Source organism: Sedimentimonas flavescens (assembly GCF_019264375.1).
Taxonomy (GTDB): Bacteria; Pseudomonadota; Alphaproteobacteria; order Rhodobacterales; family Rhodobacteraceae; genus Rhodobacter; species Rhodobacter flavescens.
Genome location: NZ_JAHVAI010000006.1, coordinates 1 through 110,350 on the forward strand (window position 1 = coordinate 1; position 110,350 = coordinate 110,350).

The window sequence follows — 110,350 nt, forward strand, 5'->3', positions numbered from 1 at the left end:
ACCCCCGCCAACGATCACTACATCATATTCCATCGACTCGCGGACGATCTCTGACATCAATGCGCTCCTTAAGGCTGACCTTTCGCGTGCTCTCGGCCCCGTGAGTAGCTTACCTGAGGGAACGAAGCAATTGTGACGCAGCGACTTTGCGCAACATTCTTTCGCCTTCGCAGCAATCCAGGGCGCGGATTGGCACGCCAAATTCGCAGTCGAACCCTTGACACCCGCCCCGCCGTGCGGATTTACACTCGATGGGTGACAGAAAAAGGCCAGACCAAGGGCTTCCATGGAAAAGATACCGATGACGCGCGCCGGGTACGATGTGCTCGACGAAGAACTCAAGGGCCTGAAGACGGTGGAGCGACCCGCCGTGATCAAGGCGATTGCCGAAGCGCGCGCGCATGGCGACCTGTCGGAGAACGCCGAATATCACGCGGCGCGCGAAAAGCAGAGCTTCGTCGAGGGCCGCATCAAGGAGCTTGAGTCGATCCTCGGTCGTGCCGAGGTGATCGACACCGCGCGCCTGTCGGGCTCGGTCAAGTTCGGCGCCACGGTAACACTGGTCGATGAGGACAGCGACGAAGAACGCACCTACCAGATCGTCGGCGAGGCCGAGGCAGATCTGGAACGCGGCCTTCTGAACATCAAATCCCCCCTTGCCCGCGCCCTGATCGGCAAGGACGAGGGCGACAGCGTCGAGGTCCGCACGCCGGGCGGCGACAAGTCCTACGAAATCCTCTCGGTCCGTTTCCTCTGACCGAGCCGAGCTGAAAGGTGCCCCGCAATGAGCGAGGCCAAACCCGATCCGATCCTGCCCGATGACGCCGCCCTGAGCGGCGTCCGCAGTCGTTTGCAGCCCGAGGCGCGCTTTGGCCGCTCGGAAGTGGTGGCGATTGTGCTCAGCCTGCTGTGGCTGGCGCTTGTGGGCGGGTTCTGGGCGCTGATGCCTGCGACCGAGGGCGGCATGACCGCGCTTTCGGCGACCATGTCGCTGGTCGCGATGGTGCTGCCCATCGTGATGATCTGGGTTGCCGCCGTCACCGCCCGCACCGCGCGCGAGATGCGCGCCGAGGCGCAGGCGCTGAAATCCTCGGTCGAGGCGATGCGCTCGGCATGGATCAACCAAAGCCACGCGCGCTCGGGGCAGATCGTTGAGAAGAAACTCGACGAGATCGCAGCGGCGGCGCGTCAGACCGAGACTGCGATCGTCACCTTCACCTCGCGTCGCGATTCTTTGTCGACGCAGCCCTCGGCAGACCGCAAGGCCGCGCTGTCGGCCCCACGGCAGGCGGCACCGGGCGAGGACCAGCCCGCGCTGGCACTTGGCACGCCCGCTGAGGCGCTGGCCGAGCCGGTCTCGGTCGCCGATTTCATCCGGGCACTGAATTTCCCCGACAATGCCGAGGATCGCGAGGGCTTCCGCGCGCTACGCCGCGCGCTGGAAGACCGCACCATGGCCAAGCTGATCCGCGCGGCGCAGGACGTGCTGAACCTGCTGGCGCAGGACGGCATCTACATGGACGACCTGCGCCCCGACCGCGCCCGCCCCGAGCTGTGGCGCCGCTTCGCCCGTGGCGAGCGCGGCCGCGAGATGGCAGCACTGGCGGGGGTTCGAGATCGCTCGTCTCTGGCGCTGACGGCGGGACGGATGCGCAACGACACGATTTTTCGCGATGCGGCGCACCATTTCCTGCGCCAGTTCGACCGCACCCTGACCGAGTTCGAGAAGAATGCCAGCGATCAGGAAGTCGCCGAAATGGCCGAGACGCGCACTGCCCGCGCCTTCATGCTGCTTGGCCGCGTCACCGGCACATTTGACTGACGCCTAGAGTTTGCGCACCATCACGAAAGACGTCTCGAAGTCGAAGATCAGCGCGGTCAGCCGGCTGTGGCGACGCGTCGCGACCTTGAATCCCAGCCGCTCGTAAAGGGCACGGGCGCGCAGGTTCTCGCCCACCACGTCAAGGCGCACCTCGCGGAAACCCCGCCGCTTGGCTTCGTCGCACAGGGCCTCGACCAATGCCGCACCAATCCCTGCGCCACGCCATTTTGTGGTCACCGCCAGCCCATCGACGATCATCGCGCGGGCGTCCTCGTCCCGTGACAGGATCGCCAGGCAGAGCCCGCGCCAGAGCGCGCCGAACCGGCCATAGACCGCGCGCAGATCGGACTTGTCGCCACCCACGAACGACCCCGATCGTGTGCGATAGCCAATCACGCCGATGAGGTTGCCCTCGCCATCCAGCGCGCTCAGGACGTGGTCTTCCGAGATCACCCGCTCGATAAACTCCAGCGCCCTGGCGCGCGGCCCCATCACGCGGCCAAGCTTGGCCCCGAAGGCCTGCCAATAGAGCACCGCTGCCTGCGGGCGCTGATCGGGGGCGAGGCCGAAATGGATCATCACGCTCATGCGCGCATCCTTGCCTCGGCCGCGACGAGATCATCGGGGGTGTTGATATTGGCGAAGGGGTCGGGCCGCACGTCGAAGGCCACCTCGGCCGCCCCGGCAAGGGCCACGCGCATCCGCCGCTCGCCCGAGGCAAACAGCTCGGTCAGCGCGGCGCGGTGCGCCACGGGCCAGAGCGCCGCCGTCGGATGTTGGCGGCCCTGCGACGCGGCCATGGCGGGTGCGCCCGCCGCGACAAGCCGCGCGACAAGATCATCCGGCAGGAAAGGTGTGTCGCAAGACGCCGTCACCAATAGATCGGCGCCCTGCGCCTCGGCCCATTCCAGGCCGGCCAGAACACCCGCCAACGGCCCTTCGCCGCGATGACCGGGTGCGTCGGGCAGCATCGGGCATCCAAGATCCGCGAAGCGCGCCGCATCGCCATTGGCCGAGATCGCAAGGCAGCCCACCTGCGGCGCCAGGCGGGCGGCGACATGGGCGATCAGCGGCCGCCCCGCCAAGGCCAGCAGCGCCTTGTCGGCCCCGCCCATGCGGCGGCCCTGCCCACCGGCAAGGATAAGACCTGCGATCACCTTTGCCCCCCTGACGCGGCGCCCCGCGATTGATCGGGTACAATGCCGGACTTGGCTTTTCTCTTCCCTAGCGCCTATGACTGGCGCAAGGACGCCCCTCAGACAAGCCCCGAAGATGACCGACACACCCAAACTCGCCCCGGCCTTCTGGCGCGGTTTCCGCCACGGATTGCCCTTCATCCTGGTGATCGTGCCCTTTGGCCTGCTGTTCGGGGTGGCCGGGACCGAGGCGGGGCTCAACCTCGCCGAGGTCATGGGCTTCTCGATCCTTGTCATTGCCGGCGCATCGCAATTCACCGCCGTGCAGCTGATGAGCGACAACGCCCCGGTCATCATGGTGCTGCTGACCTCGCTGGCGGTGAACCTGCGCATGGCGATGTATTCGGCCTCGCTCGCGCCGCATCTTGGCACGGCCCCGAGCTGGCAGAAATCGCTGATCGCCTATTTCATGGTGGATCAGGTCTATGTCATGTCGATCCAGGACTACGAAGCCCGGCCTGCGCAGTCGCGTGGCCAGAAGATGGCTTACTACGCCGGGATATGCGCCGTGCTTTGCCCGCAATGGTACGTCTCGACCTGGGTTGGTGCGGTAGTCGGCAAGGCGATTCCGCCCGAGTTCGCGCTCGACTTCGCGGTTCCGATCACCTTCCTTGCCATGCTTGCCCCCGCGCTGCGCAGCCTCCCGCATGTCGCGGCGGCGGGCGTCTCGGTGGGGGTCGCGCTGGCGCTGGCCTGGATGCCGTCTGGGCTAGGGCTGCTGATCGCGGCGGTCGCCGCAATGGCCACCGGCGCGCAGGTTGAACAGTGGCAGAACCGCAAGAGGGCGGCGTGATGGATTACTCCAAGGCCGAGATCTGGCTGATCATCGTGGTGCTGGGGATCGGCACCTTCTTCCTGCGCTATTCCTTCCTGGGATTGATCGGCAATCGCGCGCTGCCGGAATGGGCGCTGCGCTATCTGCGTTACACCCCGGTCGCGGTTCTGCCCGGCCTTGTCGCGCCGCTGGTTCTTTGGCCAAGCGCGACGCAAGGTGAGATCGACCCCGCCCGCCTGATCGCGGCGGGTGCGACGGTGCTGGTGGGGATCGTCACGCGCAACACGCTGGCCGCCATCCTCGGCGGGCTTGGGGCGCTTTACCTCGGGCTTTGGCTGATCGGCTGATCAGAGGTTCGGGCGTCCCGGGATCGGCTGGCGCGCCTCTTGCTGCTGGATCATCAGCACGCCCGAGTTGTTGTCGGGATCGCCGTCGTGATGCAGCTTGTCGAGCGCGAGCGGGTATTTCGCGAAAGCATTGGCCAGCTTGATCGGAGAGAAGGTGCGCGGCAGCCCCTCGAAGCCCTGCACGCCTGTCAGCAAGGCGCTGACCGAGTTCGAGCACATCATCTTGCCCACGGCGCCATTGCCTTCGGCCCGCGCGGTCAGCGCCTCGGCCTGCTCCATGGTGATGAAAAGCTTCTGCTCACGCACGTCCCAGGTCTCGCGCGCATGGTAGTCGATGTAGAATTTCCGCATCCGCTCGGTGATGCCGTAATGCACATCGTTCCGCTCGGGCACCCAGGGATGATACCAACTGCCCGCCGGGTCGAACATGATGCGCTGATGGCCGTCGATCATCAGCGCGGAATGCCCGCCCGCGCCCGAGGTCGCACCGATCACCGTGTAAAGCGTAACGGAAGGCGGCTCTCCGGTCACGAAGGCCGCGCGGCGCACGTCCTCATCCGGGGCCCAAACGGAATCGCCACCGCAAGCCGCAAGAAACAGCGGAAGCAACAGGCAGATGATAAGTCGGCGCATCTGCCTGACCTCCTCGACTCTTTCTGCGGCTGCTCAGTCAGCCGCCTGCAAGTGCGAGAAACACCAGAAATACGATGATCGCAACCGCACTATAGGTCGTGAACTTGATAAATCCGGCGAATGTCTTTTCTTGGGCACGGATATCCATCGTGCCCGGCTTGTGTTCAGCCATGGGTCTCTCCCTAGTTCTCCCTGCCGGGCAAGCTAACCGAGCTTGCAGGCCCTGTCACGCCTGTTGATCGTCCTCGCCCGAGAGGCCCCGCGCAAGGTGGAAACCGATGCGGCGCGGCGCCTCCTCTTCCTCGGCCTTGGGGATGGCGACCAGCATGACGTTGAGCTGGCTGACGTGCTGAATCAGCTGGGTGCGCGCCCCACCCTCGTCGCGGCCATAGAAGGTCAGGATGTCGGGGGCGAAATAGCCGATCCCTTCGATCTGCAACACGCCCGCCTCCCCGCCGGTCAGGCCAAGCGCGATCTCTTCATCGGCGTTCAGCTGGCTCTCGAAATTCTGGATGTAGAGCACCAGCCTCTCATAGGCCCATTGAGCAGGGCTTTTCGCCTCGACCGGTTCGGCGGCGATGCCGGGTGGCAGAGGCAGGCACTCGGGCGTGGGTGGCGCATCGGCATTGGTATGCACGACCCGCGCGCAGGGCAGCGCGCTTTCCTCGTGCGCCTCGGCGGTGGTGTGGATCACGGGCGGATCACGATGGGTCATGCAAGACTCCAGAGCCAGGTATCGTCCTCCCCAAGGGTGCGGCGGACCTGCCCGAGGTGCAAGAGGTGATTGAGATGCGCCACCGCCTCGACCAGCGCGAGGCCGTATTCCGGCTCGCCGATGGGGCGCTTGAACAGCGCCGGGAAACAGGCCGAGGCCGGGCGCGGGCCCTCGGCCAGAAGCGCGCGCAGTCGGCTCAGAGCGCCCTCGTGGTTCTCGATCATCTGGCGCAGGCGAAGCGGCAGGCCGGTGAAGGGTAGCTTGTGGCCGGGCAGGACAAGGTGACGCGCCTCGGCCAGCGGCTGGAAGCGACGGCAGCTTTCCATCCAGTCGGCCACCGGATCGGCCATCGGCTCGGTCGCGTAAACGCCCAGATTGGCCGAGATCGAGGGCAGGAGCTGATCGCCGCCGATCACCAGATCGTCGTCAAGCGACCAGAGCGTGGCGTGATCGGGCGCATGCCCCTCGCCGATCCGCACGATCCACTCGCGCCCGCCGACATGCAGCCGGTCGCCCTCTTTGATGCGGTGGAAGCCCAGCGGCAGCGGGTGGACGCAATCGGCAAAGTTGAAGGGGCGCTCAAGCGCGCGGCGCGCGTGCAGATCGGGGTCCATGCCCGCGCGTTTCCAATAGGTCAGGGTCTCGGCCACCGGCACGGGCTGCGCATCGAGCGTCAGCATCCGCGCAAAAAGCCACGAGGTGCGGGTGGTCCAAAGCTCCGCCCCCCGCGACTGGAGCCACCCCGCAAGGCCGATATGGTCGGGGTGGTAATGCGTCACCAGCACCCGTGTCACCGGCTTGCCCGCCATCGGTCCGTCAATCAGGGCCTGCAATGCCGCGCGGCATTTCGGCGTGTCGATACCCGGATCGACCAGCGTCCAGCCATCGCCATCATCCAGCGCGAAGCAGTTGACGTGATCAAGCGCCATCGGCAACGGCAAACGCGCCCAGAGAACTCCGGGCGCGACTTCGATCGCTTCGCCAAAGGCTGGCGGTTCGGCCCACGGGTAACGCAGACCGCCCCGCTCGGCTGCGCCGCTCATGCGCTCAGCTCTTCCACGCTCAGCGCATAAAGCCCTTCGGCACCTTCCTTGGCCTCGGCGAGCGCGGCGGCATATTGTGGCAGCAGGCGGCGGATATAGACCGCAGCCAGCTTGGCGCGGCCCGAGGCCCCACCCTCGGCCAGCGCGGCGCGCAGATGGTAATGCGCGCCCAGAACACGGGCGAAGGCACGCAGGTAGGGCACGGCACCGGCAAAACGGTCCTGCGTACCCTGACCCAGCATCCATTCGGTATGTTCGCGCAGCGACTCGGTCGCCTGCCAGACGTCTTCAGCGAGATCCGGCAGTGCCTCGCGCGCGGCCTTGGCCTCGTCCTCGATCTCTTGCAGCAGGCGGAAGGCGGCGCGGCCCTCGTCCATCATCTTGCGGCCGACAAGGTCCATGGCCTGAATTCCGTTGGTGCCCTCGTAGATCGCGGTGACGCGGACATCGCGGTAGAATTGCGCGGCGCCGGTTTCCTCGATGAAGCCCATGCCGCCATGCACCTGCACGCCCTGCTCGGCCACCCACATGCCGACATCGGTGCCATAGGCCTTGGCGATCGGGGTCAGCAGCGCGGCGCGCGCCTCCCAGTCCGCCTCGCCGGTGGCGCGGGACATATCTAGCGCGACCGCGCAGGCCATGGCGATGGTGCGGGCGGCGAAAACCTCGGCCTTCATCTCGGCCAGCATCCGACGCACGTCGGCGTGCTGGATGATCGGGGCGAACTGCACCCGCTCCTGCGCATACTCCAGCGCCTTCTGATAAGCGGCCTCGGCCACGCCGATGCCCTGCACGCCCACGTTCAGGCGCGCGTTGTTCATCATGGTGAACATGGCGGCCATGCCCTTGCCTGGCTCGCCGACCATCCAGCCGGTTGCGCCCTCAAAGCTCATCACACACGTGGGCGAGCCATGCAGGCCCATCTTGTGCTCCAGCGACACGACCTTGAGGCTGTTCGCGACGCCCGGATTGCCATTCGCATCGGGGATGTATTTCGGCACCATGAAAAGGCTGATGCCCTTGGTACCCGGTGCCGCATCGGGAAGACGCGCCAGCACCAGGTGGCACACGTTCGCCGTCACGTCCGAATCGCCCCAGGAAATGAAGATCTTCTGCCCGGTCACGGCATAGGTGCCATCGCCCATCGGCTCTGCCTTCGAGCGCACGGCCCCCACGTCCGAGCCCGCCTGCGGCTCGGTCAGGTTCATCGTGCCCGACCACTCGCCCGAGATCAGCTTGGGCAGGTAGAGCTCCTTGATCTCGTCCGAGGCGTGATGCTCCAGCGCCTCGATCTGGCCCTGCGTGAGCAGCGGGTTAAGCTGCAGCGCCAGATTCGCGCCCGACATCATGTCGTTGACGGCAACCGTCATGGTCATCGGCAGGCCCATGCCACCGAATTCCTGCGGCCCCGAGATCGCAACCCAGCCACCCTCGGCGATCTGGCCATAGGCCTCCTTGAAACCGGGCGAGGAGCGCACGACACCGTTTTCCAGCCGGGCCGGGTGCAGATCGCCATTGCGCAACAGCGGCGCCATGACCTCATCGCACAGGCGCCCCGCCTCGGTCAGGATCGCCTCGACCGTCTCGCCTGTCGCCTCTGCGAACAGTTCGGTCTCAGCCACGGGGGCAAGCGGCACCACCTTGTCGAGAATGAACCGCAGTTCGGAAACGGGCGAACGGTAAGGCATTTGCTTCTCCCTTGCGCGCGGCTTGGCAAAGCGGACGGGCGCGCGTATGTCCTGAAATCACGAGGGCCAAGTTACCGCAAGGTCAGCCCCCTTCAACCACGAACGCAGCGTCACGAAAGCACGATGGACAAGATAACCCGACGTCTCGCCCCCGATGCCGAGGGCCTCGCCCACGCGGCGGCTCTTCTGGCGGCGGGCGAGTTGGTCGCCTTCCCGACCGAGACGGTCTACGGGCTTGGCGGCGATGCGCGCTCGGGCACGGCGGTGGCGGGGATCTATGCGGCCAAGGGGCGGCCCAGGTTCAATCCGCTGATCGTGCATCTGCCCTCGCTGGACGCGGCCGAGAAGATCGCCGTGTTCGACGATCGCGCGCGTGCGCTGGCGGCGCGGTTCTGGCCCGGTCCGCTGACCATGGTGCTGCCACTGCGCCCCGAGGCAGGGATTTCCGATCTGGTGACGGCGGGGCTGGAGACCGTGGCGATCCGTCTGCCCGCCCATCCGGTGGCGCGCGCGCTGCTTGAGGCCTTCGGCGGGCCGCTGGCAGCGCCCTCGGCCAACCCCTCGGGCAAGGTCAGCCCGACCACGGCCGATCACGTGATCGAGGGGCTGAGCGGCCGCATCGCGGGTGTCGTCGATGGCGGCGCCTGCGCGGTGGGCCTGGAATCGACGATCCTCTCGCTCGATCCGCCGATGCTGCTACGCCCCGGCGGCGTGCCGGTCGAAGCGCTGGAGGCAGCCCTTGGCCAACCTCTGCCGACGGGCGGCGACGCGGCCAAGCCCAATGCGCCGGGGCAACTTACCTCGCATTACGCGCCGGGCGCGCCGGTGCGGCTGATGGCTGAGGCGGCGCAACCCGGCGAAGTCTGGATCGGCTTTGGCCCGGATTGCGCGGGGGCGGATATCAATCTGTCATCCAAGGGCGATCTGGTCGAGGCGGCCTCGGGTCTGTTTGCGGCGCTGCGCGCAGCCGATGCGCTGGCGCAGGCGCGCGGTGCGCGCTCCATTGCCGTTGCGCCGATCCCCGAACGTGATCTTGGCCGCGCCATCAATGACCGGCTGCGTCGAGCGGCAGCGCCGCGCCCCTGATCAGGCGTGCCCTGCGGCCGCCGAAAGTGTGCGCGGGTCGATCCCCATATTGGCCAGCGCGCGGGTCCATTTCGTTGCATGATCGGGGCCAAGGGCAATATCGGCATCGCCCTCGGTGATCAGCCAGCCATTGTCGAGGATCTCGCTTTCCAGCTGCCCCGGCCCCCAGCCCGCATAGCCAAGCGCCAGCAGCGCGCGGTCCGGGCCGACGCCCGCAGCGATATCCTCAAGAATATCGCGCGTGGCACTCATCGACAGATCGCTGCTGACCTTCATCGCCTCGCTACGGCCCTGCCATTCGGGTGAATGCAGCACAAAGCCACGTCCGGTCTCGACCGGGCCGCCGAACAGGATCGGCGCGCGCTCAGGCCGGTCGGAGGCGGTGACGGGAATGCCCAACTGCTCCAGCAGGTCAGTCAGCGCGGGCTTGGGCAGCGGCTTGTTGACGATCAACCCCATCGCGCCTTCGGGTGTGTGGGCGCAAAGCGCCACCACGGAATGCTCGAACCGCGGATCGCCCATGCCGGGCATCGCGATCAGAAGTTTGCCGGTCAGATCCATCGCAACCTCCCGTGGTCATGCTTTCTATAAACCTGTGCCTGCATGGCCCGCAGATCAACCCCAGAACTGTTGCGGGCTTGCACCTCGCGAAAAGCTGTCGTGTTTGTGACTTTGCCTAAGGCATCGGCGGAAGTATGCCCAATGCATGACCAGACTCGCTGCCCTGCCCCTGTGCCTGATGATCGCTGCGCCCGCTTTGGCGCAGGAAGCCCCCCTTCCGCCCGGAATGGAGGTGATCGAGGTCATTGATGGCTGGCAGACCCCCTCGGGCGAGCGGATCGCTGCACTACGCATCGCGCTCGATCAGGGGTGGAAGACCTATTGGCGCAGCCCCGGCGATGCCGGCATCCCGCCCAGCTTCAACTTCACCGATTCGCGCAATGTCGCGGCTGTCGAGATGCACTGGCCCGCGCCCGAGGTATTCGACCAGAACGGCCTGCGCTCGGTCGGGTATCACGATGAACTGATCCTGCCGCTCGCGATCACGCCTGCCGACCCCACGCAGCCCGTGGCGCTTTCGGCAGACCTTGAGCTTGGCATCTGCCACGATGTCTGCGTGCCGGTCTCGCTTGAAGTCTCGAAGGATCTGCAAGGCCCCGGCGCCCCCAACGAGACGATCCGCGCCGCGATGACCGCGCAGCCCCGCCCGATCGAGGGTGGCGCGCGCTGCACGGTCGAGCCGATCGCCGACGGGATGCGCGTGACCGCGTTGATCGATCTGCCCGCTGATCAGGCGCGCGACGCCTTCCTTGAGCTCCGCTCGACCCCGATGTGGGTGTCGGATGCGGTCGCGCGGCGCGACGGCGATACGTTGATCGCCATGGCCGAGTTTGTGCCCGAGAACGCCAAGCCCTTCGCGCTGGATCGGAACGATCTGCGCATCACGGTGCTGTCGGAAAACGGCGCGCTGGAAATCAACGGCTGCCCGAACTGATCCCTAGCCCGCCCTGCGAAAGCGCCCCCTCAGCAGGCGCGGCGCGATCAGCCCGGTCGCGATGACCACCGCCGCGCTCAGCCCGACAAAGGCCGCATAGGCCGACCCCACGCCATCGCCCGAGTAAAGCGCACGCCCCAGCGTCAGCGCGAAGGCCAGCGCCACCGCGCCACTCGCACCCCACAGCACCCCGCGCAGCCGCGGCACGCGCGCGCCATGCCGCATGGCACGGACCTGACGCGAGACATCCAGTTGCACCGCCAGGGTCGCCGGCACGACGATCAGCACGATTACCATGCCGAAGCCAAGCCCATAGACCAGTGTGATCACCGTCGATTTCAGGAACAGCGCCTGGCTCGACTGCTCATAGAGCAGCGGCGCAAGGCCAAGGACCGTCGTCAGCGTGGTCAGCATCACCGGCCGCAGCCGGTCGGCCACCGCATCGACGATGGCGGGCACGAGGCCGCGCTTGACCGCATATTCATCGACCGTCGAGATCAGCACGATCGCATCGTTGATGATGATCCCCGACATGCCGATCGCGCCCACGACGGCGAACATCGACATCGGCAGATCCCAGACATAATGGCCCCAGATCGCGCCCACGAGGCCGAAGGGGATGACCGACATCACCACCACGGGCCGCGACCAGCTGGCGAAAATCCATGCCAACACAATGTAGATGCCAATCAGACACATCACGAGGCCAAGGATCGCATCGGCCATGAAGTCGCGCTCTTCCTCGGCCGAACCCGAGAGTTGCCAGACCACGCCACGCTCTTCGGCGATGCGGGGCAGGATCTCCTCTTCGAGCTGGCGGGTGATTTCATTGGCGCGCTCTGGGTCGTCCTCGGAGATGTCCCCGGTCACGGCAACCAGCCGCAAGCCGTTCTCGCGCCGGATGGTCGAGAAGCCGGTTTCGGAGCGGATCGTCACGATATCCGACAGCGGCACCCACCCACCCGAGGGGGTGCGCATCTGCATCCGCTCGACGAAATCGGCGGCCTGTTCCTCCTCGGGCATCTCCACGCGGATCGTGGCCGAGCGCACCCCGTCGGGGTAGCTCGCCGCCTCGGTGCCGTTGAGCCGCGCGCGCAGCTCGCGCGAGAGCGCGTCGATGTCAAAGCCAAGCGCCACGCCCTGCGGCGTAAGCGAAACGATCAGCTCTTCCTTGTCATAGGCGAGGTTATCCTCAAGCGCAGAGACCTCTGGGAAGGGCGTGAGCGCGACTTTCAGATCCTCGGCAGCGGCCTTCAGCTCGCGGCTTTCCGCCCCGGTGAATTGCACCGAAAGCCCGTCCGAGGACGGCCCCATCCGGTAGCCGCGGAAGCTGAGCTCCTCAAGCAACGTATGCCGCGCGGTCTCTTCCTGGAGCCGCGCGATGAAATCGGAACTGGAATAGGGCCGATAATCGCTGTCGATCAGTTCGACGGAAATCGAACCCAGCAGATCCGTATCCTTGCTGTCGGCCGAGGCCAGCGCCCGCCCCGAAGCACCGCCGATCTGCGCCAAAGCGTGCTCGACCGGGTTGGTGCCGAACTCAGCCTCGTATTCACGCCCGACCTTTTCCACCCCCGCCTGAAGGTTGCGCATCATCGCGAGCGTATCGTCGCGCGACGCGCCCGAGAGCATGGCGAAGGATCCGGTCACCGTCGATTGCTCGGGCGGGTTGAAAAAGCGCCACTGCACCTTGCCCGAAATCAGGAACGACACCTGCCAGGCCAGAAGCGCGATCGCCGCCGCGATCACCGGATAGCGCGCGCGCAGCACAAAGCGCGTCATTGGCCGCATCAGGCGCACCCGCACCCATTCCAACCCCTTGTTCACCTGACGCGAAGGCCAGTCGTACCACTTGCCTTCGGCCGTCTGACTCAGCGCGTGGGCCATGTGATTGGGCAGGATCAGGAAGCACTCGATCAGCGACGCCAACAGCACCGCGATGACCGTATAGGGAATATCGAGGATCATCGTCCCCATCTGCCCGCCGATGATGATCAGCCCGGCGAAGGCGATGATCGTGGTCAGCGTCGAGGCAAAGACCGGCGCGGCCATGCGCCGCGCGCCCTGTTCGGCGGCCAGAACCGGGTGTTCGCCCAGTTCGCGCGCCCGAAAATCGGCATGTTCGCCCACCACGATGGCGTCATCGACGACGATACCCAATGTCAGGATCAGCGCGAAAAGCGAGATCATGTTGATCGTCATGCCCGAGACATACATGACCGCCAGCGCCGCAGCCATCGAGGTGGGAATACCCATCGCCACCCAAAAGGCCGTGCGCGCGTTTAGGAACAAGAAGAGCAAGAGCAGCACGAGGCCAAGCCCCATCACGCCATTGCCCACCAGCAGCTCAAGCCGCTGCGTGATCGCCTCGGAGCGGGTGCGCATCAGGTCGATCGAGGCGCCGGCGGGCAGAGTCGGCTCCATCGTCGCGATGACCTTCTCCACCTTGTGCTGCAAGGCGATCGCATCGCCTTGGGCCGAGCGTGAGACGTTGATCGTCATGGCGGGCTGGTCGCCGACGTAATAGGCCCGTGCGCGGTTCGCGCCCTCGACCCGGACCAGCGCCACATCACCCACGGTCAGTTGCGAGCCATCCGGGTTCGAGCGCAGCACCAGCCCCGCGATCTCACGCGCGTCCCGGCGCTCTTCGCCGGTGCGCACACGGGCCGCGCCACCTGCCACATCGCCCGCCGGGCTGGTGGCGGCCTCGGCCGCGATCAGCGCCACGATCTGCGACAGAGTGACATCGTATTTCATCATCGCCGTGGTCGGCACCTCGACCACGGTCTGCGGCGCGGCTATGCCCTGCACTGTGGTGCGCGTCACCCCCTCGGCGTAAAGCCGCACGACCAGCTCATCGGCCAGCCGCCCCAGTTGCTCGGGCGAGAGCGGGCCGGTGATGGCGATATCGGTCACCGTGTCACGCCAGACGCCGCGGGTGACCTCGGGTTCTTCGGCGGCCTCGGGCAGATCGCTGGCGGCGGTGATTGCCTGCTCAACATCGTTGACGGCGCGGCCCATGTCCCAGCCGGGCTCGAATTCCAGCGTGATCCGGGCCGAGCCTTCAGTCGCGCGGCTTTCCGAGGCCTCGACCCCCTCGACCGCGATCAGCGAGGGTTCAAGCACCTGCACGATGGCGCGGTCCACATCCTCGGCCCCCGCGCCCTCCCATGCGACGCGCACGTCGATTTCCTCGACGACGGAATCCGGGAAGAACTGCGCGCGCATCTTGGGCATAACCGCGACGCCAAGGCACAAAAGCACCACCAGCACGATATTGGCCAGCGTCCGGTGCCGGGTGAACAAGCCGATGATCCCGCGCGGGGGCGGCAGTTCATCGCCAGGGCGCACGAAGCTGCCCGAGGCTTCGGCAGCGGCAAGGGCGGCGGCATTCGCCTCGGCGCCCAGATCGGTCGGGGTCTCGGGCGCGCTCATGTCTTAGCCCCCGATCCGGGATTCGAGCCGCTCGACCACCTCAAGCGGCACGACTTCCTGCTGCAACTGGGCGAGGATACGGGTCTTTGTATCGGCTGCCATCCGGGTATTGCCCTCGACAAAGGCGATCAGACGGGCGCGCCGTTCTGGGTCAAGCGTGATGGTCTGCGGCAATTGCACCTGACCCTGATTGGGGCGCAAGGGTCGCAGCTTGAGGCCCGAGCCCAAAAGCGGTGTGCGCTCGGCCACGATCTCCTGCCCGCTCGCGAGCGTCGCTGCGCGGATAATTACCGCATCGCCCTGACGGCGCAGCACGGTGACATCGGCCTCGGACAGACGCTCGTCCGGCCCCAGTACCAGCACGCGGCTATTGGCATCGACCGCCGGGGCGGGCACGAGGGCCACGTTTTCCAGAACCGGCTCGGACAGGCTGACGGTCACGAAATCGCCCGCGCGCAGGCCCGCACCATCCTCGATCCGGGCGAAAAGCAGGCGACCCGCCATCCCCGCCTCGACCTCGGCACCGACGCGCACAAGGGTCGCGCGCGCCTCAAGCGGCACGCCTTGCAGATCAAGCCGCACACGCACCGGCGCCGGGATCAGAACGCCGCTCGCATCGGTCAGGCGCGCGTATTGCGCATTCGAAACGCGGAAGACAACCTCAAGCGCCGAGGGGTCGATCAGTTCGGCCAGTTTCTCGTTGTTCGACACAAGACCGCCCTGCACGGCGGTCACACCCGCCAGTTGCCCATCGAACTCGGCACGAATTTCGGTTTCAGCCAGTTTGCGCTCTGCCTCGGCCAGCGCGATCTCGGCGCGGCGCAGGCTGTTGCGCGCCTGATCAAGACCCGCCTCAGCCCCCGAGAGCGCCGAGCGTTTGTTCAAGACGGCTTGTTCCGCCGCGCTTAGGGCGATCTCGGCGATCTCGGTATCAACTGCACGGCCGATCCCACGCGCATCGATCTCGGCCTGACGCTCGCGCGCGGCCCGGCGCAGATCGGCCTGCCGCACGGCAGCCGCCAGATCGTCGCCCGCGATGACCAGCGTGCGCTCTGCCAGCGCCAGCGCGGCCTGCGCCTCGGCCAGTGAGGCTGCTGCGGAATCGCGCGCCGCCAGCGTCTCGGCGGGGTCAAGGCGGACCAGAAGCTCCCCGGCAGAGACCTGAGCACCTTCCTCGAAATTCGGTGCAAGCTCGGCCACGGTGCCCGCGGCGCTCGCACGCAACTCCAGCCGGCGGGTGGAGCGCACCTCGCCATAGGCGGTCAGTTCCGGCGTGAGGGTGGTGAAGTCGAGCGCGATCACATTGGCGGCAAAGACCCGCTCGCGCGTCGCGCCGGGAAAGGCGCCTTTCTGCCCGCGGGCATCGATCGCGGATTTCACGGTGAACCCCGCCGTGGCCAATAGCCCCAGCGTCAGCGCCAGAAGAAATAGCCCCATCAGGCTGCGCGTGAGAAACCGCATCATCCAGTCCTTGCCGAGGCGGGGCCGTCCCCGCGCTGCGAATTATATATCTCTGTCCTGCTTTAGGGCGAGGATACCCACATTCCTACGTGGCGGAAGGCCGCGTCCGTCGCCAGTCACACGATTTTCAGAGCGTATCGAGCCGCGCCCGCAAGCTGAGCAGGTCGGCCCAGGCCTCGCGCTTGGCGCTTGGCTGGCGCAGCAGGTAGGCCGGATGGGTCATCGGCAGGGCCGGACGCCCGAAGGCCTCGGCCCAGGTGCCGCGCAGGCGCAGGATGCCGCGCTTGTCCAGCGCCGCGGCGCAGGCGGCATTGCCCATCAGTACGATCACGTCGGGATCGGCGAGTTCGACATGGCGCGCCAGGAAGGGCAGCATCTGCGCGATCTCGGCAGGCTCGGGGTCGCGGTTGCCCGGCGGGCGCCAGGGCAGGACATTGGCGATATAGATCCCGGCCAGCGCATCGGGCGCACCGCGCGACAGACCGATGGCAGCAAACATCCGGTCGAGCAACTGCCCGGCGCGGCCGACGAAGGGCTTGCCCTGAATATCCTCATCGCGGCCCGGAGCCTCGCCGATGATCATCACCCGCGCAGCCGGGTTGCCATCGGAAAAGACCGTATTCTTCGCACCTTTCTTCAGATCGCACAGATCATAACCCGCAATCGCCTCGCGCAGATCGTCGAGCGTTTTCGCACGCCCTGCGATCTCGCGCGCCACCGCGACCGGGTCGGGGCCGTCGTCCACCACGCGCAGCACGGGCTGCGACCGGGCGGGTTCGGGGGCAACGGCCGCGGGCTTGAGGCGCTCGATCGTGTCGGGCAGGGCGTAGCAATCGACCGGCTCATCGAGAATCGCCTCATCCGCGCCCAACTCGATCTGCCATTCAAGGGCAGCAAGCGCGGCGTAGTAATCCAGTTCGGGGCGGCCCTGAGTCTCCATGCGCCCAAGCTATGCGCCGCACGCCAATAGGTAAAGCCGCGCCCTTCGCGCTGGACGCGCCCGCGCCCTTTTGCCATAAGCGACCCCGGACAACATCGGAGGCACGCGCCATGGCATTTCGCGCAAGGCACCTTCTTGGCATCGAGCATCTCAGCCAGGAGGACATCCGCACCGTCCTCGATCTGGCCGACCGCTATGTGGACCTGAACCGGCGCACGGTAAAACGCACCGACGTGCTCGAAGGCATGACGCAAATCAACATGTTCTTCGAGAACTCGACCCGCACGCAGTCGAGCTTTGAGCTGGCCGGCAAGCGCCTTGGCGCGGACGTGATGAACATGTCGATGCAGACCTCTTCGGTGAAGAAGGGCGAGACGCTGATCGACACGGCGCTGACGCTGAACGCAATGCATCCCGATCTGCTGGTCGTGCGCCATCAGAACTCGGGCGCGGTCGATCTGCTGGCGCAGAAGGTGAACTGCGCGGTGATCAACGCGGGCGACGGCAAGCACGAGCACCCGACGCAGGCGCTGCTCGATGCGCTGACGATCAAGCGCGCGAAGGGCCGTATCCAGCGCCTGACCGTGGCGATCTGTGGCGATGTGGCGCATAGCCGCGTCGCGCGCTCGAACCTGATCTTGCTGGGCAAGATGGAAAACCGCGTGCGCCTTGTAGGCCCGCCCACCCTGATGCCCGCCGGAATCGGCGAGTTCGGCTGCGAGGTCTATGAGGACATGCGCGAGGGCCTGAAGGACGCCGATGTGGTGATGATGCTGCGCCTCCAGAGAGAGCGGATGGACGGCGGCTTCATCCCGTCCGAGCGTGAGTATTTCCACCGCTACGGGCTCGATGCCGAAAAGCTGGCCTGCGCCAAGCCCGATGCCATCGTCATGCACCCCGGCCCGATGAACCGCGGCGTCGAGATCGACGGCACCATCGCGGACGACATCAACCGCTCGGTCATTCAGGAGCAGGTCGAGATGGGCGTGGCGGTGCGTATGGCGGTGATGGATCTGCTGGCACAGAACCTGCGCGCCGACCGTGGCCGCGCATTGACCGAGGAAACCTATGCCTGAGATCAAGCGCGACGAGGTTCTGAACTATCGCCCCGGCCCGGACAGCGAACTGCCGCTGGACGAGGGCGAGAAGATCACCGCCATCTTCCTGGCCGACAACCGGCGCTACTGGGTTGACCACGTGCTGCTCGGTATCTTCGGTATCGTGCTGGTCTCGGCGATCCTGCTCTACATGGGCAAGACCGACCAGATCGCCATCGCCGCCGCCGCCATCGCGGTGGGCATGGCGGCGCGCGCGGCCTGGTTTCGCTCGGAAGCCTTCGCGCGGCGCTGGCAACTGACCGACCGGCGCCTGATCGGCCCGCAGGGGCGGCAGGTGATGCTGCTGGAAATCCAGACCGTACGCCGCCTGATGGGCGATGTGCAGATTGTGACCAACTCGGGCGCCAAGCATCTGATTCGCCACCTGGCCGACAGCGAACCCGTGCTGGAGGCTATCGAGACGGCCCGCGCCAAACGCGCGAAAAAGGTGCGCTGAAGGAGACTGCCCCATGACCCTGTTTCTTGCAAACGCCCGCCTGATCGACCCCGAGGCCCTGACCGAGATCGAGGCGAACCTGGTCATCGACAACGGGATCATCGCCGCCATCGGCGCCATGTCGGCGCCGCAGGGCGCGACGGTGATCGACTGTAGCGGCAAATACCTCGCGCCGGGGATCGTCGATCTGGGCGTCAAGATCGGCGAGCCGGGCGAGCGCCACAAGGAAAGCTTCCGCACCGCAGGCCAGGCCGCCGCCGCCGGGGGCGTGACCACGATCATCGCGCGCCCCGATACCTCGCCCGCCATCGACACGCCCGAGACGCTGGAGTTTGTCACCCGCCGCGCGGCGCAGGCTCCGGTGCGCATTCACCACATGGCCGCGCTGACCAAGGGCCGCGAAGGCCGCGAGATGACCGAGATCGGCTTTCTCATGGATGCGGGCGCCGTGGCCTTCACCGATACCGACCATGTCACCACCGACACCAAGGTTCTCAGCCGTGCGCTGACCTATGCGCGTAGCCTTGGCGCGCTGGTCATCGGCCACCCGCAGGAACCGGGGCTGACCAAGGGCGCTGCGGTCACCTCGGGCAAGTTTGCCAGCCTGCGCGGCCTGCCCGGCGTCACCCCGATGGCCGAGCGCATGGGACTTGAGCGCGACATCGCCCTGATCGAGATGAGCGGCGTGCGCTACCATGCCGACCAGATCACCACCGCCCGCGCCCTGCCCGCGCTGGCCCGCGCCAAGGCGGCGGGTCTGGATGTAACGGCGGGCGTCTCGATCCATCACCTGACGCTGAACGAATATGACGTCGGCGATTACCGCACCTTCTTCAAGATGACGCCGCCGCTACGCTCGGAAGAGGATCGGCTGGCGGTCGTGCAGGCCGTGGCCGACGGGCTGATCGACGTGATCTGCTCGATGCACACGCCCGCCGATGAGGAAAGCAAACGCCTGCCGTTTGAAGACGCGGCCTCGGGCGCGGTGGGGCTGGAGACCTTCCTGCCCGCAGCGATGCGGCTTTTCCATGCCGGATATCTAAGCCTGCCGCAGTTGTTCCGCGCCATGTCGCTGAACCCCGCCAAGCGCCTTGGCCTGCCGCAGGGCCGCATGGCCGAGGGGGCGCCTGCCGACCTCGTTCTCTTCGACGCGGATGCGCCTTTCGTTCTGGACCGCTTTACTCTGCACTCGAAATCGAAGAATACCCCCTTCGACGGCACCCGGATGGAAGGCAAAGTTCTTGCCACATTCGTCGGCGGGGTGCAGGTTTATAACAACGATAACGAATAAATCGAGGCGAGGGGCAGTAATGCCGGGAATTGAGAACGGGCCCGTGTTGATCGGGCTGGTAGCCGTTTTGGGCTATCTGCTGGGGTCGGTGCCCTTCGGGCTGGTGATCGCCCGGCTGTTCGGTCTGGGCGATCTGCGCCAGATCGGCTCGGGCAATATCGGTGCGACCAACGTGCTGCGCACCGGCAACAAGCCGGCGGCGCTGGCCACCTTGCTGCTCGATAGCGGCAAGGGCGCCATCGCCGTGCTGATCGCGCGCCACTTCCTGGGCGAGACCGCCGCGCAGGTCGCGGGCGGCGCGGCCTTCCTGGGGCACCTCTACCCGATATGGCTCAGCTTCAAGGGCGGCAAGGGCGTGGCGACCTTCCTTGGCACGATGCTGGCGCTGGCCTGGCCCGTGGGAATCGCCGCCTGCCTCGTGTGGTTGGCTACGGCCTTCGTCAGCCGGATCTCGTCGCTCTCGGCGCTGGTCGCTGCTGCGGCGACGGTCCCGTTGGCCTACTTCCTCGACCATCGCGATCTGATGCTGCTGGCGGCCGGACTTGCCGTTTTGATATTCTGGCGTCACCGCCAGAATATCCAGCGCCTCGCCACCGGGTCCGAGCCCCGGATCGGCAAGAAGGGTTGATCACCAGCGTTTGAGGGCGTCCTCGTCGCTGTCCTTGGCGGCGACCCAGTCGGTTTCGCCGCCCAGCCCGTGTTCCTTCTTCCAGAACGGCGCCCGGGATTTGAGGTAATCCATCAGGAACTCGGCCGCGGCGAAGGCATCGCCCCGGTGCCGCGCGGCGGTGGCGACCATCATGATCTGCTCGCCGATGCCAAGCCGCCCGTGACGGTGAATGACCAGCGCATCGACAAGGTTCCAGCGCGCGATAGCCTCTTCGGTGATCTTGGTGACCGCACGTTCGGTCATGCCGGGATAGTGCTCCAGCTCCAGCGCCCGCATACGGCCCGTGTCGTCGCGCACCACGCCGATGAAACTGACCACCGCACCCACATCCGCGCGCCCGACCCCGAAGGCCGCCATCTCGGCGGCGAAGTCGAACGGGGCCTCTTGCACCGAGACCTTCATCTCAGCCGCCGGTCATCGGCGGAAAAAAGGCCACCTCGCGCACGCCCGCCAAAGACGCGTCGAATTCCGACAGTTCCTGGTCAAGCGCCACACGCAGCGCGGAGGTATCGGCAAAAGCAGCCTCGTAGCGCGGCTCGCGCGCGCGGAGTTCCGTGACCAGTTCGGCCACCGTCGCGGCGCCAGTCTCGACGCTTTCGCGGGCCTTGCCGATGCGTTCGCGCACCCAGGCGAAATAGAGAACCTCAATCATGGTCATGCTCCCGCAGATAGGGCAGCGCCTTGCGGAAATAATCCCATCCGGTGATCGCGGTCAGCAGCGCCGCGACCCAGATCAGGCCAAGCCCGACATGCGTCGCCAGATCGGCCATCGAGGCGCCGGTCGGCAGATCGCCCTCGCCCGCGCGGGGGGCGCGGCCTTCCTCGATGTACTTCAGCCCGGTGCCGAGGAAGAGGACCGCAATCGCCACCATCTGCGTCGTGGTCTTCCACTTGGCAAGTTTGGTGACCTTGAGCTTGCCGGCATCCGCGCCAAGAAACTCGCGCAGCCCCGACACGAAGACCTCGCGGAAAAGGATCACGGTGGCGGGCAGGATCAGCCAGGGGTTCATGCCGGAATAACCCGTCAGCACCACCAGCGCGATCACAACCATAGCCTTATCGGCAATCGGGTCGAGCATGGCGCCGAACTTGCTTTCCTGCTTCCACAGGCGCGCAAGGTAGCCGTCGAACCAGTCGGTCACCGCGGCGCTGACAAACAGCGCCAGCGCGAACCAATCCGCCCAGGGACGCGAGAAATAGAGAAACATCACCGCGACGCCGGGCGCGGCGATCAGGCGAAGAACCGTCAGGATATTGGGCAGCGTCCACTTCATCCGCGCACCCTAGCCGCGCGGATGCGGAAGGAAAAGGGGGTGTTAACGCGGCGGGTCGGTGTAGTCATGCACTTGCCCCCGCCAGTCGGTCACGCGCCAGCTTCCGGGCGTGGCGCCGGGGGTAAAATGATCGGCCGTCACCGGCACCTTGCCAAAGCCGCCCGGAATATCGAGCACATAGCTCGGCAGCGCCGTGCCGCTGATCTGCCCGCGCAGGGACCGCATCAGCGCGCGCCCCTCGTCGATCGTGGTGCGGAAATGCGAGGTGCCGGGCGCGAGATCGCAGTGATGCAGGTAGTAGGGCTTGATGCGCAGGGCCAGCAGCGCGCGGAACAGATCGCTCAGCGCACCGACCGAGTCGTTCACGCCCCGCAGCAGAACCGATTGCGAGAGCATCGGTACCCCGGCTTCGGCCAGGCGCGCGATGGCGGCGTGGGCCTCGGGCGTGAGTTCCTGCGCGTGGTTGGTGTGGACGACCAGCCAGACGGTCGGGCGGGCACCGCGCAGCACCTCGCACAGCGCGGGTGTGATGCGCCCGGGGGCCACGACCGGCACGCGGCTGTGAAAGCGGATCAGATCGACATGATCAATGGCCGAAAGCCGCGCCAGAACCTCACCCAAGCGCCGCACGGAAAGCGTCAGCGGATCGCCCCCGGTCAGGATCACCTCGCGGATCGCGGGGGTCGCGGCGATATAGTCCAGCGCCTCGGCCAGCGCCTCCTCGGCCAGCGGGCCGGTCTCGCCCACGGTTTCACGGCGGAAGCAGAAACGGCAATAGACATCGCAGGTCTTGGTGATGTGCAAGATCACCCGGTCGGGGTAGCGATGCGTCAACCCGCGCACCGGGGCATGGGCATTATCGCCTATCGGATCAAGGAGTTCCTCGGGCCGAATGGTCAGTTCGGCGCCCGAGGGCACGAATTGCGCGGCGACCGGATCGGAGGGGTTGTCGATAGCCGCCTGCATCGCGGGGGTCAGGCGGATGCGGAACGCCTCGGCCACGCGCGCGATTGCTGGCAGCTCGGCCATGGGCACCAGTCCGGCCGTTGCCAGATCCTCGGGGCGCGTCAGGGCGCGGTGGGGGGGGGTTGCATCGTTCATGGGCTGGCGCGCTACGCCGCAGCGGGGCGTCCGTCAACCCCGATCATTGAAGTAGTTCCAGATCGTCTCGGCCATGGCCTGCGAAATGCCCGGCGCCTCCATCAGATCGGTCAGCCCCGCGCGGCTGACCGCCTTGGCCGAGCCGAAATGCGCCAAGAGCGCGCGCTTGCGCGTCGCGCCCACGCCGGGGATCTCATCGAGCGGGTTGGCCATCGTGGCCTTGGCGCGCTTGGCACGGTGCGCGCCGATCGCCCAACGGTGGGCCTCGTCGCGCAGGCGCTGGATGTAATAGAGAACCGGGTCCTGCCGGGGCAGCGCGAAGGGGCGCTTGCCGGTGCGGTGGAACTCTTCCTTTCCGTGGTCGCGGTCGATGCCCTTGGCGACGCCGACCATCGCAATATCGGCCACGCCCATTTCGGTCATGACCTCCTGCACCGCCGAGACCTGCCCCGCCCCACCGTCGATCAGCAGCAGGTCCGGCCATGCCTCGCCCTTGCGCTCGGGGTCTTCCTTGAGCAGCCGGGCAAAGCGGCGCGTCAGCACCTCTTTCATCATGGCGAAATCGTCGCCGGGGGTCAGCTCATCGCCCTTGATGTTCCACTTGCGATACTGACTTTTGAGAAACCCGTCGGGGCCCGCCACGATCATACCCCCCACCGCGTGCGCGCCTTGGATGTGGGAGTTGTCGTAGACCTCGATCCGCTCGGGCGGTTTCGGCAGGCCGAAAGCCTGCGCCACACCGGCCAGAAGCCGCGCCTGCGCCGCCGATTCCGACATCCGCCGACCAAGGCTTTCGCGGGCGTTACGCAACGCGTTCTCGACCAGTTCGGCCTTCTCGCCGCGCTTGGGCACGGCGATCTCGACCCGGCGGCCCGCGCGTTCCGACAAAAGATCGACCATCAGGTCTTCATCCTCGATCGGATGCGACAGCAGGATCAGCCGCGGCGGCTCCTTCTGGTCGTAGAACTGGGCAAGGAAGGCCTCGAGCACCTCGGCCTCTTCCGCGCCCGAACCGGTGCGGGGATAGAAGTCATGGTTGCCCCAGCTTTGATGCGCGCGGATGAAGAAGACCTGCACGCAGGCCTGCCCACCCTCCATATGCAGTGCGACCACATCGGCCTCGGCCACGCCGCGCGGGTTGATGCCCTGGCTTTGCTGCACATTGGTCAGCGCCTGAATCCGGTCGCGCAGCGCGGCCGCGCGTTCGAACTCCAGCGCCTCGGAGGCGGCCATCATCTCGCCCGCCAGTTCCTGCTGGATGGTGGTGGACTTGCCCTCAAGGAAGCGCTCGGCATCGGCCACGGTGCGGGCATAGTCACCCTCCGAGATCTTGCCCACGCAGGGCCCCGAGCAGCGCTTGATCTGGAATTGCAGGCAGGGCCGGGAGCGGCTGGAAAACACCGCGTCCGAGCAGTTGCGCAGCTGAAAGACGCGCTCAAGGTGGTTCAGCGTCCGGTTCACCGCGCCAGCCGAGGCGAAAGGCCCGAAATAGGCACCCTTGACCGTGCGCGCACCGCGATGCTTGCGGATCATCGGAAAGGCGTGATCCTTGGCGATGACGATATAGGGAAAGCTCTTGTCGTCGCGCAAAAGCACGTTGTAGCGCGGCTTGAGCTGCTTGATCAGGTTCTGCTCTAGTAGCAGCGCCTCGGTCTCGGTTCGCGTTGTGAGGAACATCATATAGGCGGTTTCCGAGATCATCCGCGCGATCCGCGCCGAATGACCCGAGGGCCGCGCATAGTTCGACACCCGCGCCTTGAGGTTGCGCGCCTTGCCGACGTAGAGTACCTCCTGGCTTGCGTTCAGCATCCGGTAGACGCCGGGCGAGCCATCGAGCCGGGTGACGTAATCGGCAATCAGCGCATGGCCCTTCAGCCGCGCGGCCGGCCGATCGGCGTTATCCTCTGGGAATGTCTCGGGTTGCGTCATTGCCGGGGTCGATTCTCCGTTGTGCCTGCAATCTTACGCAGCATCTTTCAAGAGGGAAGCTTTCCACGGTTTCTGTGGATAACTCTGTTGGGAAGTTTTGGAGATCACGGATTCTCCCTTATTTCACGAGCGCCTCAACGAACTGCCTAAAAATTAGGCAAATATCTAACATATTGATATATATGTGAAAATTTTTCCACTTCTGACAAGTGACTGAAACCATTGGCAGATTCGTAACAGCTTTGTTACATGACGCCCGAAGGTGGACAAGTTGCCGCAGCGTTCGCTGATCGGGTCACTCAACGCCCAGGACATCGGGGGTTTTCCAGCCTAGATGCTGCCCGCCATCAACGCACAACAACTGCCCCGTAACCCCATGCGCATCGAGAAAATATCCAAGCGCCGCACAGATATCGCCGGGGTCGGCGCCACGCTCCAGAATGGTTGCCGCGCGCTGGCGGGTGAAGTGGCTCTCGGACTGGCGCGCGCCCTGCATGGTCGGCCCCGGCCCGATCGCGTTCACGCGGATATCGGGCGCCAGCGCCTGCGCGGCGGTCTGGGTCAGCGCCCAAAGCCCGGCTTTCGAGAGGCTGTAGGTCATGAACTCAGGCGTAGGCTTGCGCACCCGCTGGTCTATCATGTTGACCACCAGCGCCTCGGCGCGCGGCTCGGCCCCGCCACGATTGGCCTTGGGGGCCTGCGCGGCGAAGGCCTGGATCAGCACGAAGGGCGCACGCAGGTTGGACTCGAAATGCCGGTCCCAGCCCTGACGTGTGGCGGTGCGGATGTTGTCATATTCGAAGATCGAGGCGTTGTTGATCAGCAGATCGAGCGGCCCACCAAGGGCGCGCGCGGCGGCATCTACCAGCGCGGCGGTCTGCGCCTCCTCCAGCAGGTCGGCCTGTACGGTGACCGCATTCACGCCAAGCGCGCGGGCTTCGGCGGCGACCGCCTCCGCCTCGGCGGCCGACGCGTTGTAATGGATCGCCACATCATAGCCGCGCCCCGCCAGATAGAGCGCCATCGCACGCCCCAACCGCTTCGCCCCGCCTGTGATCAATGCCCGCGCCATCTGCCCCTCACACCATGCCCGACGTCATCAGGAAGACAACATAGGCCGCATAGACCACAGTAAAGCCGATACCGATCATCCGCGTGAAGGGCCAGCGGTAGAAAATCAGCGGCGCGATCAGCAGACTCGCGCCCAGCATCACCCAAAGGTCGAAGCGCAGCATCTGTTCGGGCACGGGCAATTGGCCAACCAGCCCCGACACCCCAATGATGCACAGCAGGTTGAAGATGTTCGAGCCGATCACGTTGCCAAGGGCCACATCCGCCCGCCCCCGGATTGCGGCATTGACCGAGGTCGCGAGTTCCGGCAGCGAGGTTCCCACCGCCACCAGCGTCAGGCCGATCACCGCCTCGGAAATACCGTAGGCCCGCGCGATCGAACTGGCACCGTCCACCAGGAAATCGGCACCGATCGGCAGGCCGATCAGGCCGAGCACGATAAAGAGCCCGATCTTCCCCCAGGGCATATGAATGTCTGCGCCCTCGATCTCTTCCTCGGCGCGGCTTGCGCGATGGCTCAGAGCCTCGCGGATCTGCCGGAACAGGATCAGCGCAAGGGCACCCAGCAACACCAGCGCATGCGGCCATCCCAGCGGCCCCATGAAGCTCAGCAATATGAACAGCAGGCTCGCACCCAGCATGATCACATAGCTTTCGCGGGTGTCATGCTCGTCTGTGCGGATAGCCGAGATGATCGCAGGCAGGCCCAAAACCAGCAGGATATTGGCCGTGTTCGAGCCGACTACGTTGCCAAGTGCAATCGCGGGCGCGCCCTCAAGGACGGCCGCGACCGAAACCATCATCTCGGGCGCCGAGGTACCGAAGGCCACGACGGTCAGGCCCACGATCAGCGCCGGGATCCCCAACCGCAGCGCCAGCGCGACCGAGCCTTTCACCAGCACGTCGCCCGCCACCACAAGCAGGCCGAGGCCCGCAGCTATCTTCACCAGATCGACGAGCAATCATGCCCCCTTGTCATTCCCGCAGGGGCAGGGCCCCGCACCGATTTTGGGTCGCCCGCAGCGCGGACAGCGCGCGGCGATACGCGGACGGCCTTTGCCGCCCGGCAGTCGCAGCTTGCCGAACATGGCCAGCACGGCCATGGCAACCAGAAACAATGTCATGCCCTTGATCAGCATCGCCTAGAGCCCGAACCGCGCCCAAAGCGCGCGCTCCTCTGCGGCCTCGATCATGGCGCTGGCGGCATCGGCTCCGAACCCCGCACCGAAACGGCGCAGGAAGGACTGACGCGGGCCGTAGGGGATGAAGCGCACCTTATCGCCGTAAAGCTGCTTGAGCTTGGGAACCGCATGGGCCAGGCCATCGACCAGCCCCACCTCGATCGCCTGCCGCCCGGTCCAGATCTCGCCAGTGAACAGGTCAGCGCCCTCTTTCAACCGCCCGATCCGGCGCGCGCTGACATGATCCTTGAAGCTGACATGCATATCCTCAAGCAGTCTGTTGAGGCGTTCCACATCCTCGGGTTTTTCCGGGCGGAACGGATCGAGGAAGCTTTTCGAGCCGCCAGCCGTATGCACTCGCCGCTCGATCCCGTGGCGGGCGATCAGCCCGTCCAGCCCGAAGCCCGCCGAGATCACGCCGATCGAGCCCACGACCGAGGTCGCATCGGCCCAGATGTCATCGGCCGCGCAGGCCAGCCAGTAGCCGCCCGAAGCCGCAACATCCTCGACAAAGGCATGGACGGGCAGCCTGGTTTCCTCGGCCAGCCGCCGGATGCGCCCCGCGATCAGCGAGGATTGCACCGGCGAGCCGCCGGGCGAGTTCACCAAGAGCGCGACGGCCGTCGGTTTGCCCCTTCGAAAGGCGCGCTCCAACAGCGGGGCGAGCGCGGCATCGGAGAGGCCCTGCGCCCCGGGCCGGGTGACGCCAATGGCGCCTTGCAGCCGCACGAGGGCCACGCGCGGGGGCCGGTTCGGCCCAAAGGGGAAGAAGCGTTTGAGATCCATGCGACCGATGTAGGGGTCGGGAACAGGGGGAACAAGCGCCCCGGACGGGATTTGGGAAAAATACGCCCCCTCTGGCGCGGCGGCGCGCGCTTGGATAGCGTGAAGGCATGATCGACAAGCTCGAGATGTTCATGATCCTCGCGCGCGAGGGCCATTTCGGCCGCGCGGCCGAGGCCTATGGCGTGACGCAGCCCACGCTCAGCTCGGCCATCCGCGCGCTTGAGGAAAGCCTGGGAGTGCAACTGGTGTGGCGCGGGGCGCGCTATCAAGGCCTGACCCCCGAGGGCCAGCGCGTGCTGGAGCATGCCCGCCGCATCGTGGGCGAGGCCCGCGCCATGCAAGATGAGATGCGCGAGGCCCGCCACGGCGTCGCCGGCCATCTGCGCATCGGCGTGATCCCCACCGCCCTACCGCGCATCGCCCGGCTGACCGCCCCGTTCCTGGCGCGCAACCGCTCGGCGCGCGTGACGCTGCTGTCCCGATCGTCAGCCGAGATCCGCGAAGGGATCGCCACGCAGGAGTTGGACGCGGGCATCACCTATCTCGACGGCGCGGGTCTGGGCCGGATGGAAGAGGTTGCGCTCTGGCTGGAAACCTATCGGCTGGTCGAGCGTGCGCCCGATGACGCCGCTCTGCCCTGGGCCGAGGCCGCCGCGCGGCCCCTGTGCCTTCTGACCCCCGACATGCAAAACCGCCGCCTGATCGACGGGCATCTGGCGGCGGCGGGCGCGCAGGCCGCGCCCCGGGTCGAGTCGAACTCCACCATCGCGCTGCTCAGCCACGTCGCCACCGGCGAGTGGTCGGCGATCCTGGCCGAGGCGCTGTGCGAGGGCTTTGCCCTGCCGCCCGGTTGCCGCGCCCGCACGCTGATCGCGCCCGAGGCCGCGCATCGCGTGGGCCTCGTGGTCGAGCACCGCGCGACTTACACGCCAAGCCTGCGCGCCCTGATTGCCGAAGCGCATCGCATCGCGGATTGATAGGTTTTTTCTATCACTTAACGGGGCATACGAATTGCCGACCCTATCGACCCACGCTACCTAAGGCTCAGCCAACCCCGGAGGAGAGCCATGTTCGACAGCGCGCGCCTAGCGCAGATCCTGCACGCCCATGAAGGGGTCGAAGGTCCGCTCCTGCCGATCCTGCACGATATTCAGGAAAGCTTCGGCCATATCCCCGAGGCCGCGCTGGAGCCGATCGCCGAGGCCCTGCGCCTGAGCCGCGCCGAGGTGGTGGGCGTCGTCGGCTTCTACCACGATTTCCGCAAGACCCCGGCAGGCGCGCATGTCATCAAGCTTTGCCGGGCCGAGGCCTGCCAGTCGATGGGAGGCGCCGCGCTGCAAGCCCGGCTTGAGGCCGCGCTTGGCCAGAAGATGGGCGAGACGAAGAACGGCGTGACGCTGGAGGCGGTCTATTGTCTGGGCCTGTGCGCCTGCGCACCTGCGGCCATGGTCGATGACCGGCTGGTCGGACGGCTCGATGCCGGGCGGGTGGATACCATCGCCCAGGAGGTGCGCGCATGAAGGTCTGGGTCCCCGCCGATGCCGCCGCCCGCGCCTGTGGCGCCGATGAGGTCGCCTCCGCCATCACCGCCGCCGCCAAACAGCGCGGCGTCACGGTCGAGCTGATCCGCAACGGCACGCGCGGCATGGTCTGGCTTGAACCGCTGGTCGAGGTCGAAACGCCAGAAGGCCGCCGCGCCTTCGGCCCGATGACCCCCGAGGATGTGACCGCCCTGTTCGACGCTCCCGACAGCCACCCCAAGGCGCAGGGCCTGACCGAGGAAATCCCCTTCTTCAAACGCCAGACCCGCCTGACATTCGCACGCTGCGGCCGGATCGACCCGCTTTCGCTGATGGATTACGAGGCCGAAGGCGGCCTTGCCGGTCTGCGCGCGGCCCTCGCCCGCCCCCCCGCTGAGATCGTCGAGGAGATCGTGGCCTCGGGCCTGCGCGGTCGCGGCGGCGCGGGCTTTCCCACCGGCATCAAGTGGCGCACCGTTCTGGGCGCCAAGGCCGCGCAGAAATACATCGTTTGCAATGCCGATGAAGGCGACAGCGGGTCATTCGCCGACCGGATGCTGATGGAGGGCGACCCCTTCTGCCTGATCGAGGGCATGGCCATCGCGGGCCTCGCTACCGGGGCCACGCAGGGCTACGTCTATATCCGCTCGGAATACCCCGACGCGATCCGCGTGATGCGCGCGGCGGTCGAGGCCGCCACCCGCGCGGGTATTCTTGGCGCTGACGTGATGGGGTCTGGCCGCGCCTTCCGCATGGAGATCCGCGTCGGCGCGGGCGCCTATGTCTGCGGCGAGGAAACCTCGCTTCTAAACTCGCTCGAAGGCAAACGCGGTGTGGTGCGGGCGAAACCGCCGCTGCCCGCGCTGGAAGGGTTCATGGGCCGCCCGACGGTGGTCAACAACGTGCTCAGCCTGGCGGCCGTGCCGTGGATCATGGCGCATGGCGGCGCGGCCTATAACGCCATCGGCATCAACCGCTCGCGCGGGACGATCCCCTTGCAGATCGCGGGCAACGTCAAGCATGGCGGGCTGTTCGAGACGGGCTTTGGCATCACCTTGGGCGAGATCGTGACCGAGATCGCGGGCGGCACCGCGTCTGGCCGACCGATCAAGGCGGTGCAGGTGGGTGGGCCCTTGGGCGCCTATCACCCGGTGTCGGAGTTCGACCTGCCCTTCTGCTATGAGGAATTCGCGGGCCAGGGTGGGCTTGTCGGCCACGCCGGCATGATCATCCATGACGAGGGTGCCGACATGCTGGCGCTTGCGCGCTTCGCCATGGAGTTCTGCGCCATCGAGAGCTGCGGCAAATGTACCCCCTGCCGGATCGGCGCGGTGCGCGGGGTCGAAACGCTCGACCGTGTCGCGGCGGGCGACCCGACCGCGCTGCCGCTGATCGAGGACCTGTGCAACACGATGCAGCTTGGCTCGCTCTGCGCGCTTGGCGGCTTTACCCCCTACCCGGTTCTGTCGGCGATCCGGCATTTCCCCGAAGAATTCACCCCCATGCGGGAGGCTGCGGAATGAAGGACTTCATCATCCCCGACGCGAACTGGTCGAAGGACATGGGCACGCCTGCACGCAGGGGCGCACCGGTGCATCTGACCATCGACGGCATGGCGATCACGGTGCCCGCAGGCACCTCGGTCATGCGCGCGGCGGCCGAGGCCGGGATCACCATCCCCAAGCTTTGCGCCACCGACAGCCTTGAACCCATCGGCTCGTGCCGGTTGTGCATGGTCGAGATCGAGGGGATGCGCGGCACGCCCGCCTCCTGCACCACGCCGGTGACCGAGGGCATGCAGGTCCGCACCCAGACCGAACAGTTGGCCACTCTGCGCCGCGGCGTGATGGAGCTTTACATCTCGGACCACCCGCTTGATTGCCTGACCTGCGCGGCCAATGGCGATTGCGAGTTGCAGGACATGGCCGGTGCCGTCGGCCTGCGCGAGGTGCGCTATACCCCCGGCGAGAACCATTTCGAGGCCCGCCAGAATGGCGAGGCAAACCCCTGCTACATCCCCAAGGATGTCTCGAATCCCTATTTCAGCTATGACCCGGCCAAATGCATCGTCTGCATGCGCTGCGTGCGGGCCTGCGAAGAGGTGCAGGGCACCTTCGCGCTGACCATCGAGGGGCGCGGCTTCGACGCCCGCATCGCCACCGGGGCAAGCGATTTCCTCAGCTCGGATTGCGTCAGCTGCGGCGCCTGCGTGCAGGCCTGCCCGACCGCGACGCTGGTCGAGAAATCGGTCGAGGAGATCGGCACGCCCGAACGCTCGATCGTCACCACCTGCGCCTATTGCGGCGTGGGCTGCAGCTTCGAGGCACAGATGCGCGGCGATACGCTGGTGCGCATGGTGCCCTGGAAGGGCGGCGAGGCGAACCGCGGCCATTCCTGCGTCAAAGGCCGCTTTGCCTGGGGCTATGCTACCCACAAGGACCGCATTCTGAACCCGATGATCCGCGACAGCATCGACCAGCCCTGGCGCGAGGTCGGCTGGCAAGAGGCGCTCGACTTCGCCGCCGGGCGGCTCAAGGCCATTCAGGCCAAGCATGGCAAAGATTCGGTCGGCGTCATCACCTCGTCGCGCTGCACCAACGAAGAGACCTTCCTGGTGCAAAAGCTCGCGCGCGCAGTCTTTGGCACGAACAATACCGATACCTGTGCGCGGGTCTGCCACTCGCCCACCGGCTACGGGCTGAAGCAGACCTTCGGCACCTCGGCCGGCACGCAGAATTTCGACTCGGTCGAGCAGACCGATCTGGCACTGGTGATCGGCGCGAACCCGACCGACGGCCACCCTGTCTTTGCCTCGCGGCTGCGCAAGCGGCTACGGGCGGGTGCGAAACTGATCGTTGTCGATCCGCGCCGGATCGACCTGCTGGAAACCCCGCATATGGGCGACGGCTGGCACCTGCCGCTGCGCCCCGGCACCAACGTCGCCGTGCTGACCGCGATGGCCCATGTCATCGTGACCGAAGGGCTGACCGACGACACCTTCATCGCCGAGCGCTGCGATCTGGACGAATGGGCCGACTATTCCGAGTTCGTGCGCAGCCCCGACTATGCCCCCGAAGCCGTCGAGGCCCTGACCGGCGTATCGGCCGCCACGATCCGCGAGGCTGCCCGCGCCTATGCCGCCGCCCCCAATGCCGCGATCTACTACGGGCTTGGCGTGACAGAACATTCGCAGGGCTCGACCACCGTTATCGCCATTGCCAACCTTGCCATGATGACCGGCAATATCGGGCGAGAGGGCGTGGGCGTAAACCCGCTGCGCGGCCAGAACAACGTGCAGGGCTCCTGCGATATGGGCTCGTTCCCGCATGAGCTGCCGGGCTATCGCCATGTCTCGGACGATACCGCCCGCGCGATCTTCGAAAAGGCCTGGGGCGTGACCCTCGACCCCGAGCCGGGCCTGCGCATCCCCAACATGCTCGACGCTGCGGTGTCGGGCGCGTTCAAGGGCATCTACATCCAGGGCGAGGACATCCTGCAATCCGACCCCGACACGCGCCACGTCTCGGCCGGTCTGGCGGCGATGGATTGCGTCATCGTGCATGACCTCTTCCTGAATGAGACGGCGAATTACGCGCATGTCTTCCTGCCCGGCTCGACCTTCCTCGAGAAGGACGGCACCTTCACCAATGCCGAGCGCCGCATCAACATGGTGCGCCGTGTGATGGCGCCCAAGAACGGCTATGCCGACTGGGAAGTGACCCAGATGCTGGCCAATGCCATGGGCGCGGACTGGCACTACACGCACCCAAGCGAGGTGATGGTTGAGATCGCCGCGACGACGCCGGGCTTTGCCAATGTGACCTACGAGATGCTGGACGCGCGCGGCTCGGTCCAGTGGCCCTGCAACGATGCGGCGCCCGAGGGCTCGCCCATCATGCATGTCGATGGTTTCGTGCGCGGCAAGGGGCGCTTCATTCGTACGGCCTACGTGCCGACCGACGAGCGCACCGGCCCGCGCTTCCCGCTCTTGCTGACCACCGGGCGAACCCTGTCGCAATATAACGTGGGCGCGCAGACCCGGCGCACCGCGAACAGCGTCTGGCACGAGGAAGACCGGCTCGAGATCCACCCGCATGACGCCGAGGTGCGCGGCATCAAGGAAGACGACTGGGTGCGGCTGGCCTCGCGCGCGGGCGAGACCACGCTGCGCGCGACGATCACCGATCGCGTCTCGCCCGGCGTCGTCTACACCACCTTCCACCACCCGAACACGCAGGCCAATGTGGTCACCACCGACAATTCGGACTGGGCGACGAACTGCCCCGAATACAAGGTGACCGCCGTGCAGGTGGGGCTGTCGAACGGCCCCTCCGACTGGCAGGAGGATTACGCGGCCCTGTCGGAAGCCTCGCGCCGGATCGAGGCTGCCGAATGACCCTGCCGCGCGGAGCCACGCAGATACCACTGGCAGGCGGCGCTTCCGAGGTGCTGGCCGAAGAGGTGCCGGTGGCGCTGGTCTATGACGGCGTGACGCAGGCGGTGATGATGGCCACGCCTGCGGATCTGGAGGACTTCGTTCTGGGCTTTGCGCTGAGCGAGGGGCTGATCGAAGCACCATCCGAGATTGTCCGCACCGAGATCGTGCCGCAGCAGCGCGGGATCGAGGCGCGGGCCTGGCTGGCGGCCCCTGCAGGTGCGCGCTTCAAGGAACGGCGTCGCGCAACCACCGGGCCGGTCGGCTGCGGGCTATGCGGTATCGACAGTCTCGAACAGGCTTTGCGCCCGCTGCCGCGGGCGCCCCGGGGCGGGGGCGCCGGGCTGGCGTCCGGCGCCCCCGCCCGTGCCCTCGCCGCCCTGCGCACGGCACAACCGTTGCAGGACGCGACGCACGCGATCCATGCCGCCGGGTTCTGGACTGAGGACGGCGGGCTTGCGCTGCTGCGCGAGGATGTTGGGCGGCACAATGCGTTGGACAAACTGGCCGGCGCGCTGACACGCGCGGGGATTGCGCCCGCGAATGGGGCGATCGCGATGACCTCGCGCATCTCGATCGATCTGGTGCAAAAGGCGGTTACCATCGGCGCGCGGGCGCTGATCGCGCCCTCAGCGCCCACTGCGCTGGCCGTGGCCGAGGCACGCGCGGCCGGGTTGCACCTGATCGCGCGCGCTCCGAGCACCGAAACCCTGATCGATTACACCGCGCCCGAGCGCACCGAGGAAGACGCCGCATGAGCACCGACAAGCTGATCCGCATGGCCAACCAGATCGCCACCTTCTTCGAGGTGCAGCCGGGCGACGGGGCTGCGGCCACGGCCGCGCATATCAACGATAACTGGTCGCCGCCGATGCGCGCGACGCTTCTGGGAATGATCGCGAACGGCTCGCCCGAATTGCACCCGCTGGTCGTGGCGGGCGCGAAACTGATCCGCCCCGCACCAAGCCGCTAGGCACGGGCCTTCGGGTCAGGATTGCAGGCGCTCGACCTGGGCGCGCAGCTCTTCCGCCTCATGGCGCGCGGCGCGCAAGCCATCCATCGCGGCGCGCAGCTCGGCCTCGGTCTGGGCAAGCTGATTGCTCAGCTCGGCCTCGCGCGCCTCGATATAGGTAACGGCCTGATCGCGAGTTTCCTCGGCCTCGTGCAGGGCCTGGGCCATCTGCTCCAGCTCGCCCATGTCGGCCTGGGTCACGCGGGTCAGCCGGTGGATCAGCCACGAGGCGAACCAGCCCAGACAGAAGGCGACGAAGAGGATGATCGCGGTGGCGAAGACGAATTCTGTGCGGTTCATGGCGCGGTCATCCTCAGTTCTGCTTGGGGATCAGGTTGTCCGGACGCGGCTTGGGCCGGGCCTTGGCTTCGGAGGCGGGGGAGACGGGGATTTCCACAGCCTCTTGCCCGACGACATCGCCCTCGGGCGCAGGCTCTTCCATCGGAGCCGCGTCCTCCATAGGCGGTGCTTCGCCCTCGGGCAGGACCTCAGCGGGGTCTGCCTCGGTCATCTCGGGCGCAGCGGTTTCCGGAGCGGTCGCTTCGGGGAGCTCTTCCTCGATCGGCTCTCCATCCAGCAGCACGAACTCGATGCGGCGGTTCGCTTCGCGGCCTTCCTCGGTGTCATTGTCGGCCAGGGGCTGCGTCTCGCCATAGCCCTTGGCGGTGATGTTGCCCACCAGAACCCGGCGGTCGCGCAGCGCGCTCAGCACGGCGGCGGCGCGTTCCTGTGACAGGTTCAGGTTCATCTCGTCGCGGCCCTGACTGTCGGTATGGCCCGCCAGTTCCATGCGGAAACCCTGACAATCCTTCATAGCCGCGGCCAGGGCGTCGAGCGTTTCGGCCCCGTCAGCGGCAATGGTCGAAGAGCCCGGCTCAAAGCTGATCTTGTGCTGCGCCAGAACCCCGTTCAGCCGCGCTACGCATTCGGGCCCGTCGGGCAGCGCCAGCACCGGGTCAAGCCGCTTGTCGTAGCGCACGTCAAGCTCCATCGCGGCCGCCTCGCCCAGATGCCCCGAGAGGATCCGCGCCACCGCATCCGAAGCCTGCGGGTTGCCGCTGATGCCGGTGACACGCACGACATCGGGGCGCACGACGACGCGGCCCTGCTCAACCTCGCCCAAGGCTTCCAGCGCCGCCAGAACCCGGGTGGGCCAGCCAGCGGGCAGATCCGCATCGACGCGGGTCGCGCCATAGACCGCTTCGAACCCAAACTGGGCGCGGGCGAAGTTCTCGACCAGCCCGCGCTCGCGGTCGTCGAGCACCCGGCCGCGCAGCGTGACCCTACCGGTCTCGCTCAGGATCGCCGAAAACTCGGGAACACCCTCCGATGCATCGGGTTTCTTCTGCAACTCGGCCTTCAGCGAGAACACCTCGGGCAGATTCGATTCCAGCTCGCCCACGGCCTTGTCGAAGGTCTCCGGCGTGACGCTGTCAGCGGCGATCAGCGCGATATCGGCATCCGAATAGGTGATCGTGCCCGAACCCATCTCGTTGAGCGCGCCGATCCCCATCTCTACGGCGGCCGCCCAATCGGGCGAGGGCGTGCCCATACCGAGGGTACAACCAAGCGTGCCCTTCGCCCCGGCACCCCGGGCGGCGGCCAGGATGCGGTCGCGCGCGCGCTCTGTATCAGCCGAGCAGGCGTCGAAGCGCGCGCCCTCTTCGTCGATAAGGAATCGCAGGGTGAAAGGCGTGATCACCGGACGCGGCGCCGAGATGTCGAAGCTCAGCTTCAGATCGGCCGGGCGACGGCGCGCCAGCGATGTCTCGATACGCGCCTTTTCTTCGGGGCTGTCGGTGATGGCCGTGACAAAGACCTTGCCCGGCTCGACCGAGATCTTCGAGCGCGGAACGGTGCGCAGCGTTGCGGTGGCGAACGCGACAGCCTCGTCCCAACCCGGCGGGGCGGGGTAGTCGGCCGAGGCGAGCATGTCGGTAACGGTGCCCTCACCCACCAGCGCGCGCAACTCCTCGATCAGGGCCGTGCGGTCCACCCCGGCGGGCACCAGCCCGATCAGCGAGATGCCGTCATCGTTGCGCAGCACCTCGAGCGAGAAATCCGGCGCCACCAGCGCCTGCGTGCTTTCCACATCTGTATTGTCCACGACGCGCGCCCCATCGACCAACGTGCTGGCCAAGGTCAACGCGCGGAACCGGTCGGCCTCGGAGGGCGCGGTGCCTAGCAAGATGACCTGCAAACCATCGGTCTGCACCCGCACCCAGCTGTGGCCCGCAGCCTCCATCGCCAGTCGCACAGCATTGCGCGAACGGATCTCGATCACCGTGGCCGAACCGCCTGCGATCAGCCCCGAGAGCACGAAAGCCGTGGTAAAGGCTGCGGTGGTCAGGATCGTGTTGCGCAGGCGCATGTCGTCTGTGCCTCCCGGGCGGCTTGCGTTGCGCACCGTCTTAAGGGCGCAACCCCTTGGGATCAATTACACGATTGCGCCAACGGCAAGAAACAGCGCAACGATCAGCCCGGTATCGCGGTTCGAGCGGAACAGCCGCAGGCAATTGTCGGGGTCATCGATGTCCAGTTGCCGCATCTGTCCATAGAGGTGCCAGCCAAAGGCCCAGGGAGCCGCCGCGCAGATCGCGAGCGTCAGCCCCGGCACCCGCGCGGGCAGCAGCGCCCAGAGGATCGCCGCCGTCATCAATATGACCGACCCGATCAGGAAGGCGTTGAGCCATCTGGCGCTATCGGCACCGAACAGCCGGGCGGTGGACTTCACGCCAATCAGCGCGTCATCCTCCTTGTCCTGATGGGCGTAAATCGTGTCGTAAAAGAGCGTCCAGACCAGTCCGGACAGGTAAAGCAGCACGGCCGCCGGGTGCAGACTGCCCGAATGCGCCACCCAACCCACCAGCGCCCCCCAGTTGAAGGCGATGCCCAGGAAGACCTGCGGCCACCAGGTGAAGCGCTTTGCGAAGGGATAGATCGCCACCGGCACCAGCGCGGCGATGCCCAACAGAATCGTCGCCCAGTTGAAGGTGAACAGAATCAGCGCCGAGACCGCCACCTGCGCCCCGAGCCAGATCAGCGCCTGGCGCACCGTCACCTGCCCCGACGGAATCGGGCGCGAGCGCGTGCGCGCCACCTGCCCGTCAATATTCCGGTCGGTGATGTCGTTCCAGGTGCAGCCCGCGCCGCGCATCAGCACCGAGCCGATCGTGCAGCCCACCGCCAGCCACAGATCCGACAGGCGCGGCGCATCCACCGCCGCCGCCAGCGCGATGCCCCACCAGCAGGGCAGCAGCAAAAGCCACGTCCCGATCGGGCGGTCGGCGCGGCTCAGCCGCAGGTAGGGTCGCCAGGCTGCCGGGGCGTAGCGATCGACCCAATTGCCCTTGACCGCATCCGCAACCTGCCCCTGAGGCTCTGGCTTTTCGATTGTGCCGGTCATAAGTTCGCCCCATGGAACGTGCCAAGATCAGATTGTGTGTAGAGCACCCTTTGGGTGAGGGGCAAGCCGTGCCGCTGAACGAGGCGCAGGCGCATTACCTTTTCGGGGTGATGCGGCAGGGTCCGGGCGCGCGCGTCGCGCTGTTCAACGGACGCGACGGCGAATGGACGGCCGAGGTTGCCGAGGCCGCCAAGAAGCGCGGCACGCTGATTTGCCTCGGTCAGGCCGCGCCGCAGCTAAACCCGCCCGACCTGTGGCTCATCTTCGCGCCGATCAAGAAAGAGCGCACCGACTTCATCGTCGAGAAAGCGGCCGAGCTTGGCTGCGCGCGCATCCTGCCGGTGCAGACCGAATTCACCAACGCCGGCCGCATCAAGCAAGATCGCCTTCAGGCCCATGCGATGGAGGCCGCCGAGCAATGCCTGGGCACCTTCGTTCCGACCGTCGATGACATGGCCTCCCTGCGCAAGCTGCTCGACGGTTGGGACCCTGCGCGCCGCATCCTGTGGGCCGACGAAAGCCTTGCGGGCGCCGCCGAGACGCTGGCTGGCCTGACGCCCGGCCCCTGGGCCATCCTGATCGGCCCCGAGGGCGGTTTTTCCGAGTCCGAGCGGGCAAAACTGCGCGCCCTGCCTTTCGTCACCCCGGTCAGCCTTGGCCCGCGCATCCTGCGCGCCGATACAGCCGCCTGCGCGGCGATCACGCTCTGGCAGTCGGCACTTGGGGATTGGCGATGATCCGCCCAGAACTGCGCGCGACCCTGACACGCCATGCCGAGACCGCGGTGGCCTTGGCGGCAACCGCGCTTGGCCTCTGGATCGCCTCGCGCGGCGGCTACATCCTGATCCCCTTCGGGCTTGCGATGGCGGCGGTCTGCCTTGGCTGGGCCGCGCTCGCGTTTCGCCGCGCGCGTTTCGCCCGCCCGGTGTCGAACCCCGGCCTTGTCGATCTCGACGAGGGGCGTATCGGCTATTACGGCGCGGGTCAGGGGCTTGGCGGTTATGTCGCACTCGAAGACCTGACCGAGATCAGGCTGCTGAACCTCTCAGGCACGCAATACTGGCGGCTCAAGTCCTCTGACGGGCAGGCGATCATGATCCCCACGGCGGCGGCGGGCGGCGAGAAACTGTATGACGCATTCGCCACCCTGCCCGGTATCGACATGGGGGCGCTGACGGTCGCTCTTGATCGGCGCATTGCCGCACAAAGCCTGTGGACCCGCCCCGCGACGCACTAACTTGACACCGGGCGCCGATAGCGCCACCTGTTCCTTCCCGGTTCCGTAAGAAAGGCAAGCCCATGTCCATTCCCCAGCAAGGCGGTGGCCCTATCGAGCGGTTCGAGCAACTGGCCGAGTTTCTTGCCTCGGGCGAGAAGCCGCGCGATGCCTGGCGGATCGGGACCGAGCATGAGAAATTCGGCTATTGCCAGGATGTGCTCAAACCGCTGCCCTATGACGGCCCGCGCTCGATCAAGGCGATGCTCGAAGGGCTGCGCGACGAGTTCGGCTGGACCCCGGTCTATGAGCAGGACAACATCATCGGGCTGAGTTTCCCCGACGGATCGAATGTCAGCCTTGAGCCTGGCGGGCAGCTGGAACTGTCGGGAGCGCCGCTCGAAACCATCCACCAGACCTGCGACGAGGTGAACGAGCACCTGCGCGAGGTGCAGACCATCGCCGACCGCATCGGTGCGCGCTTCATCGGGCTTGGCGCCGCGCCGGAATGGCACGCGGACGAGATGCCGATGATGCCCAAGGGCCGCTACCGGTTGATGACCGACTACATGGACAAGGTCGGCACCATGGGCAAAACGATGATGTATCGCACCTGCACCGTGCAGGTGAACCTCGACTTCGGGTCCGAGGCCGACATGGTGCAGAAGATGCGCGTGGCGCTGTCGCTGCAACCAGTGGCGACGGCGCTCTTTGCCAACTCGCCCTTCCTTGATGGCAAGCCCAACGGCATGAAATCGTGGCGCGCCAATATCTGGCAAAACCTCGACCCGGCGCGCACGGGCATGCTGCCCTTCATGTTCGACGAGGGCGCAGGCTATGAAGCCTATGTCGATTACGTCCTCGATGTGCCGATGTATTTCGTCTACCGCGACGGCAAGTATATTAACGCGCTCGGCCAGTCGTTCCGCGACTTTCTGAAAGGCGAGCTGCCCGCCCTGCCGGGTGAAAAGCCCACGCTTTCAGACTGGGCCGATCACCTGACCACCGTTTTCCCCGAAGCGCGCTCGAAGAAATATATCGAGATGCGTGGCGCCGATGGCGGCCCGTGGCGCCGGCTGTGCGCGCTGCCCGCGCTCTGGGTCGGGCTGATGTATGACCAATCCGCGCTCGATGCCGCCTGGGATCTGGTGAAGGGTTGGGACCACGAGACCCGCGAGGCCCTGCGCCGCGCGGCGGCCAAGGATGCGCTGCAAGGCGAGGTCAACGGGATCAAGCTGCATGACATCGCGCGCGAAACGGTGGCAATCGCGAAATCGGGCCTCAAGGCGCGGGCGCGCCCCGGTGCGGGCGGGCTGATCCCGGATGAGACGCATTTCCTCAACGCGCTTGAGGAATCGGTCGAGACCGGCCGGGTTCCGGCCGATGAGCTGCTCGAAAAATACCACGGCGAATGGAACGGCGATCTGAGCCGGATCTACGCCGAATACAGCTACTGATCGCTAGCCGCGCGACACCTTGGGGACTGAGCTTTCACCCCAGGGGTTGCCGCCTGCACCACCCGCCCCGCCCGAGCCGCCGCCAAAGCGGTTCGCGCCGGGCTGCGAGGGCTGGACGTAGAAATACAAGAGCACCAGCCAGCCAAAGAGCGGGATCAAGGCCGCCAGAAGCCACCAGCCCGACTTGTCGATGTCATGCAGGCGGCGCACCGCTGCCGCCAGCGTCGGCAGTAGCATCGCCAGCGAGAAGATCCCGCCAAGCGGCCCGCCCCGGTCTTCATAGGACCACATGCCCGGGCCGCGCGTCATGTGGCCAGTGCCGAAGATGATGTTGTCGAGGATCCCGAGCGCGATCTGGCACAGGAAGATGAAGAGCACGAAATACCAGTACTCCGAGCGCGCAGCGCGCCCCGAGAATGTCGCGTATTTCGACAGGCAAGTGCGAACGGCGCTTTTGAAATCCATCTTGGCCTCCAATCCTGGGGGCCATTTCACCACCGTTGCGGCGGTTTTCCAATGGCTCTTGCGCCTAAAGGTTATCCTCGACCCGGAAGCCCTCGGGGATGGCGTCGTGCCCGTCCAGCACCAGATCGGCCATGACCTGCGCGACCTTGGGCGCCATGCCAAAGCCGATCTTGAACCCACCATTGGCGATGAAATGCCCCGAACGGCCCGGCCATTCGCCTAGCATCGGCGCGCGCGAACGCGCCCGCGGCCGCACGCCCGCCCAACGATCCACCACCTCGGCGCCCTCCAGCACCGGGCAGAGGCGGCGCGCCTTGGCGATCAGATCGTCAAGCTGCGCGTCGGTCGTGTCGGGCGCATCGAAATCGCGCTCCGAGGTCGAGCCGATCGCCACCGTGCCATCGGCATGGGGCACGATATGCACGCTTTCGGCATAGACCTGCGGCACCGCGCCAGCATCGAAGCGCAAGAGCGCCGACTGCCCCTTGATCCCGCCGCCCACGGTCTTGTCGAAGGCCGCGTTCAATTCCAGCAACCCCTGCCAGCCGGTTGCGTGGATCACCGGGCCGATCTCGGCGCCGTCACCGATCACGATCTCACCACCCAAAGCGGTGATCGCGGCAGCCAGCGCCGCGCCGGCTGCACGCGGGGCCGCCCGTGCGCTTAGCGTGTCATGGACCACAAGGCCCGTGGGCGAGAGCGGCGCGAGGGCGCCAAACTCGGACAGGGGCGCCACGCGCCAGACCGCCGCATCACCCCAATGCGCGGCGGCCCCCGCCGCGCGTTCTTCGGCCCGTGTCACGGCGGCGGCATCGGCCAAGGGCTGAATCCGGCCAAGCCGCGCGTAACCCGTATCCTTGCCGCCCGCCTCGCGCACGCCCGCCCAGAAGGCTTCGGCCATCAGCAGGCTTTCCAACTGGAACTGCTTCTTGGGGTTCCAGTTTTCGGGCACATGCGGGGCCAGCGCGCCCACCGTCCCGCCTGATGATCCGGCACCAAGCCGCGCCGACTCGATCAGGCGCACCTTCACGCCCCGGCGCGCGAGCTCATATCCGCAGGCCAGACCGAAGGCCCCGCCGCCGCGCACTGTCACCCATTCGCCTCTTGCCATCGCCTGCCCCTTTCGCCAGTGTCGCGCGGACCTTTCGTGCAAGGCACTACCCCCGATGACCCTCCCTGACCAGAGCCAAGCCGCGCTCGACTGGCGCGACGGATCGACACCTGTTTCGACGCGCTTCGACGATCCCTATTTCAGTCTCGCCAATGGTCTGGCCGAGACGCGACATGTCTTTTTGGCGGGCAACGGCCTGCCCGAGCGGCTGTGTCCGGGGTTCCAGATCGCCGAACTCGGTTTCGGCACCGGGCTGAACCTGCTCGCCACGGCGATTTCGGCAGGCGACGTGCCGATCCGCTTCACCTCCTTCGAGGCCTTCCCGATGTCGGCCCCCGAGATCGCCCGCGCCCTGACCGCCTTCCCCGAGGCGCTGGCCGTGGCCGCGCCCTTCCTTGAGGCATGGGGGCAAAGCCGTACCCGCTTCAGCATCGGCGCGATTGAGGCCGAGGTGATCCTGGGCGATGCGCGCCAGACCCTGCCTGCATGGCAGGGCCGCGCCGATGCCTGGTTCCTCGACGGCTTCTCCCCCGCCAAGAACCCCGAGCTATGGGGCGAAGATCTGATGGCCGAGGTCGCGCGTCACACCGCGCCGGGCGGCACCTTCGCTACCTATACCGCCGCGGGCTTCGTGCGCCGCGGCCTTGTCGCCGCGGGCTTCGCGGTCGAGCGCGCACCGGGACACGCCGGCAAGCGCCACATGAGCCGGGGCGTCAAGCCGTGAGAGAGCAGAACCTGCGCGCCGGGATCGGCATGATGGTCGCCACGACCGTCGTCTTTGCCCTGCAAGATGGTATCTCGCGCCACCTCGCGGGGACCTATAACACCTATATGGTGGTGATGATCCGCTACTGGTTCTTCGCGCTTTTCGTGCTGGCGATCGCCGCGCGCAGCACCGGTGGGGTCCGAGGGGCCGTGCGCTCTCACCATCCGTTCCTACAAGCGTTCCGCGCGCTGCTGCTGGTGGCCGAGATCTATGTGATGATCTACGCCTTCGTGCATCTGGGGCTGATCGACACCCATGCGGTCTTTATCTGCTACCCGCTTCTCGTGGCCGCCCTCTCGGGCCCGGTTCTGGGCGAGAAGGTCGGCTGGCGGCGCTGGAGCGCAATCGCCATCGGCTTTCTGGGCGTGCTGGTCATCCTCGAACCCGGCTCGGGCATGGTCTCGGTCGGCGCGGCGGTGCCGCTGCTCGCAGCGGCGATGTTCGCGCTTTACGGGCTTCTCACGCGCTATGTCGCGCGCAAGGACGCAGGCGAGGTGTCGTTCTTCTGGACCGGCATGGTCGGTGCGCTGTTCGCAACCGCCGTCGGCATGTGGTTCTGGCAACCGATGAGCGGCACCGACTGGCTCTGGATGGGCGTGCTATGCCTGACCGCCGTGGCGGGTCACTGGATGCTGATCCGCGCCTATGAGATCGCCGAGGCCTCTGCGCTGCAACCCTTCGCCTATCTGCAACTGGTCTGGGGCGCGGCCATGGGCATGAGCATCTTCGGTGATACGCTGCGCCCCAACGTAGCGCTTGGCGCGGCCATCGTCGCGTCGGCGGGATTGTTCACGCTGTGGCGTGCGCGGCAGGTGGCGCGTTAGGGCGCAAGCCCGCGCAACTCGTCCGAAAATTTCACCGCAGGCTTGCCAAGCCGCGCGCGATAGACCGGCAGGCTTTCGGCCACCCGCATGACGTAATTGCGGGTCTCGGTGAAGGGGATCATCTCGATCCAGTCCACGACATCAGCGGTGGGCAGGCGCGGATCGCCGCGCTCCTCGATCCAGCGGCGCGGACGTCCGGGGCCCGCGTTGTAGCCCGCCGCCACCAGCACCGGCGAGGCCCCGAATTCGTCGCGCAACTTGGCGAGATAAGCGCCTCCAAGCCGCGCGTTATAGGTCGGGTCCGAGGTCAGCCGTCCGGCCTCGTAGGGCAGGCCCAATTGCGCGGCCATCATCTTGGCGGTGCCCGGCATCAACTGCATCAACCCGCGCGCGCCCGCATGGCTGACCACAGCGGGGTCGAACTCGCTCTCGCGCCGGGCAATGGACAGCGCCAGTTCCTCGGGCACGCCCAGATCATGCGTTGTCAGATCCGGAATCGGGTAATAGGCCGAGACCAGCACACCCCCCTCATTCGCGGCACGCTTGGCAAGGCTCAGCGCCAGATAGGCGTTCTTCCACTCAAGCGCGAGATCGGCCAGCGGCGCGATTTGGTCGGTGGGCAGGCTTTCCTCGAGATGCAGCAAGAAGCGCTCGGCCAATGCCTCCTGCCCCGCTTCGTTTAGAAGAAGCGCGGCCTGAAACACCGAATGCCCGGTGTAGCTGCCCTGCCGCCAGTCGGGCAGCGCGGGCGGCGCGGCGAAGGCCGGATCGAGCGGCACACCCGCGCGTTCGGCCGACAGCAGGCCGTAGAAGGCCGTCTGCCAACGCGCACCCTCGGTATAGGCGGCCTGCGCCTCGACCGGCTTGCCCAGACGTTCCAGTGCGCGGCCACGCCAATAGGCCCCGCGCGAGGCACTGATCGGGCTTTGCACGGCGGCGCTGAAAGCCTCGAAATGCTGCAACGCGACCGGCGCATCGCCCAGCTTCAGCGCGGCATAGCCCGCCAGCCATTCCAGCTCGGCATAATCGCCGCCCTGCGCCTCCAGGCGATGGCGCGCCGCAACCTTATAGGCGGTGCGCGCGTCGCCCGCACGCAGGAACCAGCGCGCAAGATTGCCGCGCAGCTTGCTCCACAGCTTTGGGTCGCCCAGACTCTGCGCATCGGCCGAGCGTTCGAGTACAAGATCCGCCGCAGCCCCTTCAAGGTCATTGCGCCAGCGCCACATGGCCCGGTCAAGCGCAAGCCCGGGCGAGCCCAGCATCCGCTCGGGCACCGCCGCCACCAGCGAGTCCACGCCTTTTTCGCGCGCCTGCAAGGCGATCCGCGCTGCTGCAACTGCCCGCGTGCCGGAGGTCACAAGGTCAAGCATCCGCCGCGCCTGATCAAGCGCACCCGCGTCCAGCATCGCCTGCATCCGCCCGCCGTGATGCTCGGCCAGAAGATCGCCGTGACGCGCCACGAAAGCGGCCTGCTCGTCCGCGCTCATTTCCAGATTGCGCCAGGCAACCGCGGCCACCGTCCCGGCGCGCTCTGCCTGCCCCGTAGCCTGCAAAGCTTCAACCAGCGCAATCGCGCCCTCACCGGTCTGCGGCGCACCGTGCGAGAAATAGGCGATCACCTGATCGGCAGGCGCCCCGGCCAGCGTGGCTTCGCCCTTGCGGCGCAACAACTCCATCCCTGGCCAATCGGCGCGACGGCGGCTGAAGTCGGCGTAATCGACAAATGCACCCTCGCCCGCGCGCAGCCTGTGCCACTCGACGATATCGAAGGCAATCGGCCCCGCTATGCGCGCATTGGATTGCGCTTTGTCCCAGTCGCCCGCCCCAACCGCCCGCATGGCCACGGCAAGGGCCTGCGGATCGTCCGCGCGGGCAGGCGCGGCAATGGCAAGGGACGCGGCCAGCAAGGCCGCTAGGGTAAGCTGTCGGATCATGGCCTGCTCGGGTGTTTTCCCCTTCCTGCCCGTTCAGGGGGGTCGATGCAATTCACAAGTTGGCAAGGGCGCGGCGCTCGCCTATGTTCCGCGCGATTTCAACGGGCGAATCCGCCCACTTCTCAAGGAGCGTGTCATGTTCAAAGGGTCCTTCCCCGCACTCATCACTCCGTTCAAGAACGGCGAGCTGGATCTGGACACGCTCAAGAAACTTGTCGAGTGGCATATCGAGCAGGGCAGCCACGGCCTCGTGCCGGTGGGCACCACGGGCGAAAGCCCGACCCTGAGCCATGACGAGCATAACCGCGTGATCGAAGAGGTCGTGAAGGCCGCTGCCGGGCGCATCCCGGTCATCGCCGGCGCGGGCTCGAACGCGACCGCCGAAGGGGTGGAGCTGATCCGCCACGCCGAGGCCGCCGGGGCCGATGCGGCGCTGGTCGTCACGCCCTATTACAACAAGCCGACCCAGGGCGGCATGATCGCGCATTTCACCGCGATGCACGATGCCAGCACTCTGCCGATCGTGATCTACAACATCCCCGGCCGCTCGGTCGTGGACATGCTGCCCGAAACCATGGGCGAGCTGGCGAAACTGCCGCGTATCGTCGGCGTCAAGGACGCGACCGGCGATCTGGCGCGCGTGGCCAAGCAGCGCCTGACCTGTGGGGCGGATTTCGTCCAGCTCTCGGGGGAGGATGCGACGGCTGTGGGCTTCAATGCCATGGGCGGCGTCGGCTGCATCTCGGTCACCGCGAACGTCACGCCCAAGCTTTGCGCGGAAATGCAGGAAGCAACGCTGGCCGGCGACTATGCCAAGGCGATGGAGTATCAGGACAAGCTGATGCCGCTCCATATCGCGATCTTCCTTGAGCCGGGTGTGGCCGGGGCCAAATACGCGCTCTCGAAACTCGGAATGTGCTCGGCCGAGGTGCGCCTGCCCCTCACCGAGCTTTCGGACGCGACCAAGACCAAGATTGACGCGGCCATGCGCCACGCTGGCCTGATCTGATACACCGCTGTATCGGAACGAAGAGAGGGGGGCTTTGCCCCCCTCTTTGCTTTCGCAAATTCACCCCCCAAGGTATTTGGACCAAGAAGAAAGACATACCGTTTCTTCTTGGCGGAAATACCTCGGGGGTCCGGGGGCAGCGCCCCCGGCCTTGGCCTGTTCAGACCGTGTGCAGGTACAGCTCGTAATCCACATCCGAGATCCAGCTCGCAACCCGCGCGTATTCGGCCGCCTTGATCGCGGTGAAGGTGCGATGCATGTCCTCGCCGAGCGCATCCTTCAGGAAGGCCGAGTTCTGGGCCGCGCGGATCGCCTCGCGCCAGTCGCCGGGGATCGGCAGATCGTCTGACCCCTCGTAGCCGTTGCCCGTCGTCTCGGGGCCCGGATCGATACCGTGTTTCAGCCCGTGACGGATCCCGGCCAGGACGGTTGCCGCAACCAGGTATGGGTTCGCGTCGACGCCCGAGGGGCGATGCTCGACCCGGCGCGCGGCCACGGCGCCCGCCGGGATGCGCAGCGCGACCGAGCGGTTGTTCACCCCCCAGCTGGGCGAGACCGGCGCGTAGGACTGGTTGGCAAAGCGCCGCCAGCTGTTGCCATGCGGGGCGAAGACCAGCATCGACTCGCCCATCGTCTGGCGCAGGCCGCCGATCGCGTGGCGGATTGTGTCGGTCCATTCGCCCTCGACCGCCTCGGCAAAGACGTTGCGGCCCCTATCGTCTTGCAGCGAGACGTGGAAATGCATGCCAGAGCCTGCGTATTTCTCGATCGGCTTGGCCATGAAGCAGGCCACCACGCCGCGACGGCGCGCCTGCATCCGCACGATCCGCTTCAGGCGCACCAGATCGTCGGCGGCCTCCATCACATCGGTGCGGTAATGCAGCGTCAGCTCATACTGCCCCGGTGCATATTCCGAAATCACCGTCTCGGCCTTGATCCCCATCGCCTCGGCGGCGCGGTAGATGTCGGAGAAGAGCGGCTCCATCCCGTGCAGGTGATCGACCGAATAGACCTCGGTCCATTCGGAACGGCGGCCATCGAGCACCGCCGCCGCCGGGCGCACCCCCTGCGAGCGGTCGGGGTCGAGCAGGAAGAACTCCAGCTCAAAAGCGCCCGCGGGCTTCAGCCCCTCGGCCGCCATAGCGTCGATCTGGCGTTTCAGCGCGTGGCGCGGGTCCGAGGTCATCTCGGCGCCGTCGAGGTGATACATGCTCATCAGTACCTCGCCCCGCGCGGGGTTGGTGCCGTAGAGCGGCTTCAAGGTGCCCGGGATCGGCCAGGCGCGCAGGTCACCGTCGCCCTGATCCCAGATCAGGCCGGTCTCGTGTACGTCCTCGCCCACGATATCGAGGCCGAGGATCGAGATCGGCAGGTGGCGGCCCGATTTGTAAAGGCCCAGCAGTTCGTGGCGGCGGATGATCTTGCCGCGCCCGATGCCATTGGCATCGTGCAGCACGATGTCGAAGGCCTCGATCTCGGGGTGGAGGGCGAGAAAGTCTTCGGCTTCCTGAACGGTGGAGCCGGTCGGAGAGTTGGTCATTTTCAGGTCTCGAACAAATGGCCCAGCACATCGGCGAAGGCGGCGACCAGGCGGTCGATCTGCGCTTTCGTGGTGACAGGGCTGATCAGCATCATGTTGTGGAAAGGCGCGATCAGGCAGCCGCGGTTCAGCAGCCCGCGATGGATCGCGGCCTCAAGCGCGGGCTTGTGCGCGCCCTCGGCCTCGGCGCCGTTTTGCAGCGGGCCGGGCGCGCAGATGAACTCTACCCGCGCGCCGACGCGCACCACATGCCAGGGCGCTCCGAAGCGTTCGACCTGCTTTGTGAGCCCCGCGCTTAGTCGCGCGGCACCCGCCTCCATCCGGGCATAATTCTCGGGCGTCATCACCTCGGAGAGGTTCGCCACGAGGCAGGCAAACTGCATCGGGTTGGCGGAAAGCGTCGTTCCCATGCCGGAATGCCCCGAAGGGCGGCTCGCGTCATAGTCGGCAAAGCGCGCGGCAACCGCATCGCTGACGCCCCAGACGGCCGTGGGCATCCCGCCCGCCACGCATTTTCCGACGACGAAGATGTCGGGGTTCAGCCCGTGCACACGGGTATAGCCGCCAAGGCCCGAGCTGATCGTATGCGTCTCGTCGATGATCAGGAGCGCATCGTAGCGCGTCGCCAACTCGCGCAGCCCGGCGTGGAAGCCCGGCGCGGGTAGCACCATGCAGGAGTTGGTCATCACCGGCTCGGTCAGGATCGCGGCGACATCGCCCTTGGCCAGCGCCGCCTCGACCGAGGCGAGATCGTTGAACTCGGCCGCAACGGCAAGCTTCGTCAGATCTGCGACCTGCCCCACAAGGCCCGGTCGGGCCTCGGTCACGCCATCATGCAGGTGCACCATCGCGTCGTCCACGGTGCCGTGATAGCAGCCGTTGAACACCAGAACCTTGGTCTTGCCGGTCACCGCGCGGGCCACGCGCAGCGCGAAGCGGTTGGCGTCGGTCGCCGTGGTGGCGATCTGCCAGCGCATGGGGCCGAACCGCTCCGAAAGCAACTGTCCGGCGGCCAGCGCGGCCTCGGTCGGCAGCATATAGGTCAGGCCCTGACCCGATTGCGCCCGGATCGCGCGCGCGACGGGGGGCGGCGAATGGCCGAACATCGAGCCCGTGTCGCCCAGGCAGAAATCGTCGATGCGATGGCCGTCGATATCCTCGATCACCGAGCCCTTGGCCCGCGCCACCAGCATCGGAAACGGTTGCGGCCAGTCGCGCATCCAGTGCATGGGCACGCCGCCCAGATAGCCCTTGGCACCTGCATCCAGTGCCGCGCGGGTGCGCGGACGGGCCGCGCGATACCGCTCGCCCTCAAATGCCGCGAATTCCGCGATCCGCGCCGCGCTGACGCCGCCGATCATATCCTGTCCCATGATACCTCCCCCGGGATAATCCGGCAGAGCCAATCATGCCGCCATTACGCCGTCAACGGGCCTCGTCACGTTCCGCTTCGGCAGCCTCTTCCAGCTCTTCGGCCGAGGTGTCGGAGAGCGGCGTGAAAACGGCCCAGTCGCCCTCGCCCTCGGGCCTGGTCAGGGTGGTGCGATCGACATTGCGCAGCAGGTTCGCCTTGGCGAGGAAATGCGCGCTGATCGGGGCGGTCAGGAAGATGAACAGCGTGATCATCAGCTCATGCAGGGTCAAGCTGTCGCGGAACGCTGCGAAATAGATCATCGAGGCGATCAGCACCGCGCCCACGCCAAGCGTCGCGGCCTTGGTCGGCGCGTGCAGCCGCGTCATCGGGTCGGGCAGCTTGACCAGCCCGAAACTGCCAACAAGGCCGAAGAAGCCGCCGATCACCAGCAGCGCCGAAATCAGGATTTCCCAGAACAGATCCATAGCGCCCTCACTCGATGATATCGCCGCGCAGCAGGAACTTGCCATATGCCACGGTCGCCACGAACCCGGTCATCGCATACAGGATCGATGCCTCGAAGAAGATCGCCGTCCCCTCCCAGATTCCAAACAGCACCAGAAGCGCGATCGCATCCACCGCCATCGTGTCGAGCGCGAGCACCCGGTCGGTCACGCCCGGGGCGCGCACCACGCGATAGAGGTTGAACAAGAGCGCCAGCGCGAAGCATCCGATGGAGAAATAGAGCGCATAGGTGATCATTCGAAAATCTCCTTCAGCCGGCGCTCGTAGCGCTCCTTGATCTCGTCGCGTACGCCGTCGGGGTCGGGCGCGTGCAGGCAATGCACCAGCAGGCTGTGCCCGTCGGCGGACAGTTCGGCCGTCAGCGTGCCCGGCGTCATGGTGATGGTGCCCGCCAGAACCGTGATCGCCTCGGGTTCATGCAGGTCGAGCGGCACGGTCACCCAGGCCGGTCGCAGCTTGTCGTTGGGCACGAAGAGCACGATCTTCGCAACCGCGATGTTCGACTTGATGATGTCCCACATGACGATGGCGATATATTCCACGATGCCGGGAAAATTGCGGATCACCGGCCGGTCGGGCCAGTAGGGCGCGGTGATCCACGGAATCACGAGGCCCATCAGCAGCCCGAACACGAGCGAGTTGATCGTATATGCGTTGGCCAGCAGCAGCCAGACCACCGTCAGGAGCAGGGTCAGATGCGGGTGCGGCAGGAATCTCTTCAGCATCGCGTCCTCCCTCAATATCCGCTGGCCGGCTCAGCCGGGGCGTCAGTGCCGTGATCCTCGGCGGGTGCGTGGCTCTCGGCGGGTTCGTCCGCGTGGCTGTCCTCATGCCCCGAGGTCGCGGCCCAGGCCCGCTCATAGGCGCCCACCATCACCGCATCGATATAGGCCGAGGGCGTGTAGAGCTGCTGCGCCGTGGCATTCAGCCAGGCAGTTGTCGGGCCGGCAAAAACCGTCAGCGCAACAAGCCCCGCGATCAGCCCTCCGGTCGCGGTGAAGGCCAGACCCGGCGAGCTTGCGTCCTTGGTGGGCTCCGGCTGATCGCCCGCAGCGGCGTGGGCCTTCCAGAACACGGTCGAGCCCGCACGACCAAAACCCACGATGGCGATGAGCGAGGTCACCAGCACGACGCCCCAGAGCCACCACTGGCCGCGCGTCGCATCGAGGATCATCAGCTTGCCGATGAAGCCTGACAGCGGCGGCATCCCGGCCATGGCGATAGCGCCCGCAAAGAACATCCCCGCGATCAGCCCGGCGTTGCGAATGGGCGGCACCGGCGTGATCGCAAGGCCCGCCGCCCCGCGCCGCTCGCGCACCAGATCGACGATCAGGAACAGCGCGGCCGCAGCCAGCGTCGAATGCACCATGTAGTAAAGGCCCGCGCCGGTCGCGCCTTCGGTGAATTGCGCGAAGGCCAGCATCATCGTGCCGACCGAACCGATCACCGAATAGGCCACGGTGCGCCCCATGTCGCGCGCGCCCAGAACGCCGATCATGCCGATGATCAGGCTGATGGCGGCGGCGGGCAGAAGCACCTCCTGCGCGAGCCAGCCGATCGTGCCGCCCGCCGGGAAGACCAGAGTATAGATCCGCACGATGGCATAGACGCCGACCTTGGTCATGATCGCAAACAGCGCCGCCACCGGACCGGGCGCGTTGGTATAGGTCGCGGGCAGCCAGAACTGAAACGGCACCAGCGCGGCCTTGACCGCGAAGACCAGCATCAAAAGCCCCGCGCCGACGCGCAGAAGGCCTGTCTCGCTGGCCGGCATTACCGCCACTTTCTGCGCCAGATCGGCCATGTTCAGCGTACCGGTGACCGAATAGATCGTGCCGAGCGCGAACAGGAACAGCGTCGAACCCGCGAGGTTATAGACCACATATTGCACGCCCGCCTTCAGCCGCGCCTCGCCGCCCGAATGGATCATCAGGCCATAGGAGGCAATCAGCAGCACCTCGAAGAAGACAAAGAGGTTGAACGCATCCCCCGTCAGGAAGGCGCCGTTGATCCCCATCATCTGGAACTGCATGAGCGAATGGAAATGCCACCCCCGCTTGTCCCATCCCGAGCCGATCGAGTAGAGCACGACAGCAAGCCCTAGCACCGAGGTTAGCAGCAGCATCAGGGCCGAGAGACGGTCGAGCACCAGGACGATGCCGAAGGGCGCCTCCCAGTTGCCAAGGCGGTAGACCTCGGGACCATTTGTGCTGGCCGAAACCGCCAGCGCGATCGCCAGCGCGACCAGCGCGGTCATCCCCGCGACCGAGAAAACCCGCTGCGAGCGCAGATCGAAGCGCATCCACAGCACGATGAGCGGCGCCAGAAAAGCCGGCAGAACGACCGGTGCGACGATCCAGTGATCCATCACTTCTTCTCCTCCGGCCCGAGATCGATCCGGTCATCGCCTGCCTCGATGAAGGCGCCAAGCGACAGCATCACCACCACGGCCGTCATCCCGAACGAGATCACGATGGCGGTCAGAACCAGCGCCTGCGGGATCGGGTCGGTGTAACCGGCGGTCTCGGCGCCCGCATGGCCGAGGATCGGTGGCAGGTTGACCGCCAGCCGTCCGGTGGCGAACAGGAAGATGTTCACCGCGTAGGACAGCATCGCCATGCCCAGAACCACCGGGAAGGTCCGTAGCCGCAGGATCAGATAGATCCCCGCGGCGGTCATGATGCCGACAGCGCTTGCAACCAGAGCTTCCATTATTGTTCCTCCCCACGCGCTTTCAGCCAGCGGCGCGGCAGCGGTGTGCCCTCAGGGTAAGCTACCGAGGAAACCGCCGCGACCTCGCGCGCCTCGGGTTTCTCGGCCACGATATGGGCACCTCTTTCCTCATCCAGCACGGCTGCGCGCCGGGCCAGACGGCTCAGCCCGCCCAATGCCAGCAGCACCGAGCCGACGACCCCCAGGAACACGCCCAGATCGAAGCCCGCCGCCGTGGCCAGTTCGAACTTCTCAAGCCCGGGCAGTTTGAAATAGCCGAAGTCCGAGGTCAGGAACGGCATCCCGTTGAACCAGGCACCGGCGCCGGTGATCCCGGCGGCCAGCACCCCGCAGGCGATCAGCACATGGTAGTAAACCTTCTGCCGCGCCTGGGTCCAGGCAAAGCCCGAGGCCATGTATTGCATGACCAGCGCGATAGCGACCACAAGACCGGCGATGAACCCCCCGCCCGGCAGGTTGTGCCCGCGCAGGAAGATGAACACGCCAACCAGCAGCGCGATGGGCAGCAACACACGCGTCGCCACCAGAAGCATCAGCGGGTGCTTGTCGCCGCCGCGCAGCATGTCGGGGCGCCATGCGATCAGCTTCTTCGAAGCCGTGCCATTCAGGAGCGCCTCAGTCAGCGCAAAGATCACCAGCGCGGCGATGCCGAGCACCGTGACCTCGCCGTAGGTATCGTAGCCACGGAAGTCCACGAGGATCACGTTCACGACGTTGTCGCCGCCGCCCAGCTTGTAGGAGTTTGCCAAATGGTAGTTCGACATTGTCTCGAAGGCGAAGTCGCGCACCATCAGCGCATAGATCAGCGCGCCGATCCCGAGACCGCCCGCAATGGACAGCACCGCGTCGAAGCCCTGCTTGAGGCGGCTCGACTCGATCTTGGTCGTCTTGGGCAGGAAGTTCAGCGCCAAAAGCATCAGCACCGCCGTCACGATCTCGACCGAGATCTGCGTCAGCGCAAGGTCGGGCGCCGAGAGATAGATGAAGCAGATCGATACGATCAGGCCGACGATCGAGATCAGCACCAGCGCAAGGAAGCGGTTATGGTGGAAGGCGACAACGCAGCCCGTGGCGGTGATCAGCATCACCCAACCCACCAGCGCGACCGGCGTGATCGGCAGCATCTCACGCGTGGCAGGGCCCTGCGTGCCGCCGCTCCAGGCCCAGACGCCCACTGCGATCGAGGCCAGCGTGAACATCATCAGGTAGCGCGCCATCGAACCGTTGTGCAGACCCGAGGTGATCCAGCTTGCCACGCAGGCGCAGCGCGCCACGATCCAGTCGAAGATCGCCTTGGCCTCGGGGCGCGGGGCGGCCTCCCACATGCGCTTGAGGGGGGCAAAGCTGAGCAGCAGCACGATACCGCCAGCCGTCGCGATCATCGACATGACGAGCGCCGGGGTCAGCCCGTGCCAATGTTTGATCGGATGCATGTGCAGCCCGCCGCCGACGACCGCATCGGCCGCCATCTGCACCACCGGCCCGGCGAAGGTCATCGGCATCAGGCCGATCAGCACCACCAGCACGACAAGGAAAGCAGGACTCAGCCACATGCCGAAATTCGGATCATGCGGTTTGTGCGGATAGTCGTCGCGCACCGGGCCGAAGAAGCCATGCACTATGAAGCGGAACGAATAGGCGGCCGAAAACAGCGCCGCGATCACCGCGACCAGCGGCACCAACCACGCCGCACCCGCCCAGACGGTATGCGCGGCCTCCTCAAGCATCAGTTCCTTCGACAGGAAGCCATTAAAGAGCGGGATCCCCGCCATCGACAGCGCCGCGATGGTGGCGATGGTCGCCGTCACCGGCATCAGGTGGCGCAACCCGCCGAGGCGCTTCAGGTCGCGTGTATGGGTTTCGTGATCGACGATCCCGGCACTCATGAACAGCGCGGCCTTGAAGGTCGCGTGGTTGATGATGTGGAAGACCGCCGCCACTGCGGCCGTCTTGGTGCCAAGCCCCAGCAGGAAGGTGATCAGGCCCAGATGCGAGACGGTCGAGAAAGCCAGCAGCGCCTTCAGGTCATCCTTGAAGAGCGCGATCTTGGCGCCGATCAGCATGGTAATGAGGCCGGTCGTGGCGACGATGTAGAACCACTCGGGCGTGCCCGAGAGCACCGGCCACAGCCGCGCCATCAGGAAGAGCCCCGCCTTCACCATGGTGGCCGAGTGCAGATAGGCCGAGACCGGCGTCGGCGCGGCCATCGCATGCGGCAGCCAGAAATGGAACGGGAACTGCGCCGACTTGGTGAAGGCCCCGCCCAGGATCAGGATCAGCGCCGGCAGATAAAGCGGGCTGGCCTGGATCGCGGCCTTCTGCGTCAGGATGACCGAGATGTCGTAGCTGCCCGCGATGTTGCCCAGGATCAGCATCCCCGCGATCATCGAAAGCCCGCCAAGGCCGGTCACCGTCAGCGCCATACGCGCGCCCTGTCGACCCTCGGGCAGGTGCTTCCAGAACCCGATCAGCAGGAAGGACGACAGCGACGTCAGCTCCCAGAACACCAGCAAAAGCAGGATGTTATCTGACAGAACGATGCCCACCATCGCGCCCTGAAACAGCAGAAGATAGGTGTAGAACTGCCCCGCCGGATCGGCCTTGGTCAGGTAGAAGCGCGCATAGATGATGATCAGGATGCCGATCCCCAGGATCAGCGTCGCAAACAGCATCCCCAGACCGTCGATCATGAAATTGGCATTCAGGCCAATCGCGGGCAGCCATTCGAACCGCGCCTGCACGACCTCGCCACGCATCACTGCGGGCAGGTGCAACAACAGCCCCAGCAGTGCCAGCCCCGAGGTCAGCCCCGCCGCGAACGCGGTATTCGAGCGACCCGTTCGGATCAGGATACCCGGCAGCAAGGCTCCGAGGAAGGGAAGGGCGGCGATAAGGGCAGGCGACATCTTTCTGGTCCGTTCTCCGGCGGGCCTTTGGAGGCGCACACCCCCGTCCGCTGTGACAGGCCGCGCGCGCCAAGCCTGTGGCGCTAGTGTTATCCCTAAGTGCGAAAGCCACCCCCGACTGTCAAGCATAACCGCCATGAAATCGGCGCGTGACGTCCGCTAACATTCGCCCGCCCGGCGCGACTCAGTGCTTGGGTGCGGCGCGCGGCGTTGCATGCGTCCGCCGAACACCACGCTGGATCGCGACAGAAAATGCCCGGAAAACGGGCTGCCAAGCAATAAATTGCCGACCATTTGCTGCGGAGCGGCAACAACCCGCGGAAAGCTGCATTTCACATGCAGTTGACCCTTCTGTAACGCAATGCTCTCTTGCAAGTTTTTCAGCACTATGCGTAAGAAATTGGCGACAAGGCTGCCTGCGGGTGGCCTTTAGAACTATCTGAGATACCTTGGAAAATAAATGTCTGTAGCCCGGCCTCTTTCCGCATCTCTCTTGACCCGTCGCCGCCTGATCGCCGCACTCAGTGCGGGCGGAGCGCTTGCCTGCACCACAGCACTTCCGCGCATGGCCTTCGCGCAGGAAACGCCAGCCCCTGCGCCTGTCGTTGCTGCGCCGCAGCAAGCGTTCAGCTTCGACGCCCTGTCCGAGGAAATGCGCGCGCTTTCGACGCAGCCTCCGGTCTCGGTCCAGATCCCTGAAAGCTTCCTGTCGGGTCTGACCTATGACGACTACCGCCTGATCCGCTTCAATCCCGAACGCGCGCGTTTCGCCGAGATCGAGGGCGCACAGTTCCAGTTGCATGCCTTCCACATGGGCTGGCTCTTCAAGGAGCCGGTGCTGCTTTACGAGATCAACGACGGCCAGGCCCGGATCATGGGCTTCGACACCGACGATTTCATCTATGAGCGCGAGGCACGCGACCACGTGCCCGAACATGCGCAGCTGCCCGGCGTTGCCGGCTTCCGCCTGCACAACCCGCTCAACCGCCCCGATATCTTCGACGAGTTGGTGGCCTTCCAGGGTGCCTCCTATTTCCGCGCCCTCGGCCGCGGCTCGGCCTATGGTCTTTCGGCGCGTGGCCTTGCGGTTAACACCGGCCTTCCGGTGGCCGAGGAGTTCCCCCGCTTCACCCGCTTCTACATCGAGCGCCCGATGGGCGGCGCCGAGCAGATCGTGGTTCATGCCGCAATGGAAAGCGCCTCGCTGACCGGCGCCTATCGCTTCGTCATCACGCCCGGCGCCGAGACGGTGATGGACGTGACCGCCCGCCTCTTCTTCCGGTCCGACATCGAACAACTTGGCGTCGCGCCACTGACCTCCATGTTCCTGTTCGCCGAGCGCAACCGCCACGAATTCGACGACTTCCGCCCGAACGTCCATGACAGCGACGGTCTGGGCATCGTGCGCGCGGATGGCGACATGTTCTGGCGTCCGCTCTCGAACCCCTCGCGCCTTGCGTCGAGCTATTTCGCCGAGACCGCTCCGAAAAGCTTCGGCCTGTACCAGCGCGACCGCGAGTTCGATCACTATCAGGACGCCGCCGCCTTCTATGAGAAGCGCCCCTCCTGCGTGGTCGAGCCGATGGGCGACTGGGGCCGCGGCGCGATCCGTCTGGTCGAGATCCCCTCGGATCTCGAGGTCAACGACAATATCGTCGCCTTCTGGGTGCCCGAGGGTGCCGTCAAGGCTGGCGAGAGCCGCGAATTCGCCTACCGCCTGCGGTGGGGCGATCTGCCCTATGACGGGCGCGACGACCGCGCGCATGTGCTGGAAACCCGCGCCGGGATCGGCGGCGTCTCGGGCGTCGAGAACACCGAGGGCACGCGCAAATTCGTCATCGACTTCAAGGGCGGGATGCTGGGCAACCTGCCGGGCGACGCGGGCGACGCGCTGAAGATCGTGACCACCGTCACCAACGGCGAGATAGAGACCCAGACGCTGTCGCATATCTGGGGCACCGACATCTGGCGGCTCGTGCTTGACGTGGCCGCCCCGAAAGGCGCAACCGTGGAGCTTTCCGCGCATATCGCGGGCTACGGCCGCAAACTGACCGAAACCTGGCTTTATCAATGGATCAAGGCATGACCGCACATACCCTCCCCACGGCGGCTACCCCGATCGACTATCTGGCCTCCCTGACCCCGGCGGATCTGGTTGCCGGCCCCTGCGCGCTGCCGCAGGCGCCGATGGCCATGCCGCCGCAGGTGATCGAGGCCCAGATCGGCCTGATGCGTCGCCTCTTCGGCAGCCTGCTGCCGCACCACCCCGCAGCCCCGTCGGCCGGGGCTGGCCTCTGAGATCGTGACGCGGACCGCGCGCCTCGGGCTTTACGCCCTGCGCGGGCTTGCGCTCGCGCTCAGCCTGATTGCCGGGCTGGGTGCCTTTGTGCTGTTCCTGCAGTTCGGTGAGGCCGACGGGCTCGATACGCTGGATATCCTGCGCGCGCTCTTGATCCTGATCTCGACCCTCTGGCTGGCCTGGGGCGCGGTGCAGGCACTGATCGGCCTGACCTCCTTCGCGCGCCCGCCCGTCTATGACCCGAGCGCCCCGATCCGTGGCCGTTCGATCGTGCTGGTGCCGGTCTATAACGAGGACCCGCTGGCGACCTTCTCGCGCGTTGCCGCCATGGATGCCTCGCTGGCCGCGACCGGCGATCCGACGCAGGTGCATTTCGCCATTCTCTCCGACACCCGCAACGAGACCATCGCCCGCCGCGAAGTGCAGATGTTCGCGCATCTGGTGCGGGACCGCGACGGGATGGGCCGCTTCTTCTACCGCCGGCGCGAGCAGAACGTGGGCAAGAAGGCCGGCAATATCGAGGATTTCATCACCCGTTCGGGCAGCGCCTATGATTACGCCGTGATCCTGGATGCCGACAGCCTGATGGAAGGCGAGACGATCCTCCAGATGATCCGCCGGATGGAGGCAGAGCCGCGCCTTGGCCTGCTGCAAACCCTGCCCAAGGTGATCCGCGCGCGCTCGCGCTTTGGCCGGGCGATGCAGTTCTCGGCCTCGTTCTTCTCGCCGGTCTTCGCACGCGGTCTGGCCATGATGCAGGGCGAGACCGGCCCGTTCTGGGGTCATAACGCCATCGTCCGCGTGCGCGCCTTCGCCGAAAGCTGTGGCCTGCCCGCGCTGAAGGGCAAGCCCCCGTTCGGCGGCCATGTCATGAGCCACGATTACGTCGAGGCCGCGCTTTTGGCGCGCGCAGGCTGGATCGTCCGGCTTGACGACGACCTTGGCGGCAGCTTCGAGGAAGGCCCCGAGAATATCGTCGATCACGCCAAGCGCGACCGCCGCTGGTGTCAGGGCAACCTGCAACACTCGCGCATCATCGGCGCGCCGGGGCTGCGGGCCTGGTCGCGCTTTGTCTTTGCGCAGGGCATCATGGCCTATATCGCGCCGTTGTTCTGGCTTGGCTTCATCCTGGCCTCGATCGCCGCGCCGCTGATGGCCCCGCCGCCCGATTACTTCCCCGAGCCCTACTGGCCCTTCCCCTATTTCCCGCCGTCCGAGGCGTCGAAAGCGGTGGGACTGGCCATCGGCATCTTCGGCCTGCTGCTGCTGCCCAAGATCCTGATCGCCGCCCGCGCCGCCTGGACCGGCCGCGCGCAGGGCTTTGGCGGATCGGGGCGCGCCTTCGCCTCGACGCTGGGGGAGCTTGGGTTCTCGTCGCTCACCGCGCCGGTGCTCTTGATGTATGCCACCCGCTCGGTCTTTCAGGTGCTTCTGGGCCGCGATGGCGGCTGGCCCACCAACAACCGCGGTGATGGCACACTGAGCCTGCGCGACAGCCTCGCCGCCTCCTACTGGATCGTGGCGATCGGCCTTCTGGGCCTGATCGCCACCTATGCCTTTGCGCGCGGTCTGTTCCTGTGGCTGCTGCCGGTGGGCGGGCCGATGATCTTCGCGCCGGTGCTGCTGTGGTGGTCCTCGCGCCCCTCGACGGGCCAGTTGATGGGCGTTCCGACCGAGTATTCCCCCGCACCGGTGATGCAACTGCATGATACGATTTTCGAGCGCTGGACCGCCGCGCTTGACCAGATCGAGGCACCCTCCCCCGCCGCGCCGGAGAAGATCCATGCCTAAGACCCACGCCCCCCTACCGACCGGTGCCCGCGATCCGCGGCTTGATTTCTTCCGCGGCCTGTCGCTGGTGATGATCTACCTCAACCATGTGCCCGGCACGATCTACGAGATGCTGACCTCGCGCAATTTCGGGCATTCGGATGCGGCCGAGGCGTTCGTCTTCATGTCGGGCGTCGCCGCCGCGCTGGCCTATGGGCCCAAGCTCAAGGACGGGTTGAACATCCCCGCCTTCCGCAAGATCTGGGGCCGGTCCTGGCTGCTTTACATGGTGCATATCGTCACCGCGATGCTGGCCATCGCCATCGTGGCCACCGCCGCGAAATGGTATGGCGGCGAGGCGCTGCTGACCCGCAACGCCTTCAAACCGCTCACCCAAGACCCTCTGGCCTTCCTGATCGGGATCGCCACGCTTGGCCACCAGTTGGGCTATGTGAACATCCTGCCGATGTACGCGGCGCTTCTGCTGGCCGCGCCCTTCCTGATCCGGTTGGGGCAGCGCAACCCGATGGGATTGCTGGGCTTTACTATCGGCTTCTGGGTGCTGACGGGGATGCTGCGGCTCAATTTGCCGAACTACCCGTTTGAGGGCGGCTGGTTCTTCAACCCCTTCGCCTGGCAGCTTCTGTTCAGCCTTGGCATCCTGACCGGCCTTGCCCTGCGCAAGGGCGAGCGGTTCGTGCCCGTCAAGCGCGGCCTGATCTGGCCTGCCGTCGCGTGGCTCGGGTTTTGCGCGATCTGGGTGAAGTCGGACTACCTGATGGCCACGCTCGGCCATGTCTCGTGGCAGCTGCGCCAGTGGGACGTGCCCTTCTTCCTGGTGGATTTCGACAAGACCTTCGTGTCGGGCCCGCGCCTCCTGCATATCCTTGCGCTGGCCTATGTGCTCAGCCTGCCCGGCATCGTGCCCGCCATCGCCGCCTCGCGCGTCATGGCGCCGGTGCGCCTGATGGGCCGCCACGGCCTGCCGGTCTTTGCCATGGGCACGGTGCTGGCGATCCTCGCGCAGGCGATCAAAGAGGTGCACCCGGGCGGTTTCGTGCAGGATAGTGTGCTGATCCTCGGCGGTCTTGGCCTGCAATACGGTTTCGCCCGCACCCGCGAGTGGCTGCGCAGCACCGATCACGCCAAGGCCCCGGCGCCGGTCACGCGCCCGGTGCAGGACATGCCCGCAGCGGCGCCACGCCTGCGCGCCAAGCCAGCGCGCTGATCACAGCATTGCGCAGCGCGTTGCCATTTCCTTGAGAACCTTCAGCGCCGCCTGAACCTTGGGCGTGCGGTGCAGGTCCACATGGGTCACCAGCCAAAGCGGCGATTCCCATTCCGGCCGCGGTCCCATCACCTCGACCAGATGTGAGGCCGCGCGGGCCTCAATCGCTGGCAGGAAGCCAAGCCCCACCCCGTTGCGTACTGCGGCACGCTGACCCTCCGGGTCATTGGCGCGCAAGACCACCTGTTCGGGTGGGATATGCTGCGCCATCCACACGAAGAACGGCGCGCGGCTATCGCGCTGCTCGGCGCCAATGAAGCGGTGGCTGGCCAGCGTCTCTTCGGTTGGCATCCCGTTGCGCTCGATGTAATCGTCGCTGGCATATAGCCCGACCAGATGCGCACCAAGCGCCTGCACCACGTTATCGGGCTCGGTCGGGCGCGAGCCCGCGCGGATCGCCACATGCGCCTCGCCATATTCCAGCCGGAACACGCGCTGGTCGGTCAGGTAGCGGATGCGCAGGCCGGGGTGGTCCGCCATCAGCGCACTCAGCGCGGGCAGCACGAAACCTGACACGGTCGGCAGCGAGGTCACGATCAGCTCGCCGGTGATTTCTTCGCCCGCACCCGCGATCCGCGCGGCAAGTTGCGCGAACTGATCCTCGGTCGCCTTGCCGACGGAAAGAAGCTGCTGCCCCGCCTCGGTCGGCGTATAGCCGCGGGGGTGGCGCTGAAACAGCTTGGCGCCCAGCCGGGTCTCCAGCGCGTCAACGTGGCGGATGACGGTTGCGTGGTGCACGCCCAGCACCTCCGCGGCGCCAGAAACCGTGCCCACCCGCGCCACCTGATAGGCCGTCCGGATCTCGTCCCAATTCTCCAATGGCATATGTGCACCTACGAACAAAACAAGTGCAATCATGCCAGTTGAGTTCACGAACGCAAGAGACAATCTATTCCGCAGATGCAAACGACCTCCTCCCAGCCGAAAGACACATACACATGACCAAAGTTCTGCGGATCGACAGCTCGATCAAAGGCCCCGCCTCGGTGACCCACAAGCTCACCGACTCGATCCTTGCCCGCCTCGGCGGCGAGGTAACCGAGCGTGACACCACCACCATTCCGCTGATCGACGGCACCTGGATCGGCGCCGCCTATACCCCGGCAGAGAACCGCACCGCCGCGCAGAAAGCGACGCTCGCGCTGTCGGACGAGTTGATCGCGGAGATCAAGGCCGCCGACGTGCTGGTGATCGGCATGCCGATCTACAACTTTGGCGTGACCGGCCCGCTCAAGGCCTGGATCGACCAGATCTGCCGCGTGGGCGAGACCTTCCGCTACACCGAGAACGGCCCGCAGGGCCTTGCCGGCCCAAAGCGCGTGATCGTGGCCTATGCCTCGGGCGGCGTGCCGCTCGGCTCGGCGGTTGATCTCGCCTCGGCCTATATCAAGCAGGTTCTGGCCTTCATCGGCATCACCGATGTGAGCTTTGTTGCCGCCGAAGGCGTGGCCGCCGACGAAGCCGCGGCGGTGGCCCGCGCCGAGGCGCAGATCGAAAAGCTCTCGGCCTGATCTCCCCCGCGCCGCGCGTCCCCGCCATCCCGTGTTCAGCAGGCGGGGGCGGCGCGGCGCTGCAAAGCCCCTCGGTTGACTCCGGGGGGCTTTTTGCTTAAGGAACCCCAGATTCCCCGGAGGCAGATTCCTCCGGTCCCCGCATGAAGCAGGGATCGCCACCAGTCAGCGCGTTGCGCCCACTGGTGCGCTTGTCGTTTGTTCGCCGGGTTTGCCGGCCACCTGAAGGAGGTGCCGATGTTCGAAAGTCTCTCAGAACGCCTTGGCGGCGTATTCGAGCGCCTGACGAAACAGGGCGCACTTTCGGCCGACGACGTGCGCACCGCGCTGCGCGAGGTCCGCGTGGCATTGCTTGAGGCCGACGTTTCGCTGCCGGTCGCGCGCGACTTCATCAAGGCGGTCGAGGCCAAGGCCACCGGCGCCGCCGTTACCAAATCGGTCACCCCCGGCCAGCAGGTCGTCAAGATCGTCCATGACGAGCTGATCGCCATGCTCTCGGGCGACGGCGAGGCCGATGCGCTGAAAATCGACAACCCGCCCGCGCCGATCCTGATGGTCGGCCTTCAGGGCTCGGGGAAGACCACCACCACCGCAAAACTCGCCCGCCGCCTGCGCGACCGCAATGGCAAGCGCGTGCTGATGGCCTCGCTCGACATCTACCGCCCCGCGGCGATGGAGCAGTTGGCGATCCTGGGCCAGCAGATCGGCGTCGACACCCTGCCGATCGTCAAGGGCGAAAGCGCCGTGCAGATCGCCAAGCGCGCCAAGCAACAGGCGACGCTCGGCGGCTACGACGTCTACATGCTCGACACCGCGGGCCGCCTGCATATCGACGAAGTCCTGATGGACGAGGTTCAGGCCGTGCGCGACGCGGTCAACCCGCGCGAGACGCTTCTGGTCGTCGACGGCCTGACCGGTCAGGTCGCCGTCGAGGTCGCGCAGGAGTTCGAGGACAAGGTCGGCATTTCGGGCGTCGTTCTGACCCGGATGGACGGCGACGGGCGCGGCGGTGCGGCGCTCTCGATGCGCGCCACCACCGGCAAGCCGATCCGCTTCGTGGGTCTTGGCGAAAAGATGGACGCGCTGGAGACCTTCGAGGCCGAGCGTATCGCGGGCCGCATCCTCGGCATGGGCGACATCGTCGCCCTGGTCGAGCGCGCGCAGGAAGTGCTGGAGAAGGAACAGGCCGAGCGCATGGCGAAGCGTTTCGCCAAGGGCCTGTTCAACATGAACGACATGAAGGGCCAGCTTGAGCAGATGCTCAAGATGGGCGGCATGCAGGGCGTGATGTCGATGATGCCGGGCATGGGCAAGATGGCCAAGGCCGCCGAGGACGCGGGCTTTGACGACCGCACCATCCGCCGCCAGATCGCGCTAATCAACTCGATGACCAAGCTTGAGCGCGCCAAGCCCGAGATGCTGCAAGCCAGCCGCAAGAAACGTATCGCCGCCGGTGCGGGCCTTGAGGTGAGCGAGCTGAACCGCCTGCTGAAGATGCACCGCCAGATGGCCGATACGATGAAGAAGATCGGCAAGATGGGCAAAGGCGGCATGTTGAAGCAAGCCATGGCCGCGATGCAGGGCAAGGGCGGCGGCCTTCCGGCTGCGGGCGAGATGGACCCTGCCAAGATGGAAGAGGCCGCCAAGGCAATCGGCAAGATGCCGGGCCTAGGCAAGCTGCCCGGCATGGGCGGCATGGGCCTTCCGGGCGGCCTTTCCGGCCTTGGCCTCGGCAAGAAGAAGTAAGCCATGATCGCGCTTTCGCCCACTCCGGTTCTCGAGACCGAGCGTCTCGTGCTCCGCGCGCCCGCCGCGCGGGACTGGGAGCATTGGCGCGATTTCTTCATGTCGGAGCGTGGCAACTGGATCCGTTCCGCCGCGACCGCGCCGGAAGAGGCGCTGGCCTGGCGGGCCTGGGCGGGCGTTATCGGCCATTGGGTCATGCGCGGCTGGGGCAGCTTTGTCATCACCACCCATGACAGCGACCGCGGCCTTGGCATGACCGGCCCCTGGGCGCCGATCAACTGGCCGGAATTTGAGATCGGCTGGACCATGTGGAGTGCCGAGAACGAAGGCAATGGCCTGATGGCCGAGGCTGCCGCCGCCGCGCGCGACCACGCCTTCCGCACGCTCGGCTGGAAGACCGCCGTCAGCTATATCGCGCCCGCCAATACCCGCTCGCGCGCGCTGGCCGAACGTCTGGGCGCCGTGATCGACCCCAACGCCGCGCCCTTCCCGGGCGATGCAGAGGCGCTCGTCTACCGTCATCCCTGCCCGGAGGATCTCGCATGACCGATCCCGTCACCCGCGCCGCCGAGTTGCTGAAAGGGCATCGCGCCTCGATCGACCGGCTCGATGCGATCCTCGTCTATACCCTGGCCGAGCGGTTCAAGCACACCCAGTCGGTGGGCCGCCTCAAGGCTGAGCACGACCTTCCGCCGTCCGATCCCACGCGCGAGGCGCAACAGATCGAACGGCTCGAACGGCTGGCGAAAGAGGCCGACCTCGACCCCGAATTCGCCCGCAAATTCCTCTCGTTCGTGATTTCCGAAGTGATCCGGCATCACGAGAATTTCCAGAAATGACGGGCTGTTAGCCCGCACCAAGCCATCCAAAGGAGAAACACCATGGCTATGAAAATCCGTCTCGCCCGTGGCGGCTCGAAAAAGCGTCCGCACTACGCGATCGTCGCGTCGGACTCGCGCATGCCGCGCGACGGCCGCTTCCTCGAGAAGCTGGGCACCTACAACCCGCTGCTGGCCAAGGACTCGGAAGACCGCGTCAAGATGGACATGGAGCGCGTGCAGTACTGGCTCGGCCAGGGCGCCCAGCCGACCGACCGCGTGGCCCGCTTCCTCGAAGCTGCCGGCGTTCTGGCCAAAACCGAGCGCAAGAACATGAAGAAAGCCGAGCCGGGCGAGCGCGCCAAGAAGCGCGCCGAAGAGAAAGCCGCCAAGGCTGCCGCTCCGGCCGAAGAATAATCTGGCCAAGCGCCTGATTTCGGCTAGAAATACGGGCCGGGCAGCGATGCCCGGCCCGCTCTGCTAGGAGGCTACCCATGTCGCAATCCGATCGTGTCTGTGTCGGCGCCATCGCCGGAGCCTTCGGCGTTCAGGGTGAGGTGCGGCTGAAAAGCTTCTGCACCGAACCCGAGGACATCGCCTCCTACGGGCCGCTTTACAGCGAGGATGGCAAGCGCAGCTTCACCGTCCGCCTGACCCGCCCGGTCACTGGCGGGCTTGGCGCGCGCCTCTCGGGCGTGCTCACCAAGGAGGATGCCGACGCGCTGCGCGGCGCAACTCTTTGGGTTGACAGGGAAAAGCTGCCCTCTCTGCCTGATGACGAGTTTTACCACACCGACCTGATCGGGCTGGAGGTCTTCGACGCTGGCGGCGCGCCCATCGGCCGCGTGCGCGCGGTGCAGAACTTTGGCGCGGGCGATATTCTCGAGATCTTCGCCCCCGGTCGGCGCACCACGCTGATGCTGCCCTTCACCCGCGCCGTGGTGCCGACGGTCGACATCAAGGCCGGTCGGATCATCGCCGACCCGCCCGAGGATGTCGAATGACGCATGTCATCGTCCATGCGGGCTTTCACAAGACTGGCACGTCGAGCCTGCAGGACTACCTGCGCGCCCATCGTGCCCGTCTGGCTGACCGCGTGACGATCTACCTCAAGGATGACTTCCTCGACGCGGGCAATGCCGCGCGCCGCTATGGGATGCGCCCGCACCCCTGGCGGTTGTGGCGGTTTCGTCGCGCGCTGCGCGATTTTCTGAAGGCGATCCCCGAAGCCCCGGTGATCTTCCTGTCTTGGGAGGGGTTTTCGGGCGTCATGCCCGGCCATCGCCGCCCACTGAGCGGCCCCGTGCGCGGCATGGCCCGCGCCGCCGTGCCGCTGGCGCGTGGGATCGTGGCCGAGCTGCGCCGCCGCTTTGGCCCCGCCGCGCGGATCGAATTCCTCTATACCCTGCGCGAGGACGAAAGCTGGCTGCGCTCGGTCTGGGGGCATATCGCCCGCTCGATCCGCCTGACCGAGGATTATGCGGCCTTTCGCGCAGGCTTTCGCAGCCTGACCCCGCTTGATGCCGAGGCGGCGAGTGTCGCACGTGCGATCGCGCCGGTGCCGGTGCATACCGCCTGGCTCGAAGAGATCGGCGCACTGCAGCAGGGCCCGGCCACGCCCGCACTGCGCCTGATGGGGCTGAGCGACACCGAGATCGCCGCCCTGCCCCGCGCGAGCCATGTGAACCGGGGCAACTCGGACGCTGCCACCCAGACCTTCCTGCATCTCAACCGCACGCTCGCCGATCCGGCCGAGTTGAAACAGCGCAAGGACGCGCTGGCACGCGAGGACCATCGGAACCGCCCATGACCGACGACACCCCGAAACCCACGAGCAAATCGCACGGACGGCTGAGCATCTCGGCCTCGTTCAAGCCCCGGGATCTGATGGCGGACATGCGCCTCAAGGGCGCCTGGACCGCCAAGATCGTCACCCTTTTCCCCGACGCCTTCCCCGGCGTGCTGGGGCTGAGCCTGACGGGCAAGGCGCTGGATATGGGGTTGTGGGCGCTGGAAACCATCGACCTGCGCCCCTTCGGCGTGGGCAAACACCGCAATGTCGATGACACGCCGGCGGGCGGCGGTGCGGGCATGGTGCTGCGCCCCGACGTGGTGGGCGCAGCACTTGACCAAGCCGCGATCGGCACACCTGTCGAACGCGAGCGTTGGCCGGTTCTGTACATGTCGCCGCGCGGCAAGCGCTTCGATCAGGCCATGGCGCGGCGCTTTGCCGGGGCCGAGGGCATGACCATCCTGTGCGGCCGCTTCGAGGGCGTCGATCAGCGCGTGCTCGATCACTACGGTATCGAAGAGGTCTCGGTCGGCGATTTCGTTCTGACCGGGGGCGAGATCGCGGCGCAGATCGTGCTTGATGCGACGGTGCGCCTGATCCCGCAGGTTCTGGGCAATGCCGCCTCAACCGAGGAGGAGAGCTTTTCCTCGGGCCTGCTGGAATATCCGCAATACACCCGCCCCGCCGAATGGGAAGGGCGCGAGGTTCCGGCGGTTCTGACCTCAGGCCACCATGGCGAGATCGAGAAATGGCGCCGGGCCGAGTCGGAAAAGATCACCCGCGAGCGCCGCCCCGACCTGTGGGAGGCGCATCTGGCGAGCCAGCCCCCGGAAAAGCCAAAACGCCAACGCAGAAAGGCCGATCCGGGCGCCGAAGACGCTTGACCCATCGGTGCCGGACCCGTATATCGCGCGGGTCCGGGGCAGAATCTGTCCACCGGACCCTTTCGCTATTGGCCGATGCTTCGGCACTTCCCCGATGACGGGCCAAGGGCAAGGGTTTCATAACGATGCCGCAACTCTGGCGGGCGGGCACTGGCCCGGACCCGAGGGAAGACCGAGAGCTCTGAGGCGCGCCAGACCATCGCGGAACCACCGCGAGCATTGAAAGGACAAGCGATGAACCTGATCGCGCAACTCGAGGCGGAACAAATCGCCGCCCTCGGCAAAAACATCCCGGATTTCAAGGCCGGCGACACCGTTCGCGTCGGCTACAAAGTGACCGAAGGCACCCGTTCGCGCGTGCAGATGTATGAAGGCGTCTGCATCGCCCGCAAAGGCGGCTCGACCGTCGCCGCTTCGTTCACCGTGCGCAAAATCTCGTTCGGCGAAGGCGTCGAGCGCGTTTTCCCGCTCTACTCGACCAACATCGACTCGATCGAGGTCGTCCGTCGTGGCCGCGTGCGCCGCGCCAAGCTGTACTATCTGCGTGACCGTCGCGGTAAATCGGCCCGTATCGCCGAAGACAGCACCTACAAAGCCAAAGCCTGAGGAGCGGACCGATGAAAGCCGATACCCATCCCGAATACCACATCATCAACATCAAGATGACGGACGGGACCGAATATCAGACCCGTTCGACCTGGGGCAAAGAAGGCGACACCATGTCGCTCGACATCGACCCGACCTCGCACCCCGCCTGGACCGGCGGCTCGGCCAAGCTGATGGACACCGGCGGCCGCGTGTCGAAGTTCAAGAACAAATACGCCGGCCTGGGCTTCTGATCCCCGCCGAATGTATCGCGAAGGGCGCCCCATGGGGCGCCCTTTTGCTTTGGCTGTTGCCGAAAACACATCGTTTCCGCGCCGTTGCACGCAGCTTGCGAGCAGGTGCTTCCACCGGTTGGCTTGGCCACCTATAGTGCCAAAGCGCCGGAAGGGCGCGAGATGAAGGGAAGATCGACGTGGCGCATATCATCGTAACGGGGAACGAAAAGGGCGGTTCGGGCAAGTCCACCACCTCGATGCATGTGGCGACCGCGCTGGCACGCATGGGCTGGAAGGTCGGCGCGCTCGATCTGGACCTGCGTCAGCGCAGCTTCGGGCGCTATGTCGAGAACCGTCTGGCCTATATGGCCCGCGAGGGGTTCGACCTGCCAACCCCCGATTACCGTCTGCTGCCCGAGGTCGATCCTGCCAGCCTTACCCCCGGCGAGAACCCCTACGATCACCGCCTGTCGGCCGCCGTGGCGGAGCTGGAGCCGGTTTGCGATTTCATCATTATCGACTGCCCCGGCTCGCATACCCGCCTCAGCCAGGTGGCGCATTCGCTGGCCGACACGCTGATCACCCCGCTCAACGACAGCTTCATCGACTTCGACCTGCTGGCGCGGATCGACCCCGAGACCTCGAAGGTCACGGGGCCCTCGATCTACTCGGAGATGGTCTGGGCGGCGCGGCAATTGCGTGCCCGCGCGGGGCTCAAGCCCATCGACTGGATCGTCCTGCGCAACCGCCTCGGCGCGCAGCAGATGCACAACAAGCGCAAGGTCGGCGAGGCGCTCGAACAGCTCTCGAAGCGCATCGGTTTCCGTGTGGCGCCGGGCTTTTCAGAGCGCGTGATCTTCCGCGAGCTATTCCCGCGCGGCATGACGCTGCTCGATCTCAAGGATCTGGGCGTCGACAACCTGAACATCTCGAACGTGGCGGCGCGCCAGGAGTTGCGCGACCTGCTCAAGGAACTGCGCCTGCCCGGCGTCGAGATCAACTTCTGATCGCGCTCAGCGTGGCCTGCGCGCCGGCGCCTTGAACAGCGTGATCCGTCGCTTGCGCGGAATAAACCGCGCGCGCCGCGTTGTCAGGGCCGCGTAGCGGTCATCGAGGCCGTCATCCTCGGCGGGTGCGAACAATCCCCACCGGGTCAGAAATGCGAAAGCACGGAGCATTTCGATCTCCACATGGTTGAGTGATTAACCATTCTTTCGCGCAAAATGCGACTAAAGCGCGGCAAGCCTGCGGATTTGTCACGACACCCAAAAGGTGGTTTGCGCCAGCCCGTTCAGGGGCTGGCGCGGCGTTATCAGCCGAAGACCGCGGTCAGGGCGCCGTCGATCGCATCGGTGATGCTGTCGATATCGTCGGAGGTCGCGATCAGCGCGGGGCTGAGGCAGAGCGTGTTGTTGAAGCCCGGGTTCGAGCGGTTCGTGACCCCGATGATCACGCCGCGTTTGCTGGCCTCGGCCACAACCTGCTGCGCGAGCTTCTCGGCCACCGGCTCCTTGGTCACGCGATCGGCGACCAGTTCGGCGCCCTGGAACAGACCCTTGCCGCGCACATCGCCAATCACCTTGTGCTTTTCCATCAGCGCATGAAGGTTCCCGTTGAGCCTCTCGCCCATGGCCAGCGTATTGCCCAGCAGATCCTCCTCCTCGATGATGCGCATGTTTTCCAGCGCCGCCGCGGGGCCCGAGGTGCAACCACCGAAGGTCGAGATATCGCGGAAATAGCTCATCGGGTCGCTCGGATCGTCCTTAAACATCTCGAAGACGCGCTCGGTGGTGACGGTGCACGAGATCGCCGCATAGCCCGAGGCCACGCCCTTTGCCATGGTGACGAAATCGGGCTCGATCCCGTAGTTCTGGTAGCCGAACCACACGCCGGTGCGGCCGACGCCGCAGACGACCTCGTCGATATGCAGAAGGATATCGTATTTGCGGCAGATCTCCTGCACGCGCTCCCAATAGCCTTTCGGCGGCACGATGACGCCACCACCCGCGGTGATCGGCTCAAGGCAGAGCAGGCCCACGGTATCCGGGCCTTCGCGCAGGATCACCTCTTCGATCGCATCGGCGGCGCGCTCGCCGTAATTCTCGACGTCCCACTGCTTACGGTATTCAAGGCAGTGCGGAACCTGCACGAAACCGTCCGGATAGGGACCATACATCGCCGCGCGCTCGGCCTGACCGCAGGCGGCCAGAACGCCGATCGTGGTGCCGTGGTAGTCGCGCTCGCGGAACAGGATCTTGGATTTCTTGCCCTTGTGATGGCGGGCCGAGATCTGGCGCACCATCTTGAACACCTTCTCGTTCGCTTCGGAACCCGAGTTCGCGTAATAGACGCGGCTCAGACCCGGCATCTTCTCCAGCAGACGCTCGGCGAAAAGCGAGCCGGGGATCGAGCCTGCAGCGGCGGCGAAGTAGTTCATCTTGATCAGCTGGTCGCGCACCGCATTGGCGATGGTCTCGCGCCCGTAGCCCACGTTCACCGTCCAGACCCCGCCCGAGACGGCGTCGATAAACTGGTTGCCCGCCGCATCCCAGACTCGCATCCCCTTGCCTTCGATGATGACGCGCGGATCGGTGGTCTCCAGCGCCTTGTGCTGCATCAAGTGGTGCCAGATATGGGCGCGGTCGGCCTCGATCACGTGGCGCAGTTCGTTGGTGGTGATGTTCATGGGACGAATCCTGACAGGGCCGGGTTGGCCCGGCGGTTTCCATCCCCACTGCGCCATGCTTCGTGCTTTCGCGCAATTCTGTTTCTTACCTCGCGCAGAGCATTGTATTTACACGCACCAGAAGCGCAGTATTGGTGAATACTGAACACCCTGAACGGAGCGGGCGCATGGATGTGGATATTGGCGGGCGGTTGAGGGCGCTGCGCGAGGCGCGCAACCTGTCGCAGCGGGCTCTGGCCAAGCGCGTGGGCGTGCCGAATTCGACCATTTCGCTGATCGAGTCGAACTCGATCAACCCTTCGGTGGGCGCGCTCAAGCGCATCCTTGACGGGTTGCCGATCGGCCTGGCCGAGTTCTTCGCCTTCGAGCCCGACGCGCCGCGCCGCTTCTTCTTCGCCGCCGAGGAACTGATCGAGATCGGCAAGGGGCCAATCTCGTATCGGCAGGTAGGCGAGCCGCGCGCGGGCATGGCGCTGCAAATGCTGCGCGAGGTCTACCAGCCCGGCGCCGACACCGGCCGGGTGCCGCTGACCCATCAGGGCGAAGAGGCGGGCATCATCCTGTCCGGCCGGCTTGAGGTCACCGTGGATGGTGAGCGCAAGGTTCTTGGGCCCGGCGATGCCTATGCGTTCGAGAGCGACCGCCCCCACCGCTTCCGCGCCGTCGGGCACGAGCCCTGCCACGTCGTCAGCGCCTGCACCCCGCCCAGCTTCTAGGCCCGAAGCCGCGCGGCCCCAAATGCGCTGACGCCCACCATCACCGCCGCCGTCGCAAGGCACATCGCCAGCCCGCCGAACTGGTAGCTGAGCCCCGACAGAACAGTGCCCACCAGCCGCCCCGCCGCATTGGCCATGTAGTAAAAGCCCACGTCCAGCGTCACGCGATCCTCCTGCGTGAAGGCGAGGATGAGGTAGGAATGCAGCGACGAATTCACCGCGAAGATCGCGCCGAACACCAGAAGCCCGACGATCAGCGCCACCGTCAGCCAAGGTGCGGGTGCGCCCGCCCACCAGACCAGTGCCGCCAGAACGGAAGGCACGAATCCAAGCGCCACGACCCAATGGCGCGCCTCGGCGATGATCTCGGCCTCGGGGCGGGTGCGGGCGCGCAACAGGCGGGGGGCGGCGGCCTGTACTGCGCCGTAAAGGATGATCCACAGCGCCATGAAACTGCCGACCGTGAAAAAGGCCAGCCGGTTCCCCTCGGGCGAGCCATCCGAGATGACGGCGGCGAAATAGACCGGAATACCAACCACGAACCAGACATCGCGCGCACCGAACAGAAAGAGCCGCGCGAAGCTCAGCCAGTTGATATTGCGATTGTTTGAGAGCACCTCGCGGAACTTGGCGTCCTTGCGGCCTGCGGGCAGGCCCGAGGGCATCCGCATCAGCACCGCAATCAGAATCGCCGCCAGCACGGCGGCCATCCCCAGCACCGCCGCCTTGAATCCGGCCAGTGCCAGCAGCGCCGCACCAAGCAGGAACCCTAGCCCCTTCACCGCGTTCTTTGATCCGGTCAGAAGCGCCACCCAGCGAAACAGCCCGCCGTCGCCCTTGGGGGCCAGCAACTTGACGGCGGATTTGGCACTCATCTTCGCCAGATCCTTGGCCACGCCCGAGGCGCCCTGCACCGCCATCACATAGACGACCGACAGGCCCACGCCCCAAGCCGGGTCCAGCATCGCCAGCGCCAGAAGAGCCGCCACCTGCAGCCCAAGCCCCGCATAGAGCGTCGATGTCAGCCCGAAGCGCGCCGCGATCCAGCCCGCCGAGAGGTTCGTCACCACCCCGGCAATCTCATACAAAACAAACAGATAGGCCAGCTGCACCGGCGAAAAGCCAAGCTCGTGGAAGTGCAGCAGCACCAGCATCCGCAGCGCGCCGTCGCTCAGCATGAAGGCCCAATAGGCCGCCGTCACCGCGATATAGGCGGCAAGGCCACGCTCGCTCACAGCGAGGCCCCGACCATCAGCGCCACATCGACCAGCCGATGCGCATAGCCCCATTCGTTGTCATACCAGGCATAGACCTTCACCTGCGTGCCATTAATGACCATGGTCGAAGGCGCATCAACGATGCTCGAACGCGGATCGTTCACGTAATCAGTGCTGACCAGCGGACGCTCCTCATAGCCCAGGATGCCCATGAGCGGCCCCGCCGCCGCCGCCGCGAACAGCGCGTTCACCTCGTCAACGCTCGTCGGGCGCGACACCTCGAACACGCAATCGGTCAGCGAGGCATTCAGCAGCGGCACCCGCACCGCGTGGCCGTTCAGCTTGCCCTTCAGCTCGGGGTAGATCAGCGTGATCGCGGTCGCGCTGCCGGTCGAGGTCGGGATCAGCGAGTTCAGCGCCGAGCGCGCGCGGCGCAGGTCTTTCGCCGGACGATCCACGATGGTCTGCGTATTGGTCACGTCATGGATGGTGGTGATTGAGCCATGACGGATGCCGATCCCCTCGTGCAGCACCTTCACCACCGGAGCGAGGCAGTTCGTGGTGCAGCTTGCCGCCGTGACGATGGAATGGATCGCCGGGTCGTAGTCGTGGTTGTTCACGCCGAAGACGATATTGGCGGTCGGCCCGTCCTTGACCGGCGCCGAGACGACAACCTTCTTCACCCCCGCCGCGAAATAGGGGGCAAGCTTGGCCTCGGTCTTGAAAACGCCGGTGCAGTCGATCACCACATCGACGCCCTCAAGCGGCAGATCCTCGATCCGGCGGGCGTTGTGAACCGGCAGGCGGGTGCCGTCGATGGTGATGCTGTCGGCATCCGAGGCAAAATCCGCGGGCCAGCGGCCATGAACCGAGTCGAACTCCAGCAGATGCGCATGCATCGCCGGGTCACCCACGGCATCGTTGATCCAGGCGATCTTGGCGCCGCGTTCCAGCAGCGGGCGCAGGGCAAGCTTGCCCATCCGGCCAAGGCCGTTGAGTGCATAGGTGGTCATGTCGGTATCTCCTCGAATTCCGCAGCGCCGATCCGGTCAAGCGCCGCCTGCAAGCCCGCGCGATCAAGCGCATCAATGGGCAGTTCCGCCAGCGCGCGAATCCGCCGCTCCATAGTGTCGTAAGTTTGCTGAAAGACGGCACGAACCTCGGCGCCGCTGCCCTCGGCCCGCACCGGATCGGGCTGGCCCCAATGCGCACTGACCGGCACACCGGCCCAGACCGGACAATCCTCATTCGCGGCCTGATCGCAGACGGTCAGCACGAAATCCATCTGCGGGGCGTTCGCGACCAGAAACTCGGTGACTGATTTCGAACGCAGGGTGTCGATCTCATGCCCGGCGGCGCGCAGCACCTCCAGCGCATGCGGGTTCGGGCGCCCCGCGGGATGGGTTCCCGCCGAAAAGACGCTGAAGCGATCCCCCGCGATGCTGCGCAGCAATTGCTCGGCGATCAGCGAGCGGGCCGAGTTTCCGGTGCAAACGAAAAGCACATTGGTCTTGAGACGATTGATCTCGGGCGGGACCGGGCAAAGATCGGCGCGACCGCGGCAGCAGTCGTTGACCAGAAATCCGAGCAACCCATGCACCGCCGCCAGATCGACACGGTAGAGCAATGCCGTGCCCTCGCGCCGCTGCGTGACCAGCCCGACATCGAGCAGCGCCGAGAGATAGACCGACATCGTGCTGGCCTTGATCGCAAGCGCCTCCGATATCTCACCCGCGCGCACCTCGTCAGGGTATCGGCGCATCAAAAGCCGATAGACCGCTAGCCGGCCTTCATGGCTGAGTGCGAATAATCTTTGCGTCGATTCTTTTTCCATATTTCATGGATATTCGAAATAATAAGATTATACAATATCTTCGATGATTTCGCATCTTTTCTATATTTTTCTGTCGGTTAGTCGCGCCGCCTGTGGTGCCGGGAAACCGCACCGATTGCCGCGCCCACCGCGAGCCCAAGCGCAACCGTCACCAGCGGATGGTCCTGTGCGAACTTCTTCGCATCCGTTCCAGCCTGAATTGCAGCCTCTTGCGCCTTCAGGCGCGCGGCATAGGTCGCCTCGCGCGCTGCAATTACTTTGGCACGGGTATCCTCGCCCAACCCTTCGAGCCCGTCCGCAAAACGCGCCCGCAGATCCTGCGCGAAGGCGCCCATCATGTCGGCGCGCGCATCGGCAAGATCATGGGCAGCAGTTGCACCGCTGAGCGCCTGCGCCTCAAGCGCATGCAGGGCTTCGGAGGCGGCGCGGCGCAGCGTGTCGATCTGCTCGGCCCAGCCGTCCCCGGTGGTATCTGCCTGCGAGTCCTCGGGTTCCTCGGCCCCCGGCACGGCTTCGTGACGGCCGAGCAGGATCCACGCAAGCCCCGCCCCGACCAGCGCCGCAGCCAGCGGATGACGCCGCAGGGTCGAACCAGCCTGACGCGCCAGAGGCACCGCGTTTTCCTGCGCCAGTTTCAACGCCTCATCCGCCATGGCGCCAGGCGCGACCCGCCCCGCAATGGCTGCCAGCAGTTAGGCCAGCTCCTGACGCTGCTCATGCAGTTCTCGCTCCAGCTTTTCGATGCGGTTCTCCGAGGCCATGGCATCCCTTCCGCGTTATTCGTCAGCCGAGCGGCTGAGCGGGCGATGAAACGGGCGGCGCGCCCGGACCAGCAGGCGCGACACGCGCAGCCCCATCAGTAGTGCCACCAGAACGAACCCGGCCGAAGCCGCCAGCGCCGCATAGGCCGGGCTAAGACCCCAAGCCACGAGCCCCGCGATCAGAGCATCACGTAGCGCCCCCGCCGCAGCAAACAGCGCCGCCGCCGCCAACACCAGCCAAAGCGCTGCTCCGCGCAGGGCCTGCAGGCGGTCCTCGGCCTCAACCCGCCAGATCGCCAGTTCCAGCCGCACCATCGCCTGCGCACGGCGCAGGGCGAGGCGGATGAGCATTTGAGTCGTGCCCCGGACCCGGCTTTCCTGGGTCTGATCATCATCCTGCATCCTGCGGCCCCCTTTTCACGTCCCGCACCATTCTACGCCAAACCCACGACCCTCGCCACGGCGCCCATAGACGCAGCCTCAGCCGGTGCCGCGTTCATCGAGATGCAGCTTGCGCACCGCATCCTCGATGCGGTTGGCGTAATGCACCATCGGCGGCTTGAGCCCGTGCAGAAACAGATCCTCGCGGATTTGATGGGTGGTTCCGGTCAGGTAAAGCTGCACGCCGCGCCGCGCGGCCTTATGCGCCAGCCCCTCAATCGTATGGGCGGCAGTCGAATCCAGAAACGGCACCGCGCCGAAATCGACGATCAGCGCGCGGTGCGTATCGGCGATCCGGTCGAGCACCGAGCCGATTGACGCCGCCGCACCGAAGAAGAACGCCCCCGAGATGCGATAGACCACCACGCCGCGATCGCTCGCCGCCGGGCCTTCAAGCACGGGCAGCGTGGCGTCGGATTGATCCTGGCCGACGAAGGGCGCGTGCGTCTCGACCGCCGTCGTGTTCGACATGCGGTGGATGAACAGCACCGAGCCAAGTGCGAAGCCGACCACGATAGCCTCTGTCAGATCGCGGAAGATGGTGAGGCCAAAGGTGATCAGCAGCACCGCTGCATCCCCGCGCGAGGCGCGGAGCAGCGTGGCGAAGGCGTGTTTTTCGACCATGTTCCAGGCGACGATGGCCAGAACGCCAGCGAGACTGGCAAGGGGGATGTAGCTGGCCAGAGGCGCTGCAACCAGAATGAACAGAAGCAGGAAAACCGCATGCAGCATCCCCGCAATGGGGCTGCGCGCACCTGCCCGCACATTGGTTGCGGTGCGTGCAATCGTGCCGGTCACGCAGATCCCACCGAAGAGCCCAGAGGCCACGTTTGCTACCCCCTGCGCCACCAGCTCGCAATTTGAGCGGTGCCGCCGCCCGGTCATGCCGTCGGCAACGACCGCGGAGAGCAGCGACTCGATCGAGCCAAGCAGCGAGAAGGCAATCGCACTGGGCAGCACGGCTTGCAACTTGGCCACGGTGATCTCGGGCAGATGCGGTTGCGGCAGGCCAGAGGGAATGCCACCGAATTTCGAGCCGATCGTGGCTGTATCGAGCCCAAGCACCATCGCGACAACCGAGGTCAGCGCCACTGCGATCAACATGCCGGGCCAGCCGGGGCGGAGTTTTTTCAGGCTGTTGATCAGCAGTATGGTCGCCCCCGCCAGCGCGATGGTGACCGCATTGGCCGTTGGCAGCGCATCCCAGAGCACGGGCAGTTTCTCGGCCAGCGGCCCGGGCTCGGGGACGCTGAGCGTCAGGCCAAGGAACTCCTTGATCTGGCTGGCAAAGATGATCACCGCGATGCCTGCGGTGAAACCCACGGTGACCGGGTAGGGGATGAACTTGATATAGGTGCCAAGCCGCAAGAATCCGATGGCGGCCAGGATCAAGCCCGACAGGATCGTCGCCAGAAACAGCCCGTCCATCCCGTGCATTTGCACAGTGCTTGCCACCAGCACGATGAACGCCCCGGCGGGGCCACCAATCTGGAAGCGGCTGCCGCCAAGCGCTGACACCAGGAACCCGCCGATAATCGCCGTATAAAGCCCCTGCGCCGGGGTGGCGCCAGAGGCGATGGCAATCGCCATCGACAGGGGCAGCGCGACGATGGCCACCGTCAGCCCCGCCAGCGCATCGGCCCGCAGGTCCCGCATCCCGTAGCCCTCGCGCAAGACGGTCACAAGCTTGGGCAGGAACAACTCGGCGAAGGGCACAGGCGGTTGCTTGGTGGTCTGGCGGGTCATCTCCGGCGGCCTCTTGCAAGGCGGCGAACACCCGGAGCGCAGGCCCCGGCTATCCGACGCGGGTCATGATGTCTTCTTCGTTTCGACAGGCTCTTTCAGGCGCACCCCCCGGCCCGAGCCACGGCTTGGCGCGCCCTCGGCGATCAGCTCGATCCCGGCACGGTCGAAGGCCTCGATCACCTTCATCAGCGTATCGACGACCCCGCGCACATTACCCGCGCTGGCCTCCATCCGCTGAATCGTCGGCACCGAGACCCCCGCCATCTCGGCCAGGGCTTTCTGGTCGATTCCCAGCAGGGCACGCGCCGCACGCATCTGAGCAGAAGTAATCATCACTATTCCGGTGCAGGAGTGAACTATTTCAGTAAATACCATGCAATATCATGTTTCAAACATCATTCTTCGCGTGAATGAGCACATTCGCGCGACCGCCTTGCGCAAATCGCTCAGGAAAAACCGGCAAATCGCACCCCCGTGAGCGCTGACATCCTTGCAGGAATGGCAATTCACCGGGTAAACACCCATCACACAGGGCAAATTCTGGCCGTCAAAGCTGGTTTTTCGCAGAATGCGCCTCGGCGCCTGCAACCAAGCCAGCCCCAGCCGGTCGATTAGTTTCCGCGGCGTCACAGAAAGGCTGAGAGCACATGGCTGAATCCCAAACCCCCGACATCATCTATACCAAGGTCGATGAAGCGCCGGAGCTGGCCTCGGCCTCGCTCCTGCCGATCATCCGCAGCTTCGCCGCCGCGGCTGGTGTTTCGGTCGATACCCGCGACATCTCGCTGGCGGGCCGCATCATCGCCACCTTCCCCGAGAAGCTGACCGACGCGCAGCGCCAGTCGGACGATCTGGCCTGGCTGGGCGAGCTGGTGAAGACCCCCGAGGCGAACGTGATCAAGCTGCCGAACATCTCGGCCTCGGTCCCGCAGCTGGTTGCCGCGATCAAGGAACTTCAATCGCAGGGCTATGACCTGCCCGACTATCCCGAAGCCCCCGCGACCGACGCCGAGAAAGATGCCCGCGCCCGCTACGACGCGATCAAGGGCTCGGCTGTGAACCCGGTGCTGCGCGAAGGCAACTCGGACCGCCGCGCCGCCGCCGCCGTCAAGAAATTCGCCCAGAACAACCCGCACCGCATGGGTGACTGGGTTGCCGACAGCAAGACCCGCGTGGCCGCCATGTCGGGAGGTGACTTCTTCTCGAACGAGGTTTCGGCGACCCTGCCGAAAGCCGCCTCGGCCAAGATCGTGCTGGAAACCGCCGCGGGCGAAACCGTCCTGAAGGACGGCGTGAAATACCCCGAAGGCACCGTGGTCGATGCGACCTACATGTCGGCCAAGGCGCTCGGTGCGTTCCTTGACGAAGAGATCGCCAAGACCAAGCAAGAGGGCGTCCTCTTCTCGCTGCACATGAAAGCCACGATGATGAAGGTCTCGGACCCGATCATCTTCGGCTATGCGGTCAAAGCCTGGCTCAAGCCGGTCTTCGAGAAATACGGCGAGCAGATGAAGGCGCTTGGCGTCAACCCGAACTCGGGCCTGGGCGACCTGCTCAACCGCGTCAAGGACAATGCCGAGATCATGGCCGCCATCGACGCGGTCAACGCGACCCGTCCGCCGATGTATATGGTGAACTCGGACAAGGGCATCACCAACCTGCATGTGCCCTCGGACGTGATCATCGATGCCTCGATGCCCGCGCTGATCCGCGCCGGCGGCAAGGGCTGGGGCCCGGACAACAAGGAACACGATTGCGTCTGCGTGATCCCGGACAACTCCTACGCGCCGGTCTATGACGCGACGATCGAGTTCTTCAAGGCCAATGGCAAGCTGAACCCGGCCACCGCCGGCACCGTTCAGAACATCGGCCTGATGGCGCAGAAGGCCGAGGAATACGGCTCGCACCCGACCACCTTCGAGATCCCGGCCGACGGCACCGTCAAGATGATCCTCGACGATGGCACCGTGCTGCACTCGCATGCCGTTGAGAAGGGCGACATCTGGCGCTCGGCCTCGGCCCGCAAGGCGCCGATCGAGGACTGGGTCAACCTGGCCATCGACCGTCAGAAGGCCACCGGCTACCGCGCGATCTTCTGGCTCGATGCCGCGCGCGCCCATGACGCGCAGCTGATCGAATACGTCAAGCCGATCCTCGCCGCCAAGGGCGTGGCCGACAAGTTCGAGATCATGGCCCCGCGCGAAGCCACCATCGCCTCGCTCGAGACCATCACCAAAGGCGAGAACACCATCGCCATCACCGGCAACGTGCTGCGTGACTACCTGACCGACCTGTTCCCGATCCTGGAACTGGCAACCTCGGCCAAGATGCTGTCGATCGTGAAGCTGATGCAGGGCGGCGGTCTGTTCGAGACGGGCGCGGGCGGCTCGGCCCCCAAGCACGTCCAGCAGCTGATGGAAGAGAACCACCTGCGTTGGGACTCGCTTGGCGAATTCTGCGCACTTGGCGAAAGCTTCCGCTTCCTCGCCGATGCGAAGGGCAACGCCAAGGCCCGCGTGCTGGGCGATGCGGTGGACGTGGCCACGCAGGGCATCCTCGACAACGACAAGTCGCCGGGCCGCAAGGTTGGCCAGCCCGACAACCGCGACAGCCATTTCTACTTCGCCCAGTATTGGGCGCAGGCGATGGCCGCACAGTCGGACGACGCCGCACTGGCCGCGCATTTCGCGCCGATTGCCAAGGCCCTGACCGAGAACGAAGCCACCATCGTGGCCGAACTTCAGGCGGGCCGCGGCAAGCCGGTCGATCTGGGTGGCTACTACCATGGCGATGCGGCCAAGACCGCAACCGTCATGCGCCCCTCGGCGACCTTCAACAAGATCATCGGCTAAGCCTTCGGGCCACCGCAAAGATCCAGGAACCCGGCTTCGGCCGGGTTTCTTTTTAGTTCATCACGAATTCGGCGTGCAACGCGCCTGCGGCGTTGATGGATTTCAGGATGTCGATCATGTCACGCGGGCTGACCCCAAGCGCATTCAGCCCCGCGACCACATCCGACAGCGAACTGGTTGACTGAACCTCGGCCATGCGAATGCCCGGATTTTCCTCGATCGAGGCCTGAGTGCGCGGCACGACGACCGTGCTTCCTTCGGCAAAGGGGTTGGGCTGCACAACGACGGGCGTTTCCTCGACCCGCAGCGTCAGGTTTCCCTGGCTGACCGCGACGCGCGAGATCCGCACATCCTCACCCATGACAATCGTGCCCGAACGCTGATCCACCACCACCCGCGCGCGCCGTTCGGGCTCCACCGCGATATTCTCCAGTCGCCCGATCACATGCGCGGCGGAGCGCATCGACGTGCCTCCGACACTGACCGCCACGGTGCCCGAGTCCTGCATGACGGCGACGCGGCGCCCAAACTCCGCGTTGATGGCCTGTTCGATCCGTCCGGCGGTGGTAAAGTCGGGGGTGCGCAACGCAAGGCGGATGGTCTCCAGACTGTTGAGTTCAAAGGCAATTTCACGCTCGATCCGCGCGCCGCCGGGAATCCCGCCCGAGGTCGGCACACCCTGCACAATCGAGGCACCCTGCCCCTCGGCCGAGGCGCCGCCCGCGAGGATCGCGCCCTGCGCCACGGCGTAGATCTCTCCATCCGCCGCGTTCAGCGGCGTCATCACCAGCGTCCCGCCAAGCAGGCTTTTCGCATCGCCAATGGCCGAAACCGACACGTCGATCCTCCCGCCTGCCCGCGCGAAGGGCGGCAGCGTCGCGGTGACCAGAACGGCGGCCACGTTCTTGGGGCGGAACTGCTCGCCCGTCACGTTCACGCCCAATCGCTCGAGGATGTTCGACATGATCTCCTCGGTGAAGGGCGAGTTGCGAATGCCGTCTCCGGTGCCATTCAGTCCGACCACGAGGCCATAACCCACGAGATCATTGCCCCTCACCCCGTCGAACTCGACCAGATCCTTGATCCGGATCGGCGCGGCGCTGGCCAGCACGGGCAACAACAGGAACAACAGGGTCAGGACAAATCGCATCACAGGTAATCCGCCAGGCTCAGCGCCGAAAGGCGCGCGGTCAGGGTGTAGAGCGTTTCAAGCTGCGTCTCGACGGCCTGCAAGGCTGTCGCACTTTCATAGGGATCGGCACCGATCAACTCTACACGGGCCAGTTCGAGGGACGACTTCTCGGCGCTGTTGCGCGTGCGCGCATCCTCGATAGCCGCCTCGGCCACGCCCAGATCGGCGCGAAACGAGACCAGCGCGCTTTCCGCTGACAGCAGACGCTCCCCCGCCGCCTGCGTCAGATCGGCGCGCAGATCATCGTCTTGTGGAACCATGTCATGCCCGACCAGCGCGGCCATAGCGAAACCGCCCAAGGTCTGCCGCAGGCCCGGACTGGCCAAGGTCAAGTCAAGCGAAAGCCGCTCGCCTTCGGCGATCTGGACAGCGCCGCTTGAGGTATCTCTGCCAGAATAGGCGATATCGAGAAACCCGCCCGCACCGCGCGGGGCGTCAAACCAGGTCAGCACCGCCGTCTCGATCGTCGTCGCACTGGTCAGTCCGGCAATCTTCGCTGAAAGCGCCGTCAGGATCGTACCCGTATCGGCAACGGGTCGCGTGTCACTGGCCGCACCCGAGAACAGATGCCGCCCCGCGACCTCGGTATTGAGGGCGGAAATCACCGCCTCGAACCGCTGCGCCGCATCGGCGAGCGCGGCCTGTACCGGCTGCGGGTTCGTGGCGCCGGACAATGCCAGAAGGCCCGTTCCAAGATCGGCGGCACTTTCCTGCATCAGGCCGAGGGCGCTCTGCATCCCTGCGGCCCGCAGCCCAGCCTCCTTCGCGCTCAGATCATAGGCCTCGATCATGCTCAGCGAGTGATCAATCGCGGCAAGCGCGCCGAAGTTGCCCGCAACCGCTTTCGCGGCATCCTGCTTCACGCCGGTCATGACCTCTTCGGTCAGTTGGCTCATCACCGTCTTGAGCTGCACCCCGTGCCGGCGCAGCTGGTAGCTTTGGGCCATGTCACCCACGGAAACGTAGTTCATTTCACAACCCCAGAAGTTGCTGGATCAGCGTATCGACGGTCTGGATGACCTTGGCATTGGCGGCATAGGCCTGCTCGACCCGCAGCAGCATTTGCAGCTCGTAATCGCTATCGACCCCATCGGCGAGCGACAGTTCGGTCAGCGCTTCCTGCCGCGCGAGGCTATAGCTTTCGATGCTTTGCGCGGTCAGCCGATCCGACGACACCCGCGAGATCAGTTCCGCCGCCAGACCCGAAGCCGAGCGCGACGCCGCTCCGAAATCACCGGATGCCGGAACCCGCCCACGCCCAAGCGCCTCGGCCAGCGCCGTCAACTGCCCCGAGGCGCCCACTGGCCCAGGCGCCACTCCCCCGATGCCATCGCGCAGCCGCCACAACGCGCCCCCGCGCTCGGGATCGACCGCGGCATTGACCGCGATACGGCCCGCAAGCCCCGCCTCAAAGGCCGGATCGAAGCTGCCCGAACCATCGGTGAACAACCCGGCCGCCCCGGAGGCAAGCGTCGGGTCGGTTGCCGGATCGGCGAAACGCTCGATCAGATCGCGGGCGATCGCGTCGATGCGCGATTGCGTCTGCGGGGCGAGTTCATCGCGCACGGCAAAGAGTGCACCCAGCCTGCCCCCGCCCATCACCCCATCGTCGCCGGGCGAGATCGCCATGCCGTTCAGCGTCAGGCCGGACAGATCGCCGTTCTCATAGCTCATATCGGCGCTGATCGCGCCCGTTGCCGAAAACCCGACCCGAACCGGAATATCCTCCAGCAGCACCGCGCCCCCCGTCGTAAACAGCGCAACCTGATTGTTGTCGCGCGTGACCTGACGGATCGGAACGATCTCGGCCACCAGATCGACAAGTGCCTGACGCTGGTCCATCAGCGCGGTGGCATCGTGACCCGCCGCGCGCTGCGCGAGGATCTGCGCGTTCAGATCGTCGATTTGCGAAAGCGCCTGGTTTAGCGCCTCGACCTGTTCTGCGATCTGCGCATCGGCCTCTTGCCGCATCTGCCCGACCGAGGCCGACATGGTATTCATCTGACCAGCCACCTTGGTCGCGGCATCGAGAACGCTTGCCAGGCGAGCCTCGCTCTCGGGTTGGCTGGCGGCCTGGACAAAGGCCGCCTCCAGCCCCGAAAGGCGCGACGAAAGCGAGCCTGCCTGCCCCGGCGCGCCGATCATCTGCTCGACGCTTTCAAGAAACGCCACGCGCGTTGTCGCGTTGCTGGCTGCCGCATCGGCCAGACGGCGATCCTGCAAGACCCCCTCATTAACCACGCGGACCACCCCGTCGATCTGCACGCCCGCCCCGACACCGCCCAGGGACTGCGCCGACAATGACAACTCGCGCCGGGCATATCCTTCGGTCAGCACGTTGGCCGTGTTCGAGGCCACGACATCCGCCATCCGGGCGGCGGCATTCAGCCCGGACAAGGCGTTCGATAGCGATGTGGATATGCCCATGGCTCAGTCTCCGTCAGACTCTCAGCGTTTGATGTTCGTCGTCTCCTGCAACATCTCATCGACGGTCTGGATGACCTTGGCGTTCGAGGAATAGGCGCGTTGCGTCTGGATCAGGTTGGTCAGTTCCTCGGCGACATCGACGGTCGAGCCCTCGCGCGCGTAGCCCTGAATCCCCCCGGTCGGCCCGTCGCCCGCATCCCACAGGAAGAACGAGCCCGACGTCGGTGAGACCTGGAACGTCTGGTTGTCGAGCGCGTTCAGCCCGTTCGGATTGGGCACGTCAATCACCGGGATCTGGTAGACCGTGCGGATAAAGCCGGTGTCATAGGTCGCCTTGATATAGCCCTTCTCATCGATCTCGATCGCGGTCAGGTTCCCCACGGGCGAGCCATCCTTGGTGATCGAACTGGGCGCGAAAGAGGACGACAGCTGCGTCAGCCCGTTGGTATCGCCGATCTTGCCGATCGTGACCGACAAGGGCCCACCGCCCACTGTCAGATCGAGTGCGCCCGTCACCGGATCGTAGGCCCCGCCCGACACGACGTTGACCGAGGCCAGCGTGCCGCCATTGCCGCGGCTGTCGTCGAAGGTCATCTGGTATTCGCCAATAATGCTTTCATCCGCTGCCGTCGCCGGATCATCCTGCGTGGCGGAATCTCGGATCACCATCGTCCAGGCGTTCGACGCGCCGCTGGCCGGCACGCTCGGCGTGAAGGAGATGTTCAGCGTCTCGGGGTTGCCGAGATTGCCGAAATACTCGACCGTCAGGGGCAGCGTCTCGCCGCTCTCGCCGGCCTCGGTCGCGGTGGCGGGCAGGTTGACGCCAAGGTTCATCGTGGTGGTCGGATCCCCCGCCGTCTGGTTGGCGTTGATCACCACCGGCACGAGGCCCGTCACCGTATCGCGCGGCATGTTCGGGATATTGCCATCGGCATTCGCGGGCCACCCCAGCAGCACCAGCCCGGACGCGGTGCGCAGAACGCCTTCGCTGTCGGTATGGAATGATCCGGTCGTGGTCATCATCAGGGGCTGCTCGCCCAGGGTATTGCTGAGCGAGGCCGAGGTCGCCACCGGCAGAAAGCCACGGCCCGCAACCGCGATATCCATCGCGTTCGAGGTCGAAACGAGCGCGCCGCGTTCGTCTATCAACCGCCCGGTTGAGGTGCGCACACCCCCGGCAGAATAGGCGCCCGCGTTGCTCGACTGGCTCAGTACCAGGCTCTCGAAATCCGATGTCGCGCGCTTGTAGCCATAGGTCGCCGAGTTGGCGATGTTATCCGAGATGGTGGCCAGTCGCGTCGCGTTTGCCGCCAACCCGGCGACGCCCGCATTGAGCGAAGAAGAAATGGACATGAATGCGCCTTTCTGCTGCTGCGTCCCTTGATCACCCCGCAGCGTGGCGCACGCGCCCTTAACATCGCCCTAACGACTCAAATTAAAGGGATTTTATCCCTCAGTTGCGCAGCAAGATCAGCTCGAGCCGGTTGTTGCGCTCCGACATCGGCAGCCCGGTCGAGGGCTTGCGATCGGCGAATCCGCTGACCCGTTGCACGCGCTTGCGGTCGAACCCGGCCCCTTCCAGCAGACCGCGCATGGCCTGTGCCCGCGCAAGCGACAGATCCCACATCGGGTTATGGCGCAGCACCTCGGGGTAGGCGCGGGTATAGCCGTTCAGGGCCACTTCGTTTCGAACAATGCCGAAGACGCGCACCAGCATGGCCGCGATTTCGCGCGTGACAGGCTCGGGCTCGGCGGTTTCGGGGGCAAAGAGCGGCGCGTCGGGCAGATCGAAAAACTCGACGATCAGCCCCTCGTCGGTGACGCGGGTGACGATGTGGCGCGCGAGCTGGTCGCTGACCATCGACTCGCCTCCCACGCCCATCAGAGCCTGCTCGATCTTCTGCGCGACGCGGTCGAATTCGTCGCGCGCGGGGTCTTTCGCAACCTCGGCGCCCTCTTGTCCGCGGGCCTGACGTTCGGTGCTGGGGCGATGCTGCGAGGCGCCGGTGCCGGTCTGTGCGATCTGCTGCTCGGAGAAGACCGAATCGCCGCCAAACGCCCCCTCACCCCCGCCCGAGATCCGGTTGATCGGAATCGTCGGGTTGAAATAATCGGCGATGCCCTTGCGCTGTTTCTCGGTCGTCGCGTTCAACAGCCACATCAGCAGGAAGAAGGCCATCATCGCCGTGACGAAATCGGCATAGGCCACTTTCCAGGCCCCGCCATGATGCCCGCCACCCGCGACAATCTTCTTGCGCTTGATGATGATCGGAGCCGCGTTATCGCGCGCCGCCATATGCCACCTCGCTTTCACCCGGCCTCCGGTCTAGCATCGTGGCATTAATGCGCACTTAAGCGCCGAAGTTCGTCCGATCCCTTTGCGAAGCACACCGCCAGCACTATTGTCCCTTCATGCAAAAGCCCCCGATTGACCAGTTAATCGCCTGCCCCAAATGTGACGCGCTGCACCATGCCCGCCATTTGGGGGAGAACGAGCGCGCCGCCTGCGCCCGTTGCGGCACACTGTTGATCACGCCACGCGCGCGGTCGTTTCTGCATGTCATCGCGCTCTCGTTTACCGCGATGATCCTGATGATCGCGGCCGTCTTCTTTCCCTTCCTGAAAATCTCGGCGCAGGGCTTTTCTCATGCCAGCTCGGTCTTCGAGGTCGCCATGGCTTTCTCCGACGGGCTTCTGGCGCCGCTGTCGCTGGCGGTGCTGATGCTGATCGTGGGCCTGCCGATCGTGCGCTTCGGCGCGCTGATCTACACGCTCTGGCCGCTGGCCAACGCCCGCCCCGCCTGGCCCCACGCCCGCCGCGTCTTTCGCCTCGCCGAAGAGCTGGAGCCCTGGGCGATGGCCGAGATCTTCATCATCGGCACGGGCGTTGCGCTGGTGAAGATCGGCGGGTTGGCTTCGGTCTCGCTCGGGCCGGCCTTCTGGGCCTTCTGCGCCCTGATCATCGTGAATGCCCTCAAGAACGCTTTTCTGAGCCAGTGGACGATATGGGACGCAATCGGGCAGAAGTAACCGTGCAAACCGCGCGCGATGCGGGGCTGGTGGGCTGCACGCGCTGCGGCAAGGTCTGGCCTGCGCAGACCCGTGAGTGCGGGCGCTGCGGGGCAGCGCTGAAGCGCGTGGATACGGCCGGGCTGCAAGCGGTCTGGGCCTGGTGGTTCGCCGGGCTGATCTTTTACATCCCCGCTAACCTCTACCCGATGCTGCGCACCTCGACGCTGGCCGGAAACCAGCAAAACACCATCATCGGCGGTGTGATCGAGCTGATCACGCATCACAGCTATTTCGTCGCCGCCGTTGTGTTCGTGGCCTCGGTCGTCATCCCGGTGTCGAAGTTCATCGCCATCGCTTATCTCGCTTTGGCCGTCGGGAACGAGCACCGCGCGGGCGCGCACCGGCACCTGCACCTGTTCGAGGTGGTCGAATTCATCGGGCGCTGGTCGATGGTTGACGTTTTCGTTGTAGCGATCCTGTCAGCATTGGTGCAATTGGGAGCCGTTGTCTCGATTCATCCCGGCCCGGCCGCCGCCGCCTTCGCGCTTTCGGTTGCCCTGACCATGCTCTCGGCGCAAAGTTTCGATCCCCGCCTGATCTGGCGCGGCCCCGCAAGAACGACAGGACCATGACCGACGAACTCCGCCCCGCAGATCTGGAAACCAGCCCCGCCCCGAACCCGATCTGGACCCGCCTGTCCGTGATCTGGCTGGTGCCGCTGGTGGCGCTTGCGATCACGCTTGGTATCGCCTGGCAATCCTATGCCGACCGCGGCACGCTGATCGAGATCGACTTCGCGGACGCGACGGGCGTGCGCCCCGGCGAGACCGTGCTGAAATTCCGAGAGGTCGAGGTCGGCCGCGTCGAGACCGTGGGCTTCAGCCGCGATCTCAGCTCGGTCCGTATCGGCGTTCGGGTGAACAAGGACGTCGCGCATTTCGTCGATAGCGAGGCGCGGTTCTGGCTGGTGCGCCCGCAGGTCTCGGCGCAGGGGATCTCGCGGCTCGACACGGTGCTGTCAGGCACTTTCATCGAAGGCTACTGGGATGCCGAAAGCGCAGGGCCGCAGACCGAGTTCCAGGGCCTCGACAAGCCGCCGGTGACGCCCGACCCGACGAAGGGCACCTGGGTCGAGTTGCGCGCCGAGGATGCCGGCGGGCTGGCCGAAGGCGCGCCTGTGCTGTTTCGCGGTATCACCGTGGGCCGCATCCAGAACTTGCGCCTGAACGACGCCGATTCCGGCGTGATCATTGACGCCTTCATCGACGCGCCCCACGACCGGCGCCTGACCACCAACACGCGGTTCTGGGATACTTCGGGCATTTCGGTCTCGCTCAGCGCCTCGGGGGTCAGCCTCGACATGCGCTCACTGGCCTCGCTGGTGCAGGGCGGGATCGAGTTCGACACGTTCACCACCGGCGGCACCTTCATCCAGAACGGCTTCCCCTTCCGCCTTTATGGAACGTCAGAGGCCGCGCGAACTTCGATCTTCGGGTCGGATCTGGCGGAACCCGCGCGCTACACGCTGCTGTTCGACGACGCGATCGAGGGGCTCCAACGCGGCTCCAAGGTGCAATTCCGCGGTGTCGAGGCGGGCGAGGTCACCGATCTGTCGATCAAGGTGCTGACCGACAGCACCGGCACGCGCTATGCCCAGCAACAGGTCGTCATCGCGCTTTCGCCCGAACGCCTCGGCCTGGCGCGCGGAACCGAGCGCGATATCGTCAACGAATTCCTCGCGACCGAGGTCGACTCCGGGCTGCGCGCCCGTGTCGCTGGTGTTGGCCTGCTCGGCTCGACGCTGGTGATCGAACTGACCGACGTGCCCAATGTTCCGCCCGCCGTGATCAACCTGACGGCCCAACCCTATCCCACCCTGCCCACTGCCGAGGCCAAGACGAACGATCTGGCGGCGTCAGCCGAAGGGGTGTTCCAGCGCATCGAAGCCCTGCCGATCGAAGAACTGATGGCCTCTGCGATCCGGTCGCTCGACAGCATTTCTGCCGTCGCCGAGAGCGAGGATACCCGCGCCGTTCCGGGCGAGCTTGCGGGCCTGCTGGAGGAACTCCGCGCGCTGGTGGAGCGCCTGAACCAGGGCGGCGCCTCCGAGAAGGCGATTGCGGCGCTTGACGGGATGACCGAGGCCGCCTCGACCGTGATGAGCGAGTTCGAGGGGCTGGCCGAGACGCTGGCGTCGACCGATGCCGCCGCGCAGGCGGTGGCCGAGATGCCGCTTGGCGAGATCGGCACCAAGATCGACGGCATTCTGGCCGATATCCGCACCATGCTGGGTTCGGAAGATGCCGAACGCCTGCCGCGCGCGCTCTCGGATACGCTCGAAGAATCCGCGGCGCTACTGGCAGAGCTGCGCGAAGGCGGCGCGGCAGAGAAGATCAACGGCACGCTCGTGGCCGCGCAGGATGCTGCGACCGCCATCGAAAGCGCCTCCGAACGCCTGCCCGAGCTGACCGCGAAGCTGGAATCGCTGGTGACCACCGCGGAGCGGCTGGTGGCGTCTTATGGCGAGCGGTCGGCCTTCAACGCCGAGGTGCTCGACACGATGCGCGAATTGCGCCGCGCGACATCCGCGTTCGGGTCGCTCGCGCGCATGATCGAACGCAACCCCCGCGCCTTCATTCTGGGCCGCTGACAGGAGACACAAGATGATCCGCCCGTTCCTGCTAAGCCTTATCTGCGGCCTTGCGCTGACCGCCTGTTCCGATCCTGCGGCCACCGCGCGCTATGCGATTGCGCCGCAACCCGCCGCGAAAACCCTGCCCAACCGCCTCGGCCAGGCCGAGCTGCGCGAGGTGTCGCTACCGCAATATGCCGCGGGGCAAGAGATCTCCTATCAGACCGAGGACGGCGCGCTGCGCTCGACCCCGGACAATATCTGGGCCGACGACCCGCCGCGCGCGGTGACGCTGGCACTGGCGCGGCAGATCTCTGCGGTCTCGGGCGCGACGGTGATCGCCGAGCCCTGGCCGCTCTCGGAAGGGCCGCAACGCCGGATCGAGGTGCGGGTCGAGCAGTTCCTTGCGCGGGCCGATGGTGTCGTGCAACTGACCGGGGTCTATTTCGTCACCCCCGCCGGGATTACCAACGGACGCGACGTGATGCGCAGCTTCGATGTGACCGTGCCGGTCGCGGAGGGAGGCCCGGCGGCCATCGCGCAGGCGCAATCGGCAGCGGTTGCCGAACTGGCCCGGCGCATCGCGCAGCTGGATTAATCGAGCGCCGTGATGCGGCCGTAGCCACCGCGGAAGAAGGTCAGTGGCTCGCCCTGACCCACCTGAAAACGGACCACGCGGCCGATGATGATGGTGTGATCGCCGCCTTCATGGGTGGCCTCGGTCACGCACTCGAACCGCGCCAGCGCGCCGTCCAGCAGCGGCACATCATGTTCGTTGCGCAGGAAGTCCAGCCCCTCGAACCCATGGCCGCGACGGGTGAAACGATCCGCAAGCGGCGCCTGATCGGCCCGCAGCACATGGATGGCAAAAGCAGGGGCCGCCGAGAAATGCTGATGTCGCAACGACGAGCGCGCCGCCGACCACAGCACCAGCGCCGGATCGAGCGAGACCGAGGCGAAGCTGTTGACGGTAATCCCCACCGGCGTCGTTGATCCCGCCTCGCATGCGGTGATCACGGTCACCCCGGTCGCAAAGCAACCAAGCGCATCGCGCAGCTGACGCGGCTGCGCCGGGTCGGGCACATGGCCGAGGCCGGATTTCTCGGCCCGCGTCATTGCCGCTTCGATCTCGTCGCTTTCCCGCATCGCTCTCCCCTTTCCCCCACAGATACGTGCTGGCGCGCAAAGGGCAACCCTTGGGGCGCTCACAGAGCCATCAAGACCCGGTCAAGCGCGCCGCATCAGGTAGATGTCCATGATCCAGCCATGCTCGGCCCGCGCCTCGGCGCGGGTCCGGACGATCTGCGGGCCGACCTCGGAGAGGGGGCCCGTGCGCAGGATCTGTTCGGACATGCCGACGAAGGCACCCCACCAGATCTCGACCCCTTCGGGAGCGAGATGGGTGAACGAGCATTCTCCATCGAGCATGACCACGATGGTATCGACGCCCTCGGGCCAGCCGTGATCGCGCAGCTGGCGGCCCGTGGTGATCTGGACCGGCGCGCCGATCTCATTGAGCGGGATGGCGTGCGCTGCGCACAGCGCCTGAATGGCGGTGATCCCCGGAATGACGCGGGTCGTGACCGGCATCACACGCGCCAGCCGCTCGGCCAGGCGCAGCGTGCTGTCGTAAAGCGACGGATCGCCCCAGACGAGCAGTGCGACCTTGCCGCTTTCGCCAACATGGGCGCGGATCTCACCCTGCCAGGCGGCGGCGATGGCGTCGTGCCAGTCGTCCACGCCCTGCCGGTAAGAGGGATTCGCCGCATCGCGCACCGGCAGCGCGAACTCAACCACCTTTGTCGCGGGATTGGTGATATGCGTTTCGCACATCGACCGGCGCAGCCCGGCCAGATCGGATTTGTCCGCCCCCTTGAGCGGGATCAGGATCAGCTCGGCCGCGTTCATCGCTTCGATCGCCTGCAGCGTCAGATGCCCGGGGTTTCCGGTGCCAATTCCGATCAGCGTCAGTTCGATCATCGCGTCTTCCTTACTGGCGGGAGGAGCGCGGCGCGCTCCTCCCAGTGTTTCGTTACGCCGTCCGGCTGCGCTCCCAGAGCTGCCCGGCAACCCAGCCAAGCACCGCCCAGACCGCAAGCCCGACCCCGAGCACACGCGCCGAGAACATGGCGCCGACCTCGGGCGGGGCAACGCCGTAATACTCGTCGATCGTGGGCGCGCCAATGATATGCGGCAGCGCAAGCATGCCCACGGCCAGCGGATATTTCCACGCATGGTGCCCGTAGGCCAGCAGCGCAAGCGCCGTGCCAGTCAGCGCCACCGCGCCCCACCACCAGACCTGGCGATCGCCAAGATCGGCGGCCACCGTGCCCGGCAGTTCGGGCGGCAGCCCAAGCGCAGGGGCAAGCTGGAAGCTCACGAAGCCCGCGATACCCCAAAGCAACCCCTCGACCGCGCCGACCCGCTTGCCGAGCGTCTCGGCCAGACCGAAGCCCGCCACCAGCAGCCCCGCATAAGAGACGTAGATCAGGATGGTGAAGAGAACCGTCAGCCCGTTGCGCGTCAGCGCACTCGGATCGGCAGCCTCCGCCCCCTGTACGTGATCGTCGGCCGCCCCGGCCTCATGCGCGTGATCGGCCGGAGCCTCCAGCGCCGAGCCCGAGAAATGCGTCAGTTCGCCAGTCTCGTAACCTTCACCAAGCAGGATAACCTCCTGCACGAAAGCGAAGTGCAGCAGAGCGGCAATCAGCCCTGCTGCACAACCGGCGAACAACGCGCCGGTCAACATTCGTTGGAACATGCGTGGCGGATCAGTGGCAGGGGAAGCCGGTCGCGTGACGCATATCGTGGGCGGCATCGTGCAGCGTCGCCGACTGCGCGTGGCCAGCCACGAACATCAGGGCCACGCCCATCACAACCATCGCCAGAACCGAAGCCAGACCCGAGGTGGTTTTCACCGAGGAAAGAGTCGTCATTTCATATCTCCCAGCCGTCACACCCGACGGCGTTAAGTTACACCTTGCAGGGCCGGTCTCCTGGCTCGCGGGTCACAGTCGGTCCTCGCCTTCCCACCCTTGCAGGCAGTGGCATTCCGAGGACCGCTCTCCGCTGACAGTCGCGGGGGCGGCTGGGGCTCGGGGCGCCTCGATTGGTCCGCCCGTTCCCCATTCCCGTTTCAGTCCCGATGCTTTGCACCTGATGGGACACCTTGCCCTTCCATCTACTCAGCGGCGCCGCAGCCGGTCAAGGACAATCACGGCGCTTCAGGGCCGAATGCGACCCTCAGCCCGGAATCCGCGCCAGCGCCTTGGTGCGCAGCGCGCCAAGCGGGCGCGCATCGGCGAAGTTCCCGTCCGCCGAGGCCGCATACAGCCGCGCGAAGGTGAGCAGGTCGGGCAGGTCCTCTGGCGTCAGATCGCCAAAGAGGTAGGCCGTCTTGCCCTCGGCGCGGAAGGCCAGGCTCGAGGGGCGCGTGCAGCCCGACATGCATTCGATCCCCTGCACGTCGGCCACAATTCCGGCCTCGCGCAGCGCTTCCTCCAGCGTTGCGCCGAAACCCGCACGGCCAAGCGCGCAGCTGGTGCAGACCGAGATCCTCACGCGGTCACATCCGACAACGGGCCATAGAGGATCAGCGCCGGGTGGTCCGAGCGCGCATCGGCCAGTTGCCGCGCCAGATCCGCGACGGTCGTGCGCTGGATGGTTTGTTCCGGATGGCCCACGGCCTCGGCCAGCATCGCGGGGGTTTCGGGCGCAAGCCCATGCGCCATCAGCCCCTCGGCCAGACGCGGGAAGGTGCGCTTGCCCATGAAGACAACCGTCGTCGCCCCGGGATCGGCCAGCGCGGCCCAGTTGATCGATTCGGGCAACCCGCCGGTTACATCGGCGCCGGTCACGAATTGCACCCGCCGCGCGGTCAGCCGCCGGGTCAGCGGAATGCCCGCCGCTGCCGCCGCCGCACAGGCCGAGGGCACGCCGGGGATGATCTCGCTGCCGATCCCGGCCTCACGTAGGGCGACAAGCTCTTCCTCAAGCCGCCCGAACAGCCCCGAATCGCCGGACTTGAGCCGCACCACACGCTTGCCGGCCAGGGCATGCTCGACCAGCAGGGCATTGACGTATTCCTGCTTGGCCGAGGGCTTGCCCGCCCGCTTGCCGACCGCGATCAACTCGGCCTGCGGACCGGCATGGCCCAGAACCGGACCCGAAGCGAGGTCATCGAACAGCACCACATCGGCGCGTGCCAGCCGATCCACGGCTTTCAGCGTGATCAGATCGGGATCGCCCGGCCCCGAGGAAACGAAAGAGACGAAACCGCTCATGAACTGGCCTCAGCTATCAGGTGAAAGAAAGTGCCGCTGACGCAGCCGCCGCCCGGCATCTGCCGGAACGATCCGGTCTCGGGGACGGCGGCGCCGGTGGCATCGACGACCTGCGCCAGCGGCGCATCGGGTTGCGACAGGATCGTCGCATAGTGAAATTCATGGCCCCGCAACGCGGTGCCAGCGGTCAGCGGGCCAACGGGGGCAGCGAGCCGCGCAAGCCGATAGCCCAGATGCATGCGCCGCTTGGCAAAGGATGTCTCCAGCCCCAAAAGCCCGGCCATCGCGTGGCGCGTGCCATCCGCGGCAACCAGGCCCGCACCAAGCGCCATATAGCCTCCGCATTCGCCATGAACCGGACGGGTCTGCGCGAAAGCACATAGGCCCGCGCGGAAGGTCTCGGCGGCAGACAAGCGGCCCGCATGTAGCTCCGGGTAACCTCCGGGCAGCCAGCAGGCATCGGCGCTCGGGTCGGGCGCCTCGTCGGCCAGCGGCGAGAAGGGCAGGATCGTCGCCCCCTCGGCGCGCCAATCCGCGATCAGATGCGGATAGACAAAGGAAAACGCGGCATCCCTCGCCAGCGCGATCCGCGCCCCCGCCCCGCGGCGACCGAGATCATCCGATCGAGGTCGCAATGCTCGGCCACGATCCGCCCGGCCTCCGCCAGCAGCTTATCCAGCGCATCGGTTTCTTCGGCCTGCACAAGGCCCAGATGCCGCTCGGGCAGGGCGATCCCCGCCGCGCGCGGGATGACGCCCAGAACCTCGATCCCGGCCTCTTCCATGCCCGCGCGCACCAGTGCCTCATGCCGCGGCGACGCCACCTTGTTCAGCACGACACCCGCCACCTGCACAGCAGGGCGCAGCGTCGCGAAGCCCTTGGCCACTGCCGCCGCCGATTGCGCCTGCCCCGACACATCGAGCACCAGAACCACCGGCCAGCCCATCAGCGCAGCAATATCGCCGCTCGCCCCCGTCCCGGTCTCGCCGGGTTTGGCAACGCCATCGAAGAGGCCCATCGCCCCCTCGGCCACGATCAGATCGGCCTCGACCGCAGCCAAAGCCTCCAACTGCCCGCGCCCCATCGCCCAGGCATCGAGGTTGAACGAGGCCCGCCCCGCAGCGGCCGCATGAAAGGCCGGGTCGATGTAATCCGGCCCGCATTTAAAGGGCTGCACATCCAGCCCGCGTGCGCGCAGCGCCGCCAACACCCCCAGCGTCAACGTGGTCTTGCCCGAGCCCGAGGCCGGTGCTGAGATGATCAGGCCGGGCGTCATTCAGGCCCCGTTCCGGGAAAGCGCGGCTCTGTGCCCACGGGCCGGTAGCGGCGGTCGTAATCGCCCGCGTAAAGGCGACTTTCGTCGAACTCCTCGGCGCCGATCGAACGACCGACAAGGATCAGCGCCGTGCGCTCCATCTCCTCGCCAATCGCGGTTTCCAGCGTGCCGAGCGTGGCGCGCACCACGCGCTCATCGGGCCAACTTGCGCGCCAGACGACGGCCACGGGGCAGTCGGCGCCGTAATGTGGGGTCAGTTCCTTGACCACCTGAGGCAGCACATGAACCGAGAGGTGAATGGCCAGCACCGCACCGGTGCGCGCGAAATTCTCCAGCGTCTCCCCCTCGGGCATCGAGGTCGCCCGCCCCGAGGTCCGCGTCAGCACGACCGATTGCACCACGCCGGGCAGTGTAAGCTCGGCGCAAAGTGTCGCGGCGGCAGCGGAGAAGGAGGGCACGCCCGGCGTCACATCGTAGGGAATGCCAAGCGCGCGCAGGCGGCGCAACTGCTCGCCCATGGCCGACCAGACCGACAGATCGCCCGAGTGCAACCGCGCGACATCCTTGCCCTCGGCATGGGCGGCGGCGATCTCTTCAATGATCTGGTCAAGCGAAAGCGGCGCGGTATTCACGATCTTCGCGCCGGGCGGGCAATGCGCCAGAAGCGCCTCGGGGACGAGGCTGCCTGCATAAAGGCAAACCGGGCAGGAGGCGATCAGATCGCGCCCGCGCAGGGTGATCAGATCGGCCGCCCCCGGACCCGCCCCGATGAAATGCACCGTCATTGCGTCTTCCCTTCCGCTACTGCCACGCTTACGCCGCCTTGGGCCACGCGCTCCATAACCAACCGCGCGCCGGGCCCTGCCGCGACAAGCGCCGCTGCCTCGGCGACCGAGCCGGTGCCGAACAGCGCCTGCACCCGGTCGGAATGCGAGGGCGTCGCCACCCCCGCCACGTCATGGCCGCTGACCGGCAGCCCAAGCGCCGCCGTCAATTCGGCCAGCCGATCTGCCTTGTGCCCGATGGTCGCCAGCGCGGCAACCGGGCCTGCGATGGTTTCAGCGGCACGCAGGGCGGCGAGCACGCCTTCGGGCGTGGCGGCACTGTTGAACCCGACCCCTGCGATTCTCATTTCACCACGCTCCATTGCACCACGGGGCGCGCCGCGTTCCAACCGCGCATTCCGCCAAGGGGCACCGCCTGCGCAAGATCGATCCGCAGCAGATCGCCGCCATGAGCCGCCTGCATCTGCGCCAAAAGTGCTTCGGTTTCCAGCGTCACACCATTGGCCACAAGCCGCGTGCCTTCTGGCAGCATCGGCCACAGCGCCGCGTAAAGTTCCGCATTTCCGCCGCCACCCACGAAGACCGCATCCGGCAGGGGCAGCCCCGCCAGAGCCTCGGGCGCACGGCCCTCGAGAGCCTGCATCCGGCCCGCCAGACCAAAGCCCGCGATATTGGCTCGGATATTGGTCACGCGATCAGCGCGCGTCTCGACCGCGATCGCGCGGCCGCCCGCAAGGCACCACTCGACCGAGATCGAGCCCGACCCGCCGCCGATATCCCACAGCAACTCACCCGGTCGCGGTGCAAGCGCCGAGAGTGTCAACGCGCGCACGGGCCGCTTGGTGATCTGGCCGTCATGCTGGAATGCGTCATCCGGCAGGCCAGAGGCGCGTGATAGACCCGCGTCTTTGGGCAGGTTCGCACCGTCAATGGCTACCGCAACCGGCGCCGCTATGCCGGTAACGTCGAAGCCTTCGGCGTTGGCCTGCCGCAGCCGCTCCTGCGTGCCGCCGAGGCGTTCAAGCACCGTCAGCCGTGCCGCACCGAAGCCCGCCGCAACCAACCAGTCGGCCAGCATCGCCGGAGCGGCACCATCGCGCAGCGTCACCACCGCGCGCACGCCGCGCGCCAGAATGGGGCGCAGCCGCGCGAAATGCGCCGCATGGAGACCCATGCAGACCGTTTCCTCGATCTTCCAGCCCATCCGAGCACAGGCCAACGAGAACACCCCCGCCAGCGGGATCGCGCGCCACTCGCCCGGCTCCAGATGGCGGGCAAGGGTGCTGCCCGCGCCGAACCAGAACGGGTCACCCGAGGCCAGCACCACGGTGGGACGCCCGCGCCATTCCAACACCGGGGCAATATCGAAGGGTACCGGCCAAGCACGCCCGCGCGCGTCCGCCGCCACCAGATCCAGGTGACGCGGTCCGCCAAAGATCACCTCGGCGCCCGCAATCGCCGCACGGCTTGCATCCGACAGCCCTTCAAGGCCATCTTCGCCCAGACCGACGATTTTCAGCCACGGATCAGCCATGACGCGCATCCTTCTTCTGGGCGGCACCACCGAAGCCAGCCGCATGGCCCGCGCGCTGGCCGAGGCTGGCCTGCCCGCCGTCTTTTCCTATGCCGGCCGGACCGAAGCGCCCGTGGCCCAGCCGATCCCCACGCGGGTCGGCGGCTTTGGCGGCCCGGAGGGGCTGGCCGAATACATCCGTTCCGAGGCGATCACCCATGTGATCGACGCAACCCACCCCTTCGCCGCGCAGATGAGCCGCAATGCGATCACCGCCTGCGCGGTCAGTCACACGCCGCTGCTGGCACTGGAACGCCCCGCATGGGTGGCGCAACCCGGTGATAGCTGGACCCATGTGCCCGATATGGCGGGTGCCGTCGCGGCCCTGCCCGACACCCCGGCGCGCGTTTTTCTGGCCATCGGCAAGCAGAACCTGACGGCCTTTGCCGTCAAACCGCAGCACCATTACCTGCTGCGCCTTGTCGATCCGCCCGAGGGTGCCCTGCCGCTGCCCGACGCGCAGGCTGTGATCGCCCGTGGCCCGTTCTCGCCCGAGGGCGACGAGGCCCTGCTGCGCGCCCACGCCATCACCCATATCGTCGCCAAGAACGCGGGCGGTGCCGGGGCCGAGGCGAAGCTGATCGCCGCGCGCGCCCTGCACCTGCCGGTGATCCTGATCGACCGCCCCGCCCTGCCCCCGCGCGAAACGGTGGCCAGCGTGGATAAGGCTCTGGCGTGGATCGCCCATCACCGCCCCCCTGCCGAGCGCGGCGTGTAAACCCATTTGCCCACCCGCCGCGTCGCCGAATTGCCGACGATGACGACGGTGCGCATATCGGCCATCTCGGGCGTGGCCTCGGCCAGCGGCACGGTCACGATCCGCTCTTCCGGGGTCGAGACCGCGCGGGCGAACAGGATCAGCCGCTCGGGTTCGCACTCCTCGCGCAGCACCTCGAGCACCCGCTCGAACTGATGCGGGCGCGATTTGGAGCGCGGGTTATAGAAGGCCATCGCGAAATCGCCCCGCGCGGCATGGCGCAGACGATGCTCGACCATCTCGAAGGGTTTGAGGTTGTCGCTAAGGTTGATGGCGCAGAAATCATGCCCAAGCGGCGCACCGGCATGGGCGGCGGCGGCCAGCATGGCGGTGATACCGGGCAGAATGCGGATGTCGGTCTGCGCGAACTCGGGCGCCACCTCCAGCGCCTCGAAAAGCGCCGAGGCCATGGCGAAAACCCCGGGATCGCCCGAGGAGACCACGACGACCCGCTTGCCCGCAGCCGCCATTTCCAGCGCGTGGCGCGCACGGTCCAGCTCAACCCGGTTATCGGAGGGGTGCAGCGTCAGCCCCTCGCGCGCGGCGACGCGGGCGACATAGGGGATGTAACCTACCACATCGGTGGCCTCGGCCAGCGCGGCCGAGACCTCGGGCGTCACCAGATCCTCGGCCCCCGGCCCGAGCCCCGCAACGGCAATCCAGCCGCTCATTCCGCGGCCTCCGCGATCTCGGGGCGGCGGCCCTGTCCGTGGACAAGGACGATAGCGAAATAGGGGCAGTCGTGATCCTCGACCTCGGCCAGTCGATCGACGCGCTGCCCCTTCATGGTGCCACGCTCAACCAGCCAGGCCTCGCCCAACCGGCCCGCGCGGGCCAGCGCGCGCTTGACGCGCGGCAGGTTGCGGCCGGTCTTCATGATGACCAGCGCATCCGAACCCGCGGCATGGGCGGCCAGCTCATCCTCGGGCAGGGTGCCCATCAGGATGGTCAGCACATCGTCGCCCCAGGTGATCGGCTGGCCGGTCACGTTCCAGCAGCCGGTCATGCCGGTGATGCCCGGGATCACGTCCACCTGCACCCGGTCCTTGAGCCGGATGTAGAGATGCATGAACGAGCCGTAGAAGAAGGGGTCGCCCTCGCACAGCACGACGACCTCCTGCGTGGCGGCCAGATCGGCCAGGCGGTTCGCCCAGTCGTCGTAGAACTCGGCCAGCAGGCGGATATACTCGGGGCTGTCGAAGGGGATCTCGGTCGTGACCGGATATTCCATCGGGTATTCCAGCGCGCCCACGGCCAGCATCCCCTCGACGATCTGGCGCGCCTGGCCCTTGCGGCCCTTCTTGCGGAAATAGGCGACATGGGTCGCGCCCCGGATCGCGCGATCCGAGCGCACCGACATCAGTTCCGGGTCACCGGGGCCAAGGCCCGCGCAAATGATCCTGCCCATTTCTCACTCCTTCCGAGAGGCGAGCGCGTTGACCGCCGCCACGGTGATTGCCGAGCCGCCCAGTCGTCCCTCGACCGCCATCGCGGGCACGGGGGCTGCCTCCATCAACGCCGCTTTCGATTCCGCCGCACCGATGAAACCGACGGGGCAGCCGATGATCGCGGCGGGGCGCGGGCAGGCTGGGTCTTCGAGCATGTTCAGCAGGTGAAACAGCGCCGTCGGCGCGTTGCCGATGGCCACAACCGCGCCTGCAAGCTTCGGGCGCCACAGCTCCAGCGCGGCGGCCGAGCGGGTATTGCCCATCTCGCGCGCCATCTCGGGGACGCGGGGATCTTGCAGGGTGCAGATGATCTCGTTGTTCGCGGGCAGGCGCGCGCGGGTAATACCCTCGCTGACCATACGCGCGTCGCACAGGATCGGCGCGCCAGCCTCAAGCGCCGCGCGGGCTGCAATCGCCATGCCGGGGGTGAAGCGGACGCATTCCTCAAGCCCGACCATGCCCGCCGCATGGATCATGCGGACCACCACGACCTCCTCCTCGGGGGTGAAGCGGGCCAGATCGGCCTCGGCCCGGATGGTGGCGAAGGACTGCACATAGATCGTCGCGCCGTCCTTTTCGTATTCGTAAGGCATCAGGAGAACTCCGGGAGATCGGGAATTTCGGTGGGGTCGAGGGCCACGCGGAGGGGCGTATCCGCCGCCGTGCCATCGGGGATGAGGTCATAGCCGCGCGCGGTGGCGACCAGAGTCAGATCGGCACGCGTGGGCCAGCCACAACCCTTGGCGCAGCCCGAGACATGCAGGATGCGCCCCTTGGGAACGCGCGGCGCAAGGGCGCGCGCCAGATCGCGCGTCGGCCCCTCGGCCTGAAGGCAGCCGGGCGCGCCGGTGCAGGCATAGACGCGCAGAAGCGGATCAGTGGCATCGGTGATCAGGCCCGGCAGTTCTGGCATCGCGCGCAGCCCCTCGATCAGTACCATGCGCCAGGGCGTGATGCGCAGCGGGCCAAGGCGGCCCAGCGCCCAGAAGGTCTCGGCCTGCATCTGGCCGAACTCGAAGGCCACAAGCGCGCCCTGCGCAACCAACCCCGGGCCGGGGGGGGCAAGCGCGGGCGCGGGTGCCAGCGTCGCGCCCTCGGGGCGCGCGCCGCGTTCGATCAGAGAGGCCATCCGGCCCCGACCGTTCACAACCCCACCCAGATCGACGAACCAGCGCGCCAGATCGACGGCGGCCTGCGCGGCAGCCTCGGGCGCGACGGGCGCGCCCAGGTCCATTCCGGCCGCGCGCAAGATCAGGCGCCCATCCGCCGCACGTTCAAGGCGAATGTCGGCGGGCGTGTCGGCCATCAGCGGCGCAGGCCCAATATCGAGGGCAAAGCCAAACTTGCCGGGCAGCGCGGGCGCATCGGCCAGTGCTGCGACCAGATCACCCGCCAGCACATCGGTCTGGGTATCGGCGAAGGGGGTAACGATGACATTGCGCCGGGTCTCGGCAGCGATATCGGCGTCGATCAGTCCAAGCGCGGTCAGATCGGCGATCAGAGCGGGATGGGTTTCCGGGCTCACGCCGCGCAGTTGCACATTGGCGCGGCCCGACAGGTCGATCAGCCCATTGCCGTGGGCGCGCGCGGCGGTCGCAATCCCCGCCGCCTGCTCGGGCGTGATCCGCCCACCGCGCGGACGCACCCGCACAACCAGCCCGTCGCCCGAGGCCATCGGACGCAGCGCGCCGGGGCACCAGCCTTGCACCTTGAAGCTCATGGCGTGCCCTCCAGCGTTGCGGCGATCGAGTTGCGGCGCGTCGCCCACAGACCGGCCTCGGCCAGCCGCTGAAACAGATCGCGCATCGCGGCCAGCGCCTCGGGGTTGGCCTCTTGCATGAAGGCCACGATCTCGTCGCGGCCAAGCGTCGCCTCGTGGTACAGGTCGAACAGATGCGGCGGCACCACCTGCGCCAGATGCGCAAAGGCCGCCATGTGATCGAGCGTCGCCGCGATCTCGGCCGCACCGCGATAGCCATGGGCCGTCATGCCATCCGACCAGGCCGGATTCGCGGCACGGGCGCGCACGACACGGGCGATCTCTTCGGTCAGGGTGCGGGCGCGGGGGCGGTCGGGTTGCGTCGCATCCAGGTGGTAAAGCGCGGGTTTCGCCGCCCCAAGCCGTGCGAGCGCCGCGGCAAAGCCTGCCTCATGCGCGGCATAATCGGCGGCCAAAAGCACGTCGCTTTCGGGCAGATCCTGCGCATGAACGAAACTGTCGGCGCCCTTCAGGCGCGCCTCAAGCCCGGCACGGTCATCGCGGCTTTGCCCATCCGCGCCGATGGCGAAGGACGAGGCCGCGATCCAGGCCTCTCCGGCCGCGGCGCGGGCCTCGGGGGTGAAAGCGTCCATCGCGGTGCCCATGCCAAGGCCATACTGGCCGGGGCGCGGGCCGAAGACGCGGGCGGCGCGGGCCAGATAGGGGTTGTCCTCGGGCGCCTCATCGCGTGCGGCAAGTGCTGCGGCCCCGGTCTCGAAGAGCTGCGCAAGACCCGGGAACACATCGCGGAACAGCCCCGAGACCCGTAGCGTCACGTCGATACGCGGACGGCCAAGCAGCGCCAGCGCGATCACCTCGACCCCGCTCACCCGGCCCGAGCTGGCATCCCAAACCGGCTGCAACCCGGCCAGATGCAGAGCCATGGCAAATTCCTCGCCCGCCGTGCGCATCGTGGCCGAGCCCCAGAGGTCAATCACCAGCCCCTTGGGCCAGTCGCCCTGATCCTGCAAATGGCGGCGCAGGAGTTCCTCGGCCAGCTTGACGCCCTGACCATGCGCTGCCCGGCTTGGCACCGCGCGCGGATCGACGGAAAAGAGGTTCCGCCCTGTCGGCAGCACGTCCGAGCGCCCGCGCGAGGGCGAACCCGACGGCCCCGGCGCGATGCGACGACCGGCCAGCGCATCCAGCACGCCCGCGCGCTCCTGCGCGCCGCAGATGCCGGTGCCGAAGACATGCAGCCCCTCGCCGAACTGGCTTTCCTTGATGTCGCAGACGAAGCGGTCGATGCGGGTGATCGCCTCGGCGGCGCTGGCCAGCGCGGGAATGCCAAGGTCGTCCTCGACGCCCGAGGCGCGGGCCTCGGCGCGGATGTCGGAGATCAGGCGATCACGCCGCGCGGGGTCAAGCCCGTCGGCGGTCGAGTATTCATCAAGCAGTCGCTCAAGATGCGTCATTCCTTCGGGGACCGAGGCCGCGACCTGCGGCGGCGGCACATGGCCCACGGTGACCGCCCCGATACGGCGCTTGGCCTGCGCGGCCTCGCCGGGGTCATTAACGATGAAGGGGTAGATCACGGGCGTCGCACCGATCAGCGCCTCGGGCCAGCAGGCGCCCGAGAGCGCCACGGCCTTACCCGGCAGCCACTCCAGTGTGCCATGCGCGCCCATATGCACCAGCGCGTCGATCCCCTGCGCGCGCAGCCACAGATAGAAGGCCACATAGCCATGGCGCGGGGTGCGCGTCAGGTCGTGGTAATCGTCATCGCGGGTGGTTGCATCGCCGCGCTCGGGTTGCAGCGCGACGAGGGCCGAGCCGCAGCGTAGGGCCGCGAAGTGGAAGGAGTTATCCGTCACCGAAGGGTCATCGCTCGGCGCACCCCATGTGGCGGTCAGATCGTCGCGCAACGCCTGCGGCAGGGTCGCCAGCGCGGCAAGGTAATCGTCCATCGGCCAGGAAACGCGCGTCTCGGCCAGCGCGCCCAGATCGGCCGGGGGGGCGATGTCATGCCCCCCCTTAGCCAGCGCGGTCAGCAGTTCCTCGGTCGAGGCCAGCGCATCGAGGCCCACCGCATGGGCCATCTGCCAGGCCCGCCCCGGATAGGTCGAGAGCACCACGGCCAGCTTGCGCTGTGCCGGTCCGAGCTGACCAAGCCGGTGCCAGGCGACGACGCGGGCCACCACGGCCTCGATCCGCTCGGCATCGGCGCGGTGGGCAAAGCGGGAATACTGAAGATCGGCGTCCTTGCGACCGGGTTGCTTGAAAGAGACAACGCCGCCAAACAACCGCCCGTCCACCTCGGGCAGAACCACATGCATGGCAAGATCGGCGGGGGAGAGGCCGCGCTCGGCCTCCGCCCAATCGCGGCGGCGCGCGGTGGACAGCGCCACCTGAAAGACCGGGCAACCGAAGGCGTCGAACGGCGTGCGCCCATCCAGCCCCTGCGCCGAGAAAGCGGTGGCATTGACCACGGCCACCGGCGCAAGCCCCTGCCCCGCAAGCCAATCGGCAAATCCCGGCGCCTTGAGCGAGGCCGCGAACACACCGCAGGCGGCGAAGCCCGCGCGGCGCAGCGCCGCGATCAGCGCATCGACCGGGTCGGTATCGGCCGCCGTCAGATAAGAGCGGTAGAAGCTGACCAGAACCAGCGGCCCCTTGGGCGGCGTGTCGATCACACCTGCCTGCGGGTCATAGAACCCCATCGCCGGAACCTCGGTCGCGCCCTCGACGGGCGCGGCACTCAGCCCGGCGGCCTCGGCTAGCGCTGCCAGCGCGGCCTGCGCGGCCACCGCCCCGCCCGCATCGCACAGATCCTTGAGCCGCCGCAGCACTGGCACCGGCAGGGTCGAGACCTCATCGAGCCGCGTATCCTCGCGCCCGTCGGCGGGCAGTACCGCCAGCGCGATCCCGCGACGCCGCGCGAGATCCTGAATCGAGGCGATGCCGTAGGGCCAATAAGGCTCGCCCCCGATCAGGCGGATCAGGATTGCCTTGGCGCCTTCCAGCGTTTGTTCAACATAGGTATCGACCGAGATCGGATGTTTGAGCGCCACGATATTGGCCAGCCGCAGCGTCGGCAGCCCGCCCGACGCGCAATGCCAGCCCGCCGCGAAAGCGCCGAGATCGGAATCCGAGAGGGACAGCACGACCATCTCTGCGGGCGTCTGCCCCAGATCGGTCGGCGTCTCGGTTTCCTCGAGCCCGTGGCTTTCGCGGAAGACGACATGCATCAGGCGGCAGCACCTTCCATCAGCACGGCGCGGATCGCGTCTTCGTTCACATCGTCATGCTCGGCGATGACGACAAGCGCGGTGCGGCGGGTGTCAGCGCCCCAGGGGCGGTCGAACTGGTGGCGCACACGCTCGCCCACGGCCTGTACCAGCAGGCGCATCGGCTTGCCCGACACGGCGACATGACCCTTGACGCGCAGGATGTTTTGCTCCCGCGCGAGGCGTTCAATCGCAGCGACGAGGCGCGCGGGATCGGCCACCTCGGGCAGCTCGATCACGACCGTGTCGAAATCGTCATGCTCGTGGTCGCCATGGTCATCGTGATGCGAGGGGCGCGCGGCCAGATCGTCCTCGGCGGCGGCACCAAGACCCAGGATCACCTTGGGGTCGATCACGCCCTCGGTCAGCGGCAGGATCGGCAGCTTGCGCGGCGCCTCGGCCTCAATCACGGCGCGCGCGGCGCTCAGGCCCGCTTCACCGGCAAGGTCGGCCTTGGACAGTAGGACAATGTCGGCGCAGGCGATCTGGTCTTCGAACACCTCGGACAGCGGCGTTTCATGGTCGATGGAGTCGTCGGCCTCGCGCTGCGCATTCACCGCCTCGACATCGGGGGCGAAGCGGCCCGCAGCGACAGCTTCGGCATCGGCCAGCGCGATCACGCCATCGACCGTGATGCGCGAGCGGATCGCCGGCCAGTCAAAGGCCTTAAGCAGCGGTTTGGGCAGCGCAAGACCCGAGGTCTCGATCAGGATGTGATCGGGGCGGGTCGGGCGCGCCATCAGCGCCTCGATGGTGGGGATGAAGTCATCGGCGACGGTGCAGCAGATGCAGCCATTGGCCAGCTCGACGATGTTCTCGTCGGGGCAGTTCTCATCGGCACACTGGCGCAGGATCTCGCCGTCAACGCCGACGGTGCCAAACTCGTTGACCAGCACGGCCAGCTTCTTGCCCTGCGGATTGGCCATCAGGTGGCGGATCAGCGTCGTCTTGCCCGCGCCGAGAAAGCCGGTGATCACGGTCACGGGGATTTTGGTCAGGTCGGTCATTGCTCACTCCTGCGGGGGAATACGGGCAAGGCTTTGCTTGCGGAAAATCACGGGGCGCTCGCGCCACGGCACAAGGCCGTCTTCGCTGGCGGCATAGGCGGCGGCGCCCTGAAGAATGTCGGCGGCATCGGCCGAGGTCATGCGGCCATAAACATAGGACCACTTGCCCGGCGAACTAAGCGCAACCGAGCAGCCGTTCGAACAGGCCGAGAGGCATTCGACAGGGCGGATCTCGACACCCTCGGGGGCACCGTGGCGCTCAAGCGCACGGTACAGCATGGTGCCCGCGCGCTCGTCGCTCGCGACATTCAGCGGGCAACCGGCGCAACCGCCATTCACGACCTTGTCGTTCGGGCAGCCATCGCAGACCGACTCCGAAGCGCGGCAAGTGGTGCAGACATGTAAAACGGCGCTCATAGAGGCCCCTTTCGTGCGGCGACCGGGGCGCTGTCCAGAGGCGCGCCTATAGGGGCCGCCTGCCGGTTGCGGAACACCCCGTCCGCCCGTTCAAATCCTTGCGCGGGCAGGTCTCCCGGCTTGCGGATCCCGGGCCCCCGAGGTGGGTAGGCCCATCGGTTGGCCCACCTTCCCGGCATCTGCCAGTGGTCGGGCCGACCTCTCCGGTCACGGTCGCGGGGGCGGCTGCGCTTCGGGTTTGGACGCCTCTCGGTCGCAAACCCTGTCGCATTCCCTCTTCACCTGTCATAGGACAGGACCAGCGCGCCCTTTCCCTGAGACAGGCGCCCCCCTTTGTCAAGAACGAGGACCGCCGCAATGACCACCGAAAGCGACGACCGCAAGGATTCCGACCGCCACGCCAGCAAGATGGCAAAGAAGAAGGCCGCGCGGGACAAGATCATGGCGACGAAATCGGGCGAGAAGGGCCTGATCATCGTCCATACCGGGGCGGGCAAGGGCAAGTCCTCCTCGGGCTTCGGGATGATTCTTCGCTGCATCGCGCACGGGATGCCCTGCGCCGTCGTTCAGTTCATCAAGGGCGCCTGGGATACGGGCGAGCGCCGCCTGCTGACCGAAAACTTTGGCGATCTGTGCCAGTTCCACGCCATGGGCGAGGGCTTCACCTGGGAAACCCAGGACCGCGAGCGCGACATCGCCGCCGCTCGCGCGGGATGGGAAAAGGCCAAGGAGCTGATCCGCAACCCCGAGATCCGCATGGTCTTGCTCGATGAGATCAACATCGCGCTGCGCTACGATTACCTCGACCTAAACGAAGTGCTCGAGTTCCTGCGCACCGAGAAACCCGCCTTGACCCATGTCGTCCTGACCGGCCGCAATGCCGCCGAGGGCCTGATCGAGGCGGCTGATCTGGTGACGGAGATGACACTGATCAAGCATCCGTTCCGGTCAGGCGTAAAGGGCCAGCCCGGCGTCGAGTTCTAAGCGTCGAAGGCCGGGCCGGGGGCCAGCCCCCGGACCCCCGAGGTATTTCGACCAAGAAGAACGGAAAGGGTTTCTTAACCGTGATCGGCCAAGATGGTTTTGCGGTACAGGGAGAGGTCCCGATGACCGCCCAAGGAGAAAGCGCCGCGCCTCCCCCGCTTCGGCGGCCCGAGGTGCGGCGCCCAAATCTTCTCCCTTTCTTCTTGGCTGAAAATACCTCCGCCGGAGGCATCCGCAGTTTCAAACCGCGCAGCATCGGGAGGGTTTGATGACGGCGATCATGATCCAGGGTGCAGGTTCAAACGTGGGCAAGTCGATGCTGGTGGCGGGGCTGTGCCGCGCAGCATTGCGGCGCGGGCGGAGTGTTGCGCCGTTCAAGCCGCAGAACATGTCAAATAACGCAGCGGTGACGGCGGACGGCGGCGAGATCGGGCGGGCGCAGGCCTTGCAGGCGCTGGCCTCTCGGCTTGAGCCTATCACCGATATGAACCCGATCCTGCTGAAGCCCGAAACCGATGTCGGGGCGCAGGTCGTGGTGCAGGGCAAGCGGCTCGCGACTGTCAAGGCGCGCGACTATGCGGCGCTCAAGCCTCAGTTGATGGGTGCGGTGCTGGAGAGTTTCAACCGGCTCAAGGCGATGCATGACCTTGTGATCGTCGAGGGGGCAGGCTCGCCCGCCGAGGTCAACCTGCGCGCGGGTGACATCGCCAATATGGGATTTGCGCGCGCCGCCGATGTCCCGGTGATCCTGGCGGGTGACATCGACCGCGGCGGGGTGATCGCGCAGATCGTGGGAACGCAGGCCGTGCTCGACCCAGAGGATGCGGCGATGATCGCCGGTTTCCTGATCAACAAGTTCCGTGGCGACCCGAGCCTGTTCGACGACGGCTACCGGCTGATCGAGGCGCGCACGGGCTGGCGCGGGTTCGGGGTTCTGCCCTGGTTTTCGCAAGCGCATAAGCTGCCTGCCGAGGATGCGCTCGACCTGCGATCCGGGCCCTCCTCAGGCGGGGTCAAGATCGCCTGCCTCGCGCTTTCACGCATCGCGAATTTCGACGACCTCGACCCGCTGAATGCCGAACCGGGAGTCGATATGGTCATGGTGCGCGCGGGCGAGACGATCCCCTGCGATGCGCAACTGGTGATCATTCCGGGTTCGAAATCCACGCGGGGCGATCTGGAGTTTCTGCGTGCGCAGGGATGGGACATTGACCTCATGGCGCATTATCGGCGCGGCGGGCATGTGCTGGGCATCTGTGGCGGCTATCAGATGCTCGGCCGTGTCGTCCGCGACCCCGGCGGGATCGAGGGCGCTCCGGGCGAAACAGCAGGCCTCGGGCTGCTCGACGTCGCGACAGAAATGACGCCCGACAAGCGCCTGACGCGCACGCGGGCGGTGCACGCGGCCTCGGGGCTGGAGGTTGAGGGCTATGAGATCCACATCGGCCGCACCGAAGGCCCGGACCGCGCGCGGCCTTTCGCGCAGGTCGAGGGCCAGCCCGAGGGTGCGATCTCGGACTGCGGGCGGGTGACGGGCAGCTATCTGCACGGGCTCTTCGCCGCCGATGCTTTCCGCGCGGCTTTCCTTGGTCAGATCGGCATTGCCGCCTCGGGGCTCAGCCATTCGTCCGGGGTCGAGGCGGCGCTCGACGCGCTGGCCGATCACGTCGAGGCGCATCTCGACGTTGCGGGGATCCTGGCGCTGGCGCGTTAGGTCAGTGCCGCTTGCAGGCGTTCCCATTCGGCGGGGGCGCCCGGCAGGCCAAGGCGGATCCAGCGGTCCGAATAGGGGAAGATGCGGCTCCAGACTTGCTGGCGCGCGAGTTGGTCTTGCGCCGATCGGGCGTCCGGCGTCGCGTAGGTGCGGAAAAGCGCGCAGCCGCCGACCAGGGACCAGCCCGCCTTTTCTGCCATCGCATCGATGCGGATGACCTCGGCTTCAAGCCGCGCGATGGTGTCGCGCCGCCAATCGGCATCAGCCAGCGCCGCGCAGCCGATCTCGATCGCCGCGCCCGAGACGGGCCAGGGGCCGGCCATATCCGAGAGGCGGGCGATAAGGCCCTCAGGGCCGAAGGCGAACCCTAGGCGCACCCCTGCAAGGCCCCAGAACTTGCCGAAGGAGCGCAGGACGAGGATCGGGCCGGGATCGGCGATCACGGAAAGCGCGGGCGTCGGGTCGGCGAAGCTCTCATCAACGATCAGTTGGCCTACCTGTTGCGCTAGCGCGCGCAGGGCCTCGGGCGCATGACTGCGCCCATCGGGGTTGTTCGGATTGACCACGATGGCCAGATCCGCACCCGCCAGATCCTCAAGAGCCGAAACCTCGGTGACACTCCAGCCCGCCGCACGCAGCGAGGCCGCATGTTCGTTATAGGTGGGGGCCAGAACGCGGGCCTGACCGGGCGGCATAAGGCGCGGGATCAGTTGGATCGCCGCCTGCGCCCCGGCAAGAGCCACGCCCGGCGCCTTCGTTCCGAAAGCGGCTTGGGCGGTGCGCATCAGGCGCGCCTTGGCCTCGGCAGTGGGCAGCATGGTCCAGGCCTCGGGCGGCAGGGCAGGCACCGGATAGGGCACGCGGTTGATGCCGGTCGAGAGGTCGATCCAGTCATCCCCGCCGTAATGGGCCTTGGCCCAGTCGATATTCCCACCGTGATCGCGCATCACATCCCCAGCACCGCCAGCG

Annotated in this window: 113 protein-coding genes, 1 pseudogene and 2 riboswitches (1 of these 116 cut by a window edge); of the genes and pseudogenes, 46 read left to right on the forward strand and 68 right to left on the reverse strand. The window is 66.4% G+C overall.

The features are described from left to right. The first annotated feature begins 286 nt into the window (after positions 1–286). Positions 287–757, forward strand: a complete 471-nt coding sequence (gene greA, locus KTQ37_RS07295; RefSeq protein WP_218629847.1) for a transcription elongation factor GreA — start codon at positions 287–289, stop codon at positions 755–757. Positions 758–784: 27 nt separating this feature from the next. Continuing rightward, the gene (locus tag KTQ37_RS07300; RefSeq protein ID WP_236021125.1) at positions 785–1,822 is read left to right on the forward strand and encodes a hypothetical protein; all 1,038 of its coding nucleotides are present in this window, start codon (positions 785–787) and stop codon (positions 1,820–1,822) included. A gap of 3 nt (positions 1,823–1,825) precedes the next feature. On the opposite strand, the gene KTQ37_RS07305 is transcribed toward KTQ37_RS07300, so the two are convergent. Beyond that, positions 1,826–2,410, reverse strand: coding sequence for a GNAT family N-acetyltransferase (locus tag KTQ37_RS07305; RefSeq protein WP_218629848.1), 585 nt, complete (start codon positions 2,408–2,410; stop codon positions 1,826–1,828). After that, positions 2,407–2,979: a molybdenum cofactor guanylyltransferase MobA gene (mobA, locus tag KTQ37_RS07310; protein ID WP_328799700.1), complete on the reverse strand. Its 573-nt coding sequence runs from the start codon at positions 2,977–2,979 to the stop codon at positions 2,407–2,409. Before mobA ends, KTQ37_RS07305 begins: the two co-directional genes overlap by 4 nt. A gap of 115 nt (positions 2,980–3,094) precedes the next feature. On the opposite strand from mobA, the gene KTQ37_RS07315 reads away from it, so the two are divergent. Both KTQ37_RS07315 and KTQ37_RS07320 read left to right on the forward strand, forming a co-directional pair. Beyond that, positions 3,095–3,811: an AzlC family ABC transporter permease gene (locus KTQ37_RS07315; protein WP_218629850.1), complete on the forward strand. Its 717-nt coding sequence runs from the start codon at positions 3,095–3,097 to the stop codon at positions 3,809–3,811. Further along, entirely contained in the window at positions 3,811–4,140 is a 330-nt protein-coding gene (locus KTQ37_RS07320; RefSeq protein ID WP_218629982.1) for an AzlD domain-containing protein, read from the forward strand. The genes KTQ37_RS07315 and KTQ37_RS07320 overlap by 1 nt, the downstream gene beginning before the upstream one ends. On the opposite strand, the gene KTQ37_RS07325 is transcribed toward KTQ37_RS07320, so the two are convergent. The 5 genes from KTQ37_RS07325 to KTQ37_RS07345 are packed head-to-tail and all read right to left on the reverse strand — an operon-like array spanning position 4,141 to position 8,219. Continuing rightward, positions 4,141–4,773, reverse strand: coding sequence for a hypothetical protein (locus KTQ37_RS07325; RefSeq protein WP_218629851.1), 633 nt, complete (start codon positions 4,771–4,773; stop codon positions 4,141–4,143). It abuts the gene before it with no gap. Between the two features lie 37 nt (positions 4,774–4,810). Beyond that, complete coding sequence (locus tag KTQ37_RS07330; protein WP_218629852.1) at positions 4,811–4,945, reverse strand: aa3-type cytochrome c oxidase subunit IV; 135 nt, start codon at positions 4,943–4,945, stop codon at positions 4,811–4,813. A gap of 54 nt (positions 4,946–4,999) precedes the next feature. Then, entirely contained in the window at positions 5,000–5,488 is a 489-nt protein-coding gene (locus KTQ37_RS07335) for a DUF6173 family protein (protein WP_218629853.1), read from the reverse strand. Beyond that, positions 5,485–6,531, reverse strand: a complete 1,047-nt coding sequence (locus tag KTQ37_RS07340) for an MBL fold metallo-hydrolase (protein WP_218629854.1) — start codon at positions 6,529–6,531, stop codon at positions 5,485–5,487. The genes KTQ37_RS07335 and KTQ37_RS07340 overlap by 4 nt, the downstream gene beginning before the upstream one ends. Continuing rightward, positions 6,528–8,219 carry an acyl-CoA dehydrogenase gene (locus KTQ37_RS07345; RefSeq protein ID WP_218629855.1) on the reverse strand — a complete coding sequence of 564 codons (1,692 nt, stop codon included), beginning with the start codon at positions 8,217–8,219 and terminating at the stop codon, positions 6,528–6,530. The genes KTQ37_RS07340 and KTQ37_RS07345 overlap by 4 nt, the downstream gene beginning before the upstream one ends. A 123-nt stretch (positions 8,220–8,342) precedes the next feature. Here KTQ37_RS07345 and KTQ37_RS07350 point away from each other — a divergent pair, with 123 nt between their 5' ends. Beyond that, positions 8,343–9,305 carry an L-threonylcarbamoyladenylate synthase gene (locus tag KTQ37_RS07350; protein ID WP_218629856.1) on the forward strand — a complete coding sequence of 321 codons (963 nt, stop codon included), beginning with the start codon at positions 8,343–8,345 and terminating at the stop codon, positions 9,303–9,305. Here the strand turns inward: KTQ37_RS07350 and KTQ37_RS07355 are convergent, their stop codons facing one another. Next, entirely contained in the window at positions 9,306–9,866 is a 561-nt protein-coding gene (locus KTQ37_RS07355; protein ID WP_218629857.1) for a YqgE/AlgH family protein, read from the reverse strand. Positions 9,867–10,011: 145 nt separating this feature from the next. Between KTQ37_RS07355 and KTQ37_RS07360 the strand changes: the two genes are divergently transcribed. Beyond that, positions 10,012–10,800, forward strand: a complete 789-nt coding sequence (locus KTQ37_RS07360; protein WP_218629858.1) for a protein-disulfide reductase DsbD domain-containing protein — start codon at positions 10,012–10,014, stop codon at positions 10,798–10,800. A gap of 3 nt (positions 10,801–10,803) precedes the next feature. Here the strand turns inward: KTQ37_RS07360 and KTQ37_RS07365 are convergent, their stop codons facing one another. The 3 genes from KTQ37_RS07365 to KTQ37_RS07375 all read right to left on the reverse strand — a co-directional run bounded on the left by KTQ37_RS07365 (position 10,804) and on the right by KTQ37_RS07375 (position 16,636). Continuing rightward, positions 10,804–14,235 carry an efflux RND transporter permease subunit gene (locus KTQ37_RS07365; RefSeq protein ID WP_218629859.1) on the reverse strand — a complete coding sequence of 1,144 codons (3,432 nt, stop codon included), beginning with the start codon at positions 14,233–14,235 and terminating at the stop codon, positions 10,804–10,806. A gap of 3 nt (positions 14,236–14,238) precedes the next feature. Beyond that, positions 14,239–15,696 (reverse strand): efflux RND transporter periplasmic adaptor subunit, encoded by a 1,458-nt coding sequence (locus KTQ37_RS07370; protein ID WP_218629860.1) that lies wholly within the window; start codon positions 15,694–15,696, stop codon positions 14,239–14,241. Positions 15,697–15,823: 127 nt separating this feature from the next. Beyond that, the gene (locus tag KTQ37_RS07375) at positions 15,824–16,636 is read right to left on the reverse strand and encodes a uracil-DNA glycosylase (protein ID WP_218629861.1); all 813 of its coding nucleotides are present in this window, start codon (positions 16,634–16,636) and stop codon (positions 15,824–15,826) included. Positions 16,637–16,746: 110 nt separating this feature from the next. Here KTQ37_RS07375 and KTQ37_RS07380 point away from each other — a divergent pair, with 110 nt between their 5' ends. From KTQ37_RS07380 to plsY, 4 genes are read left to right on the forward strand one after another with little or no spacing between them, the layout of a single operon-like run. Next, positions 16,747–17,712 (forward strand): aspartate carbamoyltransferase catalytic subunit, encoded by a 966-nt coding sequence (locus KTQ37_RS07380; RefSeq protein ID WP_218629862.1) that lies wholly within the window; start codon positions 16,747–16,749, stop codon positions 17,710–17,712. After that, positions 17,705–18,190 (forward strand): hypothetical protein, encoded by a 486-nt coding sequence (locus KTQ37_RS07385; protein ID WP_218629863.1) that lies wholly within the window; start codon positions 17,705–17,707, stop codon positions 18,188–18,190. Before KTQ37_RS07380 ends, KTQ37_RS07385 begins: the two co-directional genes overlap by 8 nt. 13 nt (positions 18,191–18,203) lie before the next feature. After that, positions 18,204–19,481 carry a dihydroorotase gene (gene pyrC, locus KTQ37_RS07390; RefSeq protein ID WP_218629864.1) on the forward strand — a complete coding sequence of 426 codons (1,278 nt, stop codon included), beginning with the start codon at positions 18,204–18,206 and terminating at the stop codon, positions 19,479–19,481. 19 nt (positions 19,482–19,500) lie between these two features. Beyond that, positions 19,501–20,109, forward strand: a complete 609-nt coding sequence (gene plsY / locus KTQ37_RS07395) for a glycerol-3-phosphate 1-O-acyltransferase PlsY (RefSeq protein ID WP_218629865.1) — start codon at positions 19,501–19,503, stop codon at positions 20,107–20,109. Here the strand turns inward: plsY and KTQ37_RS07400 are convergent, their stop codons facing one another. From KTQ37_RS07400 to KTQ37_RS07440, 9 genes are all read right to left on the reverse strand, one after another. Next, positions 20,110–20,553 carry a molybdenum cofactor biosynthesis protein MoaE gene (locus KTQ37_RS07400; protein ID WP_218629866.1) on the reverse strand — a complete coding sequence of 148 codons (444 nt, stop codon included), beginning with the start codon at positions 20,551–20,553 and terminating at the stop codon, positions 20,110–20,112. 1 nt (position 20,554) lies between these two features. Continuing rightward, the gene (moaD, locus tag KTQ37_RS07405) at positions 20,555–20,803 is read right to left on the reverse strand and encodes a molybdopterin converting factor subunit 1 (protein WP_218629983.1); all 249 of its coding nucleotides are present in this window, start codon (positions 20,801–20,803) and stop codon (positions 20,555–20,557) included. Continuing rightward, the gene (gene pgsA / locus KTQ37_RS07410; protein WP_218629867.1) at positions 20,796–21,425 is read right to left on the reverse strand and encodes a CDP-diacylglycerol--glycerol-3-phosphate 3-phosphatidyltransferase; all 630 of its coding nucleotides are present in this window, start codon (positions 21,423–21,425) and stop codon (positions 20,796–20,798) included. The genes moaD and pgsA overlap by 8 nt, the downstream gene beginning before the upstream one ends. A gap of 42 nt (positions 21,426–21,467) precedes the next feature. Continuing rightward, positions 21,468–22,526 (reverse strand): lysine-2,3-aminomutase-like protein, encoded by a 1,059-nt coding sequence (locus KTQ37_RS07415; RefSeq protein WP_218629868.1) that lies wholly within the window; start codon positions 22,524–22,526, stop codon positions 21,468–21,470. Positions 22,527–22,559: 33 nt separating this feature from the next. Continuing rightward, complete coding sequence (uvrC, locus tag KTQ37_RS07420) at positions 22,560–24,455, reverse strand: excinuclease ABC subunit UvrC (protein WP_218629869.1); 1,896 nt, start codon at positions 24,453–24,455, stop codon at positions 22,560–22,562. 295 nt (positions 24,456–24,750) lie between these two features. Next, positions 24,751–25,527, reverse strand: coding sequence for an SDR family oxidoreductase (locus KTQ37_RS07425; protein ID WP_218629870.1), 777 nt, complete (start codon positions 25,525–25,527; stop codon positions 24,751–24,753). Positions 25,528–25,534: 7 nt separating this feature from the next. After that, positions 25,535–26,488, reverse strand: a complete 954-nt coding sequence (locus tag KTQ37_RS07430; RefSeq protein WP_218629871.1) for a calcium/sodium antiporter — start codon at positions 26,486–26,488, stop codon at positions 25,535–25,537. Next, positions 26,489–26,650: a hypothetical protein gene (locus KTQ37_RS07435; RefSeq protein WP_218629988.1), complete on the reverse strand. Its 162-nt coding sequence runs from the start codon at positions 26,648–26,650 to the stop codon at positions 26,489–26,491. It abuts the gene before it with no gap. An 18-nt stretch (positions 26,651–26,668) separates the two neighbouring features. Continuing rightward, positions 26,669–27,493 carry a S49 family peptidase gene (locus tag KTQ37_RS07440; RefSeq protein ID WP_218629872.1) on the reverse strand — a complete coding sequence of 275 codons (825 nt, stop codon included), beginning with the start codon at positions 27,491–27,493 and terminating at the stop codon, positions 26,669–26,671. 107 nt (positions 27,494–27,600) lie between these two features. Here KTQ37_RS07440 and KTQ37_RS07445 point away from each other — a divergent pair, with 107 nt between their 5' ends. The 6 genes from KTQ37_RS07445 (at position 27,601) to KTQ37_RS07470 (ending at position 34,421) form a co-directional block, all read left to right on the forward strand. Next, complete coding sequence (locus tag KTQ37_RS07445) at positions 27,601–28,470, forward strand: LysR family transcriptional regulator (protein ID WP_218629873.1); 870 nt, start codon at positions 27,601–27,603, stop codon at positions 28,468–28,470. Positions 28,471–28,560: 90 nt separating this feature from the next. After that, positions 28,561–29,013, forward strand: a complete 453-nt coding sequence (locus tag KTQ37_RS07450) for a formate dehydrogenase subunit gamma (RefSeq protein ID WP_218629874.1) — start codon at positions 28,561–28,563, stop codon at positions 29,011–29,013. Next, a complete protein-coding gene (locus tag KTQ37_RS07455) occupies positions 29,010–30,536 on the forward strand; it encodes a formate dehydrogenase beta subunit (protein WP_218629875.1) in 1,527 nt (508 codons plus the stop codon). Before KTQ37_RS07450 ends, KTQ37_RS07455 begins: the two co-directional genes overlap by 4 nt. Beyond that, positions 30,533–33,409 carry a formate dehydrogenase subunit alpha gene (gene fdhF, locus KTQ37_RS07460; protein ID WP_218629876.1) on the forward strand — a complete coding sequence of 959 codons (2,877 nt, stop codon included), beginning with the start codon at positions 30,533–30,535 and terminating at the stop codon, positions 33,407–33,409. Before KTQ37_RS07455 ends, fdhF begins: the two co-directional genes overlap by 4 nt. Then, positions 33,406–34,206 carry a formate dehydrogenase accessory sulfurtransferase FdhD gene (gene fdhD, locus KTQ37_RS07465; RefSeq protein ID WP_218629877.1) on the forward strand — a complete coding sequence of 267 codons (801 nt, stop codon included), beginning with the start codon at positions 33,406–33,408 and terminating at the stop codon, positions 34,204–34,206. Before fdhF ends, fdhD begins: the two co-directional genes overlap by 4 nt. After that, entirely contained in the window at positions 34,203–34,421 is a 219-nt protein-coding gene (locus tag KTQ37_RS07470) for a formate dehydrogenase subunit delta (protein ID WP_218629878.1), read from the forward strand. Before fdhD ends, KTQ37_RS07470 begins: the two co-directional genes overlap by 4 nt. Positions 34,422–34,436: 15 nt before the next feature. Here the strand turns inward: KTQ37_RS07470 and KTQ37_RS07475 are convergent, their stop codons facing one another. From KTQ37_RS07475 to ubiA, 3 genes are all read right to left on the reverse strand, one after another. After that, positions 34,437–34,760 carry a hypothetical protein gene (locus tag KTQ37_RS07475; RefSeq protein WP_218629879.1) on the reverse strand — a complete coding sequence of 108 codons (324 nt, stop codon included), beginning with the start codon at positions 34,758–34,760 and terminating at the stop codon, positions 34,437–34,439. A gap of 13 nt (positions 34,761–34,773) precedes the next feature. Continuing rightward, on the reverse strand, positions 34,774–36,831 hold the full coding sequence (locus tag KTQ37_RS07480; protein WP_218629880.1) for an OmpA family protein: 2,058 nt from the start codon (positions 36,829–36,831) through the stop codon (positions 34,774–34,776). Positions 36,832–36,897: 66 nt separating this feature from the next. Beyond that, positions 36,898–37,866 carry a 4-hydroxybenzoate octaprenyltransferase gene (gene ubiA / locus KTQ37_RS07485; protein WP_218629881.1) on the reverse strand — a complete coding sequence of 323 codons (969 nt, stop codon included), beginning with the start codon at positions 37,864–37,866 and terminating at the stop codon, positions 36,898–36,900. A gap of 11 nt (positions 37,867–37,877) precedes the next feature. On the opposite strand from ubiA, the gene KTQ37_RS07490 reads away from it, so the two are divergent. From KTQ37_RS07490 to KTQ37_RS07500, 3 genes are all read left to right on the forward strand, one after another. Continuing rightward, a complete protein-coding gene (locus KTQ37_RS07490; protein WP_218629882.1) occupies positions 37,878–38,603 on the forward strand; it encodes a 16S rRNA (uracil(1498)-N(3))-methyltransferase in 726 nt (241 codons plus the stop codon). After that, positions 38,600–39,103: a hypothetical protein gene (locus tag KTQ37_RS07495; protein ID WP_218629883.1), complete on the forward strand. Its 504-nt coding sequence runs from the start codon at positions 38,600–38,602 to the stop codon at positions 39,101–39,103. Before KTQ37_RS07490 ends, KTQ37_RS07495 begins: the two co-directional genes overlap by 4 nt. Before the next feature lie 62 nt (positions 39,104–39,165). Further along, positions 39,166–40,539 (forward strand): glutamate--cysteine ligase, encoded by a 1,374-nt coding sequence (locus tag KTQ37_RS07500; protein WP_218629884.1) that lies wholly within the window; start codon positions 39,166–39,168, stop codon positions 40,537–40,539. A 3-nt stretch (positions 40,540–40,542) separates the two neighbouring features. Here the strand turns inward: KTQ37_RS07500 and KTQ37_RS07505 are convergent, their stop codons facing one another. Beyond that, positions 40,543–41,004 (reverse strand): DUF805 domain-containing protein, encoded by a 462-nt coding sequence (locus tag KTQ37_RS07505; RefSeq protein WP_218629885.1) that lies wholly within the window; start codon positions 41,002–41,004, stop codon positions 40,543–40,545. A 64-nt stretch (positions 41,005–41,068) separates the two neighbouring features. Continuing rightward, a complete protein-coding gene (locus tag KTQ37_RS07510) occupies positions 41,069–42,115 on the reverse strand; it encodes an NAD(P)/FAD-dependent oxidoreductase (RefSeq protein WP_218629886.1) in 1,047 nt (348 codons plus the stop codon). Positions 42,116–42,170: 55 nt separating this feature from the next. On the opposite strand from KTQ37_RS07510, the gene mnmC2 reads away from it, so the two are divergent. Both mnmC2 and KTQ37_RS07520 read left to right on the forward strand, forming a co-directional pair. Beyond that, on the forward strand, positions 42,171–42,839 hold the full coding sequence (gene mnmC2 / locus KTQ37_RS07515) for a tRNA (5-methylaminomethyl-2-thiouridine)(34)-methyltransferase MnmC2 (protein WP_218629887.1): 669 nt from the start codon (positions 42,171–42,173) through the stop codon (positions 42,837–42,839). Then, on the forward strand, positions 42,836–43,705 hold the full coding sequence (locus KTQ37_RS07520) for a DMT family transporter (RefSeq protein WP_218629888.1): 870 nt from the start codon (positions 42,836–42,838) through the stop codon (positions 43,703–43,705). Before mnmC2 ends, KTQ37_RS07520 begins: the two co-directional genes overlap by 4 nt. Here KTQ37_RS07520 and KTQ37_RS07525 read toward each other — a convergent pair. Further along, a complete protein-coding gene (locus KTQ37_RS07525; protein WP_218629889.1) occupies positions 43,702–45,639 on the reverse strand; it encodes a lytic transglycosylase domain-containing protein in 1,938 nt (645 codons plus the stop codon). The genes KTQ37_RS07520 and KTQ37_RS07525 overlap by 4 nt on opposite strands. A gap of 136 nt (positions 45,640–45,775) precedes the next feature. Here KTQ37_RS07525 and dapA point away from each other — a divergent pair, with 136 nt between their 5' ends. Then, complete coding sequence (gene dapA / locus KTQ37_RS07530; protein ID WP_218629890.1) at positions 45,776–46,648, forward strand: 4-hydroxy-tetrahydrodipicolinate synthase; 873 nt, start codon at positions 45,776–45,778, stop codon at positions 46,646–46,648. A gap of 160 nt (positions 46,649–46,808) precedes the next feature. Here the strand turns inward: dapA and KTQ37_RS07535 are convergent, their stop codons facing one another. From KTQ37_RS07535 to KTQ37_RS07570, 8 genes are read right to left on the reverse strand one after another with little or no spacing between them, the layout of a single operon-like run. Continuing rightward, a complete protein-coding gene (locus KTQ37_RS07535; protein WP_218629891.1) occupies positions 46,809–48,188 on the reverse strand; it encodes a glutamine synthetase family protein in 1,380 nt (459 codons plus the stop codon). Positions 48,189–48,190: 2 nt separating this feature from the next. Next, the gene (locus KTQ37_RS07540; protein WP_218629892.1) at positions 48,191–49,561 is read right to left on the reverse strand and encodes an aspartate aminotransferase family protein; all 1,371 of its coding nucleotides are present in this window, start codon (positions 49,559–49,561) and stop codon (positions 48,191–48,193) included. A gap of 52 nt (positions 49,562–49,613) precedes the next feature. Next, positions 49,614–50,027, reverse strand: a complete 414-nt coding sequence (locus KTQ37_RS07545; protein ID WP_218629893.1) for a Na+/H+ antiporter subunit G — start codon at positions 50,025–50,027, stop codon at positions 49,614–49,616. 7 nt (positions 50,028–50,034) lie between these two features. Further along, a complete protein-coding gene (locus KTQ37_RS07550) occupies positions 50,035–50,304 on the reverse strand; it encodes a K+/H+ antiporter subunit F (protein WP_218629894.1) in 270 nt (89 codons plus the stop codon). Then, a complete protein-coding gene (locus tag KTQ37_RS07555; RefSeq protein ID WP_218629895.1) occupies positions 50,301–50,792 on the reverse strand; it encodes a Na+/H+ antiporter subunit E in 492 nt (163 codons plus the stop codon). The genes KTQ37_RS07550 and KTQ37_RS07555 overlap by 4 nt, the downstream gene beginning before the upstream one ends. Before the next feature lie 11 nt (positions 50,793–50,803). Beyond that, complete coding sequence (locus tag KTQ37_RS07560; RefSeq protein WP_218629896.1) at positions 50,804–52,435, reverse strand: monovalent cation/H+ antiporter subunit D; 1,632 nt, start codon at positions 52,433–52,435, stop codon at positions 50,804–50,806. After that, positions 52,435–52,779 carry a Na+/H+ antiporter subunit C gene (locus tag KTQ37_RS07565; RefSeq protein ID WP_218629897.1) on the reverse strand — a complete coding sequence of 115 codons (345 nt, stop codon included), beginning with the start codon at positions 52,777–52,779 and terminating at the stop codon, positions 52,435–52,437. The genes KTQ37_RS07560 and KTQ37_RS07565 overlap by 1 nt, the downstream gene beginning before the upstream one ends. After that, complete coding sequence (locus KTQ37_RS07570; RefSeq protein ID WP_218629898.1) at positions 52,779–55,706, reverse strand: monovalent cation/H+ antiporter subunit A; 2,928 nt, start codon at positions 55,704–55,706, stop codon at positions 52,779–52,781. Before KTQ37_RS07570 ends, KTQ37_RS07565 begins: the two co-directional genes overlap by 1 nt. Positions 55,707–56,166: 460 nt before the next feature. On the opposite strand from KTQ37_RS07570, the gene KTQ37_RS07575 reads away from it, so the two are divergent. The 4 genes from KTQ37_RS07575 to KTQ37_RS07590 are packed head-to-tail and all read left to right on the forward strand — an operon-like array spanning position 56,167 to position 61,003. Beyond that, a complete protein-coding gene (locus tag KTQ37_RS07575; RefSeq protein WP_218629899.1) occupies positions 56,167–57,792 on the forward strand; it encodes an OpgD/OpgG family glucan biosynthesis protein in 1,626 nt (541 codons plus the stop codon). Next, positions 57,789–58,004 carry a hypothetical protein gene (locus KTQ37_RS07580; RefSeq protein WP_218629900.1) on the forward strand — a complete coding sequence of 72 codons (216 nt, stop codon included), beginning with the start codon at positions 57,789–57,791 and terminating at the stop codon, positions 58,002–58,004. Before KTQ37_RS07575 ends, KTQ37_RS07580 begins: the two co-directional genes overlap by 4 nt. Positions 58,005–58,008: 4 nt before the next feature. Next, positions 58,009–59,796 (forward strand): glucans biosynthesis glucosyltransferase MdoH, encoded by a 1,788-nt coding sequence (gene mdoH, locus KTQ37_RS07585; RefSeq protein WP_218629901.1) that lies wholly within the window; start codon positions 58,009–58,011, stop codon positions 59,794–59,796. Beyond that, on the forward strand, positions 59,789–61,003 hold the full coding sequence (locus tag KTQ37_RS07590; protein ID WP_218629902.1) for an OpgC family protein: 1,215 nt from the start codon (positions 59,789–59,791) through the stop codon (positions 61,001–61,003). Before mdoH ends, KTQ37_RS07590 begins: the two co-directional genes overlap by 8 nt. On the opposite strand, the gene KTQ37_RS07595 is transcribed toward KTQ37_RS07590, so the two are convergent. Beyond that, a complete protein-coding gene (locus KTQ37_RS07595) occupies positions 61,004–61,888 on the reverse strand; it encodes a LysR family transcriptional regulator (protein ID WP_236021126.1) in 885 nt (294 codons plus the stop codon). 113 nt (positions 61,889–62,001) lie between these two features. Between KTQ37_RS07595 and KTQ37_RS07600 the strand changes: the two genes are divergently transcribed. The 11 genes from KTQ37_RS07600 (at position 62,002) to KTQ37_RS07650 (ending at position 69,642) form a co-directional block, all read left to right on the forward strand. Next, entirely contained in the window at positions 62,002–62,574 is a 573-nt protein-coding gene (locus tag KTQ37_RS07600) for an FMN-dependent NADH-azoreductase (RefSeq protein WP_218629903.1), read from the forward strand. Positions 62,575–62,811: 237 nt separating this feature from the next. Further along, complete coding sequence (gene ffh, locus KTQ37_RS07605) at positions 62,812–64,320, forward strand: signal recognition particle protein (protein ID WP_218629904.1); 1,509 nt, start codon at positions 62,812–62,814, stop codon at positions 64,318–64,320. Between the two features lie 3 nt (positions 64,321–64,323). After that, positions 64,324–64,866, forward strand: a complete 543-nt coding sequence (locus KTQ37_RS07610) for a GNAT family N-acetyltransferase (RefSeq protein WP_218629905.1) — start codon at positions 64,324–64,326, stop codon at positions 64,864–64,866. Beyond that, positions 64,863–65,159, forward strand: a complete 297-nt coding sequence (locus KTQ37_RS07615) for a chorismate mutase (protein ID WP_218629906.1) — start codon at positions 64,863–64,865, stop codon at positions 65,157–65,159. The genes KTQ37_RS07610 and KTQ37_RS07615 overlap by 4 nt, the downstream gene beginning before the upstream one ends. Positions 65,160–65,201: 42 nt before the next feature. Beyond that, positions 65,202–65,555: a 30S ribosomal protein S16 gene (rpsP, locus tag KTQ37_RS07620; protein WP_218629907.1), complete on the forward strand. Its 354-nt coding sequence runs from the start codon at positions 65,202–65,204 to the stop codon at positions 65,553–65,555. Positions 65,556–65,632: 77 nt separating this feature from the next. Then, a complete protein-coding gene (gene rimM / locus KTQ37_RS07625) occupies positions 65,633–66,142 on the forward strand; it encodes a ribosome maturation factor RimM (RefSeq protein ID WP_218629908.1) in 510 nt (169 codons plus the stop codon). Beyond that, entirely contained in the window at positions 66,139–66,948 is an 810-nt protein-coding gene (locus KTQ37_RS07630; RefSeq protein ID WP_218629909.1) for a hypothetical protein, read from the forward strand. Before rimM ends, KTQ37_RS07630 begins: the two co-directional genes overlap by 4 nt. Next, positions 66,945–67,814 carry a tRNA (guanosine(37)-N1)-methyltransferase TrmD gene (gene trmD / locus KTQ37_RS07635; protein ID WP_218629910.1) on the forward strand — a complete coding sequence of 290 codons (870 nt, stop codon included), beginning with the start codon at positions 66,945–66,947 and terminating at the stop codon, positions 67,812–67,814. Before KTQ37_RS07630 ends, trmD begins: the two co-directional genes overlap by 4 nt. Before the next feature lie 234 nt (positions 67,815–68,048). Continuing rightward, positions 68,049–68,420 carry a 50S ribosomal protein L19 gene (rplS, locus tag KTQ37_RS07640; protein WP_218629911.1) on the forward strand — a complete coding sequence of 124 codons (372 nt, stop codon included), beginning with the start codon at positions 68,049–68,051 and terminating at the stop codon, positions 68,418–68,420. Between the two features lie 11 nt (positions 68,421–68,431). Further along, positions 68,432–68,653 carry a 50S ribosomal protein L31 gene (gene rpmE / locus KTQ37_RS07645; RefSeq protein ID WP_218629912.1) on the forward strand — a complete coding sequence of 74 codons (222 nt, stop codon included), beginning with the start codon at positions 68,432–68,434 and terminating at the stop codon, positions 68,651–68,653. 179 nt (positions 68,654–68,832) lie between these two features. Beyond that, on the forward strand, positions 68,833–69,642 hold the full coding sequence (locus KTQ37_RS07650) for a division plane positioning ATPase MipZ (RefSeq protein WP_218629913.1): 810 nt from the start codon (positions 68,833–68,835) through the stop codon (positions 69,640–69,642). Between the two features lie 6 nt (positions 69,643–69,648). Here KTQ37_RS07650 and KTQ37_RS07655 read toward each other — a convergent pair whose 3' ends face one another. Together KTQ37_RS07655 and KTQ37_RS07660 are read right to left on the reverse strand one after the other, a co-directional pair. Continuing rightward, on the reverse strand, positions 69,649–69,813 hold the full coding sequence (locus KTQ37_RS07655) for a hypothetical protein (protein WP_218629914.1): 165 nt from the start codon (positions 69,811–69,813) through the stop codon (positions 69,649–69,651). A gap of 134 nt (positions 69,814–69,947) precedes the next feature. Next, positions 69,948–71,321, reverse strand: a complete 1,374-nt coding sequence (locus tag KTQ37_RS07660) for an aminotransferase family protein (protein WP_218629915.1) — start codon at positions 71,319–71,321, stop codon at positions 69,948–69,950. A gap of 167 nt (positions 71,322–71,488) precedes the next feature. Between KTQ37_RS07660 and KTQ37_RS07665 the strand changes: the two genes are divergently transcribed. Next, entirely contained in the window at positions 71,489–72,037 is a 549-nt protein-coding gene (locus KTQ37_RS07665) for a cupin domain-containing protein (RefSeq protein ID WP_218629916.1), read from the forward strand. On the opposite strand, the gene arsJ is transcribed toward KTQ37_RS07665, so the two are convergent. From arsJ to KTQ37_RS07700, 7 genes are all read right to left on the reverse strand, one after another. Then, the gene (gene arsJ, locus KTQ37_RS07670) at positions 72,034–73,272 is read right to left on the reverse strand and encodes an organoarsenical effux MFS transporter ArsJ (RefSeq protein WP_328799701.1); all 1,239 of its coding nucleotides are present in this window, start codon (positions 73,270–73,272) and stop codon (positions 72,034–72,036) included. The genes KTQ37_RS07665 and arsJ overlap by 4 nt on opposite strands. Continuing rightward, positions 73,269–74,267 carry an ArsJ-associated glyceraldehyde-3-phosphate dehydrogenase gene (locus tag KTQ37_RS07675; protein WP_218629918.1) on the reverse strand — a complete coding sequence of 333 codons (999 nt, stop codon included), beginning with the start codon at positions 74,265–74,267 and terminating at the stop codon, positions 73,269–73,271. The genes arsJ and KTQ37_RS07675 overlap by 4 nt, the downstream gene beginning before the upstream one ends. Further along, entirely contained in the window at positions 74,264–75,088 is an 825-nt protein-coding gene (locus KTQ37_RS07680) for an arsenate reductase/protein-tyrosine-phosphatase family protein (RefSeq protein ID WP_218629919.1), read from the reverse strand. The genes KTQ37_RS07675 and KTQ37_RS07680 overlap by 4 nt, the downstream gene beginning before the upstream one ends. 77 nt (positions 75,089–75,165) lie before the next feature. Then, entirely contained in the window at positions 75,166–75,741 is a 576-nt protein-coding gene (locus tag KTQ37_RS07685) for a hypothetical protein (protein ID WP_218629920.1), read from the reverse strand. A 123-nt stretch (positions 75,742–75,864) separates the two neighbouring features. Beyond that, positions 75,865–76,251: a phage holin family protein gene (locus tag KTQ37_RS07690; RefSeq protein WP_218629921.1), complete on the reverse strand. Its 387-nt coding sequence runs from the start codon at positions 76,249–76,251 to the stop codon at positions 75,865–75,867. Positions 76,252–76,329: 78 nt separating this feature from the next. Continuing rightward, positions 76,330–78,036: a SulP family inorganic anion transporter gene (locus tag KTQ37_RS07695; protein ID WP_218629922.1), complete on the reverse strand. Its 1,707-nt coding sequence runs from the start codon at positions 78,034–78,036 to the stop codon at positions 76,330–76,332. A 63-nt stretch (positions 78,037–78,099) separates the two neighbouring features. After that, on the reverse strand, positions 78,100–78,369 hold the full coding sequence (locus tag KTQ37_RS07700) for a helix-turn-helix domain-containing protein (protein ID WP_218629923.1): 270 nt from the start codon (positions 78,367–78,369) through the stop codon (positions 78,100–78,102). A 314-nt stretch (positions 78,370–78,683) separates the two neighbouring features. On the opposite strand from KTQ37_RS07700, the gene KTQ37_RS07705 reads away from it, so the two are divergent. Further along, entirely contained in the window at positions 78,684–80,888 is a 2,205-nt protein-coding gene (locus tag KTQ37_RS07705) for an NADP-dependent isocitrate dehydrogenase (RefSeq protein WP_218629924.1), read from the forward strand. Between the two features lie 52 nt (positions 80,889–80,940). Here KTQ37_RS07705 and KTQ37_RS07710 read toward each other — a convergent pair whose 3' ends face one another. From KTQ37_RS07710 to KTQ37_RS07730, 5 genes are all read right to left on the reverse strand, one after another. Then, on the reverse strand, positions 80,941–82,038 hold the full coding sequence (locus KTQ37_RS07710; RefSeq protein WP_218629925.1) for a flagellar basal body P-ring protein FlgI: 1,098 nt from the start codon (positions 82,036–82,038) through the stop codon (positions 80,941–80,943). Beyond that, a complete protein-coding gene (locus KTQ37_RS07715; RefSeq protein ID WP_218629926.1) occupies positions 82,038–83,051 on the reverse strand; it encodes a flagellin in 1,014 nt (337 codons plus the stop codon). The genes KTQ37_RS07710 and KTQ37_RS07715 overlap by 1 nt, the downstream gene beginning before the upstream one ends. A 1-nt stretch (position 83,052) precedes the next feature. Further along, complete coding sequence (flgK, locus tag KTQ37_RS07720; protein ID WP_218629927.1) at positions 83,053–84,507, reverse strand: flagellar hook-associated protein FlgK; 1,455 nt, start codon at positions 84,505–84,507, stop codon at positions 83,053–83,055. Between the two features lie 21 nt (positions 84,508–84,528). Further along, on the reverse strand, positions 84,529–85,860 hold the full coding sequence (locus tag KTQ37_RS07725; RefSeq protein WP_218629928.1) for a flagellar hook protein FlgE: 1,332 nt from the start codon (positions 85,858–85,860) through the stop codon (positions 84,529–84,531). A gap of 100 nt (positions 85,861–85,960) precedes the next feature. Further along, positions 85,961–86,803, reverse strand: coding sequence for a flagellar motor protein MotB (locus tag KTQ37_RS07730; protein ID WP_218629985.1), 843 nt, complete (start codon positions 86,801–86,803; stop codon positions 85,961–85,963). Positions 86,804–86,919: 116 nt separating this feature from the next. Between KTQ37_RS07730 and KTQ37_RS07735 the strand changes: the two genes are divergently transcribed. Genes KTQ37_RS07735 through KTQ37_RS07750 form a run of 4 tightly spaced genes read left to right on the forward strand, consistent with a single transcriptional unit; the run spans position 86,920 to position 90,749 of the window. Continuing rightward, positions 86,920–87,537, forward strand: coding sequence for a paraquat-inducible protein A (locus KTQ37_RS07735; protein WP_218629929.1), 618 nt, complete (start codon positions 86,920–86,922; stop codon positions 87,535–87,537). A 2-nt stretch (positions 87,538–87,539) separates the two neighbouring features. Continuing rightward, positions 87,540–88,151 carry a paraquat-inducible protein A gene (locus KTQ37_RS07740; protein WP_375546103.1) on the forward strand — a complete coding sequence of 204 codons (612 nt, stop codon included), beginning with the start codon at positions 87,540–87,542 and terminating at the stop codon, positions 88,149–88,151. Beyond that, positions 88,148–90,169, forward strand: a complete 2,022-nt coding sequence (locus tag KTQ37_RS07745; RefSeq protein ID WP_218629931.1) for an MlaD family protein — start codon at positions 88,148–88,150, stop codon at positions 90,167–90,169. The genes KTQ37_RS07740 and KTQ37_RS07745 overlap by 4 nt, the downstream gene beginning before the upstream one ends. A gap of 13 nt (positions 90,170–90,182) precedes the next feature. Further along, a complete protein-coding gene (locus KTQ37_RS07750; protein WP_218629932.1) occupies positions 90,183–90,749 on the forward strand; it encodes a PqiC family protein in 567 nt (188 codons plus the stop codon). Here the strand turns inward: KTQ37_RS07750 and KTQ37_RS07755 are convergent. The 10 genes and pseudogenes from KTQ37_RS07755 to cbiE form a co-directional block, all read right to left on the reverse strand. Further along, the gene (locus KTQ37_RS07755) at positions 90,746–91,267 is read right to left on the reverse strand and encodes a flavin reductase family protein (protein ID WP_413243719.1); all 522 of its coding nucleotides are present in this window, start codon (positions 91,265–91,267) and stop codon (positions 90,746–90,748) included. The genes KTQ37_RS07750 and KTQ37_RS07755 overlap by 4 nt on opposite strands. A gap of 111 nt (positions 91,268–91,378) precedes the next feature. Then, positions 91,379–92,131 (reverse strand): precorrin-6A synthase (deacetylating), encoded by a 753-nt coding sequence (gene cobF / locus KTQ37_RS07760; RefSeq protein ID WP_218629934.1) that lies wholly within the window; start codon positions 92,129–92,131, stop codon positions 91,379–91,381. A 52-nt stretch (positions 92,132–92,183) separates the two neighbouring features. Then, the gene (locus KTQ37_RS07765; RefSeq protein WP_218629935.1) at positions 92,184–92,912 is read right to left on the reverse strand and encodes a CbtA family protein; all 729 of its coding nucleotides are present in this window, start codon (positions 92,910–92,912) and stop codon (positions 92,184–92,186) included. A gap of 10 nt (positions 92,913–92,922) precedes the next feature. After that, positions 92,923–93,087, reverse strand: coding sequence for a CbtB domain-containing protein (locus KTQ37_RS07770; protein WP_218629936.1), 165 nt, complete (start codon positions 93,085–93,087; stop codon positions 92,923–92,925). A gap of 33 nt (positions 93,088–93,120) precedes the next feature. Beyond that, positions 93,121–93,338, reverse strand: a riboswitch (cobalamin riboswitch). Between the two features lie 56 nt (positions 93,339–93,394). Beyond that, on the reverse strand, positions 93,395–93,712 hold the full coding sequence (locus KTQ37_RS07775) for a DUF1636 domain-containing protein (RefSeq protein ID WP_328799702.1): 318 nt from the start codon (positions 93,710–93,712) through the stop codon (positions 93,395–93,397). Beyond that, a complete protein-coding gene (gene cobA, locus KTQ37_RS07780; protein ID WP_218629937.1) occupies positions 93,709–94,434 on the reverse strand; it encodes a uroporphyrinogen-III C-methyltransferase in 726 nt (241 codons plus the stop codon). Before cobA ends, KTQ37_RS07775 begins: the two co-directional genes overlap by 4 nt. Further along, positions 94,431–95,710 (reverse strand): annotated as a pseudogene (locus KTQ37_RS07785) (cobyrinate a,c-diamide synthase). The gene cobA and the pseudogene KTQ37_RS07785 overlap by 4 nt, the downstream one beginning before the upstream one ends. Then, a complete protein-coding gene (cobM, locus tag KTQ37_RS07790) occupies positions 95,707–96,495 on the reverse strand; it encodes a precorrin-4 C(11)-methyltransferase (RefSeq protein ID WP_218629938.1) in 789 nt (262 codons plus the stop codon). Before cobM ends, KTQ37_RS07785 begins: the two are co-directional and overlap by 4 nt. Then, a complete protein-coding gene (locus tag KTQ37_RS07795; protein WP_218629939.1) occupies positions 96,492–96,842 on the reverse strand; it encodes a cobalamin biosynthesis protein in 351 nt (116 codons plus the stop codon). Before KTQ37_RS07795 ends, cobM begins: the two co-directional genes overlap by 4 nt. Continuing rightward, positions 96,839–98,029, reverse strand: a complete 1,191-nt coding sequence (cbiE, locus tag KTQ37_RS07800; RefSeq protein WP_218629940.1) for a precorrin-6y C5,15-methyltransferase (decarboxylating) subunit CbiE — start codon at positions 98,027–98,029, stop codon at positions 96,839–96,841. The genes KTQ37_RS07795 and cbiE overlap by 4 nt, the downstream gene beginning before the upstream one ends. Between cbiE and KTQ37_RS07805 the strand changes: the two genes are divergently transcribed. Next, positions 98,028–98,786: a cobalt-precorrin-6A reductase gene (locus tag KTQ37_RS07805; protein ID WP_218629941.1), complete on the forward strand. Its 759-nt coding sequence runs from the start codon at positions 98,028–98,030 to the stop codon at positions 98,784–98,786. The two genes, cbiE and KTQ37_RS07805, sit on opposite strands and share 2 nt — an antisense overlap. Here KTQ37_RS07805 and cobJ read toward each other — a convergent pair. From cobJ to KTQ37_RS07840, 7 genes are read right to left on the reverse strand one after another with little or no spacing between them, the layout of a single operon-like run. Beyond that, positions 98,756–99,496 carry a precorrin-3B C(17)-methyltransferase gene (gene cobJ, locus KTQ37_RS07810; RefSeq protein WP_218629942.1) on the reverse strand — a complete coding sequence of 247 codons (741 nt, stop codon included), beginning with the start codon at positions 99,494–99,496 and terminating at the stop codon, positions 98,756–98,758. The genes KTQ37_RS07805 and cobJ overlap by 31 nt on opposite strands. Continuing rightward, entirely contained in the window at positions 99,493–100,233 is a 741-nt protein-coding gene (locus KTQ37_RS07815) for a precorrin-2 C(20)-methyltransferase (protein WP_218629943.1), read from the reverse strand. The genes cobJ and KTQ37_RS07815 overlap by 4 nt, the downstream gene beginning before the upstream one ends. A gap of 3 nt (positions 100,234–100,236) precedes the next feature. After that, on the reverse strand, positions 100,237–100,866 hold the full coding sequence (locus KTQ37_RS07820) for a precorrin-8X methylmutase (RefSeq protein WP_218629944.1): 630 nt from the start codon (positions 100,864–100,866) through the stop codon (positions 100,237–100,239). Continuing rightward, entirely contained in the window at positions 100,866–101,993 is a 1,128-nt protein-coding gene (gene cobG / locus KTQ37_RS07825; protein ID WP_218629945.1) for a precorrin-3B synthase, read from the reverse strand. The genes KTQ37_RS07820 and cobG overlap by 1 nt, the downstream gene beginning before the upstream one ends. Further along, positions 101,990–105,220 (reverse strand): cobaltochelatase subunit CobN, encoded by a 3,231-nt coding sequence (gene cobN / locus KTQ37_RS07830; protein ID WP_218629946.1) that lies wholly within the window; start codon positions 105,218–105,220, stop codon positions 101,990–101,992. Before cobN ends, cobG begins: the two co-directional genes overlap by 4 nt. After that, positions 105,220–106,266: a cobalamin biosynthesis protein CobW gene (gene cobW, locus KTQ37_RS07835; RefSeq protein ID WP_218629947.1), complete on the reverse strand. Its 1,047-nt coding sequence runs from the start codon at positions 106,264–106,266 to the stop codon at positions 105,220–105,222. The genes cobN and cobW overlap by 1 nt, the downstream gene beginning before the upstream one ends. Before the next feature lie 3 nt (positions 106,267–106,269). After that, a complete protein-coding gene (locus KTQ37_RS07840; protein WP_218629948.1) occupies positions 106,270–106,683 on the reverse strand; it encodes a DUF1636 family protein in 414 nt (137 codons plus the stop codon). 88 nt (positions 106,684–106,771) lie between these two features. Continuing rightward, positions 106,772–107,001, reverse strand: a riboswitch (cobalamin riboswitch). Positions 107,002–107,040: 39 nt separating this feature from the next. Here KTQ37_RS07840 and cobO point away from each other — a divergent pair. Both cobO and KTQ37_RS07850 read left to right on the forward strand, forming a co-directional pair. Further along, positions 107,041–107,667, forward strand: a complete 627-nt coding sequence (gene cobO / locus KTQ37_RS07845; protein WP_218629949.1) for a cob(I)yrinic acid a,c-diamide adenosyltransferase — start codon at positions 107,041–107,043, stop codon at positions 107,665–107,667. A 268-nt stretch (positions 107,668–107,935) separates the two neighbouring features. After that, entirely contained in the window at positions 107,936–109,381 is a 1,446-nt protein-coding gene (locus KTQ37_RS07850) for a cobyric acid synthase (protein ID WP_218629950.1), read from the forward strand. On the opposite strand, the gene cobD is transcribed toward KTQ37_RS07850, so the two are convergent. Next, complete coding sequence (gene cobD, locus KTQ37_RS07855) at positions 109,378–110,328, reverse strand: threonine-phosphate decarboxylase CobD (protein ID WP_218629951.1); 951 nt, start codon at positions 110,326–110,328, stop codon at positions 109,378–109,380. The two genes, KTQ37_RS07850 and cobD, sit on opposite strands and share 4 nt — an antisense overlap. Beyond that, positions 110,328–110,350, reverse strand: partial view of an adenosylcobinamide-phosphate synthase CbiB gene (gene cbiB / locus KTQ37_RS07860; RefSeq protein WP_218629952.1) — the 3' end only. The gene runs 916 nt beyond the window's last position; 23 of the gene's 939 nt are visible here — the last part of the coding sequence; the start codon falls outside the window, past its right edge; it ends in the stop codon at positions 110,328–110,330. The genes cobD and cbiB overlap by 1 nt, the downstream gene beginning before the upstream one ends.

Coding starts and splice junctions, on each gene's coding strand:
- greA (WP_218629847.1), top strand. CDS start 287: ATGGAAAAGATACCGATGACGCGCGCCGGGTACGATGTGCTCGACGAA.
- KTQ37_RS07300 (WP_236021125.1), top strand. CDS start 785: ATGAGCGAGGCCAAACCCGATCCGATCCTGCCCGATGACGCCGCCCTG.
- KTQ37_RS07305 (WP_218629848.1), bottom strand. CDS start 2,410: ATGAGCGTGATGATCCATTTCGGCCTCGCCCCCGATCAGCGCCCGCAG.
- KTQ37_RS07315 (WP_218629850.1), top strand. CDS start 3,095: ATGACCGACACACCCAAACTCGCCCCGGCCTTCTGGCGCGGTTTCCGC.
- KTQ37_RS07320 (WP_218629982.1), top strand. CDS start 3,811: ATGGATTACTCCAAGGCCGAGATCTGGCTGATCATCGTGGTGCTGGGG.
- KTQ37_RS07325 (WP_218629851.1), bottom strand. CDS start 4,773: ATGCGCCGACTTATCATCTGCCTGTTGCTTCCGCTGTTTCTTGCGGCT.
- KTQ37_RS07330 (WP_218629852.1), bottom strand. CDS start 4,945: ATGGCTGAACACAAGCCGGGCACGATGGATATCCGTGCCCAAGAAAAG.
- KTQ37_RS07335 (WP_218629853.1), bottom strand. CDS start 5,488: ATGACCCATCGTGATCCGCCCGTGATCCACACCACCGCCGAGGCGCAC.
- KTQ37_RS07340 (WP_218629854.1), bottom strand. CDS start 6,531: ATGAGCGGCGCAGCCGAGCGGGGCGGTCTGCGTTACCCGTGGGCCGAA.
- KTQ37_RS07345 (WP_218629855.1), bottom strand. CDS start 8,219: ATGCCTTACCGTTCGCCCGTTTCCGAACTGCGGTTCATTCTCGACAAG.
- KTQ37_RS07350 (WP_218629856.1), top strand. CDS start 8,343: ATGGACAAGATAACCCGACGTCTCGCCCCCGATGCCGAGGGCCTCGCC.
- KTQ37_RS07355 (WP_218629857.1), bottom strand. CDS start 9,866: ATGGATCTGACCGGCAAACTTCTGATCGCGATGCCCGGCATGGGCGAT.
- KTQ37_RS07360 (WP_218629858.1), top strand. CDS start 10,012: ATGACCAGACTCGCTGCCCTGCCCCTGTGCCTGATGATCGCTGCGCCC.
- KTQ37_RS07365 (WP_218629859.1), bottom strand. CDS start 14,235: ATGAGCGCGCCCGAGACCCCGACCGATCTGGGCGCCGAGGCGAATGCC.
- KTQ37_RS07370 (WP_218629860.1), bottom strand. CDS start 15,696: ATGCGGTTTCTCACGCGCAGCCTGATGGGGCTATTTCTTCTGGCGCTG.
- KTQ37_RS07375 (WP_218629861.1), bottom strand. CDS start 16,636: ATGGAGACTCAGGGCCGCCCCGAACTGGATTACTACGCCGCGCTTGCT.
- KTQ37_RS07380 (WP_218629862.1), top strand. CDS start 16,747: ATGGCATTTCGCGCAAGGCACCTTCTTGGCATCGAGCATCTCAGCCAG.
- KTQ37_RS07385 (WP_218629863.1), top strand. CDS start 17,705: ATGCCTGAGATCAAGCGCGACGAGGTTCTGAACTATCGCCCCGGCCCG.
- pyrC (WP_218629864.1), top strand. CDS start 18,204: ATGACCCTGTTTCTTGCAAACGCCCGCCTGATCGACCCCGAGGCCCTG.
- plsY (WP_218629865.1), top strand. CDS start 19,501: ATGCCGGGAATTGAGAACGGGCCCGTGTTGATCGGGCTGGTAGCCGTT.
- KTQ37_RS07400 (WP_218629866.1), bottom strand. CDS start 20,553: ATGAAGGTCTCGGTGCAAGAGGCCCCGTTCGACTTCGCCGCCGAGATG.
- moaD (WP_218629983.1), bottom strand. CDS start 20,803: ATGATTGAGGTTCTCTATTTCGCCTGGGTGCGCGAACGCATCGGCAAG.
- pgsA (WP_218629867.1), bottom strand. CDS start 21,425: ATGAAGTGGACGCTGCCCAATATCCTGACGGTTCTTCGCCTGATCGCC.
- KTQ37_RS07415 (WP_218629868.1), bottom strand. CDS start 22,526: ATGAACGATGCAACCCCCCCCCACCGCGCCCTGACGCGCCCCGAGGAT.
- uvrC (WP_218629869.1), bottom strand. CDS start 24,455: ATGACGCAACCCGAGACATTCCCAGAGGATAACGCCGATCGGCCGGCC.
- KTQ37_RS07425 (WP_218629870.1), bottom strand. CDS start 25,527: ATGGCGCGGGCATTGATCACAGGCGGGGCGAAGCGGTTGGGGCGTGCG.
- KTQ37_RS07435 (WP_218629988.1), bottom strand. CDS start 26,650: ATGACATTGTTTCTGGTTGCCATGGCCGTGCTGGCCATGTTCGGCAAG.
- KTQ37_RS07440 (WP_218629872.1), bottom strand. CDS start 27,493: ATGGATCTCAAACGCTTCTTCCCCTTTGGGCCGAACCGGCCCCCGCGC.
- KTQ37_RS07445 (WP_218629873.1), top strand. CDS start 27,601: ATGATCGACAAGCTCGAGATGTTCATGATCCTCGCGCGCGAGGGCCAT.
- KTQ37_RS07450 (WP_218629874.1), top strand. CDS start 28,561: ATGTTCGACAGCGCGCGCCTAGCGCAGATCCTGCACGCCCATGAAGGG.
- KTQ37_RS07455 (WP_218629875.1), top strand. CDS start 29,010: ATGAAGGTCTGGGTCCCCGCCGATGCCGCCGCCCGCGCCTGTGGCGCC.
- fdhF (WP_218629876.1), top strand. CDS start 30,533: ATGAAGGACTTCATCATCCCCGACGCGAACTGGTCGAAGGACATGGGC.
- fdhD (WP_218629877.1), top strand. CDS start 33,406: ATGACCCTGCCGCGCGGAGCCACGCAGATACCACTGGCAGGCGGCGCT.
- KTQ37_RS07470 (WP_218629878.1), top strand. CDS start 34,203: ATGAGCACCGACAAGCTGATCCGCATGGCCAACCAGATCGCCACCTTC.
- KTQ37_RS07475 (WP_218629879.1), bottom strand. CDS start 34,760: ATGAACCGCACAGAATTCGTCTTCGCCACCGCGATCATCCTCTTCGTC.
- KTQ37_RS07480 (WP_218629880.1), bottom strand. CDS start 36,831: ATGCGCCTGCGCAACACGATCCTGACCACCGCAGCCTTTACCACGGCT.
- ubiA (WP_218629881.1), bottom strand. CDS start 37,866: ATGACCGGCACAATCGAAAAGCCAGAGCCTCAGGGGCAGGTTGCGGAT.
- KTQ37_RS07490 (WP_218629882.1), top strand. CDS start 37,878: ATGGAACGTGCCAAGATCAGATTGTGTGTAGAGCACCCTTTGGGTGAG.
- KTQ37_RS07495 (WP_218629883.1), top strand. CDS start 38,600: ATGATCCGCCCAGAACTGCGCGCGACCCTGACACGCCATGCCGAGACC.
- KTQ37_RS07500 (WP_218629884.1), top strand. CDS start 39,166: ATGTCCATTCCCCAGCAAGGCGGTGGCCCTATCGAGCGGTTCGAGCAA.
- KTQ37_RS07505 (WP_218629885.1), bottom strand. CDS start 41,004: ATGGATTTCAAAAGCGCCGTTCGCACTTGCCTGTCGAAATACGCGACA.
- KTQ37_RS07510 (WP_218629886.1), bottom strand. CDS start 42,115: ATGGCAAGAGGCGAATGGGTGACAGTGCGCGGCGGCGGGGCCTTCGGT.
- mnmC2 (WP_218629887.1), top strand. CDS start 42,171: ATGACCCTCCCTGACCAGAGCCAAGCCGCGCTCGACTGGCGCGACGGA.
- KTQ37_RS07525 (WP_218629889.1), bottom strand. CDS start 45,639: ATGATCCGACAGCTTACCCTAGCGGCCTTGCTGGCCGCGTCCCTTGCC.
- dapA (WP_218629890.1), top strand. CDS start 45,776: ATGTTCAAAGGGTCCTTCCCCGCACTCATCACTCCGTTCAAGAACGGC.
- KTQ37_RS07535 (WP_218629891.1), bottom strand. CDS start 48,188: ATGACCAACTCTCCGACCGGCTCCACCGTTCAGGAAGCCGAAGACTTT.
- KTQ37_RS07540 (WP_218629892.1), bottom strand. CDS start 49,561: ATGGGACAGGATATGATCGGCGGCGTCAGCGCGGCGCGGATCGCGGAA.
- KTQ37_RS07545 (WP_218629893.1), bottom strand. CDS start 50,027: ATGGATCTGTTCTGGGAAATCCTGATTTCGGCGCTGCTGGTGATCGGC.
- KTQ37_RS07550 (WP_218629894.1), bottom strand. CDS start 50,304: ATGATCACCTATGCGCTCTATTTCTCCATCGGATGCTTCGCGCTGGCG.
- KTQ37_RS07555 (WP_218629895.1), bottom strand. CDS start 50,792: ATGCTGAAGAGATTCCTGCCGCACCCGCATCTGACCCTGCTCCTGACG.
- KTQ37_RS07560 (WP_218629896.1), bottom strand. CDS start 52,435: ATGGATCACTGGATCGTCGCACCGGTCGTTCTGCCGGCTTTTCTGGCG.
- KTQ37_RS07565 (WP_218629897.1), bottom strand. CDS start 52,779: ATGGAAGCTCTGGTTGCAAGCGCTGTCGGCATCATGACCGCCGCGGGG.
- KTQ37_RS07570 (WP_218629898.1), bottom strand. CDS start 55,706: ATGTCGCCTGCCCTTATCGCCGCCCTTCCCTTCCTCGGAGCCTTGCTG.
- KTQ37_RS07575 (WP_218629899.1), top strand. CDS start 56,167: ATGTCTGTAGCCCGGCCTCTTTCCGCATCTCTCTTGACCCGTCGCCGC.
- KTQ37_RS07580 (WP_218629900.1), top strand. CDS start 57,789: ATGACCGCACATACCCTCCCCACGGCGGCTACCCCGATCGACTATCTG.
- KTQ37_RS07590 (WP_218629902.1), top strand. CDS start 59,789: ATGCCTAAGACCCACGCCCCCCTACCGACCGGTGCCCGCGATCCGCGG.
- KTQ37_RS07595 (WP_236021126.1), bottom strand. CDS start 61,888: ATGCCATTGGAGAATTGGGACGAGATCCGGACGGCCTATCAGGTGGCG.
- KTQ37_RS07600 (WP_218629903.1), top strand. CDS start 62,002: ATGACCAAAGTTCTGCGGATCGACAGCTCGATCAAAGGCCCCGCCTCG.
- ffh (WP_218629904.1), top strand. CDS start 62,812: ATGTTCGAAAGTCTCTCAGAACGCCTTGGCGGCGTATTCGAGCGCCTG.
- KTQ37_RS07610 (WP_218629905.1), top strand. CDS start 64,324: ATGATCGCGCTTTCGCCCACTCCGGTTCTCGAGACCGAGCGTCTCGTG.
- KTQ37_RS07615 (WP_218629906.1), top strand. CDS start 64,863: ATGACCGATCCCGTCACCCGCGCCGCCGAGTTGCTGAAAGGGCATCGC.
- rpsP (WP_218629907.1), top strand. CDS start 65,202: ATGGCTATGAAAATCCGTCTCGCCCGTGGCGGCTCGAAAAAGCGTCCG.
- rimM (WP_218629908.1), top strand. CDS start 65,633: ATGTCGCAATCCGATCGTGTCTGTGTCGGCGCCATCGCCGGAGCCTTC.
- KTQ37_RS07630 (WP_218629909.1), top strand. CDS start 66,139: ATGACGCATGTCATCGTCCATGCGGGCTTTCACAAGACTGGCACGTCG.
- trmD (WP_218629910.1), top strand. CDS start 66,945: ATGACCGACGACACCCCGAAACCCACGAGCAAATCGCACGGACGGCTG.
- rplS (WP_218629911.1), top strand. CDS start 68,049: ATGAACCTGATCGCGCAACTCGAGGCGGAACAAATCGCCGCCCTCGGC.
- rpmE (WP_218629912.1), top strand. CDS start 68,432: ATGAAAGCCGATACCCATCCCGAATACCACATCATCAACATCAAGATG.
- KTQ37_RS07655 (WP_218629914.1), bottom strand. CDS start 69,813: ATGCTCCGTGCTTTCGCATTTCTGACCCGGTGGGGATTGTTCGCACCC.
- KTQ37_RS07660 (WP_218629915.1), bottom strand. CDS start 71,321: ATGAACATCACCACCAACGAACTGCGCCACGTGATCGAGGCCGACCGC.
- KTQ37_RS07665 (WP_218629916.1), top strand. CDS start 71,489: ATGGATGTGGATATTGGCGGGCGGTTGAGGGCGCTGCGCGAGGCGCGC.
- KTQ37_RS07675 (WP_218629918.1), bottom strand. CDS start 74,267: ATGACCACCTATGCACTCAACGGCCTTGGCCGGATGGGCAAGCTTGCC.
- KTQ37_RS07680 (WP_218629919.1), bottom strand. CDS start 75,088: ATGGAAAAAGAATCGACGCAAAGATTATTCGCACTCAGCCATGAAGGC.
- KTQ37_RS07685 (WP_218629920.1), bottom strand. CDS start 75,741: ATGGCGGATGAGGCGTTGAAACTGGCGCAGGAAAACGCGGTGCCTCTG.
- KTQ37_RS07690 (WP_218629921.1), bottom strand. CDS start 76,251: ATGCAGGATGATGATCAGACCCAGGAAAGCCGGGTCCGGGGCACGACT.
- KTQ37_RS07695 (WP_218629922.1), bottom strand. CDS start 78,036: ATGACCCGCCAGACCACCAAGCAACCGCCTGTGCCCTTCGCCGAGTTG.
- KTQ37_RS07700 (WP_218629923.1), bottom strand. CDS start 78,369: ATGATTACTTCTGCTCAGATGCGTGCGGCGCGTGCCCTGCTGGGAATC.
- KTQ37_RS07705 (WP_218629924.1), top strand. CDS start 78,684: ATGGCTGAATCCCAAACCCCCGACATCATCTATACCAAGGTCGATGAA.
- KTQ37_RS07710 (WP_218629925.1), bottom strand. CDS start 82,038: ATGCGATTTGTCCTGACCCTGTTGTTCCTGTTGTTGCCCGTGCTGGCC.
- KTQ37_RS07715 (WP_218629926.1), bottom strand. CDS start 83,051: ATGAACTACGTTTCCGTGGGTGACATGGCCCAAAGCTACCAGCTGCGC.
- flgK (WP_218629927.1), bottom strand. CDS start 84,507: ATGGGCATATCCACATCGCTATCGAACGCCTTGTCCGGGCTGAATGCC.
- KTQ37_RS07725 (WP_218629928.1), bottom strand. CDS start 85,860: ATGTCCATTTCTTCTTCGCTCAATGCGGGCGTCGCCGGGTTGGCGGCA.
- KTQ37_RS07730 (WP_218629985.1), bottom strand. CDS start 86,803: ATGGCGGCGCGCGATAACGCGGCTCCGATCATCATCAAGCGCAAGAAG.
- KTQ37_RS07735 (WP_218629929.1), top strand. CDS start 86,920: ATGCAAAAGCCCCCGATTGACCAGTTAATCGCCTGCCCCAAATGTGAC.
- KTQ37_RS07745 (WP_218629931.1), top strand. CDS start 88,148: ATGACCGACGAACTCCGCCCCGCAGATCTGGAAACCAGCCCCGCCCCG.
- KTQ37_RS07750 (WP_218629932.1), top strand. CDS start 90,183: ATGATCCGCCCGTTCCTGCTAAGCCTTATCTGCGGCCTTGCGCTGACC.
- KTQ37_RS07755 (WP_413243719.1), bottom strand. CDS start 91,267: ATGACGCGGGCCGAGAAATCCGGCCTCGGCCATGTGCCCGACCCGGCG.
- cobF (WP_218629934.1), bottom strand. CDS start 92,131: ATGATCGAACTGACGCTGATCGGAATTGGCACCGGAAACCCCGGGCAT.
- KTQ37_RS07765 (WP_218629935.1), bottom strand. CDS start 92,912: ATGTTCCAACGAATGTTGACCGGCGCGTTGTTCGCCGGTTGTGCAGCA.
- KTQ37_RS07770 (WP_218629936.1), bottom strand. CDS start 93,087: ATGACGACTCTTTCCTCGGTGAAAACCACCTCGGGTCTGGCTTCGGTT.
- cobA (WP_218629937.1), bottom strand. CDS start 94,434: ATGAGCGGTTTCGTCTCTTTCGTTTCCTCGGGGCCGGGCGATCCCGAT.
- cobM (WP_218629938.1), bottom strand. CDS start 96,495: ATGACGGTGCATTTCATCGGGGCGGGTCCGGGGGCGGCCGATCTGATC.
- KTQ37_RS07795 (WP_218629939.1), bottom strand. CDS start 96,842: ATGAGAATCGCAGGGGTCGGGTTCAACAGTGCCGCCACGCCCGAAGGC.
- KTQ37_RS07805 (WP_218629941.1), top strand. CDS start 98,028: ATGACGCGCATCCTTCTTCTGGGCGGCACCACCGAAGCCAGCCGCATG.
- cbiE (WP_218629940.1), bottom strand. CDS start 98,029: ATGGCTGATCCGTGGCTGAAAATCGTCGGTCTGGGCGAAGATGGCCTT.
- cobJ (WP_218629942.1), bottom strand. CDS start 99,496: ATGAGCGGCTGGATTGCCGTTGCGGGGCTCGGGCCGGGGGCCGAGGAT.
- KTQ37_RS07815 (WP_218629943.1), bottom strand. CDS start 100,233: ATGGGCAGGATCATTTGCGCGGGCCTTGGCCCCGGTGACCCGGAACTG.
- KTQ37_RS07820 (WP_218629944.1), bottom strand. CDS start 100,866: ATGCCTTACGAATACGAAAAGGACGGCGCGACGATCTATGTGCAGTCC.
- cobG (WP_218629945.1), bottom strand. CDS start 101,993: ATGAGCTTCAAGGTGCAAGGCTGGTGCCCCGGCGCGCTGCGTCCGATG.
- cobN (WP_218629946.1), bottom strand. CDS start 105,220: ATGCATGTCGTCTTCCGCGAAAGCCACGGGCTCGAGGAAACCGAGACG.
- cobW (WP_218629947.1), bottom strand. CDS start 106,266: ATGACCGACCTGACCAAAATCCCCGTGACCGTGATCACCGGCTTTCTC.
- KTQ37_RS07840 (WP_218629948.1), bottom strand. CDS start 106,683: ATGAGCGCCGTTTTACATGTCTGCACCACTTGCCGCGCTTCGGAGTCG.
- cobO (WP_218629949.1), top strand. CDS start 107,041: ATGACCACCGAAAGCGACGACCGCAAGGATTCCGACCGCCACGCCAGC.
- KTQ37_RS07850 (WP_218629950.1), top strand. CDS start 107,936: ATGACGGCGATCATGATCCAGGGTGCAGGTTCAAACGTGGGCAAGTCG.
- cobD (WP_218629951.1), bottom strand. CDS start 110,328: ATGCGCGATCACGGTGGGAATATCGACTGGGCCAAGGCCCATTACGGC.